General features: G+C 65.4%; 90 protein-coding genes. 51 read left to right on the top strand and 39 right to left on the bottom strand.

The genetic code is table 11. The features are described 5' to 3' along the window. The first annotated feature begins 102 nt into the window (after nucleotides 1-102). Nucleotides 103-486, top strand: a complete 384-nt coding sequence (locus tag B0T44_RS14305) for a DUF397 domain-containing protein (protein WP_077116046.1) — start codon at nucleotides 103-105, stop codon at nucleotides 484-486. A 46-nt stretch (nucleotides 487-532) separates the two neighbouring features. After that, the gene (locus B0T44_RS14300; protein ID WP_077116045.1) at nucleotides 533-2,533 is read left to right on the top strand and encodes a M13 family metallopeptidase; all 2,001 of its coding nucleotides are present in this window, start codon (nucleotides 533-535) and stop codon (nucleotides 2,531-2,533) included. A 102-nt stretch (nucleotides 2,534-2,635) separates the two neighbouring features. On the opposite strand, the gene B0T44_RS14295 is transcribed toward B0T44_RS14300, so the two are convergent. From B0T44_RS14295 to B0T44_RS14285, 3 genes are all read right to left on the bottom strand, one after another. Continuing rightward, nucleotides 2,636-3,541 carry a L,D-transpeptidase gene (locus B0T44_RS14295; protein WP_077116044.1) on the bottom strand — a complete coding sequence of 302 codons (906 nt, stop codon included), beginning with the start codon at nucleotides 3,539-3,541 and terminating at the stop codon, nucleotides 2,636-2,638. 450 nt (nucleotides 3,542-3,991) lie between these two features. Beyond that, on the bottom strand, nucleotides 3,992-5,326 hold the full coding sequence (locus tag B0T44_RS14290) for a cytochrome P450 (RefSeq protein WP_077116042.1): 1,335 nt from the start codon (nucleotides 5,324-5,326) through the stop codon (nucleotides 3,992-3,994). A 67-nt stretch (nucleotides 5,327-5,393) separates the two neighbouring features. Next, nucleotides 5,394-6,089: a DUF6764 family protein gene (locus tag B0T44_RS14285; protein WP_139347756.1), complete on the bottom strand. Its 696-nt coding sequence runs from the start codon at nucleotides 6,087-6,089 to the stop codon at nucleotides 5,394-5,396. Nucleotides 6,090-6,314: 225 nt separating this feature from the next. On the opposite strand from B0T44_RS14285, the gene lppU reads away from it, so the two are divergent. After that, on the top strand, nucleotides 6,315-6,932 hold the full coding sequence (gene lppU, locus B0T44_RS14280; RefSeq protein ID WP_077116211.1) for an LppU family putative lipoprotein: 618 nt from the start codon (nucleotides 6,315-6,317) through the stop codon (nucleotides 6,930-6,932). Nucleotides 6,933-7,026: 94 nt separating this feature from the next. Here the strand turns inward: lppU and B0T44_RS14275 are convergent, their stop codons facing one another. Next, nucleotides 7,027-7,701, bottom strand: a complete 675-nt coding sequence (locus B0T44_RS14275; RefSeq protein WP_077116040.1) for a S1 family peptidase — start codon at nucleotides 7,699-7,701, stop codon at nucleotides 7,027-7,029. A 523-nt stretch (nucleotides 7,702-8,224) separates the two neighbouring features. On the opposite strand from B0T44_RS14275, the gene B0T44_RS14270 reads away from it, so the two are divergent. The 10 genes from B0T44_RS14270 (at nucleotide 8,225) to B0T44_RS14225 (ending at nucleotide 18,614) form a co-directional block, all read left to right on the top strand. Then, entirely contained in the window at nucleotides 8,225-9,079 is an 855-nt protein-coding gene (locus tag B0T44_RS14270; protein WP_077116039.1) for an MlaE family ABC transporter permease, read from the top strand. 3 nt (nucleotides 9,080-9,082) lie between these two features. Then, entirely contained in the window at nucleotides 9,083-9,946 is an 864-nt protein-coding gene (locus tag B0T44_RS14265) for an MlaE family ABC transporter permease (RefSeq protein WP_077116038.1), read from the top strand. A gap of 6 nt (nucleotides 9,947-9,952) precedes the next feature. Continuing rightward, the gene (locus tag B0T44_RS14260; protein ID WP_077116037.1) at nucleotides 9,953-11,458 is read left to right on the top strand and encodes an MlaD family protein; all 1,506 of its coding nucleotides are present in this window, start codon (nucleotides 9,953-9,955) and stop codon (nucleotides 11,456-11,458) included. Next, nucleotides 11,455-12,483: an MCE family protein gene (locus B0T44_RS14255; RefSeq protein ID WP_077116035.1), complete on the top strand. Its 1,029-nt coding sequence runs from the start codon at nucleotides 11,455-11,457 to the stop codon at nucleotides 12,481-12,483. Before B0T44_RS14260 ends, B0T44_RS14255 begins: the two co-directional genes overlap by 4 nt. Further along, nucleotides 12,480-13,478 carry an MCE family protein gene (locus B0T44_RS14250; protein WP_077116033.1) on the top strand — a complete coding sequence of 333 codons (999 nt, stop codon included), beginning with the start codon at nucleotides 12,480-12,482 and terminating at the stop codon, nucleotides 13,476-13,478. Before B0T44_RS14255 ends, B0T44_RS14250 begins: the two co-directional genes overlap by 4 nt. Further along, nucleotides 13,475-14,587, top strand: coding sequence for an MCE family protein (locus B0T44_RS14245; RefSeq protein WP_077116032.1), 1,113 nt, complete (start codon nucleotides 13,475-13,477; stop codon nucleotides 14,585-14,587). The genes B0T44_RS14250 and B0T44_RS14245 overlap by 4 nt, the downstream gene beginning before the upstream one ends. 8 nt (nucleotides 14,588-14,595) lie before the next feature. Further along, complete coding sequence (locus B0T44_RS14240) at nucleotides 14,596-15,684, top strand: MCE family protein (protein ID WP_077116210.1); 1,089 nt, start codon at nucleotides 14,596-14,598, stop codon at nucleotides 15,682-15,684. Next, the gene (locus B0T44_RS14235; protein ID WP_077116031.1) at nucleotides 15,681-16,841 is read left to right on the top strand and encodes an MlaD family protein; all 1,161 of its coding nucleotides are present in this window, start codon (nucleotides 15,681-15,683) and stop codon (nucleotides 16,839-16,841) included. Before B0T44_RS14240 ends, B0T44_RS14235 begins: the two co-directional genes overlap by 4 nt. Before the next feature lie 128 nt (nucleotides 16,842-16,969). Beyond that, a complete protein-coding gene (locus tag B0T44_RS14230) occupies nucleotides 16,970-17,923 on the top strand; it encodes a prolipoprotein diacylglyceryl transferase (protein ID WP_077116030.1) in 954 nt (317 codons plus the stop codon). 40 nt (nucleotides 17,924-17,963) lie between these two features. Then, nucleotides 17,964-18,614 (top strand): hypothetical protein, encoded by a 651-nt coding sequence (locus tag B0T44_RS14225; protein ID WP_077116029.1) that lies wholly within the window; start codon nucleotides 17,964-17,966, stop codon nucleotides 18,612-18,614. 62 nt (nucleotides 18,615-18,676) lie between these two features. Here B0T44_RS14225 and B0T44_RS14220 read toward each other — a convergent pair whose 3' ends face one another. The 5 genes from B0T44_RS14220 to B0T44_RS14200 form a co-directional block, all read right to left on the bottom strand. After that, nucleotides 18,677-19,237, bottom strand: coding sequence for a ribonuclease H family protein (locus B0T44_RS14220; RefSeq protein ID WP_077116028.1), 561 nt, complete (start codon nucleotides 19,235-19,237; stop codon nucleotides 18,677-18,679). A gap of 10 nt (nucleotides 19,238-19,247) precedes the next feature. After that, nucleotides 19,248-19,691: an SRPBCC family protein gene (locus B0T44_RS14215; RefSeq protein WP_254854172.1), complete on the bottom strand. Its 444-nt coding sequence runs from the start codon at nucleotides 19,689-19,691 to the stop codon at nucleotides 19,248-19,250. 416 nt (nucleotides 19,692-20,107) lie between these two features. Further along, nucleotides 20,108-20,977, bottom strand: coding sequence for a hypothetical protein (locus B0T44_RS14210; protein ID WP_077116026.1), 870 nt, complete (start codon nucleotides 20,975-20,977; stop codon nucleotides 20,108-20,110). A gap of 316 nt (nucleotides 20,978-21,293) precedes the next feature. Beyond that, the gene (locus B0T44_RS14205) at nucleotides 21,294-22,097 is read right to left on the bottom strand and encodes a TIGR03084 family metal-binding protein (protein WP_077116208.1); all 804 of its coding nucleotides are present in this window, start codon (nucleotides 22,095-22,097) and stop codon (nucleotides 21,294-21,296) included. Nucleotides 22,098-22,111: 14 nt separating this feature from the next. After that, a complete protein-coding gene (locus tag B0T44_RS14200; RefSeq protein WP_077116025.1) occupies nucleotides 22,112-23,467 on the bottom strand; it encodes a DUF445 domain-containing protein in 1,356 nt (451 codons plus the stop codon). 179 nt (nucleotides 23,468-23,646) lie between these two features. On the opposite strand from B0T44_RS14200, the gene lon reads away from it, so the two are divergent. Beyond that, nucleotides 23,647-26,190, top strand: a complete 2,544-nt coding sequence (lon, locus tag B0T44_RS14195; RefSeq protein WP_254893679.1) for an endopeptidase La — start codon at nucleotides 23,647-23,649, stop codon at nucleotides 26,188-26,190. 252 nt (nucleotides 26,191-26,442) lie between these two features. On the opposite strand, the gene B0T44_RS14190 is transcribed toward lon, so the two are convergent. Both B0T44_RS14190 and B0T44_RS14185 read right to left on the bottom strand, forming a co-directional pair. Beyond that, nucleotides 26,443-26,889, bottom strand: a complete 447-nt coding sequence (locus B0T44_RS14190) for a PaaI family thioesterase (RefSeq protein WP_077116024.1) — start codon at nucleotides 26,887-26,889, stop codon at nucleotides 26,443-26,445. Between the two features lie 72 nt (nucleotides 26,890-26,961). Next, nucleotides 26,962-27,570, bottom strand: coding sequence for a DUF1707 SHOCT-like domain-containing protein (locus B0T44_RS14185; protein ID WP_175647977.1), 609 nt, complete (start codon nucleotides 27,568-27,570; stop codon nucleotides 26,962-26,964). Nucleotides 27,571-27,666: 96 nt separating this feature from the next. On the opposite strand from B0T44_RS14185, the gene B0T44_RS14180 reads away from it, so the two are divergent. Further along, nucleotides 27,667-28,731 carry a DNA polymerase IV gene (locus B0T44_RS14180; RefSeq protein ID WP_077116022.1) on the top strand — a complete coding sequence of 355 codons (1,065 nt, stop codon included), beginning with the start codon at nucleotides 27,667-27,669 and terminating at the stop codon, nucleotides 28,729-28,731. 68 nt (nucleotides 28,732-28,799) lie between these two features. Here B0T44_RS14180 and B0T44_RS14175 read toward each other — a convergent pair whose 3' ends face one another. Further along, on the bottom strand, nucleotides 28,800-29,321 hold the full coding sequence (locus B0T44_RS14175; protein WP_077116021.1) for a hypothetical protein: 522 nt from the start codon (nucleotides 29,319-29,321) through the stop codon (nucleotides 28,800-28,802). A 117-nt stretch (nucleotides 29,322-29,438) separates the two neighbouring features. Between B0T44_RS14175 and B0T44_RS14170 the strand changes: the two genes are divergently transcribed. The 4 genes from B0T44_RS14170 (at nucleotide 29,439) to B0T44_RS14155 (ending at nucleotide 31,802) form a co-directional block, all read left to right on the top strand. Beyond that, nucleotides 29,439-30,119, top strand: a complete 681-nt coding sequence (locus tag B0T44_RS14170; protein WP_077116020.1) for a TetR/AcrR family transcriptional regulator C-terminal domain-containing protein — start codon at nucleotides 29,439-29,441, stop codon at nucleotides 30,117-30,119. Further along, nucleotides 30,115-30,399 carry a GDP-mannose 4,6-dehydratase gene (locus B0T44_RS27585; RefSeq protein ID WP_139347755.1) on the top strand — a complete coding sequence of 95 codons (285 nt, stop codon included), beginning with the start codon at nucleotides 30,115-30,117 and terminating at the stop codon, nucleotides 30,397-30,399. Before B0T44_RS14170 ends, B0T44_RS27585 begins: the two co-directional genes overlap by 5 nt. Nucleotides 30,400-30,585: 186 nt before the next feature. Beyond that, complete coding sequence (locus tag B0T44_RS14160; protein ID WP_077116017.1) at nucleotides 30,586-31,071, top strand: SLOG cluster 4 domain-containing protein; 486 nt, start codon at nucleotides 30,586-30,588, stop codon at nucleotides 31,069-31,071. 206 nt (nucleotides 31,072-31,277) lie between these two features. Continuing rightward, nucleotides 31,278-31,802, top strand: a complete 525-nt coding sequence (locus B0T44_RS14155) for a VOC family protein (RefSeq protein ID WP_245839411.1) — start codon at nucleotides 31,278-31,280, stop codon at nucleotides 31,800-31,802. Between the two features lie 61 nt (nucleotides 31,803-31,863). Here the strand turns inward: B0T44_RS14155 and B0T44_RS14150 are convergent, their stop codons facing one another. Next, nucleotides 31,864-33,744, bottom strand: coding sequence for an ABC transporter ATP-binding protein (locus tag B0T44_RS14150; RefSeq protein ID WP_077116014.1), 1,881 nt, complete (start codon nucleotides 33,742-33,744; stop codon nucleotides 31,864-31,866). 258 nt (nucleotides 33,745-34,002) lie between these two features. Between B0T44_RS14150 and B0T44_RS14145 the strand changes: the two genes are divergently transcribed. Further along, nucleotides 34,003-36,810: an FAD-binding and (Fe-S)-binding domain-containing protein gene (locus tag B0T44_RS14145; RefSeq protein ID WP_081512119.1), complete on the top strand. Its 2,808-nt coding sequence runs from the start codon at nucleotides 34,003-34,005 to the stop codon at nucleotides 36,808-36,810. 90 nt (nucleotides 36,811-36,900) lie between these two features. Here B0T44_RS14145 and B0T44_RS27170 read toward each other — a convergent pair whose 3' ends face one another. Beyond that, complete coding sequence (locus B0T44_RS27170; RefSeq protein WP_175647976.1) at nucleotides 36,901-37,062, bottom strand: hypothetical protein; 162 nt, start codon at nucleotides 37,060-37,062, stop codon at nucleotides 36,901-36,903. A 172-nt stretch (nucleotides 37,063-37,234) separates the two neighbouring features. On the opposite strand from B0T44_RS27170, the gene B0T44_RS14140 reads away from it, so the two are divergent. Continuing rightward, a complete protein-coding gene (locus tag B0T44_RS14140; RefSeq protein ID WP_077116201.1) occupies nucleotides 37,235-38,140 on the top strand; it encodes a DNA-3-methyladenine glycosylase family protein in 906 nt (301 codons plus the stop codon). Nucleotides 38,141-38,156: 16 nt separating this feature from the next. Here B0T44_RS14140 and B0T44_RS14135 read toward each other — a convergent pair whose 3' ends face one another. Beyond that, on the bottom strand, nucleotides 38,157-38,363 hold the full coding sequence (locus tag B0T44_RS14135; protein ID WP_077116013.1) for a hypothetical protein: 207 nt from the start codon (nucleotides 38,361-38,363) through the stop codon (nucleotides 38,157-38,159). A gap of 481 nt (nucleotides 38,364-38,844) precedes the next feature. On the opposite strand from B0T44_RS14135, the gene B0T44_RS14130 reads away from it, so the two are divergent. The 3 genes from B0T44_RS14130 (at nucleotide 38,845) to B0T44_RS14120 (ending at nucleotide 40,262) form a co-directional block, all read left to right on the top strand. After that, nucleotides 38,845-39,735: a helix-turn-helix domain-containing protein gene (locus tag B0T44_RS14130; protein WP_077116199.1), complete on the top strand. Its 891-nt coding sequence runs from the start codon at nucleotides 38,845-38,847 to the stop codon at nucleotides 39,733-39,735. Further along, nucleotides 39,732-39,962 (top strand): DUF397 domain-containing protein, encoded by a 231-nt coding sequence (locus B0T44_RS14125; RefSeq protein WP_077116011.1) that lies wholly within the window; start codon nucleotides 39,732-39,734, stop codon nucleotides 39,960-39,962. The genes B0T44_RS14130 and B0T44_RS14125 overlap by 4 nt, the downstream gene beginning before the upstream one ends. Nucleotides 39,963-40,064: 102 nt before the next feature. Further along, nucleotides 40,065-40,262, top strand: coding sequence for a hypothetical protein (locus tag B0T44_RS14120; protein ID WP_077116010.1), 198 nt, complete (start codon nucleotides 40,065-40,067; stop codon nucleotides 40,260-40,262). Between the two features lie 11 nt (nucleotides 40,263-40,273). Here B0T44_RS14120 and B0T44_RS14115 read toward each other — a convergent pair whose 3' ends face one another. The 5 genes from B0T44_RS14115 to B0T44_RS14095 form a co-directional block, all read right to left on the bottom strand. Next, the gene (locus B0T44_RS14115) at nucleotides 40,274-41,020 is read right to left on the bottom strand and encodes a succinate dehydrogenase/fumarate reductase iron-sulfur subunit (RefSeq protein WP_077116008.1); all 747 of its coding nucleotides are present in this window, start codon (nucleotides 41,018-41,020) and stop codon (nucleotides 40,274-40,276) included. A gap of 2 nt (nucleotides 41,021-41,022) precedes the next feature. Continuing rightward, complete coding sequence (locus tag B0T44_RS14110) at nucleotides 41,023-42,957, bottom strand: fumarate reductase/succinate dehydrogenase flavoprotein subunit (RefSeq protein ID WP_077116007.1); 1,935 nt, start codon at nucleotides 42,955-42,957, stop codon at nucleotides 41,023-41,025. Between the two features lie 15 nt (nucleotides 42,958-42,972). Beyond that, nucleotides 42,973-43,803, bottom strand: a complete 831-nt coding sequence (sdhC, locus tag B0T44_RS14105; RefSeq protein WP_077116006.1) for a succinate dehydrogenase subunit SdhC — start codon at nucleotides 43,801-43,803, stop codon at nucleotides 42,973-42,975. Nucleotides 43,804-44,081: 278 nt separating this feature from the next. After that, complete coding sequence (locus B0T44_RS14100) at nucleotides 44,082-44,369, bottom strand: Rv0250c family protein (RefSeq protein WP_077116005.1); 288 nt, start codon at nucleotides 44,367-44,369, stop codon at nucleotides 44,082-44,084. A 180-nt stretch (nucleotides 44,370-44,549) separates the two neighbouring features. Next, nucleotides 44,550-45,512, bottom strand: coding sequence for an alpha/beta fold hydrolase (locus tag B0T44_RS14095; RefSeq protein WP_077116004.1), 963 nt, complete (start codon nucleotides 45,510-45,512; stop codon nucleotides 44,550-44,552). A 591-nt stretch (nucleotides 45,513-46,103) separates the two neighbouring features. Here B0T44_RS14095 and B0T44_RS14090 point away from each other — a divergent pair. From B0T44_RS14090 to B0T44_RS14080, 3 genes are all read left to right on the top strand, one after another. Further along, nucleotides 46,104-48,200, top strand: a complete 2,097-nt coding sequence (locus B0T44_RS14090) for a serine/threonine-protein kinase (RefSeq protein ID WP_081512117.1) — start codon at nucleotides 46,104-46,106, stop codon at nucleotides 48,198-48,200. Continuing rightward, nucleotides 48,182-49,324, top strand: a complete 1,143-nt coding sequence (locus B0T44_RS14085; RefSeq protein WP_077116002.1) for a BTAD domain-containing putative transcriptional regulator — start codon at nucleotides 48,182-48,184, stop codon at nucleotides 49,322-49,324. Before B0T44_RS14090 ends, B0T44_RS14085 begins: the two co-directional genes overlap by 19 nt. Nucleotides 49,325-49,439: 115 nt before the next feature. After that, nucleotides 49,440-49,910 carry a peptidoglycan-binding domain-containing protein gene (locus B0T44_RS14080; protein ID WP_081512113.1) on the top strand — a complete coding sequence of 157 codons (471 nt, stop codon included), beginning with the start codon at nucleotides 49,440-49,442 and terminating at the stop codon, nucleotides 49,908-49,910. A gap of 137 nt (nucleotides 49,911-50,047) precedes the next feature. Here the strand turns inward: B0T44_RS14080 and B0T44_RS14075 are convergent, their stop codons facing one another. Beyond that, the gene (locus B0T44_RS14075; protein ID WP_077116000.1) at nucleotides 50,048-51,229 is read right to left on the bottom strand and encodes an ATP-binding protein; all 1,182 of its coding nucleotides are present in this window, start codon (nucleotides 51,227-51,229) and stop codon (nucleotides 50,048-50,050) included. A 1,917-nt stretch (nucleotides 51,230-53,146) separates the two neighbouring features. Between B0T44_RS14075 and B0T44_RS14070 the strand changes: the two genes are divergently transcribed. Continuing rightward, entirely contained in the window at nucleotides 53,147-53,410 is a 264-nt protein-coding gene (locus B0T44_RS14070; RefSeq protein ID WP_077116197.1) for a hypothetical protein, read from the top strand. Nucleotides 53,411-53,434: 24 nt separating this feature from the next. Here B0T44_RS14070 and B0T44_RS14065 read toward each other — a convergent pair whose 3' ends face one another. Further along, nucleotides 53,435-53,773, bottom strand: a complete 339-nt coding sequence (locus B0T44_RS14065) for a hypothetical protein (protein WP_139347754.1) — start codon at nucleotides 53,771-53,773, stop codon at nucleotides 53,435-53,437. Nucleotides 53,774-54,490: 717 nt separating this feature from the next. Between B0T44_RS14065 and B0T44_RS14060 the strand changes: the two genes are divergently transcribed. Continuing rightward, on the top strand, nucleotides 54,491-55,069 hold the full coding sequence (locus B0T44_RS14060) for a C40 family peptidase (RefSeq protein WP_081512127.1): 579 nt from the start codon (nucleotides 54,491-54,493) through the stop codon (nucleotides 55,067-55,069). Between the two features lie 3 nt (nucleotides 55,070-55,072). Next, nucleotides 55,073-55,474, top strand: coding sequence for an RNA-binding S4 domain-containing protein (locus tag B0T44_RS14055; RefSeq protein WP_077115998.1), 402 nt, complete (start codon nucleotides 55,073-55,075; stop codon nucleotides 55,472-55,474). 9 nt (nucleotides 55,475-55,483) lie between these two features. Here B0T44_RS14055 and B0T44_RS14050 read toward each other — a convergent pair whose 3' ends face one another. From B0T44_RS14050 to B0T44_RS14040, 3 genes are read right to left on the bottom strand one after another with little or no spacing between them, the layout of a single operon-like run. Beyond that, nucleotides 55,484-57,211: a fatty acyl-AMP ligase gene (locus tag B0T44_RS14050; protein ID WP_254854171.1), complete on the bottom strand. Its 1,728-nt coding sequence runs from the start codon at nucleotides 57,209-57,211 to the stop codon at nucleotides 55,484-55,486. Beyond that, nucleotides 57,208-63,270, bottom strand: coding sequence for a type I polyketide synthase (locus B0T44_RS14045; RefSeq protein WP_077115997.1), 6,063 nt, complete (start codon nucleotides 63,268-63,270; stop codon nucleotides 57,208-57,210). The genes B0T44_RS14050 and B0T44_RS14045 overlap by 4 nt, the downstream gene beginning before the upstream one ends. After that, entirely contained in the window at nucleotides 63,267-63,512 is a 246-nt protein-coding gene (locus tag B0T44_RS14040) for an acyl carrier protein (RefSeq protein WP_245839406.1), read from the bottom strand. The genes B0T44_RS14045 and B0T44_RS14040 overlap by 4 nt, the downstream gene beginning before the upstream one ends. Before the next feature lie 163 nt (nucleotides 63,513-63,675). On the opposite strand from B0T44_RS14040, the gene B0T44_RS14035 reads away from it, so the two are divergent. Next, a complete protein-coding gene (locus B0T44_RS14035) occupies nucleotides 63,676-64,629 on the top strand; it encodes an MBL fold metallo-hydrolase (protein WP_245839404.1) in 954 nt (317 codons plus the stop codon). A 264-nt stretch (nucleotides 64,630-64,893) separates the two neighbouring features. On the opposite strand, the gene B0T44_RS14030 is transcribed toward B0T44_RS14035, so the two are convergent. Next, complete coding sequence (locus B0T44_RS14030) at nucleotides 64,894-65,871, bottom strand: NAD(P)H-dependent flavin oxidoreductase (protein WP_077115995.1); 978 nt, start codon at nucleotides 65,869-65,871, stop codon at nucleotides 64,894-64,896. A 330-nt stretch (nucleotides 65,872-66,201) separates the two neighbouring features. On the opposite strand from B0T44_RS14030, the gene fadD5 reads away from it, so the two are divergent. Both fadD5 and B0T44_RS14020 read left to right on the top strand, forming a co-directional pair. After that, nucleotides 66,202-67,770 (top strand): fatty-acid--CoA ligase FadD5, encoded by a 1,569-nt coding sequence (fadD5, locus tag B0T44_RS14025; RefSeq protein ID WP_077115993.1) that lies wholly within the window; start codon nucleotides 66,202-66,204, stop codon nucleotides 67,768-67,770. Between the two features lie 85 nt (nucleotides 67,771-67,855). After that, complete coding sequence (locus tag B0T44_RS14020) at nucleotides 67,856-68,464, top strand: cysteine hydrolase family protein (protein WP_077115992.1); 609 nt, start codon at nucleotides 67,856-67,858, stop codon at nucleotides 68,462-68,464. A 13-nt stretch (nucleotides 68,465-68,477) separates the two neighbouring features. Here B0T44_RS14020 and B0T44_RS14015 read toward each other — a convergent pair whose 3' ends face one another. From B0T44_RS14015 to B0T44_RS14005, 3 genes are all read right to left on the bottom strand, one after another. Next, the gene (locus tag B0T44_RS14015) at nucleotides 68,478-70,853 is read right to left on the bottom strand and encodes a lysylphosphatidylglycerol synthase domain-containing protein (protein WP_077115991.1); all 2,376 of its coding nucleotides are present in this window, start codon (nucleotides 70,851-70,853) and stop codon (nucleotides 68,478-68,480) included. Nucleotides 70,854-71,035: 182 nt separating this feature from the next. Beyond that, nucleotides 71,036-71,815, bottom strand: a complete 780-nt coding sequence (locus B0T44_RS14010) for an SDR family NAD(P)-dependent oxidoreductase (RefSeq protein ID WP_254854170.1) — start codon at nucleotides 71,813-71,815, stop codon at nucleotides 71,036-71,038. Next, nucleotides 71,812-72,552: a 2OG-Fe(II) oxygenase gene (locus tag B0T44_RS14005; protein ID WP_077115989.1), complete on the bottom strand. Its 741-nt coding sequence runs from the start codon at nucleotides 72,550-72,552 to the stop codon at nucleotides 71,812-71,814. The genes B0T44_RS14010 and B0T44_RS14005 overlap by 4 nt, the downstream gene beginning before the upstream one ends. A 230-nt stretch (nucleotides 72,553-72,782) precedes the next feature. On the opposite strand from B0T44_RS14005, the gene B0T44_RS14000 reads away from it, so the two are divergent. Together B0T44_RS14000 and B0T44_RS13995 are read left to right on the top strand one after the other, a co-directional pair. Beyond that, entirely contained in the window at nucleotides 72,783-73,208 is a 426-nt protein-coding gene (locus B0T44_RS14000) for a GDSL-type esterase/lipase family protein (protein WP_254893678.1), read from the top strand. 65 nt (nucleotides 73,209-73,273) lie between these two features. Next, a complete protein-coding gene (locus B0T44_RS13995) occupies nucleotides 73,274-74,077 on the top strand; it encodes a winged helix-turn-helix domain-containing protein (RefSeq protein WP_077115986.1) in 804 nt (267 codons plus the stop codon). Between the two features lie 81 nt (nucleotides 74,078-74,158). Here the strand turns inward: B0T44_RS13995 and B0T44_RS13990 are convergent, their stop codons facing one another. The 3 genes from B0T44_RS13990 to B0T44_RS13980 all read right to left on the bottom strand — a co-directional run bounded on the left by B0T44_RS13990 (nucleotide 74,159) and on the right by B0T44_RS13980 (nucleotide 77,557). Continuing rightward, complete coding sequence (locus B0T44_RS13990; protein ID WP_077115984.1) at nucleotides 74,159-75,286, bottom strand: NAD(P)H-dependent flavin oxidoreductase; 1,128 nt, start codon at nucleotides 75,284-75,286, stop codon at nucleotides 74,159-74,161. A gap of 216 nt (nucleotides 75,287-75,502) precedes the next feature. Next, nucleotides 75,503-76,135, bottom strand: a complete 633-nt coding sequence (locus B0T44_RS13985) for a class I SAM-dependent methyltransferase (protein WP_077115982.1) — start codon at nucleotides 76,133-76,135, stop codon at nucleotides 75,503-75,505. A gap of 24 nt (nucleotides 76,136-76,159) precedes the next feature. Beyond that, complete coding sequence (locus B0T44_RS13980; RefSeq protein WP_077115980.1) at nucleotides 76,160-77,557, bottom strand: glycosyltransferase family 87 protein; 1,398 nt, start codon at nucleotides 77,555-77,557, stop codon at nucleotides 76,160-76,162. Between the two features lie 187 nt (nucleotides 77,558-77,744). On the opposite strand from B0T44_RS13980, the gene rpsF reads away from it, so the two are divergent. The 5 genes from rpsF to B0T44_RS13955 all read left to right on the top strand — a co-directional run bounded on the left by rpsF (nucleotide 77,745) and on the right by B0T44_RS13955 (nucleotide 83,228). After that, nucleotides 77,745-78,032, top strand: coding sequence for a 30S ribosomal protein S6 (gene rpsF, locus B0T44_RS13975; protein WP_077115979.1), 288 nt, complete (start codon nucleotides 77,745-77,747; stop codon nucleotides 78,030-78,032). A 92-nt stretch (nucleotides 78,033-78,124) separates the two neighbouring features. Continuing rightward, entirely contained in the window at nucleotides 78,125-78,655 is a 531-nt protein-coding gene (locus tag B0T44_RS13970; protein WP_077115978.1) for a single-stranded DNA-binding protein, read from the top strand. A 57-nt stretch (nucleotides 78,656-78,712) separates the two neighbouring features. Beyond that, complete coding sequence (rpsR, locus tag B0T44_RS13965; RefSeq protein WP_077115977.1) at nucleotides 78,713-78,964, top strand: 30S ribosomal protein S18; 252 nt, start codon at nucleotides 78,713-78,715, stop codon at nucleotides 78,962-78,964. Between the two features lie 18 nt (nucleotides 78,965-78,982). After that, nucleotides 78,983-79,441 carry a 50S ribosomal protein L9 gene (gene rplI / locus B0T44_RS13960; RefSeq protein ID WP_077115976.1) on the top strand — a complete coding sequence of 153 codons (459 nt, stop codon included), beginning with the start codon at nucleotides 78,983-78,985 and terminating at the stop codon, nucleotides 79,439-79,441. A gap of 691 nt (nucleotides 79,442-80,132) precedes the next feature. Further along, nucleotides 80,133-83,228: a replicative DNA helicase gene (locus tag B0T44_RS13955; RefSeq protein WP_077115975.1), complete on the top strand. Its 3,096-nt coding sequence runs from the start codon at nucleotides 80,133-80,135 to the stop codon at nucleotides 83,226-83,228. Between the two features lie 43 nt (nucleotides 83,229-83,271). Here the strand turns inward: B0T44_RS13955 and B0T44_RS13950 are convergent, their stop codons facing one another. Continuing rightward, nucleotides 83,272-84,213 carry a DUF5996 family protein gene (locus tag B0T44_RS13950; protein ID WP_077115974.1) on the bottom strand — a complete coding sequence of 314 codons (942 nt, stop codon included), beginning with the start codon at nucleotides 84,211-84,213 and terminating at the stop codon, nucleotides 83,272-83,274. A 267-nt stretch (nucleotides 84,214-84,480) separates the two neighbouring features. On the opposite strand from B0T44_RS13950, the gene B0T44_RS13945 reads away from it, so the two are divergent. The 6 genes from B0T44_RS13945 (at nucleotide 84,481) to B0T44_RS13920 (ending at nucleotide 91,518) form a co-directional block, all read left to right on the top strand. Beyond that, nucleotides 84,481-85,521 carry a CE1758 family FMN-dependent luciferase-like monooxygenase gene (locus tag B0T44_RS13945; RefSeq protein ID WP_077116187.1) on the top strand — a complete coding sequence of 347 codons (1,041 nt, stop codon included), beginning with the start codon at nucleotides 84,481-84,483 and terminating at the stop codon, nucleotides 85,519-85,521. Then, on the top strand, nucleotides 85,518-86,162 hold the full coding sequence (locus tag B0T44_RS13940) for a CE1759 family FMN reductase (RefSeq protein ID WP_077115973.1): 645 nt from the start codon (nucleotides 85,518-85,520) through the stop codon (nucleotides 86,160-86,162). Before B0T44_RS13945 ends, B0T44_RS13940 begins: the two co-directional genes overlap by 4 nt. A 29-nt stretch (nucleotides 86,163-86,191) precedes the next feature. After that, a complete protein-coding gene (locus B0T44_RS13935) occupies nucleotides 86,192-88,039 on the top strand; it encodes a glycoside hydrolase family 15 protein (RefSeq protein WP_217697466.1) in 1,848 nt (615 codons plus the stop codon). 133 nt (nucleotides 88,040-88,172) lie between these two features. After that, the gene (locus tag B0T44_RS13930) at nucleotides 88,173-88,622 is read left to right on the top strand and encodes a helix-turn-helix transcriptional regulator (RefSeq protein WP_077115972.1); all 450 of its coding nucleotides are present in this window, start codon (nucleotides 88,173-88,175) and stop codon (nucleotides 88,620-88,622) included. A 5-nt stretch (nucleotides 88,623-88,627) separates the two neighbouring features. After that, nucleotides 88,628-89,038 (top strand): VOC family protein, encoded by a 411-nt coding sequence (locus B0T44_RS13925; RefSeq protein ID WP_077116185.1) that lies wholly within the window; start codon nucleotides 88,628-88,630, stop codon nucleotides 89,036-89,038. Nucleotides 89,039-89,127: 89 nt separating this feature from the next. Beyond that, nucleotides 89,128-91,518, top strand: coding sequence for an ATP-binding cassette domain-containing protein (locus B0T44_RS13920; RefSeq protein ID WP_217697465.1), 2,391 nt, complete (start codon nucleotides 89,128-89,130; stop codon nucleotides 91,516-91,518). Nucleotides 91,519-91,993: 475 nt separating this feature from the next. On the opposite strand, the gene B0T44_RS13915 is transcribed toward B0T44_RS13920, so the two are convergent. The 3 genes from B0T44_RS13915 to B0T44_RS13905 form a co-directional block, all read right to left on the bottom strand. Next, a complete protein-coding gene (locus tag B0T44_RS13915) occupies nucleotides 91,994-92,617 on the bottom strand; it encodes a Tellurium resistance (protein WP_077115970.1) in 624 nt (207 codons plus the stop codon). An 82-nt stretch (nucleotides 92,618-92,699) separates the two neighbouring features. Further along, the gene (locus B0T44_RS13910; protein ID WP_077115969.1) at nucleotides 92,700-93,806 is read right to left on the bottom strand and encodes a DUF475 domain-containing protein; all 1,107 of its coding nucleotides are present in this window, start codon (nucleotides 93,804-93,806) and stop codon (nucleotides 92,700-92,702) included. Nucleotides 93,807-94,016: 210 nt separating this feature from the next. Continuing rightward, the gene (locus B0T44_RS13905) at nucleotides 94,017-94,592 is read right to left on the bottom strand and encodes a TerD family protein (protein ID WP_077115968.1); all 576 of its coding nucleotides are present in this window, start codon (nucleotides 94,590-94,592) and stop codon (nucleotides 94,017-94,019) included. 170 nt (nucleotides 94,593-94,762) lie between these two features. On the opposite strand from B0T44_RS13905, the gene B0T44_RS13900 reads away from it, so the two are divergent. The 4 genes from B0T44_RS13900 to B0T44_RS13885 are packed head-to-tail and all read left to right on the top strand — an operon-like array spanning nucleotide 94,763 to nucleotide 100,692. Further along, a complete protein-coding gene (locus B0T44_RS13900; RefSeq protein WP_077115967.1) occupies nucleotides 94,763-95,977 on the top strand; it encodes a hypothetical protein in 1,215 nt (404 codons plus the stop codon). 13 nt (nucleotides 95,978-95,990) lie between these two features. Further along, nucleotides 95,991-97,202, top strand: a complete 1,212-nt coding sequence (locus tag B0T44_RS13895; protein ID WP_077115965.1) for an HpcH/HpaI aldolase/citrate lyase family protein — start codon at nucleotides 95,991-95,993, stop codon at nucleotides 97,200-97,202. Continuing rightward, a complete protein-coding gene (locus B0T44_RS13890; protein ID WP_077115964.1) occupies nucleotides 97,199-99,859 on the top strand; it encodes a phosphoribosyltransferase in 2,661 nt (886 codons plus the stop codon). The genes B0T44_RS13895 and B0T44_RS13890 overlap by 4 nt, the downstream gene beginning before the upstream one ends. Nucleotides 99,860-99,906: 47 nt before the next feature. Next, nucleotides 99,907-100,692: an HAD family hydrolase gene (locus B0T44_RS13885; protein WP_077116184.1), complete on the top strand. Its 786-nt coding sequence runs from the start codon at nucleotides 99,907-99,909 to the stop codon at nucleotides 100,690-100,692. Nucleotides 100,693-100,758: 66 nt separating this feature from the next. Here the strand turns inward: B0T44_RS13885 and B0T44_RS13880 are convergent, their stop codons facing one another. The 3 genes from B0T44_RS13880 to B0T44_RS13870 are packed head-to-tail and all read right to left on the bottom strand — an operon-like array spanning nucleotide 100,759 to nucleotide 102,846. Beyond that, complete coding sequence (locus B0T44_RS13880) at nucleotides 100,759-101,517, bottom strand: AIM24 family protein (protein ID WP_077115963.1); 759 nt, start codon at nucleotides 101,515-101,517, stop codon at nucleotides 100,759-100,761. A 4-nt stretch (nucleotides 101,518-101,521) separates the two neighbouring features. Further along, entirely contained in the window at nucleotides 101,522-102,217 is a 696-nt protein-coding gene (locus B0T44_RS13875; protein ID WP_077115962.1) for an AIM24 family protein, read from the bottom strand. Between the two features lie 5 nt (nucleotides 102,218-102,222). Next, a complete protein-coding gene (locus B0T44_RS13870; RefSeq protein ID WP_077115961.1) occupies nucleotides 102,223-102,846 on the bottom strand; it encodes an AIM24 family protein in 624 nt (207 codons plus the stop codon). Nucleotides 102,847-103,024: 178 nt separating this feature from the next. Between B0T44_RS13870 and B0T44_RS13865 the strand changes: the two genes are divergently transcribed. Beyond that, the coding region (locus B0T44_RS13865; protein WP_139795325.1) for a TerD family protein at nucleotides 103,025-103,599 on the top strand (575 nt) is incomplete at its 3' end.

Raw genomic sequence — 103,599 nt, 5'->3', positions numbered from 1 at the left:
GCGTGATCTGAGCTACGCCTATGCGCGGGCGCTGGAGCTCTCCTTCACCCGTGCCGACTCGTTATCCCTGATCAGAAGGTATGCCGACGGTTAAAATCGGATATGGCCACCACCGCTGCTGACCGCCGGCGCGACGTCACCGGCTGGTTCACCTCGACCCGATCCAATAACGGCAACCAGTGCGTGGAGGTGCGGTTCGACAGGGGGGTGGTGCTGATTCGGGACAGCAAATTTCGTCGCCATCTTGCCCAACGGCGCGGGGCGGAGCCCGTCATCACAGTCACCGCAGGCGAATGGACCGCGTTCCTCCGCACTGTGACCCATCGCGGCGCCGCCGACGGTGAGCTGAGCGCCTGCACCGGCGCCGACGGCAGCACCACGCTGCGCTATGGCGGTACCGCGCTCGTTTTCACCGCCGCCGAATGGGGCGCCTTCCTGGCAGGCGCCTGCGACGGCGAATTCGATCGCCTCGACCTGCCCAGCTGACCTCGAGACCGCTGCTGGGACCGACCCCACCGGCATACTGGTTGGTGTGACTTCCGAACCGACCATTGTCTCCGGCATCGATCTCACCTACCTCGACCCGGCCGTGCGGGTGCAGGACGATCTGTTCGCGCACGTCAACGGCGCTTGGCTGGACTCCCACGCGATACCGGCCGACCGAGCGGTCGACGGAGCCTTCCGGAAGCTCTACGACCAGGCGGAGCTGGACGTCAAGGCGATCATCCAGCACGCGACGGGCGAACCGGACAGCGATGCGGGCAAGATCGCCGCCCTGTATGCCTCCTTCATGGACACCGCCGCGGTCGAAGCCGCCGGACTGCGCCCGATCGCAGCCGAACTCGCCGAGGTCGCCGCGGTAACCGATCACAGTGCGTTCGCCGGGCTGCTCGGGCGAATGCAGCGCAATGGGGTGCCGGGCGCGCTGGCGGTATATGTCGACACCGACGACAAGAACTCGCAGCGTTACCTGGTGCACGGCACCCAGTCCGGGATCGGGTTGCCCGACGAGTCGTATTACCGGGCCGACGAGTACGCCGAGGTCAGGGCGAAATACATCGAGCATATCGATCGAATGTTCGCGCTGGCCGCCGCCGATCCCTCGATTGCGGGCCTGTTACCCGCCGAACCGGGTCGGCGGGTATTCGAACTGGAGCGCAAGCTCGCGGCCGGGCATTGGGACGTGGTGCGCCGCCGGGACGCCGAGCTCAGCTACAATCTCACCACTTTCGATGCGCTGGTCGCCGAGTACCCCGAATTCGACTGGGCCGAGTGGACGCGCGGCCTGTCCGAAGGCGTCGATGCCGACGGACCGGAGTTGTTCGCCGAAATCGTGGTGCGCCAGCCGAGCTTCGTCCAAGAGTTCGTGCGGGTGTGGGCGGGTGAACCGCTCGCCGAATGGCAGGTGTGGGCGCTGTGGCGGGTACTGCATTCGCGCGCGGCCTTCCTCACCGAGGCGCTGGTGGAAGAGAATTTCGACTTCTACGGCCGTACCCTGACCGGCGCCGAGGAGAACCGGGAACGCTGGAAGCGTGGTGTTTCGCTGGTCCAGGACCTGCTTGGCGAGGCGGTCGGCAAACTGTATGTGGCCGAACATTTCCCGCCGGAGGCCAAGGCCAGGATGGTGGAGCTGGTCGCCAACCTGCAGGAGGCCTACCGGCGCAATATCTCCGAGCTGGAGTGGATGAGTCCGGAAACCAGGCGGGCCGCGCTGGCCAAACTCGAGAAGTTCACGCCCAAGATCGGTTACCCGGATCGCTGGCGCGACTATTCCGCGGTGCGTGTCGACCCGGCCGATCTGGTGGGCAACTACCGGCGCGGGTTCGCCGCAGAACACGACCGCGATATGAACAAACTGGGCGGTCCCGTCGACCGTGACGAATGGTTCATGACCCCGCAGACCGTCAACGCCTACTACAACCCGGGCATGAACGAGATCGTCTTCCCGGCCGCGATCCTGCAGCCGCCGTTCTTCGATATGAACGCCGACGACGCCGCCAATTACGGCGGGATCGGTGCGGTGATCGGCCATGAGATCGGCCACGGCTTCGACGATCAGGGCGCCAAATACGACGGCGACGGCAATATGGTCGACTGGTGGACCGATATCGATCGGGCTGAATTCGGCAAGCGGACCAGGGCGTTGATAGAGCAGTACGATGTGCTGTCGCCGAAAGATCTGCCCGATGAGCAGAAGGTCAACGGCGAATTCACGATCGGCGAGAACATCGGCGACCTGGGTGGGCTCTCGATCGCCTTGGCGGCGTATCGGATCTCGTTGAACGGCGACGAACCCCCCGTACTCGACGGGCTGACCGGGCTGCAGCGGGTGTTCTTCGGCTGGGCGCAGGTCTGGCGTACCAAGGTTCGTCCCGAGGAGGCGGTGCGTCGTCTGGCCGTCGACCCGCACTCCCCGCCCGAGTTCCGCTGCAATGCGGTGGTTCGCAATATCGACGCCTTCCATGAGGCATTCGATCTCGCTCCGGGTGACGCGCTGTATCTGGCCCCCGCCGAGCGGGTCAAGATCTGGTGAGCCGGTCGGCGCGATGAGTCGGTGACAACAACGGCGGCGCCCCGAGGTGGGGCGCCGCCGTCAGCGGAGTGCGCAGGCCCGCGATCATCCGCGGCCCCTATGTCAGGCGTTCCAGTCGCCCAGACCGTCGAGGGCATTGAGAGTGCCGCCCTCGGTGTTCTGCACGATCACCGCATCACCGGCGTCGAAGTTCTCGAAGAACCATTTGGCGTCCTCGGTGCTCAAGTTGAGGCAGCCGTGGCTGGCGTTGGAAACACCCTGCTGGGCCACCGACCAGGGTGCGGCGTGCACGAAGATACCGCTGTTGGAGATCCGGGTCGCGTACTCGACATCGAGTTTGTAGCCCTCGGGGTCGTCGATCGGGACACCGTAGGTGGAGGAGTCCATCACCATTTCGCGGCGCTGCTCGCCGACGATATAGGTGCCGTTGGGGGTCTCGTAGCCGGGTTTGCCCATCGACGTCGGCATGGTGCGGATCACCTCGCCGTTACGGGTGACCGTGATGGTCTTGGTGTTGTCGTCGGCGGTGGCGATCATCGCATCGCCGATCCGGAAGGCGCGGCGGCTCCCGCCCGCCTCCACCACGACATCGGTCTCGGCAGGCCAGAACTCGTTGGGTCGCCAGCGCACCTGCTTATCACTGAACCAGTAGAAGTGACCGGGCACCGGATTCGAGGAGGTGATCGTGATGAACTTCTCCGCGGTCGCGCGGTCGCTCACCGGCTCCTTGAAGTTGATGATGATCGGCTGCGCGATGCCGACGTTCTGCCCCTCGCCCGGGCTGATCGCGGGCGGGGCGAAGTTGGCCTGCGGCGGCGTCGGCTCGGTGATACCCGACGCCGAGCCGGAGGGCAGGTTCGGGTTCGCCTGCGCGGGGGCGACGAACAAGGCGCCCGTCGCGGCGATCGCGGCGGTCAACAGCACGCCCTTGCGTAGCCGGTGCGTGCCCCGGCTGCGGGCCGGCTGTGACTCGGTGTTCTTGACGGCATCCATACGTTCTTCGTCCATTCGACTCATCGACGTCCGAGCTTTGTGAGTCCGGTGCGTCCTGTGCAGCAACCCCACGACGAATCGCGGGGCTCGCGGAACTGGCTCCACGTCCGGCGCGCACGCGGTCAGCCGTGGATGCTCATCGTTGTTCCGGGAGCGCCCACGGACGTCGTGGAGCTTGTTTCGAAGCGGCCCCGACCGGCTGCTCACGACCCGGTGTACATCGGCACGTGTGGTTCGTTCGGCTGCGCCTACCGCCCCGTCGACCATTCCTACCGGCCGGGAGCGGCCGGATCTACCCGCGATTTTCGGTCATAGCGATAGTTGATTCCCTGTGTTACAGGGCACTGCCGGGGCGGTGGGACCGCCGCACGGGGAAACCGCCGCTGGCATCGGCGAGTCCGGGCGGGCGGCGAGCCCGCCACTGCTCCCATCCGCTATGTGTCGTAAACCGTTTGGTGAGATAGATCACGAGATCACGTCGAACAGCAACGGTCGGCTCGGCCGGGTGGCGATCCCGTGTGGCCGTGACCGCGGCGCCCGTCCCGGCACCGGCCGCAGATTCGCTCCGGCCGCGATGGTGGCCAGCGCGACTCGGAGTTCGAATTCGGCGAACGCGGCCCCGAGACAGCGGCGATGCCCGCCGCCGAACGGGGCGAACTCGAACGGGCTGTACCGGTGCCGGAGGAAACGTGCAGGCCGGAACAGCTCGGGTTCGGCCCACACCGCCGGGTCGGAGTGCAGCAGCGGCAGCGCGACCCCCATCACCTCGCCCGCCGCCAGCGGTGCACCCCGCAGCAGCGTCGGGGCCGCGACCCGGCGCAGCACGATCGGCACCGCCGGATGTAACCGCAGCGTCTCTCGGCATACCGCGTTCAGGTAAGGCAACCCCGCGGGGGCCGTCTGCGCTACGGGGCCCGCTGATCGCAGCTCCGCCCGCAACTGCGCCGACACCGCCGGGTCGCCGTAGACCCGCCACATCGCCCAGGCCAGGGTGTTGGCGGTGGTGTCATGGCCTGCAACGAGCAGGGTCCGCAACTGGTCACACAGATCCGCGTCGGTGATCGCCGTTCCGTCGTCGTAGCGGCAGCTCAGCAGCAGGGTGAGGATATCGGGGGTGACGGCGCCGCGGCGGCGTCTGCGCGCGATATCGGCGAGCAGTAGCTGGTCCAGGCGGTCCCTGGCGGTGACGAATCGGTCCCATGGCGCCCGCCCGAGCACGCCGTGGCGCAGCGCGGGGGCCAGCATCAGCGGACCGGTGAAACTGCCGAGGAAGTCGGCGATGGCGGCGGTGTAGGCGGCGTGGCGTTCCTTGGCGACACCGAACACCGCGGTGAGGATCACCTGCAGTGTGATGGCGGTCGCGGCGGTGCGCGCATCGATCCGGCCGCCGGGGTGCCAGCGCCCCGACATTTCCCGCAGGGCGGCCTCCTGGATCACCGTGCCGTAATGCTGCAGCTGAGCGGGATGGAAGGCGGGGGCAAGCAGCGCGCGGTCCTGTCGGTGCCGGTCGCCGTTGGTGAGAATCAGCGAGGCGGTGCCGACCAGCGGTTCGATGGGGTTGGGCCGCGGCGGCTCGACTGTGTGCACCGGGCTGCGGAACACCTCTCTAGCGCCTTCCTGGATACCGGTGAACAGCACCGCACCGAGACCGGGGAACCGCAACCGGAACGGGTCGCCGTCACGTTCGCGGCGCCACCGGAAATAGCGTTCGAAGCCGATGCCCGCAGCGATCGCATGAGCCAGCGCCGGCCGCGGGGCACGCGGCGCGGCCTCGCCGGACCGACGCGGGACAACGCCCATAACGCTGTCTACGCAACACACGCCCCGCGGGTTCGACGACGCCGTGGAGTTCAGCCGCGGGTACTGGTCACACGCGGTCCTGGTCGGTGATCGGGGTGGTGGTGGACTGCCAGTTGCCCAGTGGTGTCGCCACACAGCTTTCGCCGGTCCCGGAATTCCAGGCGAAAGCCGCCACGCCGAGGCAGATCACCGGGCCGTCGGGGGACAGGATCTGCGCGCGGGAACCGCCGAGCGCAACCGATACCGCAAACGCCGTGCTCGCCTGCCCGCCCTGCGATATCAGCGAGGTCAGCGCGACCGCGTCGGGTCCGGCGCCGATGGCTATCGACGTGCCGCCGACGCCTTCGCTCGCGCCGAGCCCGCCCGCGAGACCGATCCCGTAGGCATTCGCCCCGTCGGCCGCCATGGCGTAGCCGATCCCGTCGACGGCAAGTGATCGGGCGTTTCCGTTTGCGTAGGCGGTGGCCCGGCAGCCGTTCGCACCGTCGATGACGATCATCTCGTCACCGTCGGCGGATACGCAGTGGACAGGTGCGGACATCGCGGCGTGCGGGATGGGTCCGGTTTCGGCGGGGGCGTTCGGAGTTGCCGGGGCTTCGCTGGTTTGCGGTTCGTCCGCCGATGAGGCGCTCACCGGGGCAAAGACCTGGAGCGTCTGTGAGTTTGCTGTACTGGTATCCGGATTCGCTTCGGCCGTCGCGGGGAGGGTGAGATATGTCCCGATCGTCGCCGCCGAGCAGGCAATCGCGCTGATCAACTTCATGGGACACTCCTCTCGCCACCCCGGCCCGCCAACCATACCCAGAATGTTTGCTGGCAGCATTTTTTCGGCTCCTGGCTACCATCCGGCGTCGCGCTCGGTTCGACGGACACATGCCGATGGTGTATTGATTGCTTGGCGTTTCGAGCGCAATCAAGCACAAACCGATGGTGAACTTCGGATTCTGCCGGGGGGCTGAGTTCGGTGTTGCAGCTGGGAGGACTGTACATGTCAGGGCGATGGACTTCGTCGCGCGTTGGGATCGGGCTCGCCGCGGTCGCGGCGGCGGCTGTGTTCTCGTTAACCGGGTGTAGTTCGAGTATCGAAGGTACGGCCCAGCCGCAGCTGGACAGCGGCGCAGGTACCTCCGAGACGAACGACAGCGACTCCGGCAGCACGACCACCAGCACGTCCCCGCTGTCCACCGACGAGGGCGGCGATATCGATTTCGAGGCCGAAATCGGTGATTGTGTGACCCTCGGGGGCACCACGAACGACGCCACCATCGAGCAGGCTTCGTGTGGCAGCCAGGCCTCGAACTACAAGGTCATCGGCAAGGCGGAGAAGAGCTACGAATGCGTCAGCGACTCCGACAACTACTATGCCGAGACGATCAACGGGCTAGAGCAGGGCGCGCTGTGCCTGGATATCGACTGGGTGGTCGGCACATGCATGGATATGGGCGGCGACGATCCCGAGCGCATCGACTGCGGCGCCACCGCGACCGAGGGCATCAAGGTGCTCTCGATCGAGCAGAACGCCGATGATGTCAACGCCTGCGGTGCGGGCAGCAGCGGTTATGTTTACGACGAGCGCCGCTTCGTGGTGTGCGTCGAGGAGCTCTGAGTTCCACCGCTCCGGCGATTACCAGCGGAACAGCAAAGAAAACGAGCGGGCAGTTCTGGACTGCCCGCTCATTTCTGCTGTCTTTCGGCTCCGCTCAGATGGGGCGGAACCCAGCGCCGGTACTGCCGCGCGCATTGAGGTCATCCATGATCGAGGACATATTGGTGCCCACCTCGGGGCCGAAGCAGGCGATGGCGAGATAGGCGTTGACCATCCCGACCAGGGTGGAACCGACCACGACAGGCGCCCCCGAATCGCCTTCGACCACACACATCTGCGCCCAGGTCTCCATCTTCGTATCGAGGACGTCGCCCCAGGAGATGCCGCAGGTGTTACCGGTGGTGCGGCCTTCCTTGCAGACGATCATCGGGAACTGGGCCGGCGCCCCGAGTCCGGTGATGGTGACGTTGCCGACCCGGTTCACCGGAGTGATCCGGCCGGGGGCGAATTGGATGACCGCGTAGTCGAGCCGAGGATTGGAGTAGACGAATTCGCCGACCGGGCCGTATCCACGATCCGCTTCGGCGTACACCTGCGAACCCGCGTCGCCGCAGTGGCCAGCGGTCAGGCCGACCAGTCGTCCGGCTGCGTCGTGGCCGACGGTGGTAAGCGTGCACTCGAACATATCGTCGATCACGATTCCCGAACCGCCTCCGATTACCGGCGCGCCAGGAGCGGCTTCGGCGGCACCGGCGCCGGTGCCGAGCAGTGCCGCACCCATGGCTACGGCGAAGACGGCATTGGCCGCCTTGGCGAGTTTGCTGAACATGTCCCTCCAGGTGTTGGAAGCCCGCACGATATCAATTTGTGGCACCCATCGTGTCAGTACCCACGTTCGGGCGCGTCCTCGGCTGGCAATACCCGTGAGTTGTGCTGTCCAAGCCGAATCGGTGGTTTCACACCGGCCACTGTTCGATAGCAGCTCGCTCTCATCGATGATGGTATCCGCTCGGGGATTGCCGTAAGTGACGTTTGCTCGCTAATCCTCCTTGCCTGCCCGATGTGGAGGTGGGATCGAATTTGGATGAGGGATTTCCACATAATTTCCGGCTATGGGGCAGCGGTGTTTTCAGGTCCCGACCAGCTCTGCCGTAACAGGTTCTGGTAATCGGAACGAAACGTTGGGACAGTTACCAATGTCGATGCGGTAACTCAATGGTCACAGCACAAAGTGGCGGCGGTCTATGGCGGGGGTCACACACATAGGGTGTGTTCTGCACTACTACGTAGTAAGGTGCCTCAAGCAAACCAAGTCGTCGGGGTAGGTAACCGACGTCGAGAGGGGTTAGTCAGTGCAGTCGACCAAGAGTCCACCAACAAGTTCTCGGTTGAGCGGTGCGGTCGAGTGGACGAGGGACTACTGGCGAGACCATCCCAAGCGCTCATTGGAGACTCTCGGTCGTCAGATGACCATGGGGGTCCAGGCCGTCGGTGAACTCGTGGTGAGTATTTTCCGCGGCCGGTTTCCCTTCAACGAGTTCATCCGGCAGTGCGCGTTCATGGCGAGCGTCGCCGCGGCGCCTACGCTGCTTGTCGCCATCCCGATCGGCGTGATCGTCTCGATCCAGGTCGGTGCCGTTGCCCAGCAGGTCGGCGCCACTTCCTTCATCGGCGCCGCAAACGGTCTCGGAATCATCCAGCAGGGCGCCCCGCTGGTCACCGTGCTCATGATCGCAGGCGCTGTCGGTTCCGCCATCTGTGCTGATCTCGGATCCCGAACCATCCGTGAGGAAATCGACGCCATGAAAGTCATGGGCGTCGATCCGATGCGGCGTTTGGTCGCCCCCCGGCTCGGCGCCGCGATGGTGGTGAGCGTGCTGTTGTGCGGTTTCGTCGTCTTCGTCGGATTCCTGACAGGATACGTATTCAATATCTTCGCCCAGAACGGCACGCCCGGTTCCTACATTTCGACTTTCGCGTCGTTCGCGGTGCCTCTCGATTTGGGTGTAGCGCTGGTGAAATCGCTGTTGTTCGGTCTGCTCGCGGCGATCATTGCCTGCGATACCGGATTGAACACTCGCGGTGGTCCCGGCGGCGTGGCGAACTCGGTCAATACGGCCGTCGTCATGTCCGCGGTCATGTTGTTCGGGGTGAATGTCATCTTCACCCAGGTGTACAACACGTTGTTCCCCCCACAGGTGGTGTAGCCGGTGTCGACAACATACGTACCGCCGCTGCTGCGGCCGCTGCAGCGGCTGCGGTCGGTGGGCCGGGCGCCGGTCGATATGCTCGCGCGCCTCGGGCACCAGGTGTTCTTCTTCCTGCGTTCGGTCGGCTCCATGCCGCTGGCCTTCAAGCAGTACCCCAAAGAGGTCTGGCGACTGCTGTCCGACGTCACCTGGGGCAACGGCAACCTCGTCGTCGGTGGCGGCACGATCGGCGTCGTGCTCATCTTGAGCGCGTTCGGCGGTATGACTGTCGGCATCCAGGGCCACACCTCGCTCGACCTGCTCGGCCTGAGTCCGATCACCGGCGCGATCTCCGCTTTCGCCACCACCCGCGAACTCGGCCCGCTGCTCGCCGCGCTGGCGTTCGCTGCGCAGGCAGGCTGCCGTTTCACCGCTCAACTCGGCGCAATGCGTATCTCCGAGGAGATCGACGCGCTGGAATCGGTGGCCATCCGTCCGCTGCCCTATCTGGTCAGCACCAGGATGATCGCCGCGATGATCACCATTGTCCCGCTGTACTGCCTCGGCCTGGCGATGGCCTATATCTCCTGCGCGCTCACCGTGCAGGTGATCGGCGGCACCGACAGCGGCACCTACCAGCACTACTTCTACCAGTTCCTTATTCCGACCGATGTGCTGTATTCGCTGCTCAAGGCAATCGTTTTCGTTGCGATCACCACGTTCATCCAGTGCTATTACGGTTTCTTCGCCTCCGGCGGTCCGGAGGGCGTCGGTACCGCGGCCGGGCGCGCGATCAAGATGTGCATCATCGTGGTCGTCTTCGCCGACCTGTTCATGACCTTGGCCATTTGGGGTATCACCCCCGGCATCCGGATCTCGGGGTAGTAGGCAATGATCATCGATCCCAGTGGGCGCGGCCCCACGATGCGGCAGCTGCTGATCGCAGGCATCTGCGGGCTGCTCGTCTTCGCGGTCGTCCTCGGTTTCCTGATGGCCAGGTATCAGGGCTATTTCGTGGACAAGGTGAAGGTCGTCGCGAATCTCACCACCACGGGCGACGGTCTGCCGGAAGAGGCAGATGTCAAATTCCGCGGCTTGCTCGTCGGCACGGTCGACCATGTTACGGTCGCTGCCAAGGGCGAACTGCAAGAGGTTCACATCGACCTGAAACCGGAGTTCGTCGAAAACATCCCCGCCAATGTCACCGCTCGCGTCGTCCCGAGCAACCTGTTCGCGGTCACCGCGGTGGAGCTGCTCTACAACGGGCCGGCCGATGCGCACGTGACCGAGGGCATGGTCATCGAAGAAGACCGCAGCAAGGGCACCATCGCGCTCCAGGACACCCTGACCACGGTGCGTAATATCCTCACCGAGATCGATCCGATGCAGCTCGGCCGGGTGCTTGGCACCCTGTCCTACGCGTTGGACGGCAGCGGCCGCGTGCCCGGGTCCACCATCGAGCGCCTCGACCGGTGGCTCACCGCGGTCGACGAGTCGATCCCGGATCTCGGTGTGCTGCTCGAGGATTTCTCCGACTCGGCCCATGCGCTCAACGAATCCGCGCCGGAGCTGATGGATGTGCTGGCCAGCTCGGTCACCACCGCCCGCACCATCGCAGATCGCCGCACCGATCTGGTGAACCTGATCGCCGGGGCGGGTAACACCGTTGATCGGGTCAACGACCTGTTCGCGCGCAACCCGAATATCGGCAAGGACATCACCGCGGGCACCAATGCGTTGTTCGGTTCACTGGCCGCCGATCCGGGCGCGATCACCAGGTCGATCAGCAACCTCAACGATTCCGCCCGGAAGCTGCGCACGACCTTCACCTGGGGGCCGCAGCAGCAGATGGTGTGGAACGCGGGCCTGAGCTTCACCCCGTTCTTACCGAACACCGTCGCGGACTGCCCGCGCTACGGCGAACTGGCGGGACCGAGCTGTTTCACCGCACCCGCGGTCGCCGATCCGGGATACCTGCCGGAATCGATGCAGCCCGGCAGGCTCGCCTCGGCCGAAGGCCTGCCGCTGCTGCCGCCGCTGCCGGGTCTGCCCGCGATTCCCGGGCTCACCACGCAGGCAGGCGAGGCCGCGGCTCCGGCACCCGCCGCCCCGCCGAACCCTTTCGCCGGGACGCCGCTGGAAGGCCTGTTCCCCCACTTCCTGCCGCCCGCACCTCCGCCTGCGCCCGCGCCCGCCGCGGGGGCAGCGCCTGCCGCGCACACCGACAGCGGCCCGGAGCCCGGGGTCACCCCGGCGGCGAAACCGATCGCCTACGAAGGTGACGCAGCGCTGACCGCGCTGCTCGGCAGGCGGCCCACCTCCGTCGAGTACCTGATGTTGAGTTCGATTCTGGAAGGCGGGACCTTGCGGGTGACCGAAGAGGCGGCCGACCGATGAGCATTCGTAAACCACTGATCGGATTCAGCCTCTTCGCGGTGGTCTCGATCCTGGTGACGGTCCTGGTCTGGAATACGTTGGGCCGGATCGTCGAAGGCGGTACCAAGACCTACTCGGCGGTCTTTTCCGATGTGCTCGGCCTCCGCGAGGGCGACGACGTCCGGATGGCCGGTGTCCGGGTCGGCAAGGTCGAGAAGATCGAACTCAACGACACCAACAACGCCAGGGTCACGTTCATCGTTCAGGACGAGCAGACCCTGTACGGCAACACCAAGGCGCTGGTGCGCTACCAGAACCTGATCGGGCAGCGGTATGTCGCGCTGGCGCCGGGCACCGGCGGCGATGCCGGCGAACTGCCGGAAAACGGCACGATTCCGCTGGAGCGGACCGAACCCTCGTTCGATATCTCCGCGCTGCTCAACGGTTTCCAGCCGCTGTTCGAGGTGCTCGATCCGGCGAAGGTGAACCGGCTGTCGGAAACGTTCGTGCTGGCATTGCAGGGTGATCGGGTCTCGCTGAGCTCGTTCATCACCCAGGCCGCGACGCTGGCCACCGATTTCCAGCGCCGCGATGCCATTCTCAGCGACGTCATCACCAACCTCAGTGGCGTTATGTCCGGATTGGCCAAACGAGGGGACGAATTGGAGACGCTGATAACCCAGACGCGGGCGCTGATCGGCGGCCTGTACGAACAGGGCCAGTCGCTGCAGCAGTCCACCGTGCAGATCGCCGATGCGACGACGGCGCTGGTCGGGATGGTCGACACCATCCAGCCCAAGCTGGAGTCGGTGCAGGCCTCGACCCGCGATGCGCTGACGCTGCTGCTGGCCAACGGCGCCAAACTGGATCAGACGGCGGTCGACCTGCCGTCGATCCTGGCGGATGCGGGCCGGTTCACCTCCGAAGGCGCCTACGCCAACGCCTATGTCTGCCGTCTCGACGTTTCGCTCTACGGCATCCTGTTCCCGCGCGGTCTGTTCTCCCAGATCGGTGGTAACTCCCACTCGGCGGTGTGCCGCCCATGAACAAGATCAAGGCCACATTCAACAGAAACCGCTACTTCTGGCTCGGCATCATCGGTGTCGTCCTGGTCGGGCTGCTCATGCTGGCCTCGGGCAGTTTCCGCAACCTCGGGATCGGCGAGCAGACGATCAAAGCGGAGTTCGTGCAAGCCGCGGGGATCAGCGTCGGCGACAAGGTCGATGTCGCGGGTGTGCAGGTCGGCCGGGTCGCGGCCGCCGAGCTGGAAGGCGACCATGTGCTACTCACCCTCCAGGTCAGCAAAGATGTGAAGCTCGGACCCGACGCAAGGGCGGCGATCAAAATGGCCACCCTGCTCGGCGCGCGCTATGTCGACCTGGAGCCGGGCGACGGTTCCGGCCTGCCGGACAACCGGATCCCCAAATCCAATACCGCGGTTCCCTACAACCTGGCCGACGTGGTGCAGATAGGCACCCCGAAGTTCCAGGAACTCGACACCGCCAAGCTGGCCGAATCGCTGAACCTGTTCAACCAGCAGCTCAGCGAATCACCGGAGCTGGTGACCCAGGCGCTCGACAGCGTCGGCGCACTGGCCAAGGTCATCGACAAACGCAAGGCCGAGGTCGAGACCCTGCTGCAGGATCTGGAGCGAGTGACCACGATCCTTGCCGATAACCGCAACAGCGCCCTGCTGGTCATCACCCAGGGCGAGGCGATCGCCAGCCGGATAGTGGAGCGGCAGAACCTGCTGCGCCAGCTGCTGGACAATGTCGCCACGCTGACCAGGCAGCTGCAAGCGATCGGCGCGCAGAACAACGACCAGTTCACCACCACGCTCGACCAGCTCAACACGATGGCCACCGGCCTGCAGAAGAACAAGGACAACCTGGACCGGCTGCTGTCGATCATGCCGCCGTCGGTGCGTTACCTGGCGAACGCCTGGGGCAACGGCAACTACGCCGAGGTCGGCACACCCTGGTTCCTGTTCCCGGACAACTGGTTGTGCTTCGCCGAAGTCGTCGAGGGGTGCCAGGGATGAACCTGAAGAAGCCGAAGCTGAAGAACCTGCAGAAGACGGCGAAGGCGCTGTTCATCGGCGCCACCGCGCTTGCACTGGGCAGCTGCACACTGACGAGTTCGGTGGACAAAGCGCTCGGCAACACGATCCAGGTCACCGCGGACTTCGAGAACATCGCGGGTATGTACGAGGGCAACACCGTCACCGTCCTCGGGCTGGACGTCGGCAAGGTCGACAAGATCGTGCCGCGGGGCACCTTCGTCGAGGTGCACATGTCGCTGGACAGCAGTGTGCAGATCCCCAAGGACGCAATGGCCGTTGTGATCTCGCCCTCGATCGTCACCAACCGGCATATCGAGTTCACCCCCCGCTACACCGAGGGCGAAACGCTCGAAGACGGCGATCATCTGCCGCTGGCACGCACCGATGTCCCCGTCGAACTGGAAACGATGCTGCAAACCATCGACAAGTTCGCCGCCGCGCTCAAACCGCAAGAGGGACAGGAGGGTATCGGGCCGCTGTCCGGCCGGGTGCTGTACCCGGTGCTCAACGGCAACGGCGCGAAGTTACGCGACACCCTCAACGCGCTGTCGAGTGCACTGAAGGTCGGCGTCGACAACAAGGACGCCATCTCCACCATCATCATCAAGCTCAACGAGCTCACCACGATGCTGGCGGAAAACGACCAGTCGGTGCGTGATTTCAGCAATCAGGTCACCCAGATGACCACCCTGCTCGCCGAGCAGGCGCCGGGTCTGGAGGCCACGCTGAACCAGCTCTACGGTTTTCTGAACAACACCAGCTCGATCTTCGCCCAGCACAAGGACCAGCTGTCGGATACCCTCACCCGGCTCGACTCGGTCATCCGGCAGTTGCGCGATAACGCACACGGAATCACCGAAGTGGTCGATGTGGCGCCGCTGCTGCTGCAGAACATCGACCGGTCGATGAACCGGGAGCACGGCTACATCCGGCTGCACGCCATTATCGGCACCTCGCTCAACGGCGAGATGCTGAGTCTGTTCTGCGAACGCATCCAGATGCGAGCCGATGGCTGTCGCACCGGACGGGTCGAGGATTTCGGGCCGGACTTCGGCCTCACCGCCGCACTTCTTGGACTGACGAAATGATCAACGCAATGAGCGGACGAGCCCGGCGCAGCATGCTCGCGGTGACTGCGGTCGGTGCGCTGACGCTGTCGGGATGCGGTCTCACCGTGGAGGACGTGCCGCTGCCGAAACCGGGGCTGAGCGGTGAAACTTTCACCGTGCAGGCCGTTTTCGACAATGCACTGAACCTACCCGACCAGGCGAAGGTGAAGATCGGCGGCTCCCAGGTCGGTGTGGTCACCGGGATCAGGACCTCGAACTTCCAGGCGATCGTGGATCTGACGATCCAGAAGAACATCGAGCTGCCGGTCGGCACCACCGCCGAACTGCGCCAGGCAACCCCGCTCGGGGATGTTTTCGTCGCGGTGTCCAAACCGCCGACCGAGCCAGGGGCCGAACTGCTCGAAGACGGCGATGTCCTCACTCTCGAGCAGACCTCGGCGGGCGCGACGGTCGAGGAACTGCTGTTGTCGGTGTCGCTGCTGTTCAACGGCGGCGGTATCGCGCATCTGACCAGGCTGGCGTCCGAGCTGGACTCCATTGTCGGCGGACGCAGCGACCAGCTCGTCCATCTGATCAACGAACTGACCGGCGTGGTGGGCAGCATGAACGCCAACTCCGCGCGTATCGACAGCGTGCTCGGTGAGTTCAACGCGCTGGCCGACACTTTGGAGTTGCGCCGCGCGGATCTGGGTCAGGTGGCCGACACCCTGCCGGATATGATCGGCGCCGTCGCCGAGAACAATCGGGCGCTCGGGGATCTGCTGACCAAGATCTCCACCACGAGCGCCGCCCTCGGTGACTACGCCAACACATCCTCCGGCGAACTGGCCGGTCTGCTCGACAGCACCAACCAGCTGATGGGTGCGCTCGCCGCGACGGGCGACAGCTTCGGCGCCCTGCTCGATGCGCTGCACGAGGTGAAGGGCCCGGTGAACGCGACCTTCCGCGGCAACAGTCTGGCCGCCCAGGTCAATATCACCAATCTCGATATCGCCCTGCTCACCGCGCCCGGCACCAGCAAGTTCTTCGATATGCGTGATCTACAGGACTTCGCTGGCAGCCTGATCCAGGTGCTCCAGGTCGTCTACGGCCGAATCACAGGGGGCCAACGATGAGCCGGAAAAAGCTGCTGCTCTCCAGCATCGGCCTGGTGCTCGTGCTCCTGGTCGGTGCGTCGTACCTCGCTGTCAGCGTGATGCGGTTCAATCCGCTGCGCAGCCACTACACCGTTACGGTCCACCTGGACCGCTCCGGCGGTCTGCAACCGGGCAACGATGTGACGTTGCGCGGCTACCGGGTGGGTGAGGTCGACACCATCGAGATCACCGAGGGCGGCGCCGGGCTCGTGGCCAAGACGCAGATCGACACCCGTTACAAGATCTCGGTGGATACCGCGGTGTCGGTGCAGGCGCTGTCCGGCGCGGGTGAGCAGTACATCGACTTCCGGCCCGCGTCCGCTGAGGGACCGTTTTTGACCGATGGTTCGGAGATCTCTTTCGATCCCGAGCGGGTACACACCCCGGTTCCGATTTCGGAGGTGCTGGAGAACTCCAGCGACCTGATCGCGCAGATCAACCCGGAGCATTTCAAAGTCATCCTCAACGAGCTCGATATCGCGCTCAGCGGGGGGCCTGACCAGCTGCGGGCCCTGATCGAAGGCACCAGTCTCGTGGTGGCCGGTTTGGATTCGCTGCTGCCGCAGACCACGCATCTGATCGCCAATCTGCGCACCATCGCCGACACCACCTCGTACGCGCAGCCGGACCTGGGCACCCTGACCCGTAACTCCGGGGTATTGTTCGAGCAGTTCAACAACGCGAACGAGGAGTTGCGGGCGGTGCTGGAGCAGTCGCCGCAGCAGTTCGCCAGCTTGAGCGGCACGCTCGACACGAATATCGACCCGATCACCGAGCTGGTCAACAACCTGGTTGCGGTCACCAGGGCGGCGCAATTACGCACCCCCGCGCTGCGGGCGCTGTTCCCGGCGCTGGAGGTCGGTGGTTCGGCCCTCGGGGTGCCCGCGCACGATAACGAGTTCCACACCATTCTCGATATCTGGTTCCGGCCGTACTGCCAGTACCGGTCGACACCGGCGAGCCCGATTGTCGTCTCGGACGGCACCATTCCGAAGTGGAACTACTGCGACAACCCGCCGCCCGGACAGCAAATCCGTGGTGCGGCCAATGCGCCGCGGCCCAATGTGCCGAACAACGGTGCACATATGCCGCCGGGCGTGGATCCGAACGAACGGACGTTGCCGCCGGTGCGGTAGCGAGCCCGGTCACACCGCCGGGTGACCCAGGGCCTACCCTCGCTAAGGATGCCTGCTCACCCGACGGCCATGGCTGGGCAAGAATACGGCGTACCGACCGGTATGCCGGGAAGGTGTGAACGGTAGAGATGTCGAATAAAGACGCCGCGTCCGAACCGAAGGAGCCGACGGGTACCGGCGCCACGGATGCCACCGCGGGTGGCGAGCCGGATGATGCCGCGTCGGCCGAACGCACCACTGAGACCTCGGACACCGCCGGTTCGGAGCGCGCGGCCGGCGAAGCCACAACCGACGAAACGACTGCCGAGCCCGAGGCGGACGAAGGAGACGAGCCCACGGCGAAGGCCAAGTCTTCCGAGGTCGATGAGCCGACTGTGAAGGTGGCGTCCTCTGCGGGCGATGAGCCGACCGTGAAGGTGAAGCCTTCTGAGGGGGCCGAGTCGACTGCGAAGGTCGAGCCCGCCGTGGGTGACGAACCCACCGGGAAAGTCCAGACGGACGCCACGCAACCGCAGCCCGGCGCGGTTTCCCTCGACAAGAGCGACAAGAGCACATCGGGCGCAGCCAAGCCCGCGAAGCCCCGATCTCGTTCCTCCTTGGTGCTGCTCGGCGCGGTCGCGGCCGTGCTGCTGGTGGCCGCGCTGGTTGCGGTCGGCGTCTTCTACTTCCAGGCCGACAGCAGGCAAGAAGAAGTGGACCGACGCGCCGCGGCAACGAAAGCAGCCTGCGACTTCGGGCACAACTTCGCCACCTATCGAGGCGACCAGATGGACGACTATCTGTCCCGGCTCGATTCCACCGCAACCGGTGAGTGGAAGAAGCTGGTCGGTGAGCTCGGCCCGGATCTGAAGAAACGGTTCGAGCAGAGCCGGGTCACCTCCTCGGCCAGCGAGGTGCAGTGCGGTTTCGAGTCCGGCTCCGACGATACGGCGCGGGTTGTGCTGATCATCGATCAGCTCTTCACCGCCGACGAGTCGGGTTCCGCTCCCGGCCAGGTGAAGGTAGCGGCGAATGTCGAAATGCAGAAGGTGGACGGCAGGTGGTTGGTCGCCGAGTTCGATACGCCGATGATGCAGCAGTAGCCGGCAGCCGGTGTAACCAAAGAGAGTAGGACCGCAAGCAATGGCGCAAGACGAGAACAAGACCGCGGGTGGGCTCGGCCTGCTCCCGATGATTGTCGCGTTCGTGGCGGGCGTTGTGCTGGTGGCGTCGATCGTCGCCGGTGCCGTGTTCTTCCGCCAGGCGCAGCAGCGCGGTGACGAACTGGCGGCGCAGGAAGACGCCGCCCGCGCCGCGTGCCAGTTCGCCAAGGCCACCAACACCTACGACTACACCGGTGATCTGGATGCTTTCCTGCAGACGATGAAGGACGGCGCTACCGAAAACGTGGTGTCCTCGTTGGAGAAGAACTGGGACGTTATGCGGCAGCTGCTCACCGAGTCGCAGGTCAAATCGTGGGTCGACGAGGTGACCTGTGGCTTCCAGTCAGGTGATGCCGAGAACGCGAAGGTGCTGGTCAATATCGGTCTGATGAAGACCAATTCGCTGACCCCCGAGCCGCGGCGGCAGGACATCGCGGTGGTGGCCGGGATGGAGAAGTCCGGGGATCGCTGGATCGTCAACAAATGGGAACTGGCCATGCTGGCCGGTATCGATGCCCAGGGCGGTCAGCCCGCGCCCGCGCCGGGCCCGCAGGCCGCACCTGGTGAGCAGCCCGCCCCCGGCGAACAGCCCGCGCCGGTCGAACCGCCTGCCCCGCAGCCGGAGAACTGAGGCACAGAGAAGGCGCCTCCGGCGGTGGGTCGAACCACCACCGCCGGAGGCTATTCAGGCGGTCAGAACAAGGTCAATGCCTGCGACACGGGTCGAGCCGCCTTCTCCGCAGCCTTCCCCGATGCTGCGGTGTCTATCGATGTGGTCATCGTTTCGTCCACGGGCACACCGGTTTCCGGCGCCGCCGAACCCATCGCGGCCGCTTTGCGTGCAGCCGCGCCCGCGAGCGCATCGGCCTGCTCGTTGAAGTAGTTGCCGACATGGCCACGGACCCAACGGAATCGAACCGGGCCCGGCCTGCCCCCGATGGCGCGGTCGATCTGTTTGATGAGCTCGACATTCTTCACCGCGCCGCCGGTCGAGGTGCGCCAGCCGTTGGAGCGCCAACTCGTGATCCATTCGGACGCGCATTTGATCGCATACAGCGAATCGCTTTCGATCAGCAGCGGATCCGTGCCCGGATGGGCGACGATCGCCTCGAGTAGCGCGCGTAGTTCGGCGATCTGGTTGGTTCCGGTGGCGGCGCCGCCGCTGTCGGAGGAGCCTTGATGATTGACCCAAGCCCAGCCGATGGCGCCTCCGGGGTTGCGTAGGCAGGAGCCGTCGGTGCTCACGATGATCATGGCAGGTACCCTACGCAATCCGGCCGACAAGATCGGTACCGTGGGATTGCTCTATGGCTGTTCGTAATCGCGATTCGGTGCGGCGCAGCACCGAGCGCAGGACCGATTCGGTGGGCCGGGCCGAGAGCCGACCGGCGATACCGTGCGGCAGCCGGTAGTCGATCTGCGAGGTCAGCACGGAACGCCCGTGCCCCAGCGGGTCGAATTGTAAGGTCAACGTTGTCGGAATCCGGCCGGGCAGCGAGTAACCGATCACCGCCCCATGTCGGTACTCGGTGATCTCGCACTCCAGCTGCGGATTCCACAGCGGCACCTGCAAGGTCGTGCGGAAGACGGCACCGAGGCCGTGGTCTTTTTCTCCGTTCGGTGCGAAGCAGGAGACGCCGAACATCCAGCTTGCGGTGAACAGATGATTGGCCGCGTAGGTGAACGCGACATCTACCGGTGCTGACACGTCGCTCGCGTATCTGATGCAGCCCACGGGCCCTCCCTCCATGGCTGCAGATAAAATACTACAGTTTTCCTATTTATTGGAAGGGTTTGTTCCGGGTTCGTCCGCTCGGCATCCGTTCGGCGGCAACGTCGTTGGTTACGGATGTTGTCGCGTAACCGCCTGCGCGCAGCTGCCTATCTCCATGGTCGCAGACCTGCCGCCGCCGATTCCGTTCGGTAGCAATTGCATTCGGTCAGGTAACCGCAGTGACCACGGGCAACGTCAGCAAGGCGTTCGAGCCGAAGGTCAGCCGCCGTCGAAGCAGGTCGCGTAGCACCGGTATCCGCGCATTCTTTCGTCGCGGCCGGCCGCCTACCTGCCTGCCGCGGCGCTGCTCTGGCGAGCCATTGCTCCCCTAGGGCGGAACAGGCGACGAATCAGGCAGTGAGGGATTCGCCGGTTTTCGGCGCAGGCAACGCGCCTGCATCCCCCACTGGGGAGCCTGGCGTCATCTCGGGCCCGGCGGCAGACCGCGGATCGGTGACGGCTGGTCGAGCACTCGGCCCGGTGCCCGCACGCACGTCGGCACCGGGTACCGCCGCTTCGGACGTCTGTTCCTGTGCTTCGGACGACTGATCTTGGTCGGACGCTTCGCCGAGCTCGAACGCGTGGTCGCCGAGGGCCGGATCGGAGAACCGCACGGTCATCGCGGCGCGTCCGGTGTCGACCTCGGTGTGCAGACGGGTGGCCCCGTCCGGGAGGGGTGAGCGATTACGGTCCGCCGACAGCAGATCGCGCAGCGAGATCGAAGTATTGATGTCCAGGGTGACGGTGACGGTATCGGTGTCCACCGGCCGTACCCGTGCGTCGATATAGGCTGGTCCGAGCCCGATCCTGCTGCCGAGACCATCGGGTTCGGCGCCCGTCATGTGTCCGGCAGCCGAGCCGGGCGTGGTGGAAACGGCAGGCGCGGCCGTTGCGGTGGGTGAGGATGCGCCGGGCACGGTGTGCGGCAGCACCTGGGAGTTCGGGAACACCGCAGGGAGCACGGTCCTGATGCCAGCCGACGCCGGTCGGCTCAGCAGTGCGTCGGATACGTCCCGTGCTCCGAGGGGTCCCGGGGGTCCCGCCCCTTCGATCGGTGCGGACGGAGCGGACGGACCGGCGATGAACTGGTCGCCCCGGTCGGTTCCAGGCATCTGGCTGACGATATAGGCGCCGGATACGACTGTGAGGGTCAAACTGGCGGCGCCGGAAATCACGATGGCGGTATGGCGGAAGATCTGGGTGGGTCTCGTTCCGGGCACGGTGCGGTTCCTCTCCCTCGCCTTCTCCCCTTGGCGTGTCGGCCCGCAGCGTTGGAAGCCGTCTCCTCGTCCAGGCTACGACCCGAAGGTGGGGACATCGCAACCCAGTATGCAAAACAAGATCAATGCTCAGTGCATTCCCGAAGACGGATGCGTTTCGCAGCAGCCGTGTCCGGGTAATCCATGGAGGCTGGCGAGCGTCATTCTCGACTGCCACATCGAGACACCCGGCCAACGACGTCCGACCGTCGACACGTCGCACCCAAGTTTGGCGCTCGCCCGCTTCGGATAGCGCCACCCTCCCCGTGTGCTCAGGTCAGTCGAATTGTCCCGGTGTGCGGCCTGCCCCGCTCGGCCCGGCGAAGGCTTGGGCGATGGACAACCATTCCGCTGCGTCCTCGCCGACGGCCTGTAAAGCCAGGTCATCGCGATGGCGCCGCTGGGTAACCAGCAGACAGAAATCCAGGGCCGGGCCGGTGACCCGCTGTTCGGCTTCCTCCGGCCCCCAGGACCAGACCGCCCCGGACGGCGCGGTGAGCTCGACCCGGAACGGCGTTTCCGGCGGCGTCTTTCCGTGCATGGAGTACGCGAAATCTCTGGTACGCACCCCCAGGTATGCCACAGTGCGCAACCGGTCGGTCGGGGTGCGGGCCACACCGAGCGCGTCGGCCACGTCTTGGCCGTGCGCCCAGGTCTCCATGAGCCGGGCCGTTGCCATCGTCGCTGCGCCCATCGGCGGGCCGAACCACGGCATTTTGATGCCTGCCGGGACCGCGCGTAACGCGTCGGCCAGCTCGGCCCGCGCCCGCCGCCACCGCTCCAGCAGTTCGCCGGGCGGGGCAGCCGCTGCTTCGGCGGCTGCTTCATCGATGAAGGTCTGTGCGCGCGGTGCGGCTTCGGCCAGCAGTGCGGCGAAGCGGTCGCCGCCGGTGCGGGCATCCTCGGCGGCGCTGGTCGCGATTTCGTCGGTCCAGATCAGGTGGCCGATCTGGTGTGCGATATCCCACCCCGGTGCGGGAGTCGGGGCACCCCATTGCGCTGGGGCCAGTGGCGCGACCAGCCGTTCCAGGTCCAGGCTTTCTGCCGCTAGTTCGTCCAGCAGGGTCGTCAGATCCGCCATGATCACTCCTCTGATTACCAACCGAAGATCAACAGATGGGTGAGACCGACCAGCAGACCGAGCGCGGCGCCGTGCAGATACAGCAGCCAGGCGTCCTGTTCGACCGAGGCATAGAACATCTCCATGAACTCGCCCGGGGTCAGCTGCTGCAATTTACGTGCCGCGAACTTGTCGATCTGCTCGGCTTGTTCCCTGATGAACTCGGCGTCCTCGGCCAGGCTCGGCGCCAGCCCGACCGCCGCGCCCGCCGCCCCGACCTTGAGGTTGTCGAACTGTTTACGGCCGAAGGCCGCGCGCACCACCGAGGTCGTCGGGCCGAGCCAGCGGTGGATCTGGTCGGAGATCAGCTGCTCCAGCAGCAGCCGGGTCTTGTCGCCGTTGGGGCCGTCCAGTAGCTCTTTGGACAGATTCGGCAGGGTCAGCACCTGATAGGCCAGGATATGGGCCAGATCTGTCGCCGCCTGCGGCTGCCGTTTGGCCAGCAATGCCTGCCGCCACAGATACTTGTACCGCGGCTGCGGATCGCCGGGCTCGAACACCATCTTGACCGCGATGATATTCACCAGCACGCCGATACCGGCCGATACCAGCAGCACGATTACCCACGCCGGCAGCCAGCCCAGTACCGGTACCGCGTTGTGGATGTGCAGATACAGCGCGAGCAGCAGACCGAACGGCGCGCCGAGAAGGCCGATGCGCACCATGAATCGCAGTTCAGGGGCCGCGATAGTGGTGGTCAAGTCTTTGAGGATGGCCGGATTGTCCCGCAGATATCCGATGACGAAGCTCTTGACGTCGATGAGCTGGTCGACGTTGTCGCCGAGCGAGGCGAATGCCCGTCGGGACAGTTCGGGCAGCTCCCGATCGACCCGCTGATAGATGATCTGCTTCACCGGGCGCGGCAAGTTGCGCCACAGTTCCGGGTTCTCCCGCAGCATCACCTCGTCGACGATGTTGCTGATCTGTCTGCTGGCCAAGGCCGCGATATAGTCGGCGATTCCGTCGAGGTCGAGTTCGTGGATGAAATCCTTGGGGCTACCGATGCGAAGCAGCGCCTTGTCCACGCAGATACTGGCCATCTTCTCGGCGCGGGCCGGGATGAAGCCCTGGAAACCGAGCCGTTTGCCGTCCCCGCTGAAGGTCGGCAGCACCTGCACCCGGCGCGGTAGATAGGGATACAGCACATCCAGCCCGGGAATCCGGACGCCGCGGAAGAGTACCGGCCAGAACAGCATCAGCACACCGGTCCAGTTGGTCAGCCATCCGGCCAGCGCGCTGAAGATCGGGAAACTCACCAGATCGACGACGAACCGGGACTGACCGGTGAATTCTTCCCAATCGATCAACACTCCGGAACAGAGTGTGACCATTGCGGGTTCCCCTTAGACCGGGTGATGAGCTGACTGAACCCACACATTCTCACCGGCCGGGCTGAGGTGTCAAAGCCGGGGGTGCGGGCTCGCTTCGCTCAGAGTGAACTCGCCGCCTGGAACAAACCGGGACGCCTCAGAGTTGAGTAGGTGACGCTCAACTTTTGGAGGTTCGACACGTGACCACCCCACAGAACCTGCCGGTGCTGTTCCTGACCGATCCGATCGTGCTGCCCGGCATGGTTGTCCCCATAGAACTCGACGAATCCGCGCAGGCCGCCATCGACGCGGCCAGGGCAGCGGGCACCGACGAGGTGCTCGTCGCGCCCCGGCTGGACGAGGGTTACGCCGCCTACGGTGTCGTCGCCACCATCGAACAGGTGGGCCGGATGCGCGGCGGCGCGCCCGCCGCGGTCCTGAAGGCGGAACGGCGCGCGAAGATCGGCCACGGCGTGACCGGCCCCGGTGCCGCACTGTGGGTCGAGGCCGAACCGGTCGAGACCGCCGCCACCGACGGCCGGACCAAAGAACTGGCCGCCGAATACAAGAAGCTGGTCGTCTCGGTGCTGCAACGCCGGGAGGCCTGGCAAATCGTCGACGCGGTCAACCAGTTGACCGATCCTTCGGCGATCGCCGATACCGCCGGATACGCCACCTACCTGACTGCCGAGCAGAAACGTGAACTGCTCGACACCCCGGAACCGGCTGCCCGGCTCACCAGGCTGATCGAATGGACCAAGGCGCATATCGCCGAAGCCGAGGTCGCCGAGAAGATCAGCGAAGACGTGCGCGAGGGCATGGAGAAAAGCCAGCGCGAATTCCTGCTGCGCCAGCAGCTCAACGCCATCCGCAAGGAACTCGGCGAGGACTCGCCCGAAGGCGCCGACGACTACCGCGCCCGCGTCGAACAGGCCGATCTGCCCGACACGGTGCGGGAGGCGGCGCTACGCGAGGTCGGCAAGCTGGAGCGGGCCGGCGACCAGAGCCCGGAATCCGGGTGGATCCGCACCTGGCTCGATACCGTTCTGGAGCTGCCATGGACGGTGAAAACCACCGATCGCACCGATATCGCGGCCGCGCGGGCGGTGCTCGACGCCGACCATCACGGCCTGGACGAGGTGAAGGACCGAATGGTCGAATACCTCGCGGTGCGTGCCCGGCGCGCCCAACGCGGACTGCAGGTCGTCGGTGGGCGCGGCTCCGGTGCGGTGCTGGTGCTGGTCGGTCCGCCCGGTGTGGGTAAGACTTCGCTGGGCGAAAGCGTGGCGCGGGCGCTGGACCGTGAATTCGTGCGGGTCGCGCTCGGTGGCGTGCGCGACGAAGCCGAGATCCGTGGCCATCGGCGCACCTATGTCGGCGCGCTGCCCGGCCGCATCGTGCGCGCGATGAAGGAAGCGGGATCGATGAATCCCGTCGTCCTGCTGGACGAGATCGACAAAGTGGGCTCCGATTTCCGTGGTGACCCGGCCGCGGCCCTGCTCGAGGTGCTCGATCCGGCGCAGAACCACACCTTCCGCGACCACTACCTCGACCTCGATCTGGATCTGTCGGATGTGCTGTTCATCGCCACCGCCAACGTGATGGAGACGATCCCCGGCCCCCTGCTGGACCGGATGGAGCTGATCACCGTCGACGGCTACACCGAGGACGACAAGGTTGCCATCGCTCGCGACTTCCTGGTACCCCGGCAGCTGGAACGCAACGCGCTGACGGCCGAGGAAGTGCAGGTCACCGACGAGGCGTTGCGCGAGATCGCGGCGAACTACACTCGCGAGGCCGGGGTAAGGCAGATGGAGCGGTTGATCGCGAAAGCACTGCGTAAGGCTGCGACCCGACTGGCCGAACAAGACGGTAGCGCGGGGAACCCGGATGCGGGGAACGTCGTCGACCTGGGATATGACCCGGCACTGGGTTACGGCCCGGCAGTCGGCACCACCATCGGTTCGGTTGGTGACGAGACCGTCAGGTCGAACTCCGGCGGTGCGGCCGGTGGGGCCGATTCGCTCGTCTCCGACCCGGAACGAAACGAGTCAGGTGCCGAACACACCGTCGCCGAACCCCTGGCTATCGATGTCGGCGATCTGAAGGACTACCTCGGCCGACCCCGCTTCACCCCGGATTCCGCGGAACGCACCGCGGTGCCGGGTGTGGCGACCGGGCTCGCGGTCACCGGGCTGGGCGGCGATGTCCTCTACATCGAGGCCAACACCGCCGACGGTGAGCGGTCGCTGACGTTGACCGGCCAGCTGGGCGACGTCATGAAGGAATCGGCGCAGATCGCGCTCACCTATGTGCGGTCACATCTGGGTGAGATCGGTATCGAGGCCTCCGCGCTGGACCGCAACCTGCACCTGCACGTGCCCGCGGGCGCGGTTCCCAAGGATGGCCCGTCGGCGGGCGTAACCATGGTCACCGCCCTGGTGTCGTTGGCACTGGGCAGGCCGGTGCGTTCGGATGTCGGGATGACCGGCGAGGTCACCTTGAACGGCCGGGTGCTGCCGATCGGCGGCGTCAAACAGAAACTGCTCGCCGCCCAGCGCGCCGGGTTGAAGACAGTGTTCATCCCGGCCCGCAACGAGCCCGATCTCGATGACGTCCCCGCCGATGTGCTCGCCGACCTGGATGTTCGCCCGGTCGCGGATGTGGCCGACATTCTGGCCTACGTCATCGAACCGGTCACCGAACCGGCTGCGGACGACCGCGCGTTGATGGCCACCGCCTGACCACAACACGGAGAGCCGCCGATCCAGCCAGGACCGGCGGCTCTCCGTTGTTTCGAATCCCGGCGCGGATACCACCGTCGTCTCAACAACCCAGGTGCAGGTCCGCGCCGCGTACATCGCTCTGTTCTGCGCAGTCGACCTCATGCCACTGGTGGGTCTATCCGTGGCATCGCTGGCTCGCTCGGCCCGATACCCGGCGTATCGAGTTGCAGGAACCCGTGGTCCTGTCCCTGTTTACTCGACCGCGGGCGCTCACTCCGGGGTGACACCGGCACCCAGTTCTCGTTCCACGGTGCGAGTGGTTCCTTGCGCAAGCGCGCACAACACCGGCTCGGTGTCGGCGGATTCACTGTAGATCTCACAGTTCACCACCGCTTGCCTGCGGGTGGAGCCGGTGACGGCCGCTTCGGCCCGCAACCGTGTACCCGAGGCGGGCCGCAGGTAGGTGATGGTGAACCCGCCAGTGAGGACGTTCGCACCGAGCACTGTGCCCGCGGCGAAGGTGATGGAGTTGTCTGCGATATACGACAGCACCCCGCCGTGCACGAAACCGAACTGCTGCCCCAGCTCGGGCCGGATCGGAACGACGAGGGTCGCCGCGCCGTCGCCAAATGCGGTGATCTGTGTGCCGACCAGGCCCGCGAAAGGCTGGGCGGCAAGGACTTTCCTGGCGAGCTCGATATCGAGCGACTGTGTCATCGGGCGGATCTCCTACTGTCGTCGCGGGCCTTCGGCTGTCTTCGAGCCGGTGTGCCGAATATGCGTGCCAGGTCAGTCTGGTTGCCTGCGCAGCAACCATTGCAGAAACGATCGGTGCGGGTAGCGGGCCTTGACAGTCCCGGATCCGACCTTCCCGCGCACCCGGATCAGCGGTGCGCCCGGGGCAGGCGGAGCGGTGACCCTGTCCACCACCGACCCGCTGCCCGTACGCACCTGATCGAGATCGGCACGCCAGCCGCGGGGCACGATCAGCAACAGCGTGCCGGAGCCGACCTCGGCGTCGATGCGCACCTCGGCGTGTGCGCACAAGGCCTCGGTGAAGTCGATCTTTATCGTGCCGGAGTTGCATACGGCGGTCAGCTGGGCTGGGACCGTCCAATGGCCCGTCTTGGTGCGGGTGCCGCTTTTGGTGCGCAATTCGACGGGTGCCGCTGCGGGTTCGGGTAGGTCCGCGGTGACCGCTGCGAGGTCCTGCGCGGTGACCGCGGCGTAGGTGGTGGCCAGCCGGCGGTCCAGTTCGGTCAGGTCGAGCTGTCCCTCGTGTAGCGCGAGCTGCAGCCGCCGGATCACGATTTCTCGTTCGGCATGCCCGATCCGCGGCGCGACCGGGTCGGCGATGCGGTCGGGCAGTTTTCCCAGGTGATCGTGCGCGTCGGCCATCCAGTTTTCCTCGTAGTCGTTTCTGCCTGGAATCGTACGGCCCACATCGTTACGCCGAATGGTCCGAAATCGGCGCGGGTACGGTAAGACGGGGATATGCCCAGGTGGCTGCTGCATGTGGATCTCGATCAGTTCCAGGCCGCGGTGGAATTCCGTAGGCACCCGGAGCTGCGGGGACGGCCGGTCATTGTCGGCGGTAACGGTGACCCCGAGGAGCCGAGGAAGGTGGTTACCTGCGCCTCGTATCCAGCGCGCGCCTACGGGGTGCGGGCGGGGATGCCGTTGCGTACAGCGGTGCGTAAATGCCCGGATGGAGTGTTCCTGCCACTGGATACGGCAGGTTATGAGGATGCCTCCGACGAGGTGATGGCGCTGCTGCGGACCTGGCCGGTGCAGGTGGAGGTATTGGGTTGGGACGAGGCGTTCCTGGCCGCCGACACCGACGACCCGGAGGGGCTGGCCCGCGAGATCCGCTCCGGTATTGCCGGTCTCGGCCTCGGCTGCGCGGTCGGAATCGGCGACAACAAGACCACCGCCAAGCTCGCCACCAGTTTCGCCAAATCATCCGGTAAGGATTCGGCCGAACCCGGAGCCGCTGCTGCCGAGGGAATGTTTCGCCTGACCAGAGCCAACTGGTCTCAGGTCATGGCGCACCGGCCGACCAACGCCCTCTGGGGAATCGGCACCCGCCTAGCTGCCCGCCTGAGCTCACTCGGCATCCACACGGTTGCCGACCTGATGGCCGCCGACCGCACCTGCCTGGCCACCGAATTCGGCCCGACCACCGGCCCCTACCTGTGGGTTCTCGCCCACGGCGCGGGCGATACCGATGTGACGACCGAGGACCGTATACCGGTGGGTCGCAGCAAATCCGAAACCTTTCCGCACGACCTCACCGACTCTGCCGAGATCCGCGCTCGAGTTACCCGCCTGGCCGCCGACGTCGCCGAGGAGATGGCCGCGGCGGGCCGTGTCACCGTCTGCGTCTCGGTAACGGTGCGTACCAACACTTTCTACACTCGCAGCAAGCAGTCCAAGCTGCCCGAACCGACCACGGATACCTCCGTGATAGTCGATACCGCCGTGCGGGTGCTCTCCCGTTTCGAGCTGGACCGGCCGGTTCGACTGCTCGGTGTCCGGCTCGAGCTTGCGCCGCCATAGCTGCGGTGGGCTTGCGGTGTACCGCGAGCCCACCGGGTTCTCGCTAAACGTAGCGAGGGTTGGAGTACTCACCCCACTGCGATGGCGATCAGAACCAGAACCGATCCGAGGAAAACAATGGCGTGCCGGATGTTCTGCAGGATCGGCATCACCCAGCGCGGGAAACCTTGTTCGGATGCCCGCAACAGTGCGGGGACGTCGATACGAGCCAGGATCGGGTCTCCGGTGCGGGCGAAGGCGGCGGTGACGGATCTGGCGGCGGTCAGGTTGCTGTAGAGGATCATGGCGTTGCCGAGGATCAGCAGCGGCTGGACGGCCCAGGTGAGGGTCTGGCCCCAGGGGGTAGCGGCGAAGTTCAGCCCGGCCAGGACGGTCATGACGGCGGCGATGGCGACCGGTGCGGCGGTTTCGTGGCCGCTGGCGTCGAAACTCAGGTTGTTGTCTTCCAGCACGGTGACCGGCACGTTTTGCCGCCGCAGTTCGGTCTCGGCATGGGCTTTGGCGGCGGCGCCGTAGCGGTGGCGCACGATCGGGATGCTGACGAAGGCGGCGGCGATCAGCAGTTGCAGGAGGGCGGCGATGGTGCTCATGGAACTTCCTCTTCTTCTCGACAGAGACGACTTGAACTAAGTGCAAGGCAAAGCTAACCGAGGACTTGTACTTAGTGCAAGTGGTCTCTTGAACTTAGTGCAACTACCCTGTCTGCTATGCCTCGTGACTCCCTGACCCAGGAGCAGATCGTGCGCACCGCCATCGAACTGCTCGACGACGAGGGCCTGGACGGCCTGAACATGCGCAGCCTCGGCAAACGGCTCGACGCGGCGCCCACCGCGATGTACTGGCATGTGCAGAACAAGGACAACCTGGTCCGGCTGGCCGGCGACGAGGTGTGGGGGGAGATCGAGCTACCGGACGCCGGTCCGCTCGGCTGGCGCGCGGCGGCCGAGTCATTGGCGACCGGCATGCACACGGTGCTGTCCAGACACCCGTGGATGGTTCAGGCGTTGGCAAGTCATCTGATGTACGGCCCTGGTAAATCTCGTTTCGACGAGGCCACTCTCGCCGTCTACGAAGACGCCGGTTTCACACCGGAGGAGGCCGATCTCGCAGCTGCTGCCGTATTCACCTACACCCTGGGCAACGTGATAGGCGCAGCGGCGACCGTCTCGCTGAAACGGCGACTGAGCAAAGGAGACGGCAACCCGGCCCGGCGCATGCAGGAAACGCTGAGCGCAGCCACCGATATCGCGATGGCATTCCCGCGATTACGCGCCCGGCTCGGACAGCGCAGCGCCGATTACAACGAAGCACCCGACCGCAGCTTCGAATACGGCCTGACCAACCTGCTCGACGGCTTCGCCAAGAGGTTGGCCGAACGCGCGGATTGACCTCGAGATCGCCCGGCGGGTTGCGGTCGAGCTCGGCCTGGATCCGGCCGAATGGATCGAGCACATCCCAGACCGCCCGAACCACGACCGTCGCTACGTGATCGATCCCGAGAAACTGGAAACCGAGCTCGGATGGCGACCGGCGCATGAGTTCGAGGCCGGGATCGCCGAGACCGTTGCTTGGTATATCGAGAATCGTGGCTGGTGGGAACGGATCATCGCCGACAAGGGTGAGCTGGGGTTCGACTGGAGCCAGTTCGGCCCGGCCGCAGCACGCTGAGCACCGGTCGTCGCCGCACCGGCGGTGATAACTCGTTCGACGGTGCTGAGTCCATGGCCCGCAACAGGGGCAGGCAGATGTGGCGGGCAATACTGGAACATCCACGCGCCACGCGGGCTTGCGGCGCGAACGAGTGACGCTCGTGATATGAGTCGGCGATATACACCGCTCAGAGAGAAGACTGATATGCCTCAGCTGCAGATCGCCGTCTGCGGTCCTCGCAACTGCACCCCAGACGACGCGGAGCGTGCGAGGAAAATCGGGCATTTGCTCGCCGAAGCAGGAGTTACTGTTCTGTGTGGCGGCGGCAGCGGGGTTATGGCTGCGGTCGCCGAAGGTGCGTCGGCCGCCGGCGGAATCGTGATAGGCGTCCGGCCTGACACCGACCGTAACGCGATCTGTGACGGCCTCACAGCCGTGCTCTATACAAATATGGGGGAGGCTCGTAACGCTGTGCTCGTCTGGTCTGCCGACGCGGTGATCGTCGTCGGGGGATCCTGGGGAACGCTTTCCGAGCTGGCGCTCGCCAACAGGCGCGGCGGTGTGCCGGTGATCTCCATCGGTGGGTGGCGGATCACCGACGACCACGGCGAAGAGATCGACGCGGCCGTGCGTGCCGAAACTCCAGAAGAAGCCGTCAGCAGGGTGCTTGCCCTCGTCGATCGCAGCTAGGGCCTCGTCTGAAAAGCTTGCGCCGGTAATCCGGGGTGCCGGTTTGAACGTGTGCTTGCCGTCCGCTCTATGGCCCACCGTCCGCGTCACCGCCATCAACCTGTGGCTATCTATATACGGCTCATGAAACACGGCTCTAGTCAGTCGAGTGGAGCCCACTTCATGACGTGTAGTTTTAGGTTTCCGGCAACGAGAGGGGACAACAGGTGCGTGCATCACCCGTTCACGGCATGGATCATGTCGGCTTCACCGTTCCCGATATCGACCAGGCCACAAGTTTCTTCGAAAAGGCCTTCGACGCCGAGTTGATCTATGAATCCAAGAAAATGTCGGATGCACCCGACGAAGGCGCGGAAACCGAGCAGACGCTCAACCTTTCCCCTGGAACCAAGGTCAGGGCGGTTCGTATGCTACGCCTGCGTAATGGTCCAGGTGTCGAATTGTTCCAAATGGAAGGGCCCGAACAACGGAACCCGATTCGCCCATCCGATTATGGGTTACAGCACTTCGCGATCTATGTCGACGATATCGATGCCGCCGTCGTGCAGTTCGAAGTGGCAGGTGGAACGCTGTTCAGCCGTCCGCAGGCGATCATGTTCGAACCCGAAAAGGGCAAGGGCAACTTGTTCTGCTACGGCAAGACGCCTTGGGGCTCGGTCGTCGAGATCCTCACCTATCCGTCGCCGATGCCGTATGAGAAGAACACCCCGCTACGCCGCTGGCGTCCGTGAGCGGCGGATATCCACCAGCGGCCCGCGTTCCTAACCTCTCAGGCAGTGCACCTAGATGCTGTCAGGCGACTGCCGGTACCGGGTCGTCGGCGAACTGGGTGCGGTACAGCTCCGCGTAGCGGCCATCGGCGGCCAGTAGCTGCGTATGGGTGCCTCGTTCGATGATGCGTCCTTCCTCCAGCACCAGGATCTGGTCGGCTGCGCGGACTGTGGACAGCCGGTGTGCGATGACCAGGGCGGTACGTCCGGCCAGCGCTTCGGTCAGTGCGGCCTGCACCGCGGCCTCGGAGGTGGAGTCCAGTGAGGCGGTCGCCTCGTCCAGCACCACCACGCGGGGCTGTTTGAGCAGCAGCCGGGCGATGGTCAGCCGCTGGCGTTCACCACCGGACAACCGGTAACCTCGCTCGCCGACCACGGTGTCCAAGCCGTCGGGCAGCGAGGCGACCAGCTCGCGTAACCTGGCCCGCCGCAGGGCGTCCCACAACTGCTCTTCGGTCGCCTCGGGGCGGGCGAGCAGCAGGTTGGCGCGGATGGTGTCGTGGAACAGGTGCCCGTCCTGGGTGACCAGGCCTACGGTTTCCTGGATCGAACGGGTGGTCAGCTCGCGCACATCCGCGCCATTGAGCCGGACAGCGCCGGAGTCGACGTCATAGAGCCGCGAAACCAACTGGGCGATGGTCGATTTCCCGGCGCCGGAAGAACCGACCAGCGCGATCAGCTGGCCTGGTTCGGCGCGGAACGACACCCCGTGCAGCACCTCGACACCGCCCCGGGTGTCCAGTGTCGCCACTTCCTCCAGCGATGCCAGCGACACCTTGTCCGCGGACGGATAACCGAACCGCACCCCGTCGAGTTCCACCGCGACCGGCCCTTCGGGTACCGGTTTCGCGTCCGGGGCGTCCTCGATCAGCGGCGGCAGGTCCAGCACCTCGAACACCCGCTCGAAACTCACCAGTGCCGACATGATCTCCATCCGCGCGCTGGCCAGCGCGGTCAGCGGCGCGTAGAGGCGGGTCAGCAGCAGCGACAGCGCGACAACCGCGCCCGCGTCCAATTGTCCGCGCAGCGCATACCAGCCGCCGAGCCCGTACACCAGCGCCACCGCCAGTGCCGAGACCAGGGTCAGCGAGGTCACGAACACTGTCTGCAACATGGCCGTGCGCACCCCGATATCGCGCACCCGCCGTGCCCGCAGCGCGAACTCCGCCGATTCCTGATGTGGTCTGCCGAACAGTTTGACCAGGGTGGCGCCCGGTGCGGAGAACCGTTCGGTCATCTGCGTGCTCATCGCCGCGTTCAGGCCTGCTGCCTCGCGCTGGATATCGGCCAGCCGGTCGCCCATCCGCCGGGCCGGGATCACGAAGACCGGAAGCAGCACCAGCGCGAGCAGCGTGATCTGCCAGGACAGCCGCAGCATCACCACCAGGGTGAGCGCCACCGTCACCAGATTGGCGACCACGCCCGACAGGGTGTCGCTGAACGCCCGCTGCGCGCCGATCACATCATTGTTCAAACGGCTCACGAGCGCACCGGTGCGGGTGCGGGTGAAGAACGCGACGGGCATCCGCTGTACATGATCGAATACCGCCGACCGCAGGTCCAGGATCAACCCCTCGCCGATCCTGGCCGACAACCAGCGGATAACCAATCCCAGCCCCGCGTCGAGCACCGCGAGCCCGGCGATGACGGCTGCCAGAATGAGCACCACCTGTGGCGCGGCCCCGCCGATGATGTCGTCGACGACGCGGCCTGCGAGTAGCGGTGTGGCGACCGCGAACACTGCCGAAACCACGCTGAACAGCAGGAACGCCGCCATCCTTCGCCGGTGTGGCCGGGCGAAACGCAGAATGCGCCGGGCCGTGGCCAGGTTGAACTGGCGTTTCTCCCCGGGCGCGTGCATACGCTGGTACATCTGGTTCCAGGCCACCGATTCGATGCTCACCTCGACACGTCCTTCCGCTCTGGTGCCGATTCAACGCCAGGCCACCGACACTAAAAGCTCAACTATTCTTTAGGTCAAGCGCTGACCGGCTGGAGATCGAACACGACGCATGGAATGCGCACCTGACGAGGTTTCGGTGTGGGGTGACACGCTCGCGTCACCGGCTGCAGGAACCCTGGATCGGCAGAGGGGCCACTCTGGCACAGAAATCTCTCTAGGGTGGGCGGTGTGAGCAGCGAGCATCGGCGACAGACTGCTATGGCGCGCGCCCTGTGTGGCCGCATCGGTGGCGAGGTGGATGTGTCGGAGCGGCGGCGCGCCGAATACTCCTCGGACGCGTCGAACTATCGAATCCTGCCCCAGATCGTCACCTTCCCCCGCGGCGAAACCGATACCGCCGCGATCCTGGATTTCGCGCGCGCCGAAGGCCTGCCGGTTACCGCGCGTGGTGCGGGAACGTCGGTGTCGGGCAACGCTATCGGCCCCGGAATCGTGCTCGATTTCAGCAGGCATATGAACGCAATCACCGAACTGGACCCCGAGCGGCGCATCGCGCGGGTGCAGCCAGGTGTCGTGCTGGCCGGACTGCAACGCCGGGCCGCTGCGCACGGGCTGCGGTTCGGGCCCGACCCTTCCACCCAGAACCGCTGCACCCTGGGCGGAATGATCGGCAACAACGCCTGCGGACCGCATGCCATCGCCTGGGGGCGGACCTCCGACACGGTCCGTGAACTGCGGATACTCGACGGAAAGGGCATCGAACGGCGGCTCGCCGACGATCTCGGCGCCCTGCCCGGGCTGACGGAATTCACCCACTCCCACCTCGCCGTGCTGCGCACCGAACTCGGTCGTTTCGATCGCCAGGCCTCCGGCTACGGTCTGGAACATTTACTGCCCGAACATGGTTCGTCGGTGGCGAAAGCTTTCGTCGGGACCGAAGGCACCTGCGGCCTGCTGCTGGAGGCAACCCTAGAGCTGGTTGAAATCCCGCCCGCCACAGTGCTCGTGGTGCTCGGCTACCCGGATATGGCGAGCGCGGCCGACGATATCGCCGCGGTGACCGCATGCGCCCCGATCGCCGTGGAAGGAATCGATGCCCGGCTGGTCGATGTGGTCCGCGCGCACCGCCGGACGGTGCCCGAGCTGCCGCGTGGCGACGGCTGGCTGTTCGTCGAACTGGCCGGTGCCACCCCGGACGAGGCGCGAACAGCGGCGCAGGCGCTGTGCCAGGCCACAGGCGCGCTCGACTCCCGTATCGTCACCGATCCAGGCGAAACGGCCGCGCTCTGGCGTATCCGCGCCGACGGTGCAGGCCTGGCCGGACGCACCCCGGACGGCCACCCGGCCTGGCCCGGCTGGGAGGACGCCGCGGTTCCGCCCGAACATCTCGGCGCATACCTGCGGGATTTCGGTGAGCTGACCCGCGAGCACGAGGTGGACGGGCTGCTGTACGGGCATATCGGCGACGGCTGTATCCATGTGCGACTGGATTTGCCGATAGACACCGCCCCGCAGCGTTTCCGGGCCTTCCTGTTCGACGCTACCGAGTTGGTCGTCCGCTACGGCGGCTCGCTGAGCGGCGAACACGGCGACGGCCGCGCCAGATCGGAGCTGCTTGCACTGATGTATTCGCAGCAGGTGCTGGACGTATTCGCTGGCTACAAGGCCCTTTTCGATCCCGATGATGTGCTGAATCCGGGTGTGCTGGTCCAGCCGCGCCCCATCGACGCAGATCTGCGGCTGGCCGGTCTCACCCCCGTCCCGGCGGCAGGCGGTTTCGCTTTCCCGCACGACGACGGCCGGCTCAGTACAGCTGTCCACCGCTGCGTAGGGGTGGGTAAATGCCGCGCCGACAACCGGGCCGCCGGCGGCTTCATGTGTCCGTCCTACCTGGCCACCGCCGATGAAAAGGACAACACCCGCGGCCGGGCCAGGGTGCTGCAGGAAGTGGTACGCGGCGACCTGCCGTGGTCCTCGCCCGCAGTCGCCGAATCGCTCGACCTGTGTCTGTCCTGTAAAGCGTGCCGTTCCGACTGCCCGGCCGGGGTCGACCTGGCCACCTATAAATCCGAGGCCATGTACCGCCGCTATCAAGGCAGGCTGCGGCCCCGCGACCATTATTCGCTCGGCTGGCTACCGCGCTGGCTCGCGGGCGCGACCTGGCTGCCACGGGTGGTGAACGCGGCCGCCCGGATAGGACCATTGCGCAGGATGGGGCTGTGGGCGGCAGGTATCGATCCGCGTCGCGAGGTGCCAGTGCTGGCCGATCGTTCGTTCCGCCGGATCTGGCGCGATCCCGCCAACCGGCCGGAGCTCACGCATTGCGGGGAGGTAACCGATGATGGTCGGCAACCGGGGCGTTCGCCCCTACCGGTACTGCTGTGGATCGACACCTTCACCGATGCGTTCGACCCCCATATCGCGTTGGCCGCGGCACGGCTGATGACCTCGCTCGGCTATCAGGTGCAGATACCGCGCAAGCGGGTGTGCTGCGGGCTCACCTGGATCAGCACCGGCCAGTTGGACGGCGCTCGGGCTCGGCTGCGCGCCACACTGGACGAACTCGACGACCATGTGCGCGCGGGCGGGATCGTGGTGGGACTGGAACCTTCCTGTACCGCGACTCTGCGTGCCGATCTGCCCGAACTGCTGCCCGACGACCCGCGAGCGCATGCGGTTGCAGGGGCGGTGCGGACGCTGGCCGAGTTCCTGGACGCGCAGCCGGACTGGCAGCCTCCGCAACGCCCGGGTCAACAGGTGATCGTGCAGCCGCACTGCCATCACCATGCGGTACTCGGTTTCGAGACCGATCGCCGGATGTTAGCCAGAATGGGTATTTTGGTGTCCGAAATCACGGGTTGCTGCGGCTTGGCCGGAAACTTCGGAATGCAGAAAGGTCATTACGATATATCCGTCGCGGTGGCCGGGAACGGGATGGTGCCTGCGCTCATGGACGCACCAGATAATTCGATCTTGATTGCGGACGGGTTCTCCTGTCGCACCCAGGCCGCGCAATTGACCGGGCGGCAGGGCAAGCACCTGGCCGAGTTCCTGCTAGAAGACTGAAAATGACCGCGCTCGCCGCCGAGGGAGTGCGGCGAGCGCGGACCTACACCGCCGGTCTCAACGCACGGAAACCGGGCGGGGGCTATCTGCTCAGCTGCCGAAGGGCAGTGTGCCCGGCGGAATCTGGTAGCCGGAACTGCCAGCGAAAAGCCCACCCCACACATCGAGCAGCCAGTTCAGCACGTTGGTGATCATATGAACCTCCGTCCCGGCGTACGCCAGATATTTGCCGATCCGCACCATTATCGTCATGCTCTTCGCCTCTGTTACAGAAAATCCACCTTCGCCCCGGCTGCGTCGCTCGGAACACGCTCCATGAGCAGCCGTCGCCTTCGTGACAGCCGGTGCCCCGCTGGGCCGACGCGACGCGCACAATGAACCGGTGCGTGAGCGAACGGCCGGCCCCGAGGCGAACCGTTCCGGCCTGACTCGGACGGTGACGGCGGACGGACCGATCGATCTGGCCCACACCCTGACACCGCTGCGTCGCGGCGTGGGCGATCCCTGCCACCAGGTGACCGCCGACGGGGCGCATTGGCGTGTGTCCCGGATGCCGTCCGGACCGGTCACCTATCGGCTGGTCCAGGCCGGTCCGGCCGCGGTCGCCGCCCGCGCCTGGGGTGCGGGCGCCGAGGAGTTCCTCGACCGGCTGGACCGGATGCTGTGCCTCACCGAGGACGTCGCCGATTTCGCGCCTCAGCACCCCAAGGTCGCCGAGGCGCACCGCCGTTTCCCGGGCTTGCGGATGCTACGCACCGGCCTGGTATTCGAGGCGCTGGTACCTGCCGTGCTGGAACAGAAGGTGCATACCGTCGCCGCACGCGCCTCCTGGCGCCAGCTCGTGCGCCAATTCGGCGCTCTACCGCCCGGCCCGGCCCCCGAGGGGATGCGAGTGCCGCCGGATGCCGAAACCTGGCGCCGGATCCCGTCGTGGACCTATCACCGAGCCAATGTCGGCCCGCAGCGCGCGCAGACTATTGTGCGGGCAGCGCGGCTGGCCGCATCCCTGGAACGGATCGCGGACCTGGAACCGGCCGCCGCGGCCGCCAGGCTTCGCACGGTCCCGGGGATCGGGGAATGGACGGCAGCGGAAATCGCGCAGCGAGCGTTCGGTGACGCTGATGCGCTGTCGGTGGGCGATTTCCATCTGGCGGCAATCATCGGCTGGACGCTGCTCGGGCATCCGATCGACGATGCGGCGATGGTCGAATACCTGGAACCCGTTCGCCCGCATCGCTACCGGCTGGTCCGGCTGCTGGAGGTCAGCGGCCAGGCCCGTAAACCCAAGTTCGGTCCGCGCACCCCGATAACCGATCACAGCCGCCGGTGAACGACACGGCGGCTGGTCAATAACGCAGCGCTCGATCGTCCAGTACACACCGCCCGGTCTCCACCAGCGTCGCGCGGGCGCGCCTGCGCACCCGGCATTCGTCAACCGTGCAGTCGAGGTGCAACTGCATTGCCGCATGGGCCTGTTCAGCGGACATCGGCCCCGGTTCGATTTCGCAGGCGAGCAGTGCGACGATGCGCAAGTTCGAGTTGGTCAGCTGCATTGCACGGCCCCCTTCCGCCGGGCCCGCTGTTGGGGGCGTCGGCCGGTTTCCGTCGTCACCATGAGGGGACCTGCCATGACTCCTCGCTTCCTTGTACGGTACCTGTCCTACGGGGTTCCTGTCCTTGACGTGTTACGTTGTGATACTCGGGACCCAGCATTGCCCGCTATACCTGTTGCGAGGAAGCGGTTTCCGGTCCCCAGCAGACCCCCAGCACACCACTAAGGGCCGTGCATGCTACGGCAGTTCCGCGATATCGCATGTTTTCGTGCGAATCCCCAGCACAATATCCATTACGGAGGGCAGGATTGCCCATAGTGGATGAAAGCATCCGCTGCCCAGGCGAAGTGACGGGGACCCGCGCGCGGCTGACCCGGTTTTCGCCGGGCGGTCGACCGAGAGCAGAACGGAGCGTGCGGTGACAGCTGGTTCGGCGAGTTCGGCGGTGGGTACGGGACCTGTGGAGGCGAGTCCGGGCACGATGGCGGGAAGGGCTGGGACAACGAGCTTACCGCGCAGACAGCTCGGCAGGTACCTACGAGACTGGCGGACCCAGGCCGGTTTGACGATCGCGCAGGCCGCCCGGTTGATGGAATGGGGAGCCAGCACCTTGCAACGCCTGGAAAAGGGGCAGGCTGACCGGATCCGCACCATCGATATCCAGGAGCTGTGCCGGATCTACGGTGTCCCCGCGCATATCACCGAGGGGTTGCGCGGCCTGGTGCAGCAGAGCGCGGCGCAGAGCTGGTGGCATGCGGTGGCGGAGGCGCAGACCGAAAGTTTCGATGTGTACCCAGGTTTGGAAGCAGCGGCGGAAGAACTGTGGATCTATCACACCGAGCTGGTGCCCGGCCTGTTCCAGACCGCGGATTACGCGCGTGCCCTGCAACGGTTGGCCCATCCCGACGACACCCAGACCGAACTCGACCGGAGGGTGCAGCCGCTGTTGCAGCGGCAGGCCCTGTTCAGCAGGCGCCCCGCACCGGCGAGGGTGCATTCGGTGCTACACGAGGCGGTATTGCGCTGCGTCGTCGGAAACGCGAAGATCATGGCGGCACAGTTGCGTCATCTGGCCGATCTCAGTACTCGGGACAATGTTTCGGTATCGGTGCTGCCGTTCTCGGCGGGGGTGCCGTCAGGGGTCGCCACCGGCGGGTTCACCGTGCTGGAATTCGGCGTCGACTGTTCGGGCGAGCCGAGCGAACCGCCGGTCGTGCACACCGCGGGGCTGACCGGCAATCTTTATCTGGAAGGTGCGTCCGACCTGCGGCGCTACCATCAGGCGCACGAGTGCCTGCGGCGCTGTGCACTGGACGTTCAACAGAGCAGGCAGCTACTGCGGCAGCTGGCGAAGGAGTTGTATCTGGTATGAGCATCGACAACGGCACCGAGATCGACCTGTCCGAAGCGACCTGGTTGCGCGCAGGTGAGGGGTCTGGACCCGACTGCGTGGAAATAGCGATGCTGGCCGAAGGACATGTGGCCATGCGTAACGGCAAGGACCCCGACGGTCCTGTGCTCGTCTTCACTCCGGGTGAATGGGCCGCGTTCACCGCGGGCGTGCAGGACGGGGAATTCGACCGCCCGGGCCGCACCTGATCATCCACACAGATCGGGCGCTGCCGGTTTACCTCCGGTGATCGGCAGCGCACTTTCTGCAACACATGTTTGGTCACTCTTATAACGGGTAGACAACAAGTTGTGGACCGTGGGCTCAAGAATTCCCATCCCCGGTACCGAAGGTTGCGACCGGACGATTGGGTCGAATGGCTGATCGTCGGGTTGCTTTTCGCGGTGTCCTCGGTGGGTGTGTTCGTACTCACCAGCTCCGTGATGTCGGCATTGTTCGTCGGAGTGCTGGTGTGGCTGGTTTCTGTCGGTGTGGTGGCGATCCTGTGATGGGCCGCTGATCAGCGCCGGAAGAGCTTGTTACCCAGCCAGACAACCGGATCGTACTTCCGGTCGGCAACCCGCTCCTTCATCGGGATGAGCGCATTGTCGGTGATCTTGATGTTTTCCGGGCAGACCTCGGTACAGCATTTGGTGATATTGCAGTAGCCGAGCCCCTGTTCGTCCTGGGCGAGTTCCCGGCGATCCGCCGTATCCAGCGGATGCATTTCCAATTCCGCGATCCGCATCAGATAACGCGGCCCAGCAAAGGCTTGCTTGTTTTCCTCGTGATCGCGCACCACATGACATACGTTCTGGCACAGGAAGCATTCGATGCACTTACGGAACTCCTGCGAACGCCCGACATCGACCTGACGCATCCGGTAATCCCCCGGCCGCAAATCCGGTGGTGGGGCGAAGGATGGTATTTGCCTGGCTTTCTCGTAATTGAAAGAGACATCCGTTACCAGATCTCTGATCACCGGGAACGTCCGCATCGGCGTCACAGTGACGATTTCGTCCTGATGGAAGGTCGACATCCGAGTCATGCACAGCAGTCGCGGTTTCCCGTTGATTTCCGCCGAACACGAGCCGCATTTACCCGCCTTGCAGTTCCAGCGCACCGCGAGGTCCGGGGCCTGAGTGGCCTGCAACCGGTGGATGATGTCGAGCACCACCTCACCCTCGTTCACCGCGACCGTATAGTCGCGCAGTTCCCCGCCGTCGTCATCGCCGCGCCATACCCGGAACCGGGCGTCGTAACCCATTGCTACGCCTCTCCATCGGTAACCACCCCGGCCGCCGCATAACCGGCGAGTTCTTCGGGGGTGTAGTACTTTTCCAGCTCACTCAGCTCGAACAGCGCGAGCAGCTCCGGCCGCATCGGCACCTGTTCGGCGACCGATACCGTCACCGCCGGGATCGCGGCGGCCGCGTCGGCCGGGTCTATGGCACAGACCAGCAGCTTGTTCCGCCACTGCGGGTCCATCGCCGGGTAGTCGTCGCGGGTGTGCCCGCCGCGGCTTTCGGTGCGCCGCAGCGCCGCCTGCGCAACACAGTCGCTGACCAGCAGCATATTGCGCAGATCGAGGGCCAGATGCCATCCGGGATTGAACTGCCGATGCCCCTCCACGAGCACCCGGCCGAACCGTTCCCGCAGTTCGGCGAGTTTCGCCAGCGCATGGCGGACTTCGCTTTCCTTGCGGATGATGCCGACCAGGTCGTTCATCGTCTGCTGCAGATCGGTATGCAGTGTGTACGGGTTTTCGCTGCCACCATCGGCCGGGCCGAAGGGGGCCAGCGCCAGCCGAGCCGCATCGTCGATATCGGTCTCCGAGACCACCGGGCGTTCGGTGAGCGCCTGCACATACGTTGCCGCGCCCGATCCGGCCCGGCAGCCGAACACCAGCAGATCCGACAGTGAATTGCCGCCGAGCCGGTTCGAGCCGTGCATACCGCCGGAACATTCCCCGGCCGCGAACAGCCCGGGCACCTTCGCCGCCCCGGTATCCGGGTCCACCTCTATCCCGCCCATGACGTAATGGCAGGTCGGGCCGACTTCCATGGGTTCGGTGGTGATATCGACATCGGCCAGTTCCTTGAACTGATGGTGCATCGACGGCAACCGCCGGATGATCTCCTCGGCCGGCATCCGGGAGGCGATATCCAGGTAGACGCCCCCGTGCTCGGTGCCGCGACCGGCCTTCACCTCTTCGTTGATCGCACGGGCAACCTCGTCGCGGGGCAGCAGGTCCGGGGTGCGCCGCGCGGAATCGTTATCGCGCAGCCACTGGTCGGCCTCCTCCTCGGTTTCGGCGTACTGACCTTTGAACACCGACGGGATGTAGTCGAACATGAACCGTTTGCCCTCGGCGTTCTTCAACACCCCGCCGTCGCCGCGCACACCCTCGGTAACCAGGATGCCCTTCACGCTCGGCGGCCAGACCATCCCGGTCGGGTGGAACTGCACGAACTCCATATTGATCAGCGTCGCCCCCGCCCGCAGCGCCAGAGCGTGACCATCGCCGGTGTATTCCCAGGAGTTCGAGGTCACCTTGTAGGATTTGCCGATCCCGCCGGTAGCCAACACCACGGCCGGAGTCTCGAACAGGATGAACCGCCCGGATTCACGCCAGTAGCCGAACGCGCCGCTGATCCGGTCCCCGTCTTTGAGCAGCTCGGTGATCGTGCATTCGGCGAACACCTTGATCCGGGCCTCGTAGTCGCCGGTAGCGGCGTAATCCTCCTGCTGCAGCGAGACGATCTTCTGCTGCATGGTGCGAATGAGTTCCAGGCCGGTGCGGTCGCCGACATGCGCGAGCCGCGGATAAGTGTGGCCGCCGAAATTGCGCTGGCTGATCCGCCCGTCGGGGGTCCGATCGAACAGCGCCCCGTAGGTTTCCAGTTCCCATACCCGCGCGGGGGCTTCCTGGGCGTGCAGTTCGGCCATCCGCCAGTTGTTGAGGAATTTGCCGCCGCGCATGGTGTCGCGGAAATGGGTTTGCCAGTTGTCCTTTTCGTTGGCGTTGCCCATCGACGCAGCGCAGCCGCCCTCGGCCATCACCGTATGTGCCTTGCCGAACAGGGATTTGCAGACCACCGCGACAGACAGGCCGTGTTCGCGGGCCTCGATCACCGCGCGCAGTCCGGCGCCACCGGCACCGATGACGACGACGTCGTATGCGTGCCGTTCCACTTCAGGCATAGCCGCGAAAACTCCTCAGTCGATGAAGCGAAGATCCGAAATAGTGCCGCTGGCAACCAGCATCACGTAGCAGTCGGTGAGCACCAGGGTGCCGAGCGTGACCCAGGCAAAGGTCATGTGGCGGGTGTTGAGCTTGGATATCTGCGTCCACAGCCAGTACCGCACCGGGTGGGCGGAGAAGTGTTTGAGGCGTCCGCCGACGGCGTGTCTGCACGAATGGCACGACAACGTGTAGGCCCAGAGCAGGATCACGTTCCCGGTCAGGATGAGGCTGCCCAGGCCCATGCCGAAGCCGCCGCTCGCCCCGTGGTATGCGCCGATCGCGTCGTAGGTGTTGATCACCGTGACGATCAACGCGATATAGAAGAAGTAGCGGTGCACGTTCTGGACGATCAGCGGCAAGCGGGTCTCACCGGTATAGCGTGTATGCGGTTCCGCGACGGCGCACGCGGGCGGCGACAGCCACACCGACCGGTAGTAGGCCTTGCGGTAGTAGTAGCAGGTCAGCCGGAAGCCGAGCAGGAACGGCAGCGCGACGAAACCGAGCGGCAGGATCGCGGGAATCTCCCCGAACGGGGTGCCGAAATGGCTGGAGCCCTCGACGCACGAGGTGCTCAGGCACGGCGAGTAGAACGGCGTCAGGTAGTGGTAATCGGAAACCCAATACGCCGTGCGCACATACGATCTGATCGTCGCATAGATGACGAAAGCGGCCAGGCCGAGCACGGTGAGAACCGGCGGGAGCCACCATCGGTCGGTGCGTAGCGTGCGCGTTGCGATACGAGCCCTGGTTTTGCTGAGTACGCCGGTTCCCGAATCCCGGGTGGCGGTTGTTGCGGCACTCACCTGTCGATGCCTCGCTGATCCGCGGTGCGGGTGGTCATCATGTACCTCCGCGATCCAATGTGATGTACAGCACCTTACGACACCTGTGCTATTGAGCGAGTGGGGCCTCGGCAAACGCGGGCCGGGTGGGTGGGTGATTTGCGCCACATCTGGCGCTGAAGGGTAGGTGTGATGTCGTTGGGTGAACTCGCCACAAACCCGCACAGGCCGGTCGCCGCGAGGGCGGAACCGGCCTGTGGAAGCGCGCCAGGTGTGTGGTTACCAGGCGCGATCGGCGTTCAGGTGGTGCGGGGGCGGGAGTGGAAACCCAGCCCTTCGTCTTGGGCGCCCATCCACGCCGCCTCGTCGGACTTGCTGTCCGGGACGTAGATGGGTTCCTGGGCTCGAGAACGTACCTCCGGCGGCGGCGACTTCTCGAATTCGTCCGCGTCGATGACCAGACGCTCGAGGTCGTTCTCCAGCCGGCGCACGGTGCTGGCGTCTCCGTAGTGCGCGCGCAACGCAGTGATGGAGTGCCGGAGCTGGCCTACGGCGTAGCGGAGTTCCGCCAAGTCGCTGCGTGTCATCGATACCTCCTGGTTTTCTGCCCGGTCGTCGGATCGGCCGTCGTGCGGACGTCGCTGTCCGTCGCGGCGGCGTGTCGTGTGACCGACCACACAACGTGATCTACAACACAGTACGTCAACTCTGGCGGTTCGGCTCGTGGGTTCAGTGGTTGTTGTAGGAATTCACGTGGTCGTGATGGGTCAGGCCGTGCGGGCGTAAGCGGCACAGTCGTTGCCGGCGTGGCGAGCGGCAGCGGCCGCACGCTCGGCCAGCCCCGCGATGGACAGCGCGACCTCTTCGGCCCGTTCCAAGATCACGTTGTGACCTGCTCCTTCCAGCCGGACCAGTTCGGCGTTCGCAAGGTGGGCGGCGAGCACGACCGAATGCGCGAACGGGATCATGATGTCCGCGGAACCGGCGAGCACCAATGCGGGGATGCTGCCGAGGCGGTGCAGGCTTCCGGTTTCGTCGAAGGCGCGCAGCGAGGCAAGGAAACCCGCCATGGTCGACAGTGACGTCTCGTTCAGCATGGTCGCGGCGAGGGCGACCACCCGCGGAGGCACTTTCCTGCTGCCGAAAGCGACCTCCCGCGCGATCGGTTCGAAGATTCTGCGCGACAGCCGCCGCGACATGTGCAGAAACCGTGGCGCGCGGTGCACAGCCAGTTGCAGTGAACGCACGGTGTGCCCGTTGAGTAACCTGCCGAGCCCCACCTGGGTGACCCCGTTGGCGGCGCCTGCGATCAGCCCGACGCCGACCACGCGGGTGCCGATCGCTTCCGGGTACAGCCGGGAATAGGCCAGCACCACCATCGCGCCCATCGAATGTCCCACCAGGATCACCGGTCCGCGAGCGGCGACCGCGCGCAGCACTGCATCCAGATCGTGGGCCAGCTGGTCGATGGTGTAGGTGGACGGGTCGCTCGCCCCCGACGCACCGTGGCCTCGATGGTCGTAGAAGACCATCCGGGTGTCGGAGCCCCAGTGTCTGTTCAGCTGGTCGCGCAGGTACGACCACGATTCGCCCCGTAGGCAGTGCCCGTGCACGAAGACCACGGTCGTGGGTGCGTTCTCGGCTCCGGTGATACGGACCGCCAGTGGCACCCCGTCGTCGGCGGCGACGGTGCACGCCCTGCCGTCGCGGGCGATGGTGGTGATGGACATGTGGCCTCCTGGGGTCCGGTTCCGATGGCCTCGGCGGAAACATTTCTGTCTCCAGTTGTCGCGGGACGGCTTGCGGGACGTTAACCAGCGGGTCGGCCCGTTACGGACCCGTTGTGCATCGCTTGCTCGGGGCGCGGGTCGGGGGTGGGCCTGCTCGGCCGAGGAGGTTCTATCTAGTTCTAGTCATATTGATAGAAAATGCTAGAAATTCCTCACAAACGGTATGGTCAGGTGAGTATCAGGTATTCGAGCACACAAGCTAGAGGGCGAGATATTCGACTCGCCTTCACTCGAGGGCATGCTGTCGAGGGGTGTCTTCCTGCATCTAGGGAAAATGCAATAATCGGATATATTCCGCGATGGTCTCTGGTATGTATCCTGGGGGCCCTGGGTCTGGTGCCACAGCTGTCCGGCCCGCCTCGTCCCCTGCTGGCGGGTTGCTCGGTGAATCCCTTCTCTCCCTGGCGAAAAGTCTTGTAGCGTAGGCGAAACCGCACATTGCCGTCTCCGCGCGGCGTGTACTCCGGGGACTCACCGGAACCGCTCGGATGCGGGCGGCTCACGGACGAGACGGTGCGTCGGTGCGTCGGAATGCAGGGGACAACGGTGGTACTACGCGAAAACCAGAGATTCGCGGGATATTTGATACTCGAGGAACTCGGCCGCGGCGGTATGGGCGTGGTTTACCGCGCCGAACACCCGCGGCTGCCGGGCAAGACCGTCGCCCTGAAGGTGCTCGACCCGCTGCGAGCCGGCCGCCGCAGCCTCGAACTGTTCGGGCGCGAGGCCGATCTGGTATCCCGGCTGTCGCATCCGAACATCGTTGCCGTGCAGGACAAAGGCTGCACAGACAGCGTGTGGTGGATCGAGATGCAATACGTGGATGGCACCGACGCTGGCGCAGTACTGCGGAACACCCCCCGCGGATTGGACCCGGCGCGGGCGGTCCGGTTCCTCTGCGATGCCGCCACTGGACTCGACTACGCCCACGACAACAAGGTGCTGCACCGCGATATCAAACCCTCGAACCTGCTGGTGGCTTCGACCGGCGGACCGGAACGAGTGCTGGTCGCGGATTTCGGGATCGCCAGAAGCCTCGACGAAGCCGCAACCCTTACCCAGGCGGGGCCGGGCGAATACTCACCGGATTATGTGGCGCCGGAGCGTTTCATCGGCTTCCCGCCCGACCCGCGCAGCGATGTGTACTCACTCGGCGCCACCCTGCACCGGCTGCTCACCGGCTCCGTCCCCTACCCGATGCGCAGCGACACAGCGCTGATCCAGGCACATTGCACGGAACCACCACCGGTGCCATCCCTGCTCCGACCCTGTCTGCCTGCCGGGTTCGACGAGGTGATCGCGCTGGCCATGGCGAAGGAGCCGGACGAGCGATACCAGAGCTGCGGTGAGCTCGCGGCGGCCGCACTGGCCGCGCTCGACACCGACCCGGCACACGACGACCCCGCTGCCGATATCGCGACGAGGACATCCGGGCCACTGGCAGCAACGAAGATAGCCGGACCTTCTGTGAGGACGAGGACATCCGGATCGGTTGCGCAGGCCCGGGCCTCTGAACCACACACGCAGACCAGCACCGCGGGACCGCACGGGGAGACCGGGGCGTCTAGACCGAGCGCGGAGATCAAAACGCCTGAGGCAGGCGCGCAGGCCAGGATGTCCGCAGTACGCAGGGAGACCGAGGCCTCTGGACCGGATGCGCAAGTCGAGCCGCTCGAATCGGATGCGGGGACGGAGACGTCTGGACTGCGCGCGGTGCTCCGAGCGTCTGGTTCACCGGCGGAGAGCAAGACGCCTGCACCGGCTGCGGAACTCCGGACGTCTGGATCGGATGCGGAGAGCAAGACAGCCGGATCGGGTGCGGATACCAGGGCCTCGAGATCGCACGGGGAGACCGAGACTTCTGGGTGGCACGCGGCGACCAGGGCGTCTGGACCACATCCGGAGACGCCGGATGCGCAGGCTGAGACTTCTGGGCTGCACGGGGAGGCCAGGGCGTCAGGATCAGCTTCGCAGTCCGAGGCTCCTGGTTCGCGCGTAGTCGCAGCGCACGAGGGCGATGTTCCCGAGGCGTCGGAGGCAGTCACCGCAGTATCGGGAGGAGGGGACGGCGCGGTTACAGGGGTGCCGTCGTCACAGGATCGTGCCGCACCGGCGAAACCGAAGCGGGTGAGGCGGCGCTTGATGCTTCTGGCCGCCGCGGTCACCGTCGGCATGGCAACGGTGTGGGGCATCGTCGCAAGCTCCGAGCAGCCCGCCGACGCGGGCCTCGCGAACGACCAGGCGCACGGCGATAACGACGTCGCGGCGCAGCCGTTGAGCACGCACTGCTACTGGTCGGTGCGGGTATCTGCGGGCGCGGGCAGTTACGTGGAGGTGCCGAGCGGGGACCCCGGGCGCGACGAACCCCGGTGCATCTTCAACACCGGCGACAGCAGTGCGGCGGTGACGTCGCTGCAACGGGCGTTGGCGCTGTGTCACGATATTCCGCTCACCGTCACCGGCACCTACGATCCGGCGACCCGATCTGCGGTGCGGCATCTGCAGCTGCGGTACGGCGCCGACGTCGACGGTATCTACGGCCCGCAGACCCGCGCCCAGGTTGTCGAATGGCCGGTGTTCCGCGAGTCCGACGGAGGGTTCGACGGCAGATGCCTGCAGCTGAGCTGACCGCCGATACGGTGCAGGTCCGGCTGCTGGGGCCGGTGCGGTTATCGGTCGCCGACCGGGTTCTGCCGATCCGGGCCGGGCTGACGCTCACCACCCTCGCTGTCCTCGCCGCCAACCGCGGTACCGCGCTTTCCCCAGCTCAACTGGGCAAACGCATATGGGACGAACCGCCATCGACCTATCGTGCGGGCGTGCAGAACCGGATCGCCGAGATCCGCTCGGCACTGCGTTCGGGCGGAGTGAGCGCGGAGTTGCTGCGCACCGACAACGGTTGCTATCGGCTCGAACTCCCGGCAGATGGGTGCGACCTGCACCGGTTCACCGATACCAGGGCGCGGGCGGTGCTGGCCAAGGACGCCGGCGACCACGCCCGCGCTGCCGGGTTGTTCCGGCAGGCATTGGCCGAATGGTCCGGCGCGGCACTGGACGGTTTGCCGCCGTCGCGGTTCGTCGACAACTTTGTCGCCAAACTCGACGAGGAACGTGGGCAGGTGCTCATCGACCGCATTGATATGGACCTCGCGTGCGGACGGGCGTCCGAGGTGATCGGTGAATTGCGGGTGCTCGCAGATAACGCGCCGACCAGGGAATCGGTGTGGATCCGATGGATCAGCGCACTATATCTGTGCGGCCGTACCGATGAGGCCGAGGAAGCATGCCGCGCCATCGTTTCCCGGTTGTGCGGCCACGGGCTTGACCCGGTCCCCGAACTGCGGCAACTGCAGCAGCGGGTCCTCGCCCGTGAACCGCTGCCCGCCGGGCCGCGACCGGTTCGGTTCCCCGCGATCGACGCCGACCGGCCCACAGTGCAGGAGACATCCGGCGCGATAGTGCTGGTCACCGCCGAAGGCCACCATTACGAGATCACATCGCCCGGGGTGACGATCGGGCGCGGCGTCGGGAACGGCATCCAGCTGCCCGATCCGAAGATCAGCCGCAGCCATGCGCGGATCGAAACCGACGGCGCCTCGGCGCGGATCGCGGACCTGGGGTCGTCCAACGGGGTGTTCGTCAACAACAGCCGGGTCCGTGAACCCGTCGTGATCGCACCGGGGGACACCATCCGGCTGGGTTCGACCGTGCTACGGGTCGGCCGCGCCGAGATGGTGCCGAGCGGCGCGTAACCAGCTCCGGCGGGCATGAGAGCAACGTTACCGAGACGTTGGCGGCGGCTTCTAGCGTCGGCGCGACGGATTCGAAGTGGGTTCGAATCCGGTGGCCAACGGAAGGCGGGACCGAATGAACCGGATAGGGACAACACGAGCGGCTGGGCGCGTACTGCGCGCGATGGTGATCGCGGTGGTGGGTTTCGGCGCGGTGACCGGGGTGGCGCAGGCGTCGCCGGGCAACGGCGGGCTGGTTCTTACCGCACCCCGCGGTGCGGAACCTGCCGATATCGACGCGGAATCAGCCGACTCCGAGTCGGTGATCGTCGGCTGTCTGATCGAGGAGCCGACACTGCGACGAGGCGATGACGGCGTGTGTGTCGCTGTCGTCCAGTTGATCGTGAGCGACTACTACGGCAACGGCACCGTCGAGGTGGACGGTGTGTTCGGCTCACGGACACAGCAGGCGGTGCGGAACTTCCAGCGCTACTACGACATCCGGGTGGACGGCATCGTGGGACCGCAGACCTGGGACGCGCTCGGCAGCGCCTGCACCGACCAGGGGCTTTGCCGTTCCAGCGGTGCTGCGGGGCGCGGTAATTGAGGGAGCGGTGGTGCGCTGGTACAGCGTGCTCGGCGTACCGCCGTCGTACCTCGGCTCCGGGGCGAGCCCTGCTGGGTCAGCGTCCTCGTCACTGTCCGGCACAGCCGAACGTGTTCTGCAGCCTCATGGTACTCGGATCACACAGTGCGCAGATAACGCCCGAAGTGCGGGACCGTGAAGCCGATGGTGCCGCGTTCGGCCGAGTAGATGAGTCCCTTTTTGATCAGTCCGTCGCGGGCGGGTGACAGCGAGGCGGGTTTGCGTCCCAGTTCCTTGGCCACCGCCGCGGTCGCCACCGGCTCGTCCATATCGGAGAGGTCGGCCATCGCCCGCATGTATTCGCGTTCGGCCGGGGTGGCGCGTTCGTAGCGGGAGCCGAAGAAACCGACGGCCAGCTCCTCCTCCGCGGCGGGTGCGGCCACTTCGACGTCCTCAGCAGTGATCGGGCTGCTCGGCGCCTGATCCCAGGTGGCTTTGCCATAGGCCTGCACGAAATACGGGTAGCCGTCGGCTTTGCGGTACAGCGCATCCAGCGCCTCACCGGTGAACTTCACCTCCTCCCGTTCGGCCGGGGCGATCAGCGCCTGATCGGCGGATTCGCGGTCTAGCCGGTCGATCCGGTGATAGCTGAACAGCCGTTCCGAATAGCTTTTGGACGCCGAGAGCACTGCGGGCAGATGCGGCAGCCCCGCACCGACCACGATCAGCGGCGCGGTGTCCTGGCTCAGCTCATGGCAGGCCCCGCAGATCGCCGACACATCCGCCGCGCCGAGGTCCTGCATCTCATCGATGAAGATCGCGATACCCACCCCGATATCACCAGCCAAGGCCGCGGCCTCCATCAACAGTTCCACCAGGTCGATTTCGATATCACCGGAATCGGCGCGACCGGTTACCGCGGGCACATCGATACCCGGCTGCCAGCGCTCGCGCATCCCTTTGTCCGCGGTCGCCCGCAGCGCGAATGCCTTCAGAATCCCGAGGAAATCGTCGACCCGTTCCGGATTGCGATGTGCCTTCGCGATCGCCCGCGCCGCCATATGCAACGCCGACGACAGCGGCCTACGCAAACCCTGATCCGGCCGCGCCTCGATCTTCCCGGTACCCCACCCACGCGATACCGCTGCCGACCGAAGCTGATTGAGTAGCACCGTTTTCCCCACGCCCCGCAACCCGGTGAGCATGACACTGCGCTCCGGCCTGCCGCGCGCGATCCGCTCCAGCACGATATCGAAGGCGCCGAGTTGTTTGTCCCGCCCGGCCAATTCGGGCGGGCGCTGACCGGCGCCGGGGGCATACGGATTGCGCACTGGGTCCATACCGGGACACCGTAGCGCCTCCCGCTAGCGTTTTCTCAGGGTATCTACGACGTGTCCTAGATACCGCTATGGGTTGCTGTTTTCGGCCCTTCAACGCTTCACGCCCGCTGCTTGGTCAGCCACCATGAGGCAGGCAACCATCGAGATCACCTCGGGCGACCGCTACTTGGACTGCCGGTGCCCGCCCGTGCAGCGGCGACGGTGAGTAAGGGGTGGACCGAATCGATGTTCTCCTTACCACGGGAGTACGACGCACATGCCGAATATGGGGAACCCAGTGTTGACATCTACGGTCTGCAGCTGTGCCGGTAAAGTATTTTGATAAGCTCCGACATATTGCATTCCTGTATTTCTAGGTGTCCAGTTGGTGCTGGCGGTGTTGCCGGTGAGTGGTACCGAGGTTGCGGAAAAAGTGCCGCCCTTTTCGTCTCCGAATATGACGGGGTCCGGGACTGCAGGATCCGCGGTTGCTGTCACTTTGTATGTACAGCCGGTTCCGTAGTTTTTGGCCCCGAAACTGAGGCCCTGTTCCACATTGATAGCTGAAGCTGCTGCCCCGGCTTGTGGTGTAGCCAGAACGAGGGCTGCGGCGACGGCTCCGATATCTCCCAGGGCACTGCCTCGCCGCATATGTCCTCGTTTCGTACCATTTCTGCTTTCGGTCTGCATGGTGAGTCGCTCCTGAGTCGGATAGTACGATGCGGCGTGTCGAGTCCTTGTCCTCCTATTAGTAAACTACGCATGCAATCCCGAATATGGAGAGACCACTGCCGACTGTTATCGGGGCTGATATCGCTGCTCCGCCTTGCGTGGCAGTAATTACATGAGAACCAGTAGCAGTGGGCCGCCAACGAGTGGTGACAACGTTGCCCATCGGCATCGGATCAGGCGGGGTGAAATTAGCCGCGAGGGAATCGGTAAAAACAACCTTGGTAGCAGGGTCGTCTACGGCCGCGCTTACTTCGTATTCGCAGTTTGTGCCGAAGTTGGAGCTTGTCCCGAAGCTCAAGCCTTGGACAGGCGGGTTGACAAGAGTGGCATTTGCCCCGGCCTGAGGTGCGGCGAAAACAAGAGTTGCTGCGATGGCCGCAGTACTTGCCATTGAGATTTGCACCCGTGACATAAATCGGCCGCGGCTGCTGGTTCTTCTTTCTTTCCACACGTGAACTACTCCCATTTGGGATGGGGGATGCGGCTGGAAAGTTCTCACGGTAGCGCGATATGTGCGAATCCCGAGTGGAATCCATTGCCGACATTCAGCAGTGGTGGATGCACCGCTTGCCGGAGGGCCGGCATAGGCCGCGCCGACAATTTGCGGGACAGGCTGTTGCCTGACGCCCACTAGGCCCACGATGGGCCTCGGTGGGCGTTTGGCCTGCTTGCTGTCCACATTGCTGGTCCTCCTGGACCTCAATGGTGCTGCTATGCGGTCGAATAGACCGCACGATTCGAGCATCCGCTGATCTGGACTGGGGCGCAAGAAGAGGGAGAAAACGATTAGGCTGCATCAGCAGGGTGAGCGCGTTGCTTGTCGTATAATTCGTGACTGCTCGTTAGGGGATAAGTTCTCGGAAATGAACTTGTAGTTGGCTTTTTGGGGTGAAGCGAACGCTCGGTGATGATACGTTGCTTTCGAGTAGAAGTCGGTTACAGCGCGACGCTACTGATCGGTGCGCAGTCGGACCGATGGAATGTTATCTTCCCAACCGCGAAGTGCACTACACCAGCACGAGTTATTTCGCTCGCTTCCGGTTTCCATCGGCCAGTTGCATGTCGAGTCCTTATCGGCGATATCAGGAACCGAAAGGTGGTGCTCGAGGCCGTCGGCTGTGGGTAGCCCCGGAGTTTCGTGTGGGACAAGGACTGTACGAGGTCTCTAGGCTGAGTGGGTCATGTCCAGTGAAGATGGGAGTGGTCATGTCCGTCGAGCCCGAACCCACGACGACCGCCGAAGTCGTCGAGTCCTGGAACGTGCCCGCCGGGGCCGTGGTCGCCAACCGTATTCGTAACAACATCCTGATCGCCATCGAGCGCGGCTACGACGACCCACAGCTGGTTGCCGATCTCGCGGTCGGCCCGCTGGTGATGTCGTTGGGGCAGCTCGAGGTCGAACTCGCGGACGCGCGGCGTCGGATCGATGAGCTGGAGCGGGTGCTTCAGGAGCGTGGCGGCGCGTCCTGAAGCACCGTTGTGATCAGCGTTCACTCAGCGCAGGACGATGCACCCGGCGCCCATGAGATCTATGCCAGGCCCCACCTTGATCGGCTCCGTGCTCACGACCTGCCCTGACTGGGAGGCAGTGACGACGAGATCACCGGTATTGGCGGGCCACCATGTGGTGAACACCTTGTAGTTGGGGCCGACGGGTTCGGCGGTGACGTTGTTCGGGACGAATCTGCCGCCCGCCCCATCGCTTAAGACGACCGGGTCGGCGTCGTCGTTCGTCAGCACCTGCACCTGATACCGGCAGTTGGTTCCGATACTGGCGGTGAGACCACCGCTCATCCCTATCGACACGATGGGCTGACCGATAGGCACTGCCATCGCGCTCGGCGCAGCCATAGCCAGCGCCGACACAACAGCCCCTAAGCCGGTGATCACGACTCCAGCCCGCCGCATGCGCCGTTTACCGCGGCCACGGCTGGCTCTGTTGGTCGCAGCCATCGTTGATCACATCCCAACTGGTTCTCCCGCGCCGGACGGGACGGCCCGCTCGCGAGCGTGCGCTCGTGGAGCATGGTACTGATTTGCGGTTTGCTGTGCTGGTCGGGCTCGCCGCTACCCCCTGGCGATGGTTCTTGTCGACGATCTTCGACAGCGGTACCCAGTTTAACGCCCTGCACCCCAAGCGAATTCAAGGCTCCGCAGGCCTCGGCGCGATAACAGCAGCGGGCTGCGGGCGGTCACGTTTCGTTATCCGGCAACAGCCGAGCGCCCGCCTATTTCGCGGTTGTCTTTGCATCTGTACGTGCAGTTCTGCAGAAGTCCCAGGTCTGTGCGCTGGACAACATCGCCTCGGCATCGTAATCTTCTCGTGACTTAGTGGAGTCAGTCGCTTCGTCAGAAGGAGCGGCGCCACTTGGTCGCCGCTTCATCGGCTGTCGGGGCCCCTCGGATCTCGGCCGCCGAGCCGGGAACCGGAGGTGTAGTAGCCTCACCCGGTCGGCGGGAGAGCACGAAGATCGGAGACGCAGCTCGGTGGGTAAACACAGCTTGCAGCGGGATTCTCGTTTGCCGAATTCCGTCAAAGGTGCGCTCATGATGGGCGCTGTGGCCGCATCGACCGGGGCCATGCCCGCGATTCCGGCCATGGCAGCTACGGCCACCATCGACATTCCCGGTGTCGGCAAATTCGACGTCGAAGTGCCGGACGAATTCGAACAGCCGGTCGAGGAGCTGAACCAGCAGCTGCAGCAGGCGTTGACTCCCCCGCCTGCCGCTCCCGGCGCCCCCGCTCCCGGCTTCGCCCCGATGATGCCCGGAGTATTCGACAACACTCCCGCAGATATCGCCCTCGACGCCGCCAAAACGAAGGTCGGCGCCATGTACTCATGGGGTGCCGCAGGCCCGAACAACTTCGACTGCTCCGGGCTCGTCCAGTGGGCCTACAAGCAGGCCGGTATCGAACTGCCGCGCACCAGCTTCGAACAGTCGCATGTCGGCGCGCCCGTCGCGTTCCAGGACCTGCGTCCCGGCGATATCGTCATCACCAACGGTGGCGGTCATGTCGGCATGTACGCGGGCGACGGGCAGCTGCTGAACGCCGTCCAGTCCGGCCAGCCGGTTTCCTACACCTCGCTGAGCCCCGACGACGTGGTCACCGCACGCCGTATCGTGTAACAGGTGGCGAGCGAACCACACCAGCACAACGCCGCAACCCAGGCCCGAGTCGATTCGTGGATCTGGGCGGTTCGGCTGTTCAAAACCCGGTCCGCGGCCGCGGCTGCCTGCCGGGGCGGACACGTCCGCGTCAACGGGACGACCGTCAAACCTGCCCACACCGTTCACCCCGGCGACGAGGTACGGATCCGGTCGGGCGGTATCGAACGGATCGTGATCGTCGAACGCATCATCACCAAACGGGTCGGCGCCCCGATCGCTGCCCAATGCCTGATCGACCGCAGCCCACCGCCCCCGCCGCGTGAGGTGCTGGCTGCCATGCCCCGCCGGGACCGCGGATCCGGTCGACCGACAAAACGGGAGCGCCGCGAAACCGACCGTCTACTCGGCCGCGACGGTCGCTGACCGCTCCGATCACAGGGTCCCGTGCAAATAACGTGCCCGGCACTCGCCGCGGCGCAATTTGCCGCTGCTGGTGCGCGGTATCCGTCCCCGAACGGTCAGGACGATATCGGCGAGCCGGATATCGTGCGTTGACGCGACGGCGGCAGCTATGCGTCGTTCGATCTCACGGGGCTCGCCGATCGTCTCCTGCGCGAGCTCGGCCACCACGACCACATTCTCCGTAGCGCCGTCGTCGTAGCCGAAGACCGTTACCCGATCCGGCCTGACCTCGGGCGCACACCCGATCACGGTCGCCTCGATATCCGCCGGGTAATGGTTGCGGCCGTCGATGACGATCACATCTTTGAGCCGGTCCGTCACATAGAGTCGGCCGTGGAACCAGAACCCGAGGTCGCCGGTGCGCAACCAGCTGCCGGTCCGGCCCGGCAGCGGCGTGGCGAAAATCGCCGAACAATCGGGTCGACTGTGGTAGCCATCGCACACATTCGCCCCGCACACCCAGATCTCGCCGACCATGCCCGGCTCCAGTTCGAGCGATGCACCCGGATCGACCACCGCCACCTGCTCGTCCACCATCGGCATCCCGCAGGCGACCAGGGCGAAACCAGCGCCGGATTTCGTCTGCACCGCATACCCGGCAGCCAGCGCGTCACGGTCGAAACGGGTGATCACGGGCTCTTCCGCCTGCTTGGAGATCGCCACCGGCAGCGTTGCCTCCGCCAGCCCGTAACCGGGCGTATGCGCCCGATGCCGGAAACCGTAGTCGGCGAAAACGCTGGTGAACGCGTCCAAGGTGGCGGCACGGACCGGTTCGGCACCGTTGAGCACGACCTCGAGCGCGGACAGATCCAAGCCGGTCCGCTCATCCGCGGTGGTCGCCGAGACAGCCAAAGCGACACCGAAATTCGGGCTGCCGGTCATCCCGGCCCGATAGTCGGAGCAGGCGCGTAACCAGCGAATGGGGCGTTTCACGAAATCGACGGGCGCCATCGTCACCCCGGGGACGCCCGTATACAGCGGCAGCGCCAATCCGAGAAGCAAACCCATATCGTGGAAGAACGGCAGCCAGGTGACGATCGGCGCGGCGCGGGCGGCGGGCAGCGCCGTGCACAGCTGCCGTAGCGCGGTCGCCAGATTCCGGCACGTCACCCGTACACCGGCAGGCGACCGGGTCGAACCAGAGGTGTACTGCAGATACGCGGGGCCGGTCCCTGCGGTCTCGTCCGGCGCCACCAGCGGGCCGATATCAGGGGCATGCCTGTCTACCGGCAGGAATTGGTCGAAAACCGGGGCGAGCAGCCGGGGGCTTGTGCTGTCGTCCGCGGAGACGAATGCGACGCTCGGCCGAGCGTCGTCGAGCACGGTTTCAAGGCGGGAGCGGTTGCGGTCGGCGGCCGGGAACAGCGGCACCGCGGTCCGCCTCGCATACAGGCAAGACAGGAACGCCACAATGTAGCCGAGGCCGTGTCCGCACAGGATCGCGACACGGTCACCGGGACGGCTCACCGTCTGCAGTTGCGCGGCGAAGGTGGCTGCCACACGGTCCAATTCGGCGTAGGTCATCGACTCAGGTAGGCAGCGCTGCCCCTGATAGCGCAGCTCGACGAACGCGGTGGCGTCGCCACGCAGACGTGCCTGCTGTCTGAGCCGAGCCACCAGCGGGTCGCCGCGCGCGTGAGCATCGATATCTGCCGCCGGGTCGGTGTTGTCTTCGGCGGGGGCGGAGCGCAGTGTCACCGGTCCGCGCCGTCCGCCAGGTGGCCGAGGCGCGCCGACAGCGCTGCTGCCAGTGTTTCCACCGTGGGGTGGCGGAAGAGCTCGACGGTGGAAATATGGATGTTCAGCCGATGCTCCAAGGTTCTGCGCATATCGATCGCGAGCAGGGAACTGAGGCCGAGATCGTTGAAATCGGCTGCGGTATCGACGCTTTGCGGTGGTATCGACAGCGTGGCCGCTAATGCGTGACGGACTGTCTCGATAATCGGCTCCGGGCGGACGAACGGGCCGGGTGGGCTGTCTTCCAGTCTCGCGGTGGTCACTGGATAGGTGTACGTTTCCAGCAGTTCGCGCAACCGAACCGCGATCGGTGAAGCGTCGGTATTCGTGGCGTAGTCCATGGCCAGCAGATAGCCGCCGTAACCGAGTGTGTCACGCAGCAGCCGCGCACCACCCCGATTGCCGAGCGCGACGATACCGGCGCGGGCGAAATGCGCGGCCCCGCCGGAAGCTGCGGCCAAACCGGTTTCCCAGGCACCCCAGCCGATGCTCGTCACGCCGCGATCGCCGTACGTGCGGGCCAAAGCGTCCATCGCCGCGTTCGCCGCGGCGTAGGCGGCTTGGCCGGGTGCACCGAATGCACCGGTCGCCGAGGAGAACAACAGGGTGAAATCGACCGGGTCGGTAGCGGTGAGTTCGATCAGATTGGTCGCGGCGGTCAGCTTCGGCGCGAACAATCGGGCCAGCTGGGCGGCGGACACCGCCTCGAACACAGCATCCTGTACCGAGCCTGCCGCATGCACCACACCGCGAATAGTGCAGCCGGATTCCCGGATATCGCGCAGTGCGTTGTCCAGATCGGTGCGGTCGGCGACATCGCAGCGCACCACCACGATCCGGTCCTCCAACCCGTCCAGCAGCTGCGGCGCCGGACGCGGCGACCTGGTCGGCACCACCACCTCGCGCGCACCTGCGTCGAGCAGCCAGCGCACCGCAACCGAACCCAGCGCGCCCAGCCCACCGGTCACCACATAGGTTCCGGCGGGATCGATCTCGATCCGCCGTCCTCGCGGCCCTGCAGGCACGAACCGCCGGACAGCGGGCGCACCACCAGCGAGTAGCACCTCTTCAGGTATCCGGGCCGCTTGCCCCGTATCTGAGCCGGTTACCAGGCGACACAGCAGATCCTGGTTCGTCACCTCGACCCCGGCGGACCACACCAGCCGGACCGGGCGCCCGGACTCCAGCTGTAGCGACCGGACCAGCCCGGCGATCGCGCCCACCCTGGCGTCGGCGAACACCGGCCCTTCGCCGACGAAACCGGCATCGGCACCTTGCCGGGTCGGTCCCCGGTCCACGCCTGCGGCTCCGCGCTCATCGCTTGCCGCGCCCCCATGTTGCTCCCCTGGGTCGCTCACGGTGGCGCCCGTGCGGCCACGAGTGTCCGTCGAACTCCATTTTTGCCGGGCCTGATTACCTGTAGTGGTGTCCGTTTGCTCTAGGTTGTCGCCTGGCGCGCTCAGAGTTTGCGGGGGTTGTTTGCCTGTGTCCGTTCGTTCCTGGAGATCGCGCCCTGGAGTCGGCGTTTCTCCGTGTGGAGCGTTTGCCACGGGGAGCGTTCGCGCCCGCTCAGTGTGCGCCGGGATCCATGGTTGGTCATGGTGCTCATTCGGCGAGCCTGCGCGATGTCCAAAGAACCCACTATCGTCTGCACCGCGAGCCGGTGTTTCGGAAAGCCAGGTGGGCTCCGCACGGTATGCGTCGCCGATTCCGTCGTTCCGATACCCAGCACGGGCCGAGGGGGAGTCGAGAGGGGCGCGCATCGTCGTCGGGTGCGTGATCGCAGCCCCGGTCGGCAGCACCACGGTGAGGGAGGCGGTTGCGGCGCTTGCGTTGATGCGCTGCAGCAGATCGAGAACCCGCCCCACCGTCACCACCGCTGGTTCGTCGTCGGTGGGCGCTGGGTTCTCATGCGGCCACACCACGACCACTGCCGTGCGGGCGGCCGCAGTGCGGCTCGCCAATACCGCCGACACGATCGGGCCCGCCTGATCTGGTTCGCGGGCGACACGCTCGGTCGGCACACACCGGTCGAGTTCGCGAGTGAGGCGGACAGCCTGTGCGGATGCGCCGACCACCACCGCCCGCCGAATCTCCGGTCCTGACCTGTTGCCGGTGCCGAAGCCCGTTCCGCCGCTCCCCACCTGCAGCGCTGACCTGCCCGCTTCGGAGCCAGGGTGTGGGTTGTTCGGGTCGGCAGTTGTTCGGGGGTGCGCCGTGCTCGCTTCGGGAGCAGGGTGGGAATGGCTCGGGTGGGTGGTCGCTCGCGGATTTGTCGCGTTCGTTTCGGGTAGGGGGTGCGGGTGGTTTCGGACGGCGGTGGTCCGGGGGTTTGTCGCGTTTGCTTCGGGAACAGGATGTGGGTGGTTTCCGTCGGCTGTCGTTCGGAGGTTCGCAACGTCCACTCCGGGAACAGAGGGTGGGTGGGCTCGGCCGGCCGTCTGAGGGGAGACCGGCAAGGTCGCTTGGACAATGCGGTCTGGGCGATAGTCGTCAGCTGGTGAAAGGAGGGGCACTGCGCCGGATTCGGGGCCGGGGGAAATACCGTGGTCTGGGGATAGCGGTTCCCAGATTTCACGCAGCAGTGTGCGGGGCGGAACCTCGCCGACTTCGGAACCGCGCACCGGGACGACTGGAAGCTCAGTGTGGGCAAGGGCTTTCGACGGAAGGGAACTGTCTCCACCTGACAGGGCGGCGAACCTGATCTGCACACCTGTGAGCGCGAGCACGGGGGCGCCGTTCTGGTCGGTGGCGAAGATATCGCCGGACAAACCGTTGGCGCTGCGGCCACGGACGAAGGCGTGCGCCTCCTGCACGCGTCGGCCCGGTTCGGTCGACAACCACGCGGAGGCCACCGCGATCGGCAGCGGAACCGTATCGGCGGGCAGTTCGTCGGGGGCGACCGCGGCGAACAGCTGCAGGCAGCCGTCCACGGTGGCGGTGCGGTGCAGGTCGAGGCCGTCGAAGGTGGCGAACGCGCGATCGCGGCCGGATGCGATATGGCGCAGCGGGCGGAAAACCGGTCCGTATTCCAGATGTCTGGCCCGCAGCCGCTCGTACAGATCGTCCGGGGTGGTGACTCGCATCCCGCGCAGCGCAGCCCGATTCGCGTCGACCATCCGCATCCATGCGATGATGTCAGCGGGTGTGGGGTCACCGGCGAGCCGAGCCGAAGCCAGCGCCCCGCGACCCGTGACCTCCGCCCGCAGTCTTCCCGATACCGATTCCCGTTGATATCGGACCTCGGCCAGCGCTGAAGGCGTCAGCCGTTCGTGCGCTACGAAGTCGGCGAGCGCAGACCTTCCGCTGCCGCGCGCCATATGCAGCAGTTTGCGCAGCCAGAACGCGGCGGGTACGACAGCCTCCCCATGCACGATATGGTCGCTGAGGTCGTCGGCGTGGAACGGTGGCTCGGTGGTGACCAGCGGGAAGTGGCGGCGGCGCCAACGGCGGCGCGGCGCCCAGTCGAACGGCCCGGCAGCAGGCCAGTTCAATGTCCGGCCCTCGGTGTACAAACCTGCGAGGCAGGCGAGGAAATCGCCGCCCTCGTCGGAGCGGGTGGTGAGCGGGTACACCGCACCGGTGTAATCGGGGTGGTCACCCACTGCGCCGAGCAGCACCGGATGGGGACCGATTTCCAGTACTGTCGCCATACCGTCGGCGGCGGCCCGATCCAGTGCGGCCGCGAGTTCCACCGTCGCGGCGACGTTCTGGCACCAGTAGTCGGCGTCCATACCAGCGGTGGTTATCGTTTCGCCGCGGCGCGCTGTCGAATAGATCCTGGTGTGCGGCTTCTCGGCGGCCAGCCCAGTGAGGCAGGCACGGAATTCCGGCAGCACCGCGTCGACCTGCGGACTGTGCGCCGCGAAATCGACGGCGATACGCCGAGCGTAGATATCTCGGCGTTTCGCGCGGCGCACCAGCGTGTCGATATAGCGGGGCAGACCCGAAACCACCACCGAACGCGGCCCATTCACTGCCGCTATCCCGACGCTGTCACACATCGGTTCCACCAACCGCCGCACCTCGTGCGGCTCGGCCTCTAGCACCGCCATCGCGCCCTGCCCGTCCAGCCTGCCGAGCGCCCGGCTGCGCGCCACCACCACCCTGGCCGCTTCCTCGACCGGCAGTGCCCCGCTCACCGCCGCCGCGGCAACTTCACCGAGGCTGTGCCCGGTGACCGCGTCGGGCCGCACCCCCCACGACTCCAACAGGCGTGCCGCAGCCACTTGGAACACGAATATCGCGGGCTGGACCAGCTCGGTGACCGACCGCTCGGGCGCCTGCAATACGAAACCACGCTTCGGCGTCCACACCCGCGGTCCGCCCGCCGCCGCGACGGCGTCGGCGGCAACGGTGATCGCGTCGGCGAACGCGGGGTAGCGGGCGGCCAGTGCCCGGCCCATCCTGGCGTGCTGCCCGCCCTGTCCGGAGAACAGGAACACGATCCCGCCGTGGCGGCGCCGGTCACGCGGGGCGATGACCCCGGCGACGGGGGTGCCTGCCGCCAGCGCCCGCAACCGGTGTTCGCCCTCGATGCGATCGGCGGCGACGACGGCCGCGCGGGCGAGTTCGGGGAGCAGTCGGGCCGCTCCCGCCGCGAAGGCGGTCAGTGTGGGCTCGCGTGCTGGTTCGTTGTCGGTTTGCGGCTCGTTCGGGAGGTTTCCGAGCAGCTCGGCGGCCTGCCGGGCGTGGTCACGCAGGTCGCCGAGATCTTGACCGGTGACCGGGATCAGCACGGGAGTGTTGTCCTCGCGCGGGCGTGGGTGCGGGTGCGGCGTCCCGCGAACAACCACATGGGCGTTGGTGCCGCCGAAGCCGAACGAGCTGACCCCGGCGAGCCGTTCTACGGCCGGTGTCGCCCGCCAGTCCACCAGGCGGGTCGGCACCCGCAGCCCACGTTCGGTCAGCCGCAGCAGCGGGTTCTCGGTGCGGAAGCCGACCGTGGGGACGATGGTGCCGTGATGGATCGACAGCGCGGTTTTGATCAGCCCGGTCACCCCGGCCGCTGCCTCGAGATGGCCGACGGTGGATTTCACCGAACCGATCCAGGTGGGCGAACGCTCGTCGCCGAGCACCGCGGCGAGCGCACCCACTTCCACTGCATCGCCCAATGCTGTTCCGGTGCCGTGGCATTCGAGGTACCCGGCGGTAGCCGGATCGAGCCCGGAACGCGCCCACGCGGTGCGCACCACATCCTGCTGGGCTCGCCCGTTCGGCGCATACAGCCCGTTGGACCGTCCATCTGAACCGACTGCGGTGCCGAGGATTTCGGCATAGATCCGGTTGCCCGACCGCATGGCGTCGGCGCTGCGCTGCAAGACAACCACGGCGCAGCCGTCGCCACGCACATAACCGTCGGCGTTCGCGTCGAAGGGTTTGCCGCGCCCGTCCGGGGCGAGGAAACCGCCCTCGGCCAGGTAGTCGGTGGTGTGGGGGAGCAGGGCGAGATTGACACCGCCGACCACGGCGAACGGGATGGTACCGTCGGTGAGCAGCCGCACCGCCAGGTCGATCGCCGCCAGCGACGACGAGCACGCGCTGTCCACCACCAGGCTCGGTCCGTGGAGGTCGAGCACATAGGACAGGCGGTTGGCGATAATGCTGAGCGCTGAACCGGTGACCGCGTACTGCGCGTCGTGACCGCCCTTGCCAAGTACTACGCTGCCGTGGTCGTAACCGCAGGCGCCGAACACTACCGCCGCGCCGCAACCCTGCGCGCGGTATCCGATTCCCGCGTCGTCGATTGCCTCGACCGCGACTTCCAGCGCGAGCCGCTGCTGCGGGTCCATGACCGCGGCTTCCCGCGCGGAGATCCCGAACCAGTCGTTGTCGAACCAGTCGATATCGGCGAGATACCCGCCCGGCTGGGTACCGACACGACCGGGCGGCGGTTGCCCGAGCGCGTCCTGCCCGGACAGCAGCAGCCGCCAGAATTCGGTGATGGAGGCCGCGGCTGGCAGCCGACAGGCCATGCCGACGATCGCGATCGGCGGATGCGGGGCGGGGGTGGCCGTCATCGCATCAGTGAGTCGACCAGTTGTTCGATATCGGGGTGATCGTAGATCGCGGTGAGCGGCACCTCGACGCCAAGCGCGTCCTCGAGGTGCGTGGTCAGCCGGACCAACTGGGTGGAGCTGAGACCGAGATCGGTGAACGGGGTGGTGGTGGACACAGTCGCCGCGTCGACGCCGAGCAGTTCCGCGACCGCGGTGACGGCCGCGCTGGTCAACGTTGTCCGGTGCAGGCCCGGCCGCATCATTCCTCCCTCCCGAATATGTCGGCGGCGGCTGCCTGCCGTGGATCGGTGCCGGCAAACTGCGGGCACCAAGGCGATTATGCACCAGAAACGAGGCCGGGCAAGGCTCGATCCCATTGAGAGCCTGGTACTTCCGTCGCCTGGGACGATGACATACCGTCACCTGGTGGCCGAAACCAACGAGGGGCGTACTCCGACTCTGCCGACCGTGCTGAGCTGCTGCGCAGCGTTGGCCGCGACTCCGGCTCGACTGTTGCGCCCGCGTCGTCCAGATACCGCGTTGCTGGCGAGCCTCGATCCCGTGCCGCCGCCCCAGGTCAGGCAGTCCGTAAAGCTGACCGTGCTGATGCAGGCTCATCTTGCGGCGCCCGCGACGATCGTCGCCGAGGGGGTGCGCAGCCTGCGGGAATTGCCCATGTCGATGGCCGCGTACCTGGTCGAACATCCGCAGGCCAGGTTTCTGGTCGATCCGGCGCTGTGCGCGAATGTGCACCGGCGGGTGCTGCCCGGTGTGCCGCTTCCGCTACGGATGCTGGTGTCGCCGGATAAACCGGTGCTCGGCCTGTCCGACGCGCTCGCCGCCCGCGATATCGACCCAGCGGCGATCGATTTCGTCCTCCCCACCCATCTGCACTGGGACCATACCGCGGGCCTGCTCGAATTGCCCGATTCCGTGCCGATCAGGGTGCCTGCTGCCGAAACGTCCTGGGCGATGGACGGCCCGTACGCGCCCGCGGGCGTGGTGCGCGGCCCGTTGCGTGGGCGGGTATTCGACCCGCTGGAACTGGATGGGCCGCCGGTGCTCACCTTTTCCAGGAGCAAAGACCTGTTCGGCGACGGCTCCGTGGTCCTGGTCGACCTGACCGGTCACACCCCGGGCAGTATCGGTGTCCTGCTCGCCGTCGACGACGGCTCCCGGGTCCTGCTGGCCGGCGACGCGATCTGGAACAAACTGCAGGTGGAGCTCATCCGGGAGAAAGCGCCCATGCCCGGTCAGATCTTCGACGCCGACCGTGACGCCGCGTTCGCCACCATCCATCGGCTGCACGCCCTGCCCGAGGGTATCGACATAGTCGCGGCCCACGACTACGACGCGGTATCAGCCTTGGCAGCCCGCTGAACTTGAACTTTCTCTGTTGGCCTCATCCTCTGTCTGGAGGGAGGATCCCAGCCTTCGGAGTTGGGTTTCGACGTTCACCGCAGACAGCTGGAATGGCACGCTTGGTACAGCTCCGCGGGCGTTCACGTCTCTACCGGCCCGTCGGCGACGGACCGGGGGCTGTACCGGATGCGCTGACCTCCGCCTGAACGCGGCGGCTTGCGCTACGTTCGCTGGGTCGCACTACTTGGCCGCAACCGAGGTGTGGTGGTGACGCCTGCGGTTTCAGACCGAAACGACGTGTTCGGCCAGGCGGGCGGTGATGAGTTCCTCGGCTTCGGCGACCATACGGGCGATGAGATCGGCGCAGCTGGGGATGTCGTGGATCAGGCCCTGGCAGAGGCCGACCGACCAGATGCCCGCGTCCAGGTCGCCTTCTTCGAAGACGCGGCGGCCGCGGGCGCCGGAGACGAGTTCGCGGACGTCTTCGAAGGTGCCGCCCGCTTTTTCGATCTCGACCACTTTGCGGCTGATCTCGTTGTCGGCGACGCGGGCGGTATTGCGCATGGTGCGGAAGATGAGCTGGGTGTCGCGTTCGGTATTGGCGACGATCTGCTCTTTGACCTGCTGGTCGATCGACGACTCCTGGGTGCACAGGAACCGGGTTCCCATGTTGACCCCGTCTGCGCCGAGGGCGAGCGCCGCGACCAGGCCGCGGGCGTCGGCGATACCGCCGGAGGCGATCATCGGGATGCTCAGTTCGCGGGCGGCGGCCGGGATCAGCACCAGGCCGGGTACATCGTCTTCACCGGGGTGACCGGCACATTCGAAACCGTCGATGCTCACCCCGTCCACGCCGATCCGTTCGGCCTTGAGCGCGTGCCGGACGCTGGTGCATTTGTGCAGCACTTTGATGCCGGCTTCGCGGTAGTGGGGCAGGAACGGTTCAGGGTTGCTGCCCGCGGTTTCGACGATCTTTACCCCGCTGTCGATGATGGCTTGGACGTATTCCTGGTACGGCGGGGGGTTGATCGACGGCAGGATGGTGAGGTTAACGCCGAACGGTTTATCGGTCAGCTCCCTGGTGCGGGCGATCTCGATGCGCAGGTCGTCGGGGGTGGGCTGGGTCAGTGCGGTGAGGAAACCGAGCCCGCCTGCATTGGCGACGGCGGCGACGAGTTCGGCCCGGCCAACCCACATCATGCCGCCCTGCACGATCGGATGTTCGACGCCAAAGGTCTCGGTGAACCTGGTTCGCAGCATTGGTCTCTCCTCTACTTCGCGCGGGCGCCCCCGCATATCGCTGCATAGTGGCACGTGAGCCCGAGTTCCAACAACTCAGAAGTGAGCCGGGATTCGCATAGATAGGTTAACGGCCGACTGGGCTGTCGGCCGGTTTGTCTGCAGCTAGTCCGTAAACCGCCAGCTAGAAGGTGAAAGTCGCCGGTGGGGCCCGACCGGGCAGATTAACGGCAATTCGTCCCCAGATTCCTTGTATCCAGGTATGTTAATTGCTATTCTTCCGCCACGTTCACCCGCAGAGCCGTCGGATCCACCGTCGGTGATATGCGGGATCCGAGAGGAGTTCCTGGGATGACCACTGGTGCGCAGGCGCTCGACGAGCCGTTCAGGTCGCGTCGTAATCACTGGAACAACCAGATCGCCACCCACGCGCTGATGCGACCGGACGCGGTCGCGGTGCGGTTCCGCGGCGTCGACACCACCTGGAAACAGCTGCACGAACGCTCACAAACATTCGCCGACGCACTCGCCCGCCGCGGTATCGGCTTCGGCGACCGGGTGCTGCTCCTCGCGCTCAACCACCCCGAATACCTCGAGGCCGTTTTCGGTATCAACGCCCTCGGTGCGATCGCGGTCCCGGTCAACTTCCGCCTCACCCCGCCTGAGGTCGCCTATATCGCCGGCGACAGCGGAGCCAAAGCCGTGATCACCGACACCGTGCTGCAGCCGCTGGCAACCGCGGTCAAGGCGCAGGTGCCCACTCTCCAGACCTGTGTGGTGATCGGCGGTGCGAGCAGCGACGACTGCCTCGGCTACGACGACGCGATCGCCGAGGAGGGGGAACCGCACACCCCACTCGACATCCCCGAAGACACTCCGTCGCTGATCATGTACACCTCGGGCACCACCGGCAGCCCGAAGGGGGCTGTGCTGTCCTACGCGAATATGAACGCCCAGGCGCTGACCTGTATCCGGGCGCTGGCGATCGAAGCCGATTCGGTCGGTTTCTGCACCTCGCCGCTGTTCCATATCGCAGGCCTCGGTTCCTTGGCGCCCGCATTCATGCTGGGATCGAAGACGGTACTGCATCCGCTGGGCGCATTCGACGCCACCGAATTCCTGGATGCGGTCGAGGCCGAGCAGGCCACGACGGCCTTCTGCGTGCCCGCCCAGTGGCAGCTCATCTGCGCCGAGCCGACGGTGAAACAGCGCAAGCTGGCGTTGAAGGCGTTGAGCTGGGGCGCGGCTCCTGCCTCCGATACCGTGCTGAAGGCGATGGCCGACTGCTTCCCCGACGCGTTCAACGTCGCGGTGTTCGGCCAGACGGAGATGTCGCCGATCACCTGCGTGCTGGAGGGCAAAGACGCCATCCGCAAGCTCGGTTCGGTGGGCAAGCCGATCCCGACCATCCAGGCTCGTATCGTCGACGACGAGATGAACGATGTCGCGCCCGGTGCGGTCGGCGAGATCGTCTACCGCGGCCCGACCCTGATGCAGGGCTACTGGAACAAACCCGAAGCGACCGCCGAGGCGTTCGCGGGTGGCTGGTTTCACTCCGGTGACCTGGTCCGCGCGGACGAGGAGGGCTTCATCTATGTGGTGGATCGTAAGAAGGACATGATCATCTCCGGCGGCGAGAACATCTACTGCGCCGAGGTGGAGAACGTGCTGTTCGCGCATCCGAAGATCCGCGAGGCCGCCGTGATCGGGCGGACGCACGAAAAGTGGGGTGAGGTGCCCGTCGCGGTGGTCGCCCTGACCGACATCGAGGGTGAGCTGACCCTGGCCGAACTCGAATCGTTCCTCAACGAGAACCTGGCCCGCTACAAACATCCCAAGGATCTGGTGGTGGTGCCCGAACTGCCGCGCAACGCCAGCGGCAAAGTCATGAAAGTACAGCTGCGCAGCGATTTTTCCTAGTTTCACGTGAATCATTGCCGGGCAGACAAGGGTTTTCGGCACCCGCCGCGTGCACCGGCGGCGTGAATGGTTCAGGATCTAACCCATGTCCGACCAACATGCCGCTGTCCTCGCCCTGCACTGGCAAGTGAACGTCATCCGGCCCGAAGGTTTCTTCGGGCCCATGCTGGCCGAGCCCGTGGCCGCGACCGGGGTGGTGCAGCGTGCCGCGCAATTCCATGCCGACGCCGCCGCAATCGGTCTGCCGGTGATCTTCACCCGCTTCACCGTCCCCGAGGACGAGGGCAAGCTGGTCACCAATACCGGCTTCATGCTGTCGGTCGCGGCCGCCCAGCAGGAGTTCCGTCCCGAGGCCCCCGGATCGCAGCTCATCGAGGAGATGGCAGACCAGCCGAGCGCTGTTTTCGATAATCAGAAACTGTCCGGGCTCGCGGGTAGCGGACTGCTGCGCTGGCTCGCCGAAAACGATATCGACACCCTGTTCCTGACCGGTGTGGCCACCAACCTCACTGTTGAGCAGACCGCTAGGCATGCCACCGACCTCGGTTTCACCGTGCACACCGTTGCCGACTGCGTAGCCGCCGCGAGCCCTGAGGTGCATGCCGCTTCACTCGCCAACCTCACTCTGGCGACCAGCGGACCTCGCACCGCCGCCGACGCACTCGAGATCAGCCAACTGACCGGCTCCGGGTAAACGGAGATAGGGCTTAAATCATGTTCTTGTCGGTCATCCAGCGCATCACCTGCCACCCGCAGAACACCGGGATCCAGCAGGTGAGCACCCGGTAGAGCAGTACCGACGGCACCGCGACAGCAGCTGGGAGCCCGAACGCGGCCAAACCGCCGATCAACGCTGCCTCCACGGCGCCCACACCGCCCGGTGTCGGCGCCGCCGAGGCCAGCGTCCCACCGATCATGGTGACGATGGTGACGGTGATGAACGTGGTGCCGCCGCCGAAGGCTTCCACACTGGCCCACAGCGCCAACGCCTGTCCGAGGGTGAGTGCGGCGCAGCCGAGGATGATGATCGAGAACCGTTTCGGGTCACGCGCGAGCCCGGCCAGCTCTCCGAGCACCTCGGCTACCTGAGGTCGCACCGAATGGTTGAGCCAGCGGCGCAATTTGGGCACGAAGATGAACGCGCCGAAGATACCGACGCCGACACCGGCGAGTAGGTACAGAATCGTGGGATCGGGCACGAAATGCGATAGATCCGCCGAGGTGCCCGCCGCGATACTGAACAACACCAGCAGGCTGATATGTGTGATCACCTGCGCCGCCTGCTGCAAAGCCACCGCGGCGGTGGCCCGCACCGTGCCGACCCCGCCTTTCTGCAGGAACCGCACACTCAACGCCAGGCCACCCACCCGTGCGGGCGTGGTGGTGGCGGCGAAGGTGTTGGCGATCTGCATCAGCACCAGCGGCCAGAAACGCACCAGCCCGGAGGCGCAGGCCCACAGCGCCGCCGCGGTTCCGGTGTAGGTCAGTGTCGACAACGCCAGCCCGGCCAGCGCCCACCACCAGTTGGCGGTACGCAGCTGGCTGAAGAAGGTGGGAACGGCGCTGATGAACGGATACGCAACGTAGACAAGGCCGATCAGCAGGAACAGCTGGATGATGCTGTTGCGGTTGAAGCGGGTGATCCGTTCGGCCTCGATCCGATCCTGCCCGGTCTGCTTGCGCACCTCCTCGCGGGCCGCGGCAACCACGGTCTTCCAGTCCGGCAGCGATTTGCGGATACCCGACGGCATCGCCGATTTCGTCAACCGGCGCGAAGCGGTGAGCACTGCGTCCACCCCGAGCGCGTCGATGGCGGCGGATACCGCCTCTTGTCTGCCGAAGATCGCGGTCGTGGACACCAGCAGCTGGGCGATATCGGACTGCCGCTGCGCGTCCGTCGCGCCGAGTTCGGCGTAGCTGAAACCGCTGAACAGCGCGGTGCCGTCGTCGATGCGGATCTCGGACGGACGTAGATCGCCGTGCGCGATCTGCCTGCTGTGCAGGGCCTGCAGCGACTGCCACACCGCGGGGAGCGCATACCGGTGGCTGCTGTTGATGAGCACGCCCCGTGGCGCCGTATGTCCGTACAGCATCCAGCCGCGCGCCAATGACGACACCGCGATCGGACGATGCGCCGCCATCCCTATTTCACCGAGGGCGATGGCCATCAGCGCGCGATGCTCCACGGCGCGATGCATGGAACCGTGCAGCGGCGCTGTCTCACTGGACCGGAAGGTCAGCCAGCGCCACAACTGCTGTAGCACGCCGCGGCTGCGCTGGTTCTTGCCGTAGAGCTCCACGAGCAGGTCGCGTTCCTGCCCTTCGACCGACGCGGACAGCATCAGCGGCCCCGACCCGGCCGGGCGCCTCACAGTCAACCGGGTGACGAGATACCCGCGTTCGGCCAGCACCCGCACCGCGGCGTCCAGCGGCACCTCGAGCGCGGGCGTTCCGACCACGAGCACGATCACCGCCCCGACCAGCCAGCCGACCGCGAGCCCGAACATGGCGCGCGCCGGGACGACGGTACTGACCACCAGATGGATCGGCGCGAACGCCAGCAGCAGGAACCACAGCCAGCGCCGGGGCCGCACGGGCAGCCATGGACTGGACACGGTGAGTACCGCGGCCAGCATCGCGATCCAGCGGGGATCGTCGAGGAACTGCTGCAGGAACGTGTTGTCCAGGCTGTCCGGTACCTGCAGATGCCATTGCGGCGCCGACAGCCCAGATGGGGTGATCGACAACAGCAGACCGGCCACCAGACCGGCGGCGGCGTATCCGGCGAGCAGTTTCCACTGCCTGCCGATGATCAGCTCGATCAGGATGGCGAACGGCAGGATCAGGATCGCGATGCCGTAGAGCAGATAGACCAGGTTGGACTGGTCCGGGTTGAGGAACCCGACAATATTGGACACCGAACGTTCCAACGCCAGCCATTCCGGCCGGGTGATCAGCGAGCCCGCCACCACGACGCCGACGCCGAGCACCGCGAAAACGACACGCACGATGTCACTGGTCCGCTTGGTGAGCGGTTGCAGCAGGCTGCCCGTTACCGGGATTTCCCGCCCATCGACTCGCATGTCTTATCGGTACTTTCGGATCGAGTTGACGCTACGCCGACCGCCCTCGCCCACCGGTGGTGAGTATGCAGGAGGCCGAGGCGGACGATACACACCAACACGCCCGCCCTCCTCGCCCCGACCTGGCGCGAGGCACGAAGACGCCACCAGCACCTTGTCTACCGGAAACTGCCAGGAAACGGTCAGCTTGCCGCGCCGGCCGCTCGGGCGTGGCGGACCGGGGCGGGCGTTTCCCGGAGGGGACCGACGGTGAAGATCTCGCCGGACATCGGCCCCTCGTCGAGTTCGACGATCGCGCGCACCACCTGCTCGGTCGGTACCACTGCCGGGAACGCATCGGGGGCGATGGCGTTGACACGCACCCCGAACTCGGTGAACTCGTCCGCCATATGCCTGGTCAACTGGTTCAACGCCGCCTTAGACGCCGAATACACCGCCTCCCCACCCGGCCGCACCGACGATCCGGCCGCACTGGAGACATTGACGATATTGCGGTTACGGGACCGGTTCACCGGCCCGTCGTGCACCCAGCCCCGCTGCGCCAAGCGGGTCGCCAGCCGCAGCGGCGCCCCGACGTGCACCGCGAAACTCGGTTCGAACGCCGACAACGCCGCCTCGCCGTCCACCACCCCGAACGGCTGCACGCTCGGATGCCCGGCCGCGTTGACCAGCAGGTCGACCTGCCCGAAACGGGCAAGCGCGATATCCACCACCCGCTCGGCTGCCCCGTTTTCGGTCAGGTCGGCCTGGACGATGAACACGCGGGAGTCGTTTTCCGGTATCTGTGCCGCCGGATCGAGCGGGTCGACGAACCATTCGTGCTGGGACGGCACCGCTGGGACGCGAGCGCGGCAGACGGCGACGATGTCGTAACGGGTGTAGAGGGCACGGCAGAATGCATCCCCAAGGGTGCCGCCCGCACCGGTGAGCAGGCATACCCGGCGTGCGTCGGCGGCGGTCACGGCAGGCTCCTTTCCTGCGTGTTTCCGGCGGGCCGGTACAGCGACAGCTCAACGCGGTGGCATTCCGCGGCGCCGGTTCCGACGAACGCATACCAGGACCGCGGCGTGCATTCGAACAGCACCAGCGAATTGCCCAGCGGCGGGACCGACCGCCCGGTAGCCGCGTCAGCCGATTCGTACAGCATGGTTTCACCGCCGTCACCCGGCTGCCATGCGGTATCGCCCAGATAGAAGGTCGCCGTCAGCACACGCATGCCTTCGCGTCCGCCGGGGGCAGCGGACCGCAACGGGTTGTCATCGATCCGTATTTCATCCGGCGCCGGCTCATCGCCGGGGAACCACACCGGCCCGTACCCGTTGCCCGGTGCCGTCCCCGGGCTGCCCGGCGGGTCCGTCAGCAGCGCGGCCGTCACATCGGCCACCCCGACACCGGCAACGTTCGCGATCATGTCGCGCCATTCCCGGGACAGGAAAACCGCCAGCGGCCCGTCGCGCAACTGCGACAGCCCCACCGCAGCCGCGCCCGGCTGCTCCTCGGCGTCACGGGGTGAGAACAGCTGCGGGCTGTCGCGGCGGACCCGTTCGACTTCGCCGGTCAGCCGCCGATAGAAATCGGGCGTGAACACGTCCCGGGCGTAGATATGCGGAAACGGCAATGCCCGCCGCACCCAATACCGATGGGCCAGCAGATCCGCGAACCATTGCGGCGCCGCCGGTGTTCGACGCTCCCCGGACACCCGACCACTCCCTCCCTACGATCCCTGGTGATCCTATTGCCTAGCACGTGCCGCGCCTACCGAGCATCGGTTGAGCCCAGGGGGTACCGCCTGAGACCACCCGGTATTCGGTGCTGGTATCGCGGTCGCTTTTCGGACAGCGGATGCGGCCGCCGCCTCGTCCTGGGAGGATCAGCAGGTGAACGACCTGCGTATTTGTTTCGTCGGCGACTCGCTGGTTGCAGGTGTGGGTGATCCGGCTGCCCGAAGGCTCCGACGCCAGGGTCGTGTTCTCCTTCGGCGTCAACGACACCACGATCGAAAACGGGCGCCCGCGTATCGAACCGGGCACCTCGGCGGTAAACCTCACCGAAATGCTAGCCACCGCAGCGGAACTCGGTTGGCCGGCTCTCGTTGTCGCGCCACCGCCGACCGCCGATCCCGCGCACAACGCCAGAACGGTGGAACTGGATGAGAGCTTCGCCGCGATCTGCGCCGCGACCGACACCGTGTACGTACGGACCCATCAGACTCTCGCCGCCGATCCGACATGGATGCGCGAGGTGCGCAACGGAGACGGTGCGCATCCAGGCGTAGGGGGCTACACCGCCTTCGCGGAACTTCTGCAATCGACGTGGCTCGCGTGGTTGCAGAGCACTGATCGCACATTCTCGTGAGCAGTGCGGCACAACTGTGCTTAGACTGTCTGGGACATAAATCGGTCGATTCGAGAGGTACATCGATGGGCTCCCGCACGGTGGTCGCCGACGTCGCCGACGAGCTGGCACGCCGGGTCGCCGCCGGGGAATACCAGCCGGGGGAGCTGATGCCCTCGGTGCGCCAAGTCGCCGACGAATTCCGGATGAACCGGGCCACTGCCCAGCTCACCCTGGGCAGGCTGGAATCCTACGGTTTCGTCGAGGCCCGCCGCGGTAAGGGGTTCACGATTCGCGACGTCCGCGAAGCAGGCGGAATCGACGTGTACCGGCACCTGTTCCGGTTTTCCACCTCGATGCCCGCCGTGGCCGTCGACATGTTCCGCGATATCGTCGAGATGGAACGCGGCATCGTGCTGGAGGCCCTGCTCGGATATACCGCCGTACTACACGCCGCCTCCCCTACCGCCTCAGCCGCACCGAAAGTCGATCCGGCCGCGCTCAAAGCCGATATCGACCGGCTGGAAACCCTTGCCCGCCTGGACGTCCCGGACCATCATCAGCTGCTCGCCATCGAGATCGGCCTGGTCAGGAAACTGCTCACCGCCCTCGACTCGAGTATGCAGCGCGCGGTCCTGAACTCCATCGGGGAAATGGTGCTCGAGGTGCCCGAAGCGGTCGAAGCGTTTTTCGCAGGCGCCGCCGACCTGCATGTACTGATCTGGCGTGCGCTGATGGCGGTATGGGAATCCGATTCCGGTCCGTCGCAGGCTCAATTGGCGCTGTTCGAAGACCTGCTGGGGATGTACCACCAGAAGGTGATCGCCCGGTTCGCGGATCTATTAGGTGTCACCGAGCAGTCAGAAACCGAGCACGCAGCTACCGCCTGAGCCCGTTAGGCAGTGCAGTGTGGTCGGCGCCGAACCCGTGCGCGGTGACGTATCACCTGCGCACGGGCGGCGGGAATCGCGCTACAGCGCTCCGTTGAGCTTGTTCAGCCGCTCGCAGGCCTCGACGTACTCTTCGATCAGCCGGTTGATAACGTCGGCGGAACGCTCCACCTTGTTCATCTGGCCGACCACCTGACCGACCGGGTTGAAGTTGACGTCCTTGGCCGCCTCCGGGTAGCGGTGACCGCGCTTGACGCCATCGAGTGCCACCATCATCTGCAGCGGCATCGGCAGCGGATCCGGGGTGTCGGCCTGCTCCCAGGCATCGGTCCAGTCGTTGCGCAGCATCCGGGCAGGTTTACCGGTCCACGCCCGCGAGCGCACGGTGTCGTGGCTGGTGGCCTCCAGGTAGGTCTGCATCTGGGCGGGCGGCACGTTCGCCTCTTCGACGGTCAGCCAAATCGAACCGGTCCACGCACCGGCCGCGCCCATCGCCATCGCTGCAGCGACCTGACGGCCGTCGCCGATACCACCGGCGGCGAGTACCGGCAGGTCACCGACCGCGTCGATCACCTGTGGCCACAGCACCAGCGAGGACACCTCGCCGCAGTGGCCACCGCCTTCGGTGCCCTGGCAGACCACGAAGTCCAGGCCTGCGTTCTTGTGGTTGAGCGCATGCTTGACCGAACCGCACAGCGCGCCGATCAACCGGCCGGAGTCCTGCACCTGCTGCACCACATCCTCAGGCGGGGTGCCCAGCGCGTTGGCGACCAGCTTCGCCTTCGGGTGCTTCAGGATCACCTCGACCTGGGGCCCAGCGGTGGTGGCCGTCCAGCCGAGCAGCTGCGGATGCACTTCATCGGCGGGCAGTTCGGGCACGCCGTGATCGGCGAGCAGTTTCGCCGCGAACTCGCGGTGGCCGTCCGGAACATGTTTGGCCAGCTCGGCTTCGAGCTGCTCGGGCGACAGGCCGTCGATGCCCTTGCCCTCGTACTTCGACGGGATCACCAGATCCACGCCATAGGGGCGATCGCCCACATGCTCGTCGAGCCAGGCGAGCTCGACCTCGAGCTGTTCGGCGGTGAACCCGACCGCGCCGAGCACGCCGAGACCGCCGGCGTTGCTGACCGCGGCCGCGACATCACGGCAGTGGGTGAAGGCGAAGATGGGGAACTCGATCCCGAGCCGGTCGCAGATATCGGTACGCATGGCGGTAGTGGTCTCCCTGTCCCTGGAACGGGTTACATATCTGCCGCGCGAATCCGGGCGCGGCCTGTGTCATCCGGCGGCCTCGAATCGGCCGCGCACCGCGGATATCGCCATTTCGCGGTTGCGGCCTCCTCGGGCAGCACGGGTGCCATATCTCGAATGTAACACGTTCTAGTTTTTGAGAATACCCATTCACCTGATTCGGCGGTGACAGGTTCAGCCCTGCTTCATCACCAGCATCGACCCCTGCCCGAATCGTTCGCTGTCGGCAGGTTCGCGCACCATCCGTGCGACCGGCGCGAAACCCGCGGCGCCGAGCAGGCCCGACAGCCGGTCAGGAGCCCACCGGTAACCCTCCACCACCTTGTGATCGAACGATTCCACCGCCCCCGGCACATCCGAAGTCTGAAAACCGAGCAGTGCGTGTCCGCCGGTCTCGAGCACCCGATGGAACTCGGCGAGTACCCCGGGCACCCGTTCCGGCGGCAGATGAATGATCGAAAACCAGGCCAGCACACCGCGCACCGAACCGTCGGGCAGGTCGAGCGCCTCCAGCGTCCCTTCTCTGAAACTGAGTCGCGGGTATCGCTGCCGTGCCAGTTCGATCATCCGGGGCGAAAGGTCGATACCGAATACATCCAGACCGAGCCCAGCCAGATACGCCGTCATCCGTCCCGGACCGCACCCCAGATCCGCGACCTGGCCGTCGCCTACCAACTCGGCGAACGCATTGAGCACCGCACGGTCCAGTGGGGTCGCGTCCAGGTGATTCTCGACAAGCTCGGCGTACAGGTCGGCGACCCCGTCATAGGCAGCCCGGGTCCGGCCGGTATCGATCGGCTCCTGCATATGTTCTGTTGTCCTCTCAGCGGATCATCGGATGGGCACAAGCTCGCCGGAACCATGTGTCGATGCCACGGCAGTGCGGCGGACCCGCGGCCCGGCGCGCAGGAAAACGAAAAACAAGACCACCGCCAGCGCGGCCCGCCCCCAGACACCGAACTGGACCACCGTCTCCATCACCTCGACCGAACTACCCGAACCGAGCGAATAGAAGTAGCGGAACACCCCCACTCCGATCGCGATATCGGCAACCAGATACGCCCCGACCAGCGACCACGGCACCTCGAGCAACACAAGAAACGGAATTATCCACAGGGTGTACTGCGGTGAGTGCACCTTGTGGAACAACAAGAACCCACACAGCATCGCGCCGCTCACCGCGACCCACGGATACACCCCGGTCATCTCGAAACGTCGCCACCCCAACCACACCGCCAACACGAAAGCAGCGAGCACCAGCGTGGGCGAAGCGATCGACACCGTGTCCTGGAAGGCCGCTTCGCCCACCGCGCCCGTGCCGAACACCGGCCGCAAACCCCAAAACCAGATCGAATTCGTGGTGATATCGGCCTGGCGCATCTGCTGGAATTCGATCGAAGCCCGCCAGCCGGGATAACCCGCCAGCGCGAACGGTAAATTGACCGCGACCACCGTGCCGACCGCAGCCGCACCCGTCAGCAGCGCACCGCGCACGTCGTACCGGCGGCCCGGTTCGGCGAGCGGCCCGGTCCCGGTCGCCCGCTCACCACCGCCGGTGAGCACATACAGCATCAGCGGCAGCACGAAGATCCCCGGATAGATCTTGAGACAGAAGCCGAGCGCAAGCAGGACAGCGGCCCATATCCCCCTGGTGCGCAGCGGAAATCTGGTCAGCATAGTGACCACATAGATAGCGGCCACCGAGGTACACACCACCGGCAGCTCCCAGTTGTGGAACGCGTAGAGCACCAGCGGCGGCCCCACCGCCCACAGCAGCGCCGCCCGTCCCGTCATTCGCTCCAGCAACCACGCCGTCACCAGCGCGAACGGGGCCAGCAGCAGAGCCGAACGCAGCAGGAACATGGCGTCGTTATCGGCTCCGAGCGCACCGAGCCACATCAGCACGCCGCTGAGCACCGGATATTCCACCGCCCCGCCGACCAACGCGCCGTCCGGGCTCATCCCCCCATTGATATACGGAAAGACATGCTGATCGATATCGCGGCCGAGCCACAGGTACTGGATATCGGAGTAGCAGACATGCGAGTCCTTGATCACGTCGAAAGCGGCGCTGCGCCCGTCGGTGCGGAACGGCGACCCCGCGCAACGGGCTTTGTTCGCGTACGCGACCAACAGGGTCAGCCCGCACAGCAGCAGTGTCATGGCCGCGGCCGCCCGGCGGTATACGGGACCGGCGACGAGCGTGCTCGCTGCGGGACCGTTCGGCATGAGATCCACCCTAGGTGCCGTGCCGTATCGCCGGAGATAACAGCAGCTACCACCGCTGGGGAATGCGGGAGGAGATCGATTTCGCAGCTCAGCACCCGCTCAGGTACTCTTGCCCGGTTGCTGACGCGACGACCTCCTGCCACGGACCGTCCGTGGCCGCACCGAGACCACAGGAGGTGATTGGTTCGTGCGTCATTACGAAGTGATGGTAATTCTCGATCCGAGCCTGGACGAGCGCACCGTCGGACCGTCCCTGGAGAACATGCTCAGCGTTGTTCGCTCCGATGGCGGCAAGATCGACAAGGTCGACATTTGGGGTCGCAAGCGCCTCGCCTACGAGATCCGCAAGCAGGCCGAAGGTATCTACGCGGTGATCGACCTGACCGCCGAGCCGGCCACGGTCAGCGAGCTCGACCGCCAGCTCGGACTCAACGAGTCGGTGCTGCGCACCAAGGTTCTGCGCAACGACAAGTAGTTCGCGAGCACTCGTTTGCGTCGGTGCCTGTCTCTAGGCTCTAGCGCAACAAGCGAGTGCACCCGGACTGCACACCGAGCAGGAGGAACCACATGGCAGGCGACACGGTCATCACCGTTATCGGAAACCTGACGGCCGACCCCGAGCTTCGATTCACGCCCGCGGGCGCCGCGGTGGCGAACTTCACCGTCGCCTCGACGCCCCGGATTTTCGACCGTAATACCAATGAGTGGAAAGACGGCGAAGCGCTGTTCCTGCGCTGCAATATCTGGCGCGAAGCTGCGGAGAATGTTGCCGAGAGCCTGACAAGGGGATCCCGGGTGATCGTGAGCGGACGGCTCAAGCAGCGCTCCTTCGAAACCCGCGAGGGCGAGAAGCGCACAGTCGTCGAGCTCGAGGTCGACGAGGTCGGTCCCTCGCTGCGCTACGCAACGGCCAAGGTCAACAAGACCAGCCGCGGCGGTGGCGGTGGCGGATTCGGTTCCGGCGGTGGTGGTAACTACAACGCCAACAGTGGCGGCGGACGTTCCGGCCAGCAGGCCGCGGACGACCCGTGGGGCAGCGCGCCCGCGGCCGGCTCCTTCGGGGGCGGCGGCCGCATGGATGACGAACCGCCGTTCTGACGACGGCCCGCACCGGCCCGCGACGGCGGGCCACCAAGAATACGGAGTTGAACGAAGATGCCTAAGTCGCCTGCGCGCGAAAAGGTGCTCAAGAAGAAGGCTTGCACCTTCTGCAAAGAAGCCAAGTCCGGACTCGTCAAGATCGATTACAAGGACACGCCGCTGCTGCGCAAGTACGTCAGCGATCGCGGCAAGATCCGTGCCCGCCGGGTGACCGGCAACTGCGTGCAGCACCAGCGCGATATCGCGGTTGCCGTCAAGAACTCGCGTGAGGTGGCGCTGCTGCCTTACGTGTCGACGGCTCGCTGAGAAAGGGCGGTACTTCAGATGAAGCTCATTCTGACTGCCGATGTGGACAACCTCGGCGCTCCTGGTGACACCGTCGAGGTCAAGGACGGTTACGGCCGCAACTACCTGCTGCCGCGCGGTCTGGCGATCGTCGCCACCCGTGGTGCGCAGAAGCAGGTCGAGGGGATCCGCCGGTCGCAGGAAGCTCGTCGAGTGCGCGACCTGGACCACGCCAACGAGCTGAAGCAGGCCATCGAGGGCTTGGAGTCGGTGTCGCTGGCGGTCAAGACCGCGGGCACCGGCAAGCTGTTCGGTTCGGTGACCCAGTCCGATGTGGCTGCGGCCATCAAATCGGCTGGTGGTCCGGCTGTGGACAAGCGCAGCATCGAACTGCCGAAGACGCATATCAAGTCCACCGGCAAGCACGCGGTGACCGTGCACCTGCACGCCGATGTGGTCGCCAAGTTCGCTCTCGAGGTCACTGCCGCCGCGAGCTGATCGGCGGCGATTACCTGAGGGCCAGGCACAAGCCGAAGGTCACGCTCGTATCTATGCGAGTGTGGTCTTCGGCTGTTCCCTTCTGGACCGCCTCGGGGTGCGGTAGCTAAAAGTTAGCTATATCCGGCGGTGTCCGCTGTCGAGTGCACGTGGCGAGCATGCGCTGGTTTGTCTTGCACGATTTATCCACAGGATGTGCATGCTGTGGATCACCGGCGAAACCGACCGACCGTATTGTGATCTAGGCCATATCTGTTCGTTATGTCGTTAACTCAACACGCCCGGCTGTTCATCTGAACCGACACGCCGAGACTTGTTTTATCCACATATCCACAGCCAGGGAAAGGTGTAGCTATCTGCGCCTTTGCCGAAACGCGCCTGCGTTCTCCCCAAGTTATCCACAAGGGGTGCACATCGATCGGTTAACTATCCACAAGTTATCCACAGGTCTGTCCACAACCCCGTTTGGTGTGTGGATGGATGGTCGCTTAGGTTCGTCGCAGCACCGTGCTCAGCACCGCAGTGACGGCACGGCTCGGCGGCTGCCAGGGGTGGTAGCTGGATCGGCGAAAGCGCCGGTCGAGCGGCCAGAAACCGGGGGCTGAGCACCTGCCGAACATGTCGTACTCGGGGAGTACAACAAGTCGTCAACAGGGTGAGCCCGGTCCGAAGGAGAGGACAGTCGAGTCTGATGGCAGTCGTCGATGACCGTGGGCACACGGACTACCCGCCGGAACCGCCGGGCGAGGACTTCGGCCGGCAGCCACCGCATGATATGGCGGCCGAACAGTCGGTGCTCGGCGGCATGCTGCTCAGCAAGGACGCCATCGCCGACGTCGTCGAGGTGATCCGTCCCGGTGACTTCTACCGCCCCGCCCACCAGGCCATCTACGACACCATCCTCGACCTGTACGGCCGCGGCGAACCTGCTGACCCGGTCACCGTCGCCGCTGGCCTCGACCGCCGCGGCGAACTCAAACGCATCGGCGGCGCCCCCTACCTGGTCACCCTCACCCAAACCGTCCCCACCGCCGCCAACGCGGGCTACTACGCCGAAATCGTCGCCGAGAAGGCGATCCTGCGCCGTCTGGTGGAAGCGGGTACCCGCATCGTGCAATACGGCTACGCGGGCGCCGACGGCCAAGACGTCGCGGAGGTCGTCGACCGCGCCCAAGCCGAGGTCTACGAGGTCACCGAACGCCGCACCAGCGAAGACTTCCTCCCCCTGGAAGACCTGCTCCAGCCCACGATGGACGAAATCGACTCCATCGCCAGCCGCGGCGGTATCTCCCTCGGCGTCCCCACCGGGTTCACCGAACTGGACGAGGTCACCAACGGCCTGCACCCGGGCCAGATGATCATCGTCGCCGCCAGGCCTGGAGTGGGCAAAGCACTGGCTCTTGATACCCCCCTTCCCACACCCACCGGCTGGACCACCATGGGCGAGGTCCAGGTCGGCGACGAACTCCTCGATGCTCGGGGCAGACCCACTAGTGTCGTCGCCGCGACCGAGGTGATGATGGGCCGCCCCTGCTACGAGGTCGAGTTCTCCGATGGGGCGGTAATCGTCGCCGACGAGCAGCATCAGTGGATCACTGTCGCTCGCGCTGATGGTCCTTGCCCCAGCGTGCGGACAACCGGTGACATCGCCTATAGCCTCCGGACTGAGGACGACAAGCTCAACCATAGTGTGCTCGAGGCCGGGACCTCCGTCCCACGGCGCATTGTGGATGCCCGCAAAATCGACCCCGTGGCCGTGAGGTGTGTCGAGGTGGGCAACAGCGCTCATCTCTACCTTGCGGGCGCGACCATGGTGCCGACGCACAACTCCACCCTCGGCATGGATTTCATGCGCAGCGCATCTATCCGGCACGGGCTGGCCAGTGTGATCTTCTCGCTGGAGATGAGTCGGACCGAGATCGTCATGCGGCTGCTGTCGGCGGAGGCGAAGATCAAGCTCGGGGATATGCGGTCCGGGCGGATGAGCGATGACGACTGGACGAAGCTGGCGCGGCGGATGAGCGAGATCAGTGAGGCGCCGCTGTTCGTCGACGATTCACCGAACCTCACCATGATGGAAATCCGGGCCAAGGCGCGGCGGCTCAAGCAACGGCACGACCTGAAACTCGTTGTGGTCGACTATCTCCAGCTGATGACCTCCGGGAAAAAGGTCGAATCCCGGCAGCAGGAAGTCTCGGATTTCTCTCGGAACCTCAAACTCCTGGCCAAGGAATTGGAAGTTCCGGTAGTCGCAATCAGTCAGTTGAACCGCGGCCCGGAACAGCGAACTGACAAACGTCCTCAGGTTTCCGACCTGCGTGAATCGGGTTGTCTGCCCGCTTCGGCGCGGATCCTGCGGGCTGATACAGGCGGTGAGACGACGCTCGGTGAGTTGCTTGCCACTGGCGAACAACCGCTGGTGTGGTCGCTTGACGAGCGGATGCGCATGGTCGCCCGCCCGATGGTGAAGGTGTTCCCCAGCGGCCAGAAGGAAGTGTTCCGGGTGCGCCTGGCCTCGGGACGCGAAGTCGAAGCCACCGGAAACCATCCCTTCCTGACTGTAGACGGATGGATCCCGCTGGAGCGCCTCACAATCGGCGATCGAGTCGCCACACCACGATCCGTGCCGGAGCCAGTACACACCATGCGAATGGTGGACGCCGAGGTCATTCTGCTTGCGCATATGATCGGCGACGGGTCCTGTGTGAAACGCCAGCCCATCCGCTACGCCAGTATCGACGAGGAAAACCTCGCGGCGGTGACGGCAGCGGCTACCCATTTCGGGGTGACAGCTGTCCGCGACGACTACGCGGCGGCCCGCGTCACCACCCTGCGGCTGCCTGCGCCGTACCGCCTCACCCACGGCAAGCGGAACCCGATCGCTGCCTGGCTCGACGATCTCGGGTTGTTCGGGCTGCGCAGCTACGAGAAATTCATCCCGCAGCAGGTGTTCGCTTTACCAAACGATCAGGTCGCCCTGTTCCTGCGGCACCTGTGGGCGACGGACGGCTCCGTCCGTTGGGATGTCAAGGGACGCCAGGCACGTGTTTACTACGCGTCGACCAGCCGCCGTCTCGTCGATGATCTCGCCCAGCTGCTACTTCGGCTGGGAGTGCACGGGCGGATCAAGCAGGTGCCTAAGTCCGGCTACCGCGACTGCTGGCACTTGACGATCGACGGTGCGGACAACCAGACCATCTTCCTCCGCGACGTCGGCTGCCACGGAGTCCGTGGCGTCGCCGCCGAAAAGGCACTCGTCGAACTCGCTCCGATGGCTCGCAATACCAACGTCGATACTGTGCCGAAAGAAATCTGGTCTCAGGTACGGACCCTTCTGGCGGCCAAAGAGATCACTCATCGCCAGTTCGCGGCCGCGATGAATTCGCGTTTCTGTGGTTCCGCCATGTGGAAGCGTTCACCCAGCAGGGCGAGGCTTGCCAGGGTCGCACAGGCCCTGCAGGACGCCGATATCGAGATGTTCGCGACAAACGATGTCTTCTGGGATCGAATCGTCGAGGTCACCTCTCTCGGCGAGCAAGATGTATACGATGGCACAGTTCCAGGAACAAATAATTTTGTTGCACAAGGGGTTTCTTTGCATAATTCCCTGGAACAAGATGCCGATATGGTGATTCTTTTACACCGTCCCGACGCTTTTGAACGCGACGATCCGCGTGGTGGTGAAGCAGATTTAATTCTCGGAAAACACCGAAACGGCCCGACCGCCACAATTACCGTCGCTCACCAATTGCATTTGTCGAGGTTTGTGGATATGGCTCGCGGCTGATCGGAACGATGGTTGCAGCGAACATGCCGATGGCCATACATTGTCATGCGCGCGTTTGTTGCTCCTTCCAGCGGTCGGGGTGGTCTTCGAGCGCAGCACGGTCCCAGTAGGCATGGATCGCCGCCGCTTCGTAGGTAGCCTGCAGGAATTCGAGAAGTACCTCATCGGGGTCGGCTGCCTGCCGCACGACTTCGTACGGCAAGAGGTATTCACCGAGATCCTTGCTGTAGTAGGCCTCGGAAGGGCCGACGGGGTGATCGGCGAACCCGTCGGGTTCTGGGTAGGCGTAGGCATAAAAGGCGCCCTCTTCACCGCCGCCGGGAAAGAAACCGCAACTGCTCAGCTCGCGTGAGTACCCTTCCACCATTACCCAGTCACCGACATTGGGGGCGCCGCCGGGATGGCGCGGAGCCCCACGGCCGGAAAACCGGGTGCACGCGAGATCCATGGCCCCCCAGAAGAAATGCACCGGGCTTACTTTTCCGACGAAACGAGACCGGAACCGGTTGATTACCCGGTTGGCCTGGAGCAGTTGGCGCCAGAACAGATGTGCGGCGTCCGGGTCGTACGATGCGTGCTCGACATCCTCGGCGAACCGCAGCGCCGGGTCGACCTCGTTGGGGCGCGTCTGGATGCGTGTATGGAAGCCTAATTCGTCTAATGCGTTCATGATTTGCGAGTAGAATTCTGCCACCGATTTCGGTTCGAGGCGCACGGTCCGGGTTGCGCCAGTGCTGCTGCGTATCAGCAACTTGTGATCGATGAAATCGAACTCGATGTCGAAGGCTTCGGCCTCATAAGGAATTGTCGACGTCGTCAAGCCGCGCGGAGTCACATACAAGGTGATCTGCCACCAGTGATTGACCATGGGTGAATGAGCAAGCCGGACCTTGCCGACGATCTGGGCCCACAGATGTAGTGTGTCCCGCGTCGGAGCCCAGTCATCGACCCGCAGGCTGGGCCATACATCGGTCTGCTGCGCCATCGATCATCACTCCTCAGCGTCGGCGGTTAGTGCTGTTCGCGAGGTCGGGGATTGCTCGTCGGTCCAGTTGTCTGCCCCGGCTGAAGTGCCCACGATTCGCAAGAGGAAACCCGAGACGGTAATTGACGCATCAACTGTTTACCTGTGGTGTGCCGGGGCGTAGGGTCTTCACCAGCCGCAGTCGATAGATGCCGACTCGCTCAGGGTGGTATGAGCACCGGGCATGCCCGTAGTGGACAACTAACCAGGGGAGCTGCGTTGACTGGTCTGCAATGCGGGATCTTCACGGTCGGGGATGTCACCGAGGACCCGATGACCGGCCGCACACCCACCGAGGCCGAGCGAATCCGGGATACCGTGTCTATCGCGAGGAAGGCCGAGGAAGTGGGATTGGATGTCTTCGCCACCGGCGAGCATCACAACCCGCCGTTCACTCCGTCCTCGCCGACCACGCTGCTGGGGTATATCGCGGCGCAGACCGAGCGGATCATCTTGTCCACGTCGACCACATTGATCACCACCAACGACCCGGTGAAGATCGCGGAAGACTTCAGCGTATTGCAGCACCTGTCCGGTGGCCGGGTCGATGTCATGCTGGGACGTGGCAATACCGGGCCGGTCTACCCCTGGTTCGGCCAAGACATCCGGGCTGCCATTCCATTGACAGTCGAGCACTACGGCCTGCTGCGTCGGCTGTGGCGAGAGGAGGTCGTCGACTGGAACGGTAAGTTCCGTACGCCTCTACAAGGTTTTACTTTGGCGCCGCGACCATTGGATGGCGTGCCGCCGTTCGTTTGGCACGGATCGATCCGTACTCCTGAGGTCGCGGAGCTGGCTGCCTATTACGGCGACGGTTTCTTCGCCAACCACATCTTCTGGCCTCCGTCGCACACCAAACGGATGGTGCAGTTGTATCGACAGCGGTTCGAGCATTACGGGCACGGCAGCGCCGATGAGGCGATCGTAGGACTCGGTGGGCAGGTGTTCATGCGACCCAACAGCCAAGACGCAGTCGAGGAGTTCCGCGGTTCGCCGCAGCAGGTGATCGACCGAACCCTGGGTTTCCGCGAATATGCCGGCGACTACCAGCGACAGTTGTTCTTGATCGACCACGCCGGTTTGCCACTGAAAACTGTGTTGGAGCAGCTCGACCTCCTGGGAGAGGAGGTTATCCCAGTGCTGCGCAAGGAGTTCGCGGTCGGCAGACCGGAGCATGTGCCCGATGCCCCGACCCACGAGACACTGGTGCAGGCCGCGGCCGGCAGCGATACCGACCTCTCGAGTAGCACGGAGGATCAGACGCCATGACCAAGCTTGCGGTAATCAGCTCAGGGCTGCGAGAACCGTCCTCCACTCGATTGCTGGCTGATCGGATCACTACGGCGGTCGAGGCGGCGTTGGCCGGCAAGAACCTGACGGTGGACGCTTCGGTGATCGAACTGCGGCATTGGGGGCGAGCGATCATGGACACCATGCTGGCCGGGTTTGCCCCGCCGGAATTGGAGTCGATCTTCGACACCGTCGCCGCCGCCGACGGACTGATCGCAGTGACTCCCGCATTCAATGCCTCGTTCAGCGGGTTGTTCAAGTCGTTTTTCGACGTATTGCCCGAAGAGAGTCTGTCAGAGATGCCGGTGCTGATCGCTGCGACCGGCGGAACAGAGCGGCATTCGCTGGTGCTGGAACATGCCTTGCGTCCGATGTTTTCGTACCTGCATGCCATCGTGTCGCCCACGGGGGTCTATGCGGCCACCGATGACTTCGGCGCGAGGCAAGGCACCGCCGAACTCTCCGAGAGGATCGGGAAAGCCGCTGCCGACTTCGCTCGGCTGCTGCAAGCGTGCGGTCCTCGCACTCGTCGCGATGTGTTCACCGAGGAGTTGACCGAGATGGAACGTCTCCTCGTCGGCTGGCAGCCCCATGCCGATGGCACCACCGTCGAAGACTGACACGCCGACCCGCACCACACACCGCAGCCATGCCTGTGAACACCACACCGATCGCCGACTACGCCCTGCTGTCCGACCGGCGCACCGCCGCGTTGGTGAGTCGCAGCGGGTCGGTGGATTGGCTGTGCTTGCCGCGCTTCGACTCGCCCTCGATATTCGCTCGGCTGCTCGATGTGCACGCCGGAACTTTCGCGGTGCGTCCTGCCGACTCCGACGCCGAGATCACCCGTCGTTACCTTGACGGCACCATGGTGTTGGAGACGACGTTTACCACTGCTACCGGCACGCTGGTGTTGCACGATGCGCTCGCCACCGGCGCTTCCGATGACCCACACCAGTTGGGTGCCGCCGCACCGCGGATGCTGGTACGTTCCCTGGCCTGTACGGCAGGCGAGGTGGAGATCAACGTCGAGTTCACCCCCCGTCCCGAGTACGGGATAATCATGCCGCTGATGTCGGCTGTCGACGGTGCCGTACTGGTGCGCGGCGGAGCCGACATTCTGCTGCTGTGTTGCCCGATTCCACTCGACATCGCAGACTCGGACGCCAACGGCCGATGCGATATGCGAGAGGGCGAACGGCTTGCTCTCGGCTTGCTGCACCGGACTACATCGGAACCGTTCCCGGAACCGCTCTCAGCAGACCAGCTCGACGCGGCGCTGCAGGCGACGGTCGACGCCTGGCGGTCGTGGTCGCAGACCCATCAAAGCTACCAGGGACCGTGGCAGGATTTGGTGCACCACAGCGGGCGGGTCTTGCAGGCCTTGACCTACCAGCCGACCTGGGCGGTGGTGGCCGCGCCGACCACTTCGCTGCCAGAAGAAGCTGGTGGTCGACGCAACTGGGATTACCGGTATTCCTGGGTGCGAGACGCGAGCTTCACCCTCGATGCGCTCTGGGTCGCCGCCTGCCCGGACGAAGCCGAAGAGTTCTTCGACTACCTCGCGGTCAGCTCTGCAGCGCAACTACACGTCGACGAGCCGTTGCAGATCATGTTCGGCATCGGCGGCGAGCACGATCTGTCCGAACGCGAGCTCGGCCATCGCGCCGGTTGGCGCGACAGCCGACCGGTGCGGGTGGGCAACGGCGCGTGGAACCAGCGGCAGATCGATGTTTACGGCGAGCTGCTCGGCGCGGCGTACCGCCTCGTCGAGCAGCTCGACCCAGACCATCCGCATGCCGCCACCGGGCGCAAGTTCCTCATCGGCTGCGCCGACGCCGCCGCGCTCCGGTGGCGAGAAGCCGATGCCGGCATCTGGGAGATACGCGGGGAACCCCAGCATTTTCTCTACTCCAAGCTGATGTGCTGGGTAGCGCTTGATAGAGCGATCGCCATGGCCGACGCTCTCGGTGCCTGCGACAGGATCGAAGCCTGGCAGGCGACTGCCGATGAGATCCGTGAGCAGATCATGACCCGAGGCTGGAGCGACACGGTCAGCTCGTTCACTCGAGCGTTCGGCAGTGATGCCCTCGATGCTTCAGCTTTGATGATCCCGCTGGTCGGCTTCCTGCCCGCCGACGACCCGCGAGTGCTGGCCACCATCGACACCATTGCCGAGGGTCTCACCGACTCTCGCGGGCTGGTCTACCGCTACCGCACCGACCTCGACACCGATGCCGACGGACTCACCGGACATGAGGGCACCTTCTTGCTGTGCACATTCTGGTTGGCTCAGGCTCTGGCCGCCTCCGGCCAGGTCGCGAGGGCCCGCACGGTATTCGAGCGCGCCATCGGATACCTCAACGACGTGGGGTTATTGTCCGAAGAGGTGGACGCGGCCACCGGTGAGCTACTGGGCAATTTTCCGCAAGCGCTCAGCCATATCGGGCTCGTCAACGCGGCCTGGGCCATCGCTCTAGCCGAAGAGAGCAGCTGAACCCGATGGCGTGACCGGTAAGACCCGCCAAGATCGCCGGCTCCGCACCGGTGGCAGCTCTCGCCTCGAACGATCTCGGCCTGCTGGCCGCCAACGCTGGGCAACTCTCGGATGACGTGGCACGATCACGCAGATGACCAGTAGACCTACCCCGGACCAGCATCTACGTGACCTCGCGCGGTTGCGTCGTGTTCGGGATCGGATCGACCGTGAGTATGCGCAGCCGTTGGATGTCGAGGCGCTGGCTCGTGATGCGCATATGTCGGCCGGGCATCTGAGTCGCCAGTTCCGGCTTGCGTACGGTGAGTCGCCGTACTCCTATCTGATGACGCGGCGTATCGAGCGTGCGATGGCGCTGCTGCGGCGGGGTGATCTGAGCGTCACCGAGGTGTGTTTCGCGGTGGGGTGTGCGTCGCTGGGGACCTTTAGTACTCGTTTCACCGAGTTGGTCGGTGTGCCGCCCAGCGTGTATCGGCGTGAGGCGGTGCGGGCGACGGCGGGAATACCGTCCTGTGTGGCGAAACAGGTGACCAGACCGATCAGGAATCGAGAAGCGCCTGTGCCCGCGCAACGCTTAGCGTGACTGCCATGGATATCACCATTCACTCGAGCTTCCTCCCGCACGACGATCCGGATGCCGCCCTGGGGTTCTATCGCGACCTCCTCGGCTTCGAGGTGCGGAAAGACGTCGGATACAACGGGATGCGTTGGATTACGGTCGGTCCAGTCGGCCAGCCCGGCACGTCCGTTGTTCTGCATCCACCCGCCGCCGACCCTGGCATCACCGACGACGAGCGCCGCACCATCACCGAGATGATGGCCAAGGGCACCTACGGCAGTATCCTGCTCGCCACCAAAGATCTCGACAGCACCTTCGAGAAGCTGCAGGCCGGTGACGCCGAGGTCGTCCAGGAGCCGACCGAGCAACCGTACGGGGTTCGCGACTGCGCCTTCCGCGACCCCGCGGGCAATATGGTCCGCATTCAGGAACTGCGCTGACCCGTCAGCATGACCTGAGCATCCTGCAGGGGAAGCAGCGTAGTTGCCGCGAAAGGCGGCCCCGCCCGACAGATGGAGACACGATGAGCATGGCCACGAGGACGGACACCCTGTCGCCCGCCCCGCATGTTGCCGACAGTCACGATGCGATCCGCGTGCACGGTGCGCGGGTGAACAATCTCCGCGATATCAGCATCGAGATTCCGAAGCGCCGGTTGACGGTGTTCACCGGTGTCTCCGGCTCGGGTAAGAGTTCGCTGGTGTTCAGCACGATCGCCGCGGAGTCGCAGCGGTTGATCAACGAGACCTACAGCTCTTTCGTGCAGGGTTTCATGCCGACGTTGGCGCGGCCCGAGGTCGACGTACTGGACGGGTTGACCACAGCGATCATCGTCGATCAGCAGCGGATGGGTGCCGATCCCCGCTCCACGGTCGGCACCGCAACCGACGCCAACGCCATGCTGCGCATCCTCTTCAGCCGTCTCGGGCAGCCGCATATCGGTCCGCCCAGCGCGTTCTCCTTCAACACCGCCTCGGTCCGGGCGAGCGGGGCGATCACGGTGGAACGCGGTGCGAGCAAGACCAGGGCCACGAAGGCGACGTTCTCCCGCACCGGCGGTATGTGTACACGCTGCGAAGGTCGCGGCGCGGTCACCGATATCGACCTGACCCAGCTCTACGACGACTCCAAGTCGCTCGCCGATGGTGCGTTCACCATCCCCGGTTGGAAATCGGACAGCTTCTGGACGGTGCGGGTCTATGCCGAGTCGGGTTTCGTCGATCCGAACAAGCCGATCCGCGAGTACACCAAGAAGGAGATGCACGACTTCCTCTACAAGGAACCGGTCAAGGTGAAGGTCGATGGGGTCAACCTCACTTACGAGGGGCTGATCCCGAAGGTGCACAAGTCGTTCCTGTCGAAGGATCCCGACGCGCTGCAGCCGCATATTCGTGCGTTCGTGGAGCGGGCGGTCACTTTCACCACCTGTCCCGAATGCGATGGGACCCGGCTCAGTGAGCTGACCCGCTCCTCGCGGATCGGCGGGATCAATATCGCCGACGCCTGCGCGATGCAGATCAGTGACCTCGCCGAATGGGTTCGCGGTCTGGATGAGCCGTCGGTCGCGCCGTTGCTGGCCGCGCTGGTACATACGCTCGGCTCGTTCGTGGAGATCGGGCTGGGTTACCTGTCGCTCGACCGGCCGTCGGGCACGTTGTCGGGCGGTGAGGCGCAGCGCGTCAAGATGATCCGCCACCTCGGTTCCTCGCTCACCGATGTCACCTATGTTTTCGACGAGCCGACGATCGGGCTGCATCCGCACGATATTCAGCGGATGAACGACCTGCTGTTGCGGCTGCGTGATAAGGGCAACACGGTGCTGGTCGTGGAGCACAAGCCGGAGACGATCGCGATCGCCGATCATATCGTTGACCTCGGCCCCGGCGCCGGTACGGCGGGTGGCACGGTCTGTTTCGAAGGCTCTGTCGAGGGTTTGCGGGCCGGCGACACCATCACCGGCCGGCATTTCGACGACCGGGCGTCGCTGAAAGAAACGGTGCGCACGCCCACCGGCAAGCTGGAGATCCGTGGCGCAACCACCCATAATCTGCAGGACGTCGACGTCGATATCCCGCTCGGGGTGCTGTGTGTCGTCACCGGTGTCGCCGGCTCCGGCAAGAGCTCACTGATTCACGGTTCCATCCCCGCCTCAGCGGGCGTGGTGGCGGTCGATCAGGCACCTATCCGCGGCTCGCGTCGGAGCAATCCGGCGACCTACACCGGGCTGCTCGACCCGATCCGTAAGGCGTTCGCGAAGGTCAACGGCGTGAAACCGGCGCTGTTCAGCGCCAACTCCGAGGGCGCATGCCCTACCTGCAACGGTGCCGGTGTGATCTACACCGATCTGGGGATGATGGCCGGTGTCGCCACGGTCTGCGAGGAGTGCGAGGGGAAGCGGTTCCAGGCCTCGGTGCTGGAATATCACCTCGGCGGCCGCGATATCAGTGAGGTGCTCGCGATGTCGGTGGCCGAGGCCGCGGAGTTCTTCGGCGCCGGTGAGGCGCGTACCCCGGCCGCGCATAAAATCCTCGAGCGGCTCACCGATGTCGGGCTCGGCTACCTCAGCCTCGGCCAGCCGCTCACTACGTTGTCCGGTGGTGAACGGCAGCGTCTCAAGCTGGCCACCCATATGGCCGACAAGGGTGGCGTCTACATCCTCGACGAGCCGACCGCAGGCCTGCACCTCGCCGATGTCGAACAGCTGCTCGGCCTACTCGACCGGCTCGTGGATTCCGGTAAGACGGTGATCGTCATCGAGCATCACCAGGCGGTGATGGCGCACGCCGACTGGATCATCGACCTGGGCCCCGGCGCAGGTCACGACGGCGGCCGGATCGTCTTCGAGGGCACCCCCGCCGACCTCGTCGCCGCCCGCTCCACCCTCACCGGCAAACACCTCGCCGCCTACATCAGCGCCTGACAGAGGAATACCTGTCACCTTTTCGTGGGCCCTTATCCAAGGCCTCGGCCACCAGGCTCGGTATGACTTCTTGCCCCCTGTCGGACGCATTACTCAGGGATGGTGCCGTCGAGCGCTGGTGGGTGCCGACGGATCGCTGGTGGGGACAAGGTCGAACACAGGTCTCTTCGTAACGTGGGCGTCAGTCGCCGACGCTCGATCGGGGCGGGGCAAGCGAAGATCGAAGGGCATAGTGCACCTGAGCAACACCCCTTCCGCTCTCCCGAACTCTGCCCGGCGCGCGGTCCGGCTCGCGTTTCAGCCCTCGCAGCTAGAAGCGCCGGTGCGGATGAATGTCCGACCCTCGCTGGGAGCGCCGGTGCGGACGAACGTCCGACTCTCGCGCATGCGCCCAGGCGCAAGTCGTGAGGGCTGAAACGCGAGCCACCAGGGGACCGCAAACCTGCCGCGCCGGAGTCGCGGCCATGGGATGCACCTATTTATGTGCTGTGTTCCAGGTGATGCCCCACCGGTAGGCGGAGTCGATATCGCGTTGGGTGCCGTCGATGTAGTGCACTTCCCGCTGCACGGTGATGCCTGCGCCTTGGTTGTGTAGTAGCGCGATGACGCAGGAGCGTGCTCCCGAAACCGGCGAGTCGAGCCGTACTTCGATGTTCGGTCCCCAGGTGGGGAATATGGTGGCGACGGCGTCGGCTGCAGCCCAGTTGGGTGTGCCCTCGTAGCGGAACGCGAAGATGAGGATGCGCCGGAACAGTTCGGGCCGGGCCAGGTCGATGTGTAGGTTCTCGCCCTGGGCTCGTTCGCCGGATCGGTCGTCGGTGTCGAGGGCGATATGCGGTGACGTTTGCAGGGAGCCGAAGTTGTCGCCCGCGGCTTGGATGACGCCCTTGTTGCCGTCGGTGAGTTCGTACAGGCAGCCCAGATCCAGGTCTACGGGCTTGGTGCGGCGGAAGAGGCCTTTCGATCTGGTGGACCAGTTCAGGTTGACCTGCACAATGCCCTGTGGTTCGCCGGGTTTGGTGAGGTTGATCGTCGGTGTCGCCTTGGTCAGGCTGATTGTGCCCGGGCCGGTTTCGTGTTGGGTTCTGCCGATCGCCATGGGCGTCGTCCCCCTCGGAAATGAGCGCGGCAGCGGCCGGGAGGCCGCTGCCGCTGAAGTTTTCGGTTGCGTTCGCCGGGGGTCAGCTTACCGGGGTCTTCTCCGGTTCGCTGCTGGGCAGTTCCGCACCGTTTTCTTTGCGGTTGCGCAGGACGCTGGAGATGAATGCGGCGCCGATGAACGCCACACCGATCAGGCCGGTGATGAGCTCGTCGACATGTACACCGATCGAGACCAGCAGGATCAGCGCGAGCGCACCGATCGCCCAGTGAGCGCCGTGCTCCAGATACACATACTCCGACAGGGTGCCCTTGCGCACCAGGTACACGGTGATCGATCGGACGAACATGGCGCCGATGAGGCCGAGGCCGAGCGCGATGATGATCGGGTCGGCGGTGATGGCGAACGCGCCGATCACACCGTCGAAGGAGAACGAGGCGTCGAGCACCTCGAGGTACAGGAACAGGAAGAAGCCGGCTTTACCGGTCGCTTTGACCAGCTCGGACGGGCCGGACTTTTCTTCGTATTCCTCGGTGTGGAACATCGAGCCGAGCCCGTCGACAGCGATGTAGGTGATCATGCCGAGCAGGCCTGCGACGAGGACGGTGGCGCGTACATCGTCTGGGGCGAGGAATTCTGCGGTGAGCACCAAGCCGGTGGCCGCGACGACCACCGAGACCATATCGAGCTGGCCCACCTTGGCCAGCGGCTTCTCCAGCCAGCTCAGCCAGGTGATGTCGCGGTCTTCGAAGATGAAGTTCAGGAACAGCAGCGCGAGGAACATGCCGCCGAACGCCGCGATCTGCGGGTGCGCGTCGGTGAGCAGGGTCTCATAGCTGGGGCTGCCGTCGGGGAAGTGAGATGCGTCGTTCGGTGGCGGGTTCAACGCCAGATCCAGGGCCTCGACGGGGTTGAGGCCCGCAGTGATCCAGACGATCGCGAGCGGGAAGACCAGCCGCATACCGAATACGGCGATCAGGATGCCGATGGTGAGGAAGATCTTCTGCCAGAACTCGCTCATCCGTTGTAGCACGGTGGCGTTGATCACGGCGTTGTCGAACGACAGCGAAACCTCGAGAATGCCCAGGATCAGGCAGAGCACGAGGGCGGTGGGGCCGCCGTACAGGAACGCCACCACCAGGGAAAGTATCGTGATGGCGAAGGATAGTCCGAATATGCGCAGGACCACGCTGGGACCTTTCGTGTGCGGCGGCCGGACTTCGGTCGGTGTCCGGGCCGTATGAGCGAAACTTACTCGGTCGGCGTCGTCGGCGACTCATCACCAGCGTCGTCGCCGATCCGCTGGTTTGCCACGCGCACGCAGGTTGGGAGTGGCGGCGCGTGCGAAAGGGGGCTCGTCGCCGAGCCCCCTTCATCCCCCGAAGGTGGGTTCGTTGCCTCAGACGTTCACACCGTAGTCGCGGGCGATACCCGCGAGCCCGGAGGCGTAGCCCTGGCCGATGGCGCGGAATTTCCATTCGGCACCGTTGCGGTACAGCTCACCGAACACCATGGCGGTTTCGGTGGAGGCGTCTTCGGTGAGGTCGTAGCGGGCCAGTTCCTCGTTGTTGGCGCGGTCGACCACCCGGATGTAGGCGTTGCGCACCTGGCCGAACGACTGCTGCCGAGTGTCGGCTTCGTAGATGGACACCGGGAAGAAGATGCTGTCGATGGTGGGCGGGGTGTTGGCCAGGTCGACGTTGATGACCTCGTCGTCGCCTTCGCCTTCACCGGTGGTGTTGTCGCCCACGTGTTCGATGGTGCCTTCGGGCGAACGCAGGTTGTTGAAGAAGACGAAGTGCTGGTCGGATACGACCTTCTTGTCTGCTCCCGTAGCGATCGCGCTGGCGTCGAGGTCGAAGTCCGTACCGGTGGTGGTCCGCACATCCCAGCCGAGGCCGACGGCGACCGCGGTGAGGTTCGGCGCCGCCTTCGTCAGCGAGACATTGCCGCCCTTGGACAAACTGACACCCATGCGGGATTCCCTTTCGATAGTCGTCTGTGCTTCCCAGCATGTCCGAATCGCCGGGTACGGAATACGACAGTAGTAGGTTTCGGTGAACTTGCGTAGAAACCCGTGCCAGGCCCACTTGACCGCGGCCTCTCGTACGGGTCTGTCCTCTGGGTATCTCATACGATCGGGTCGTGGCGGGTCGTAGGCGTGGTTGGTTCCGGTCGTCGGGCGACGACGGGTGGATCGAACAGGCACGTCAGGCTTTGACGTCGGCGTTTCTGGATATGGACCGACGCCAGTCGGTGGCTGATTCCGCTACGCACGCGGCCGAGCAGATCTTTCCCGAGCATGGTCTCGCGCAGCGCTGGGAGCCGCTGCGGGCGCGCTGCTATGGCGCCGCGGAAGCGTATTTGAATTTGACCGAGGAACTGGACGCGGCCGAGCGCACGGGTGTGCCTGCGGGCGGTCGGGGGCGCGTCGACGAGGTGGTGCGGCAGTTGACCGCGGCTGCGCGGGGAGTCGACGAGTACTACCACGGTAACCGGGCCAGGTTGGAGGAGGCTGCCGCGGTGCTCGCTGCGGTGCCGCGGCTGGCGGAGCAGGTGAAGGTCGCGGCTGCAGCGGTTCGCGGGCAGGCAGCCGAATCGGAATTCGCGCATTATCCGTCGGTGAGCGGCGCGGCGGCCGCCGTGGATGAGGCTCTGGTCACACTCGAATCGTTGCCGCCGGATACGCAGGCGGGGGCGGTGCGGGCGGCGTCACATGAACTCGACGCTGCGGCCGAGGTGTTGGCGGAAGCGTTGGCTGCGGCCCCTTCTCGGGCCGGTGCCGCGGCGAACGCGCTCGCCTCTGTGGCGACCAGGATCGCGGCGGTGCGGACCAGGGCAGAGGGGATCGGTCCGGCGATGTCGGCGTTGCTGCGTGAGTTTCATGCTGCGAGTTCGGCGGATCTGGCTAACAATGAGCGAGCAAGCGAGCGTGACATAGCCGCCGCAGACGTTGCCCTTGGCCGGGCGCGCGCCGCGGCGGCCGACGACAACCCGGAGTTGGCCCTTGAACTGACCACTACCGCGCGTACCCATCTGGCGGCCGCCGAGGAGCAGGTCGATGCCGTCACCAAGCGGCTGTCGGTGTTGCGGGCGGTCCGGGCGAACCCTCAGGAAAAAGCCGAGGCCGTACGATTCCGGCTGCGGGACGCGCAGATGCTCGCGGTGGGCCGGGGGCTCACTGCCGAATGGGGCTCGGTGCTGGATGCGCAGGTGGACCGGATCGATCGGATCACCGGGACGCTGTCGGGACGTAATCCCGACTATTGGGCCTACGTGACGGAACTGGATGCCATCACGGATTTCATAGCTGGCGTGGTGGAACGTATGAGAAGAGAACCGGGATCACGACAAGGATGAGGGTGGGGAAACGATGACCGCCGGCATCGCCGTCCAGCAGGAGATCTCCCTGCACAAGCGGGTGCCGCGACGCCATTTCCGGCAGTTGCAGGGCCCGGACGCGAGGACTCTTTTCTTCCGTCAGCCCGAGCCGTTCACTGATCACGCCGACCGGGAGCTGCTCGCGGTTGCGCTCGGCGCGACGCTGTATGTGCCTGCGACCAGAGCGGATCTGCCTGCGACGATCAGCAGAAGGTATGCGCGCGGGGTGTGTTCGATGGTTATCGATCTGGAGGACGCGGTCGCCGACCATGAGGTCGAGTTCGCCAAGAAGCAGGTGGTGCGCACCCTGGATGAGCTGGCGCTCGGTCTGGATCCGAATCCGCTGTTGTTCGTGCGGGTGCGTGACGCCGACACCGTCAGCGAGATCGTCGAGCAATTGGGCGCGGGTGCGGAAGTGCTGACCGGGTTCGTGTTTCCGAAGTTCGACAGTGCTTCAGGGCCGAAGTACCTGGCCGCGTTGGATGCGGCGGGGGCGCGTTCGCCGCGTCCGCTGTACGGGATGCCGGTGCTCGAGTCGCCGGCTCTGGTGCACCGGCAGACCCGCGATCAGGAGTTGACACAGATCGCGGCGTTGCTGGCCGAGTACCGGGAGCGAGTGCTTGCGGTGCGGATCGGCGCGACCGACATGTGCTCGACGTTCGGTATCCGCCGCGATCGCGATCTGACCATCTACGACGTGCGGGTGGTCGCGGATGTGATCGCCGATATCGTGAACTATCTGGGCCGCGCCGACGGCAGCGGTTTCGTGATCACCGGCCCGGTGTGGGAGTACTTCGCCGATCATGAACGGATGTTCCGGCCGCTGCTGCGTAGCGCGCCGTTCGAGGAGTCGGATGCGGTGCCGTTCCGCAAATATCTGGTCAGCCGTGACCTGGATGGTTTGCTGCGGGAGATCACGTTGGACCGGGCCAACGGCATCCAGGGTAAAACGGTGATCCACCCGTCGCATGTGGCGGCGGTGCACGCGCTGTCGGTGGTGACGCATGAGGAGTATTCGGACGCCCTCGACATCCTGCAGGTCGATGCGGGTGGGGTGGCCGCGTCGGGTTACCGGAACAAGATGAACGAGATGCGACCGCATCGCAGCTGGGCTCGGCAGACTTTGCTGCGGGCGCGGGTGTTCGGGGTCGCCAACAAGGGAGTGTCGTTCGTGGATCTGCTGTCGGCGTTGGTGACGGTATGAGCTCGACGGCGTCTCGGGCCGCTGATTTCTGGGCGGCCCGGAATCTGGGTATCGAGCTGTGCCATGAGCAGTCATACCGAGCCGGTATCGAACCGGACGCGCTGCCGGCCGAATTGTCCGTTACGGATCTGATTCAACCCGGCCTGCGCCGCAATAAGCGGCGCGCGCATCTGCTGGTGTCGACGGTGCTGGGTAAACATCTACCGACCGAGCCGCGGGTGGTGCTCGATGCGGGTAACCGGCTCGGTGACCTGGTGCGTGGTGTGCTCGGCGACCGTGACGCGGTGGTGCTGGGTTTCGCCGAAACCGCTACGGGGCTCGGCCACTGTGTCGCCGCGCGGATCGGGGCTGCCTGCTATCTGCATTCGACACGCCGGTCGGTGCCGGAAGCGGTGACCCTCACCGGTTTCGAGGAGGGGCATTCGCATGCCACCTCGCATCTGTTGCAACCCGCGCCCGCCGATATCTTCACCGCCGATCTGCCGTTGGTGCTGGTGGACGACGAGATCTCCACCGGTGCTACGGCGATGGATGCGGTGCGCGCCCTGCATGCTTTCGCGCCGCGCGAGCATTATGTGCTGGCGTCGCTGGTGGATATGCGTACCGAGGACGACCGAGAGCTTTTCGCTAAGGCCGCCGCGGAACTCGGGGCGCGGATCGACACCGTCTGCCTGGCGGCGGGGCGGACGCTGCTGCCCGATGACCTGGTAGACACGGTGGTTGGCCTGCCGCAGATCGAGCTCAACCCGGTCGCGGCCGCCCGTGGTGGTTTCGGCAGGCTCGACCTGCCCTGGCCGGAGGCGGTGCCGGAGGGCGGCAGGCACGGGTTTCTGTTTTCGGACACCGCCGCTTTCGATACCGCGGTCGCGGCTGCCGCGGATGCGCTACGTCAGCGGCTGGCCGCCGATCACCCCGGCAGGCCGGTGATTGTGCTCGGGCACGAGGAACTGATGTATCTGCCGTTGCGGTTGGCGGTGGCGCTGGCGGAATCGGGGGTGCCCGCGCGCTACCAGACCACCACGCGGTCGCCCGCTTATGTGCTGGACGACCCCGGTTATCCGCTGCGGCGCGGGTTCTGTTTCACCGCGCCGGAACCTGGCGAGGAGCAGCCACGTTACCTGTACAACGCGCACTGGACGGCGAACCTGTTCGCATCCGAGGACGGCGCCCAGGGACCGGCGCTTGACGGTGTGAGTGCAGCGGCTGGCGGAGTCGGGCAGGAACCTGACGCGCTCGATCCGGTGTTGGTCGTGGTCATCGATACCCCTGCCGATACCGACCTGCTGCGGTCCGACGGCGGGTTGATCGATGTGCTGACCGCTTCCGGCGCCCCGGTGCTGCTCGCTGTTGTCGCCGGTGCGAGCCCGCGGCTGTTGATGTCGGCGCGGGATAAGTTGCTCGGTGCGGTACCACAGGCGGAGCCTGGTTCCGCGAGGCTGGATGCATCGCCGGGATCGGAGCTGCGGTGCGCTGCTACGAGTGCTTCAGCGCGCGCAGATGTGCTCACAGCGGGTGCGAATTCCCGGGTCTCGGTCACGCCTCAGCTGCCCGGTCCGCTCTACGGTCCGGAGTTCGGGTCGTATGCGCGCGCGGATGTGGCGTGGTTGCTGAAAGATCTGTCCGATGCCGCTCTGGAGGCCGACGTCGCCTCTCGCGAGAAGCGCATTCAGGCCGGGTTGGCGCATTACGCTGAGTCTTTGCCGATCGAATATCAGCCGGACGCGCACTATCGCGAACTGTTCGAACAGGTGCTGGCCGATAGTGCGCAGCGGCTCGCGCTGGCCGTGGGAGCGGTTTCCGAACTCGTTGTCGCCGAACGCGGTTCCGATATCGTGCTGGTATCGCTGGCCCGAGCCGGTACACCGGTCGGGATCCTGATGCGACGGTGGTTGGCGCGGGCCAAAGGCCTCGATATCCCGCATTACGCGGTTTCCATTGTGCGAGACCGCGGTATCGATGCTGTCGCCCTGGATTATCTGGCGCACCATCACGATCCGGCGTCGATTGTGTTCGTGGACGGCTGGACCGGTAAGGGCGCCATCACCAGGGAACTGTCGGAGGCGCTGGCCGCCTATCATGCTGCGGGCGGCCCGCGCTACAACGACGATCTAGCGGTACTGGCCGACCCCGGTTACTGTGTGCGCACCTACGGCACCCGTGACGATTTCCTGATCGCCTCGGCCTGCCTGAATTCCACGGTGTCGGGGCTGGTTTCGCGGACCGTGCTGAATCGGGAACTCATCGGCCCCGGTGATTTCCACGGCGCGAAGTTCTACTCCGAACTCGCCGCCGATGATGTGTCGGCCCGGTTGATCGACACCGTCGAAGGCGCTTTCGATGCGGTAGCAGACCGGGTGCCGGGCCAGGTCGAACAGATATCGACCGGTGATCGGACACCGACCTGGGCGGGTTGGGCATCGGTGGAGCAGGTGCGGGCCGAATATGGGATCGGCAGCGTGAATTTCGTGAAACCCGGCGTCGGCGAGACGACGCGGGTGCTGTTGCGCCGGGTGCCGTGGCGGGTCCTGGTTCGCGAGGCGGATGCCAGCGAGCATGCGCATATCCGGTTGCTGGCGCAGGCGCGCGGTGTCCCGGTCGAGGTCGTCCCCGACTTGGCTTATTCGTGTATGGGTTTGATCAAGGACGTGCAGCAGTGACGGATCCCGGGAAACAGCTACTGGTCGCCACCGACCTCGATCGCACGATGATCTACTCCCGCGCTGCGTTCCGCGCGGCGGAGGTGGAAGCGGTGTGTGTGGAGTACCTGGATGGCGCGCCGTTGTCGTACATGACAACCACCGCCGAGAATCTGCTGCGCGATCTCGCGCTGACCGCTGTCGTCGTGCCCACCACCACGCGCACCATCGAGCAGTTCCAGCGCATCCGGTTGCCCGGTGAGCCGTGGCGGTATGCGATCACAAGCAACGGCGGGAACATCCTGGTCGATGGTGTGCCCGACCTTCGCTGGCGCGAGACGATCGATGCCGCCGTGCACGTCGACGGCGCGTCGCTCACTCAGGTCGCCCATGCGTTGCGGGCCCGTATCGACGACACCTGGGTCACCAAGTTCCGCTTCGCCGACGACCTGTTCTGCTACCTGGTGGTCGACCCGACGGCCGTCCCGGCCGGTTTTCTCGCCGCATGGGACGACTGGTGCCGTCCCCGCGGCTGGTCGGCCTCCCAACAGGGCCGCAAGATCTACACCATGCCGATGGCGGTGTGCAAGAGCCGTGCGGTAGCCGAAATCCGCGAGCGCCTCATCGGCGAAGGCGCACTCGACCCGGCGGCCACCACCCTCGCTGCCGGTGACGGCGCCCTCGACGCCGAAATGCTCGCCGCCGTCGATGCCGCCATCCGGCCCCGGCACGGCGAACTCGAACAGCTCGGCTGGACCTGTCCGGGGCTCACGGTCACCGACGCCGACGGTATCGTTGCCGGTGAAGAGATCCTGGCCTGGTTCGCCCGATCCGGGTCGGCTGTTCGAGTCTGAGCGGTACCTACCTGTCCGACGGCGCGGGCTTTACTCGGTGGCCTGGCCTACGAACTTGTCAGCCGGTCAGTACTGCTGGCCCTGCAGTTGCTGGGCGATCACCCCCTGCAGGCGTTGCAGGCCGGGCACGGTGATTCCGCTCTGCAGTTGCCCTTCGATGGTGCGGACCAGGGCGGAATCGCTGAGCACCTTCTCACTGGACTGGATGAGGACGGTGCCCGCGCCGGTGAAGTCGAACTGGCGTTCTTCGCCCGAGTTCACACCGAACGCGGCGGCGCCCGCGGCGAGGAAACCGGACAGCCAGCGCTGGTCGTAGTGGTGGCTGGGGGACGGGCAGTCCGCCCAGCCGACCAGCGATTCCGGGTCGACGCGCAGCGGTGGTTCGGCGAAGAGGACCGGGCCGTTGGAGGAGGCGAGGAACTTGCCGGTGCCGATGAGGGTGAGGAAGCCGGGCACGATGGATTGTTTCAGCGCCAGCTCCGGTTCGAAGGCGAGCAGGTTGGCGGCGCGGATGGTGAGGTTGCCGTTGTCGAGGTCATAGGAGTTGATGTCGTAGCCGCGGTCCCCGATGATCAGCTTGCCCTGGCCCTCGGCGACCACATAGTCGCCGGTGAACAGCGGAGCCGAGAACTGTTGCGACACCATATGCATCAGTTGGCCGCCCAGCCCGTGGGTGAGCAGCTGGAACCGCATCTGACCGTAGTAGGCGATCATCGCGCCCTTGCGCATGAACCACGGTTTGTTCAGATCGATGCAGTAGGCGTAGCTGTTGCCGGGGATGTTGTCGCTGTCGCCCAGGGTCATCGGGCTCAGAATCTGGCTCATCGGGTCACAACTTCTCTTCGGAGGCCTGCACGTACACCACGCCCTGTCCGACGCACTGCAGCTGCATCGCTTCGCCGGACCCGCGGCCGACGGCATCGCGCCAGCTCACCGCCGTTTTCAGTTCGGTCTGCACATTGCCGTAGGCAGCGACGAACGCCTGCGGGTCGACAACGATCGGATTCGGCCCGCCGACCTGGAGTTCCAGAAAACCGCCATGGGCGAGCAATACGGCGCTGCCCTGTCCGGAGAGCTGGGTTGTGAACATGCCCTGCCCGGTCAGCGCGCCGGACGCGGCGCCGCGCAGCGCGCCCATCAGCCCACCGCCTCCGCCGCCCCCGCCGGAACCGGTCACCGACACCACCGAACTCTGCAGACCGGCGGTGTAGCCGAGCAGCCGCGACGCCTCGACCCGCAACGTGGCACCGGGCTGCATATGCACGACATGCACTTCCAGCCCGGCGAAACCGTAATGCACTTCGCCGTTGCCCTGGGCCAGCATGGTGCGCTGATGTTCGCCCGCCATCATCCGGCCCGCCATCCGCACCAGACCGCCTGCGCCCATCCCTTGCGAACCCGGAATCTCATGCGGTGCGAAGGAGATACCGCCGGTGTAGAACAACATGCCGCCGCTGCGGGCGACCACACCTCCGGCCCTACCGACGTCGACCTTGACGACCTTCGAATTGATCTGTTCGAACATGATCCCTACCGTTCCGCCGGCTGGATCGACACCACGCCCTGGCCCTCCCAGCGCAGCGAGAACGCTTCGCCGGCATCCTGCCCCACCACGGTGCGCCAGGAGACATCGGTGACGAACGACTGGTTCAGGTTGCCGCGTGCGGCGACGAACGCCTGCGGGTCGACCACCAGCGGGAACTGCGGGGTGACCTCCAGGTGTATCAGCGGCCCGCCCGCCGACAGCAGCGCAGCCTGTCCCTGCCCGCTGACCGTCGTGGTGAACAGGCCCTGCCCACTGGAGGCGCCGCGCAGGCCGGCGAACCGCACATCGGTGCGCAGGTTGCCTGCGAATGCCAGCAGCTGCTGTGATTCGACCTGCAGCGTCTCGTTGTTCAAGTCCACCACGGTGACGTACTGGCCGTTGACCGCCAGGAACACCCGCCCGTTGCCGCCGCATTCCATCAGCGACAGTTTCTCTCCTGTCGCACGGCGTTTCAGTCCGGCGAGCACGCCGTCGCCGCCGCCGAAACCGGCGGATTTGAACTGCACATTTCCTTCGTAGGCGACCATAGACCCGGAGATCGCGCGGATACTTGTGCCCGCGAGATGAGCCTCGATCACCTTCTTCGACTGTTCGAACAGTTGCGCCATGGGGGAAGTCAGCCTGCCGTCGCGTATGCCATCCGTCGCGGTCACCCTAACCGATATCCGCGACACGGCTTAACTCGTCAACCGTGCTGTGCGGCGGCTGACGATTCGACACGATCCGTGGTAGGCACGTTTCTCGTAGAGTGGCAATCGAACGTACACGACAAGCGAAGGGTCTAACTTGTCCGCAACACTCGCCAAGGGGCAGAACGGTCCACTGGCCACCAACGATGTGGTTGTTTCCATTCAGTTGACGGCGCAGGCGGATCTATCTGCGCTACTGGTCACCGAGCAGGGCAAGGTACGGTCCGACGCCGATTTCGTCTTCTTCAACCAGCCAAGCGGTCCCGGCGTGAACCTACAGCCCGCGCCCCCCGGGCAGCCCGCCTCGCTCGCCGTGTCGTTGAACGCGGTACCCGCCGATATCGACCAGATCCGCGCGGTCATCACTCTCGACGACCCGAACACCAACTTCGGCCAGTTCGCCCCACCCACCGCCTATGTTTCCGACCAGGCGGGAAACCAGTTGTATGAGTACCGGATCGAGGGGCTGAACACCGAGTCCATCGTTATCGCGCTCGAACTGTATCGCCGTCAAGGAGCGTGGAAGGTACGCGCGGTCGGACAGGGGTACGCGGGCGGTTTCGCCGCGCTGGTCACCGACCACGGTGTGACGGTGGACGATGCGCCCGCCGAGAACCAGGCCGCGCCCGCGCAGGCAGCGCCGGTGCCGCCGCCCCCGCCGCCCGCGCCCGT

Source organism: Nocardia donostiensis, from assembly GCF_002081715.1.
Lineage (GTDB): Bacteria > Actinomycetota > Actinomycetes > Mycobacteriales > Mycobacteriaceae > Nocardia > Nocardia donostiensis.
The sequence above is the reverse complement of the archived record's forward strand: the minus strand, read 5'-3'. Positions and strand labels throughout refer to the sequence as shown.

Bases quoted from the DNA above. Each gene is read 5' to 3' on its own strand.
- B0T44_RS14075 (WP_077116000.1), bottom strand. From the start codon at position 51,229: ATGGACCCAGTGCGCAATCCGTATGCCCCCGGCGCCGGTCAGCGCCCG.
- B0T44_RS14295 (WP_077116044.1), bottom strand. From the start codon at position 3,541: ATGGACGAAGAACGTATGGATGCCGTCAAGAACACCGAGTCACAGCCG.
- B0T44_RS14060 (WP_081512127.1), top strand. From the start codon at position 54,491: ATGGGCGCTGTGGCCGCATCGACCGGGGCCATGCCCGCGATTCCGGCC.
- B0T44_RS14090 (WP_081512117.1), top strand. From the start codon at position 46,104: ATGCAGGGGACAACGGTGGTACTACGCGAAAACCAGAGATTCGCGGGA.
- B0T44_RS14145 (WP_081512119.1), top strand. From the start codon at position 34,003: ATGGCGCGCGCCCTGTGTGGCCGCATCGGTGGCGAGGTGGATGTGTCG.
- B0T44_RS14240 (WP_077116210.1), top strand. From the start codon at position 14,596: ATGAGCGGACGAGCCCGGCGCAGCATGCTCGCGGTGACTGCGGTCGGT.
- B0T44_RS14245 (WP_077116032.1), top strand. From the start codon at position 13,475: ATGAACCTGAAGAAGCCGAAGCTGAAGAACCTGCAGAAGACGGCGAAG.
- B0T44_RS13950 (WP_077115974.1), bottom strand. From the start codon at position 84,213: ATGGCGCAGCAGACCGATGTATGGCCCAGCCTGCGGGTCGATGACTGG.
- B0T44_RS14205 (WP_077116208.1), bottom strand. From the start codon at position 22,097: ATGGCGGATCTGACGACCCTGCTGGACGAACTAGCGGCAGAAAGCCTG.
- B0T44_RS14100 (WP_077116005.1), bottom strand. From the start codon at position 44,369: ATGACACGCAGCGACTTGGCGGAACTCCGCTACGCCGTAGGCCAGCTC.
- B0T44_RS13985 (WP_077115982.1), bottom strand. From the start codon at position 76,135: ATGCAGGAGCCGATCGATACCGGCCGGACCCGGGCTGCCTATGACGGG.
- B0T44_RS14260 (WP_077116037.1), top strand. From the start codon at position 9,953: ATGATCATCGATCCCAGTGGGCGCGGCCCCACGATGCGGCAGCTGCTG.
- B0T44_RS14015 (WP_077115991.1), bottom strand. From the start codon at position 70,853: ATGCGAGTCGATGGGCGGGAAATCCCGGTAACGGGCAGCCTGCTGCAA.
- B0T44_RS14110 (WP_077116007.1), bottom strand. From the start codon at position 42,957: ATGCCTGAAGTGGAACGGCACGCATACGACGTCGTCGTCATCGGTGCC.
- B0T44_RS14130 (WP_077116199.1), top strand. From the start codon at position 38,845: ATGGCGGGAAGGGCTGGGACAACGAGCTTACCGCGCAGACAGCTCGGC.
- B0T44_RS14125 (WP_077116011.1), top strand. From the start codon at position 39,732: ATGAGCATCGACAACGGCACCGAGATCGACCTGTCCGAAGCGACCTGG.
- B0T44_RS14070 (WP_077116197.1), top strand. From the start codon at position 53,147: ATGTCCGTCGAGCCCGAACCCACGACGACCGCCGAAGTCGTCGAGTCC.
- B0T44_RS14115 (WP_077116008.1), bottom strand. From the start codon at position 41,020: ATGGGTTACGACGCCCGGTTCCGGGTATGGCGCGGCGATGACGACGGC.
- B0T44_RS14305 (WP_077116046.1), top strand. From the start codon at position 103: ATGGCCACCACCGCTGCTGACCGCCGGCGCGACGTCACCGGCTGGTTC.
- lppU (WP_077116211.1), top strand. From the start codon at position 6,315: ATGTCAGGGCGATGGACTTCGTCGCGCGTTGGGATCGGGCTCGCCGCG.
- B0T44_RS14065 (WP_139347754.1), bottom strand. From the start codon at position 53,773: ATGGCAGTGCCTATCGGTCAGCCCATCGTGTCGATAGGGATGAGCGGT.
- B0T44_RS14230 (WP_077116030.1), top strand. From the start codon at position 16,970: ATGTCGAATAAAGACGCCGCGTCCGAACCGAAGGAGCCGACGGGTACC.
- B0T44_RS13980 (WP_077115980.1), bottom strand. From the start codon at position 77,557: ATGCCGAACGGTCCCGCAGCGAGCACGCTCGTCGCCGGTCCCGTATAC.
- B0T44_RS14085 (WP_077116002.1), top strand. From the start codon at position 48,182: ATGCCTGCAGCTGAGCTGACCGCCGATACGGTGCAGGTCCGGCTGCTG.
- rplI (WP_077115976.1), top strand. From the start codon at position 78,983: ATGAAGCTCATTCTGACTGCCGATGTGGACAACCTCGGCGCTCCTGGT.
- B0T44_RS14160 (WP_077116017.1), top strand. From the start codon at position 30,586: ATGCCTCAGCTGCAGATCGCCGTCTGCGGTCCTCGCAACTGCACCCCA.
- B0T44_RS13970 (WP_077115978.1), top strand. From the start codon at position 78,125: ATGGCAGGCGACACGGTCATCACCGTTATCGGAAACCTGACGGCCGAC.
- B0T44_RS13895 (WP_077115965.1), top strand. From the start codon at position 95,991: ATGACCGCCGGCATCGCCGTCCAGCAGGAGATCTCCCTGCACAAGCGG.
- B0T44_RS14200 (WP_077116025.1), bottom strand. From the start codon at position 23,467: ATGGTCACACTCTGTTCCGGAGTGTTGATCGATTGGGAAGAATTCACC.
- rpsR (WP_077115977.1), top strand. From the start codon at position 78,713: ATGCCTAAGTCGCCTGCGCGCGAAAAGGTGCTCAAGAAGAAGGCTTGC.
- B0T44_RS14255 (WP_077116035.1), top strand. From the start codon at position 11,455: ATGAGCATTCGTAAACCACTGATCGGATTCAGCCTCTTCGCGGTGGTC.
- B0T44_RS14040 (WP_245839406.1), bottom strand. From the start codon at position 63,512: ATGATGCGGCCGGGCCTGCACCGGACAACGTTGACCAGCGCGGCCGTC.
- B0T44_RS13925 (WP_077116185.1), top strand. From the start codon at position 88,628: ATGGATATCACCATTCACTCGAGCTTCCTCCCGCACGACGATCCGGAT.
- B0T44_RS14135 (WP_077116013.1), bottom strand. From the start codon at position 38,363: ATGCAGCTGACCAACTCGAACTTGCGCATCGTCGCACTGCTCGCCTGC.
- B0T44_RS14220 (WP_077116028.1), bottom strand. From the start codon at position 19,237: ATGATCATCGTGAGCACCGACGGCTCCTGCCTACGCAACCCCGGAGGC.
- B0T44_RS14095 (WP_077116004.1), bottom strand. From the start codon at position 45,512: ATGTCCATCACCACCATCGCCCGCGACGGCAGGGCGTGCACCGTCGCC.
- B0T44_RS14180 (WP_077116022.1), top strand. From the start codon at position 27,667: ATGCCCAGGTGGCTGCTGCATGTGGATCTCGATCAGTTCCAGGCCGCG.
- B0T44_RS13940 (WP_077115973.1), top strand. From the start codon at position 85,518: ATGACCAAGCTTGCGGTAATCAGCTCAGGGCTGCGAGAACCGTCCTCC.
- B0T44_RS13880 (WP_077115963.1), bottom strand. From the start codon at position 101,517: ATGAGCCAGATTCTGAGCCCGATGACCCTGGGCGACAGCGACAACATC.
- B0T44_RS13875 (WP_077115962.1), bottom strand. From the start codon at position 102,217: ATGTTCGAACAGATCAATTCGAAGGTCGTCAAGGTCGACGTCGGTAGG.
- B0T44_RS14235 (WP_077116031.1), top strand. From the start codon at position 15,681: ATGAGCCGGAAAAAGCTGCTGCTCTCCAGCATCGGCCTGGTGCTCGTG.
- B0T44_RS13955 (WP_077115975.1), top strand. From the start codon at position 80,133: ATGGCAGTCGTCGATGACCGTGGGCACACGGACTACCCGCCGGAACCG.
- B0T44_RS14225 (WP_077116029.1), top strand. From the start codon at position 17,964: ATGGCGCAAGACGAGAACAAGACCGCGGGTGGGCTCGGCCTGCTCCCG.
- B0T44_RS14275 (WP_077116040.1), bottom strand. From the start codon at position 7,701: ATGTTCAGCAAACTCGCCAAGGCGGCCAATGCCGTCTTCGCCGTAGCC.
- B0T44_RS13905 (WP_077115968.1), bottom strand. From the start codon at position 94,592: ATGGGTGTCAGTTTGTCCAAGGGCGGCAATGTCTCGCTGACGAAGGCG.
- B0T44_RS14250 (WP_077116033.1), top strand. From the start codon at position 12,480: ATGAACAAGATCAAGGCCACATTCAACAGAAACCGCTACTTCTGGCTC.
- B0T44_RS14190 (WP_077116024.1), bottom strand. From the start codon at position 26,889: ATGACACAGTCGCTCGATATCGAGCTCGCCAGGAAAGTCCTTGCCGCC.
- B0T44_RS14170 (WP_077116020.1), top strand. From the start codon at position 29,439: ATGCCTCGTGACTCCCTGACCCAGGAGCAGATCGTGCGCACCGCCATC.
- B0T44_RS13930 (WP_077115972.1), top strand. From the start codon at position 88,173: ATGACCAGTAGACCTACCCCGGACCAGCATCTACGTGACCTCGCGCGG.
- B0T44_RS14290 (WP_077116042.1), bottom strand. From the start codon at position 5,326: ATGGGCGTTGTCCCGCGTCGGTCCGGCGAGGCCGCGCCGCGTGCCCCG.
- B0T44_RS14175 (WP_077116021.1), bottom strand. From the start codon at position 29,321: ATGAGCACCATCGCCGCCCTCCTGCAACTGCTGATCGCCGCCGCCTTC.
- B0T44_RS13885 (WP_077116184.1), top strand. From the start codon at position 99,907: ATGATCTACTCCCGCGCTGCGTTCCGCGCGGCGGAGGTGGAAGCGGTG.
- B0T44_RS13915 (WP_077115970.1), bottom strand. From the start codon at position 92,617: ATGGCGATCGGCAGAACCCAACACGAAACCGGCCCGGGCACAATCAGC.
- B0T44_RS13995 (WP_077115986.1), top strand. From the start codon at position 73,274: ATGGGCTCCCGCACGGTGGTCGCCGACGTCGCCGACGAGCTGGCACGC.
- B0T44_RS13990 (WP_077115984.1), bottom strand. From the start codon at position 75,286: ATGCGTACCGATATCTGCGACCGGCTCGGGATCGAGTTCCCCATCTTC.
- B0T44_RS13870 (WP_077115961.1), bottom strand. From the start codon at position 102,846: ATGGCGCAACTGTTCGAACAGTCGAAGAAGGTGATCGAGGCTCATCTC.
- B0T44_RS14285 (WP_139347756.1), bottom strand. From the start codon at position 6,089: ATGAAGTTGATCAGCGCGATTGCCTGCTCGGCGGCGACGATCGGGACA.
- B0T44_RS13920 (WP_217697465.1), top strand. From the start codon at position 89,128: ATGGCCACGAGGACGGACACCCTGTCGCCCGCCCCGCATGTTGCCGAC.
- B0T44_RS13890 (WP_077115964.1), top strand. From the start codon at position 97,199: ATGAGCTCGACGGCGTCTCGGGCCGCTGATTTCTGGGCGGCCCGGAAT.
- B0T44_RS14020 (WP_077115992.1), top strand. From the start codon at position 67,856: ATGTCCGACCAACATGCCGCTGTCCTCGCCCTGCACTGGCAAGTGAAC.
- B0T44_RS14030 (WP_077115995.1), bottom strand. From the start codon at position 65,871: ATGCTGCGAACCAGGTTCACCGAGACCTTTGGCGTCGAACATCCGATC.
- B0T44_RS27170 (WP_175647976.1), bottom strand. From the start codon at position 37,062: ATGACGATAATGGTGCGGATCGGCAAATATCTGGCGTACGCCGGGACG.
- B0T44_RS14080 (WP_081512113.1), top strand. From the start codon at position 49,440: ATGAACCGGATAGGGACAACACGAGCGGCTGGGCGCGTACTGCGCGCG.
- B0T44_RS14185 (WP_175647977.1), bottom strand. From the start codon at position 27,570: ATGGCCGACGCGCACGATCACCTGGGAAAACTGCCCGACCGCATCGCC.
- fadD5 (WP_077115993.1), top strand. From the start codon at position 66,202: ATGACCACTGGTGCGCAGGCGCTCGACGAGCCGTTCAGGTCGCGTCGT.
- B0T44_RS14045 (WP_077115997.1), bottom strand. From the start codon at position 63,270: ATGACGGCCACCCCCGCCCCGCATCCGCCGATCGCGATCGTCGGCATG.
- B0T44_RS13935 (WP_217697466.1), top strand. From the start codon at position 86,192: ATGCCTGTGAACACCACACCGATCGCCGACTACGCCCTGCTGTCCGAC.